Source organism: Alphaproteobacteria bacterium (assembly GCA_037200005.1).
Taxonomy (GTDB): domain Bacteria; phylum Pseudomonadota; class Alphaproteobacteria; order UBA9219; family RFNS01; genus JBBCGY01.
Map to the genome: position 1 here is coordinate 282024 of JBBCGY010000001.1, position 111486 is coordinate 393509.

Below are 111486 nucleotides of genomic sequence, written 5' to 3' on the forward strand. Positions count from 1 at the left end.
CCTGCTCGGCCGGCAGCCCGCCTCGGTGTCCTCGCCGGAAAGCTGGTGGAACGAGCGGCATATCGTCATCCGCCGCATGATGGAGCGCGGGGATAATCAGGCGGCCTACGATCTTGCGCTCAAACATGGGTTGAGCGAGGGGCAGGCTTTCGCTCAGGCCGAATTTCTCGCCGGATGGCTGGCGCTGCGTTTTCTGCATGACGCTTCCGAGGCCCGCGAGCATTTCTCGAAACTGTATGAGGCCAGCCTTTATCCCATCAGCAAGGCGCGCGGCGCGTACTGGCTGGCCCGCGCTTATGCGGCGCGCGGCGACGGCGAGCAGGCGCGCTCATGGTATAAAAAGGCGGCGCAATATCCGCTGACCTTCTACGGGCAATTGGCCCTGGCGCAGCTCGATCCGAAAGCGGTGCTGAATATCGCGCCGGATGCCGCGCCGAGCCAGGACGAGCGCGACGATTTTTCCCGCAAGGAATTCATCAAGATCGCGCGCCAGCTGCATCAGCTCGGAGAATCCTCGCGGGTCAAAAAATTCCTGTATGCCGCCGCCGAACAGGCGGAGGGCCGGAAAGATTTCACCATGATCGCCCAATTCGCGCTGAAGCTGGACTATCCGGACTGCGCGGTGCGAATCGCCAAGACGGCGACGCAGAAGGGGTTCATGCTGGCCGAGGGCTATCCGCTGCCCAGGATCGACCTGCCGCGCGAACCGGAACCGGCGCTGATTCTCGCGTTGATCCGGCAGGAGAGCATGTTCGATCCCGACATCGTCAGCCCGGCGGGCGCGCAGGGACTCATGCAGCTCATGCCCGGCACGGCGCGCGATCTCGCCCGCAAGCTTTCGATCAAATACAAGAAAGACCGGCTGTTCGATCCGAATTACAATATGCGGCTCGGCAGCCGCTTTCTCGCCGACCGGCTCGATCAATTCAGCGGGTCGTTCATCATGGCGACCGCTTCTTATAACGCGGGGCCGGGCCGGGTCAGGGAGTGGTGCTCGACATTCGGCGGGCCGCAACAAGGATCGCAGCAGGGCCTCGACCCGGTGGACTGGATCGAGCTGATCCCGATATACGAGACCCGCAATTACGTTCAGCGCGTCATCGAAGGGACGCAAATTTATCGCGCGCGCCTCCGTGGCGGGCGCGCGCCCTTGAAAATCATGGAAGATTTGCAGGCCATAGGCCGGTAAGCATATTTTATGCCATGTTGGGCCATGCCGATTTTACTGGCGCGCTTATACCGATTTGCGTTAGATTTACCTCTATGACGATGCTCGATCTTATGGCGATGCTGGCCTTGACCGCCCTGGGCATGACCGTCGGCGTCATCGCGGCGGCGGCCATGTTCGTTCGCCGCCAGCGTCAGGCTTTGATGCGCGCACTCGAAGACAATAACAGGCAGCAGGCCGAGGCGATGCAGCAGATGGTGGCCGCGCTGACGGCGGCGCAGCAGCGGCAGCGGCAATCCGAGCAGCAGATGCAAAGCTTGGCCCAGGCGGCGCTGCGTTTGCGGCAGGATCTGACGGCGCTTGCCCAGCGCGTCGAACGCGGCCAAACCGACACCGCCACCGACCGCGTTTTGCACTAACAATCGATGGCGCCCGCCGACGCCCAGCAAACCTTTCATCTGCATTTGGTCTCCGACGCCACCGGAGAGACGATCAACGGCGTCGCCCGCGCCTGCCTCGCGCAGTTCGAGGACGTTTCGGTGCAGGAGTATTTCTGGAACCTGATCCGCAGCCCCAAGCAATTGGAACTCGCCATGATGGGCATCAGCCGCAAGCCCGGCCTGGTGCTGTACACATTCGTCGACGAAAATCTGCGCCGCGACCTGGAGGCTTGGTGCCGGGATTATAATATTCCATGCCTGTCGCTGCTCGATCCGGTCTTGCAAAGCCTCGCCAATTTCTTCGGCCGCCCCTTCGCGCACCAGCCCGGCAAGCAGCACCGGCTCGACGCCGAATATTTCGCCCGCATCGAGGCGATGGATTACGCCATGGCGCTCGATGACGGCCAGGGCGGCGATCATCTCGCGGAAGCCGATGTCGTCGTGCTGGGCGTGTCGCGAACCTCCAAGACTCCCACCTGCCTTTATCTCGCCGGACGCGGCGTCAAGGCCGCGAATGTGCCCGTCGTGCCGGGCTGCCCCTTGCCGCCCGCACTCGAGACTTTGGCCGGAAAATTGATCGTCGGCCTGACCAAAGACCCGCATTCGCTGGTGGAAATCAGGCTCAATCGCCTGAAACTATTGCATGGCGACCGCAGCGCCGATTATGTGGATATCGAGAAAGTGAAAGAGGAAGTCGTGTTCGCGCGGCGGCTTTTTTCTCGCCTCGGCTGTCCGGTCATCGACGTGTCGCGCCGCTCGATCGAGGAGACCGCCGCCGAGATCATGATGCTGTTAAGCGCGCATAAACTCAAAGGGGAAACCACCGCATGATTTCCGGTTCCACGCGATTGCTCGGCGTCGTCGGCGACCCGGTGCGCCACTCGCTTTCCCCCGCGCCTGCATAATTACTGGCTGCGGCAATACGGCCTCGACGCCGCCTATCTTCCGCTGCCGGTGAAGGAAGAAGATTTTTCGGCCGTGCTGCGGGCCTTGCCGCGCCTCGGCTGCCTCGGCGTCAATGTAACCATTCCGCATAAAGAAGCTGCCTATGCCCTGGTCGACACCTGCGATCCGCTCGCGGCGCGCATCGGCGCGGTCAATACCGTCGTCATCGAGAAAGACGGCATGCTTCACGGCGCGAATACCGATATTTACGGCTTCAAGACCAATCTCGAGCAGGCGGGATACGACATGAAATCCGGCGCGGCGCTGGTGCTCGGCGCGGGCGGCGCGGCGCGGGCGGTTCTTGCGTCGCTGCAGCAGGAAAACTGCCCGCGGATCTTTCTCGCCAACCGCACGCCGGAACGCGCCGCCGCCCTCGCCGCGCATTTCGGCGATCCCGTGACTGCCCTTCCGTGGGAGGAGCGAGAAACCCATCTGGGCGCGATCAAGCTTGTGGTCAATACGACATCGCTCGGCCTCGATGGCGCCGACGATGTGCCGCTCGATCTGTCGGCGCTGCCCGGGGAGGCCGCCGTCTGCGATCTGGTTTACCGGCCGCTGGAAACCGGCCTGCTGCGCCGGGCGCGTTCGCGCGGCCTGCGCGCGGTGGACGGCCTTGGCATGCTGCTGGGACAGGCGCAGGAAAGCTTCCGCCTGTGGTTCGGCTTCGCGCCGGACGTGACGCCGGAACTGCGCCGCCATGTGCTGGAGCAATAAATGATCGTGGTGGGATTGACCGGCTCGATCGGCATGGGAAAGAGCCTTACCGCCGCCATGCTGCGCAAGATGGGCTATCCGGTGCATAGCGCCGACACGGCGGTTCATCATGCGCTCGGCGAAGGCGGCGCGGCGGTGGAAGCGGTTGGCGCGCTGTTTCCCGAAGCCCTCAAAGACAACATGATCGACCGGAAGATTCTCGGCGGGAAAGTGTTCGGCGATCCGGAAAAACTGAAACAGCTGGAAGCGATCCTGCATCCTTTGGTGCGGCGAAGCGAGGAGGAGAAAATCGCCCGCGCGCACGCGAATGGCAGCCCCGCCGTCATCCTCGACATTCCGCTGTTGTTCGAGACCGGCGCGGAAACGAGATGCAACGCCGTGATCTGCGTCACCGCGCCCGCCTGGATCCAGAGGCGGCGGGTTCTCAAGCGCCCCGGCATGACCGAAGAAAAATTCGCGCGCATTCTCGCGGCGCAAATGCCCGACGCGGAAAAACGCCGCCGCGCCAACTATATCGTGCAGACCGGATTCGGACGCTGGGCCGCTTTCCGGCAGCTGCGGCGGATCATGAAGCGGTTGACAACTGACAACATTCAGTTTACAGTCCAAAAATGATAAGGAGCTTCAAGCATCGCGGGCTGAAGCGGCTCTATGAGGATGGCGACCGGAGCGGAATCCGCCCCGATCTGCTCGATGCGGCGGAAGATATACTCGCCCGCCTTGACGAAGCGGATACGCCGCAGGCGCTTAACCTGCCGGGATACAGGCTGCACCCGCTCAAGGGCGGCTTAAAAGGATTCTGGTCGGTCACGGTGCGGCGCAATTGGCGGATTATTTTCCGCTTTGTCGGCGCGGACGCGCTCGATGTTGAGCTTATCGATTATCATTAGGAAAAGGACCAAGATCATGCCGATGAAAAATCCCCCGCATCCCGGGCGCAGCATCAAGACCGCGTGTCTTGAGCCGCTGAAACTGTCCGTCACCAAGGGCGCGGAGGTTTTGGGCGTGACGCGGCAGACGCTCACCAAGCTCATCAATGGCCGCTCGGGCATCAGTCCGGAAATGGCGATTCGCCTCTCCAAGGCTTTTGGCAGCACGGCGGAAACCTGGCTTCGGATGCAGCTTGCCCACGACCTTGCCAAGGCAAGAAAGGGCGAAAGCAAGCTCCATATCCGCCGCCAGCATATGCCGGAAGAATCGCGAGCGCATTCATAATCCCTGCAAAACCAGCGCCATCGCCGCGCCCATGAGCGCGGCGGCGGGAAGCGTGAGCAGCCAAGCGAGGGCGATGCGCCGCGCCATGCTCCACTGGATCTTTTGCCGAAGCCCGACGCCGATGATGGAGCCGGTCGCGGCATGGGTGGTGGAAATCGGCAGATGCAACAGTGTGGCGATGAGAATCGACAGCGCCGCGCCGGTCTCGGCGCAAAAGCCGCCCTGCGGCCGAAGCTGCGTGAGCCTGAATCCCAGCGTGTAAATGATTCGCCAGCCGCCCGCGAGCGTGCCGAGTCCCATCACCAGGTAGGAAAGCAGCAGCACCCAATAAGGCGGCTCGAACGCCGCGAGGCTGCCGCTTGCCACCAGCGCGCCGGTAATGATGCCCGCGGTTTTCTGGGCATCGTTGCTGCCATGCGTCAGGCTTAAAAAGGCCGAGGAGGCGAGCTGAAGCCGCCCGTAGAATTTATCGCCCGGCTTGCGCGCGGCGAGTTTCTCCAGCCTCTCCGCCGCGAACAGCAGCGCCGCGGACAAAGCCATGCCGATCAGCGGCGCGAGCAGCATGAAAAGCAGCGTCTGCGTCCAGCCCGACGCGATGATGACTTCAAGCCCCCTGCCCAGGCCCGCCGACGCCGCGTGATGCGCGATCGCCGCGCCGGCATAGCCGCCGAGCAGCGCGTGCGAGGAGCTGCTGGGCAATCGCCACCACCAGGTGAGAAGATTCCAGACGATCGCGCCGATCAGTCCCGCGAGAATGACAATGGGCGTGACCTGGGCGAGATCGACCATGCCGCTGCCGACGGTTTTGGCGACGCCGGTGCCGAATACGAACAGCGCCAGAAAATTGAATAGCGACGCCCACAGCACGGCGTAAAACGGCTTGAGCACCCGCGTCGCCACGATGGTCGCGACGGAATTCGCCGCGTCGTGAAAGCCGTTGATGAAATCGAAAACCAGCGCGACGGCGATAATCAGAATGGTCAAAAGCACGCGATCCTGTTCCTCATAAAATGCAATCAATTCCCCATTTTCGCGGGCCTGCGGCGTTCTTATACGCGATTGCGGGATTTCGCTATGGTTTTTACGCTGGCGCTCCTAATATGAACCGGTATTTTCAAGGAGCGTGCGCCATGGCGCATAAGACGGTGCAATTCATCGCGCAGGCTTTTTTGCAGGCCGGCAGTGAAGAGATGCAGCATTTCTATCTCGGCCTTTTGACGGGCGCGGTCAAAGACAAGCCCGCTTTGGCCGATTCCGTGCTTAAGCGCGCCTTGATCGAGACGCAAAACGCCGATCCCGCCATGCGGCGCGACGGCCTGGCGCTCATGCAAGCCGTGGCTTCCTTTCGTCCTGATTTAAGCGGCCAAATCTTCGAGGCCGCGAAACGGGCGATTCAAGCCGACGGCTATCCCAGCGTTCGCGCCGCCGGTCATAAAGCGCTCGGCGCGGCTTTGCCTTATTGTCCTGAGGACAGGGCCGAGGCGCTGCGGCTTACGCGAGCCGGTCTTGCGGATATGGCGCAAATCCGTGTCGTCGCGCAGTCCAATCTCGGCTTCATCGCGGGATTCTGGCCCGATCTTTCGGCCGCCGCCACCGCCAGCGCCGAGGCGGCGCTGCATAGGCCGCCGGAACGGTCGTCGGTGAGCGCGTCACCGCGCCCTTTCGAAAGAAAACAACACGGCTAAGAGACCATCTGAAAAGTCATGATGCCGGGCTGCAAACCACGCTTTCCTGCGCTTCCGGTGCTCACATATGTTGAATATGCTGCGCTCCCATGAAATCCTGTGGATTTCAAATCTCGGAAAGCGCGGTTTTCGCCTCGGCCCGATGACTTTTCAGATGGTCTCTAAGGGCGAGTCAGCCGAAGATTACTCCTTCAAAACGGCATTCTGCAATTCGACGAGCGCGGCGACGCCTTGTTGCGCGAGGCCGAGAAGGGCGGAAAATGCCTCGGCGCTGAACGGTTCCAGCTCGGCGGTGCCCTGGATTTCCACGATGCCGCCGCGCCCCGTGAGAACGAAATTCGCGTCGGCGCCGGCGTTTGAATCTTCGGCGTAATCGAGATCGAGCACCGGCACGCCCTGATAAAGGCCGCAGGAAATCGCCGCGACATTGTCGATCAGCGGCCATGATTTGACCACGCCGCGCTTTTGCAGATGGCGGCAGGCCAGAGCCAGCGCGACATAGCCGCCGGTGATCGCCGCCGTCCTCGTGCCGCCGTCGGCCTGGATCACGTCGCAATCGATCTTGATCTGAATTTCGCCGAGCTTTTCGCGGTCGGTCACGGCGCGCAGCGCGCGGCCGATCAGGCGCTGGATTTCCTGGGTGCGGCCGGTCTGCTTGCCCTTCGCCGCCTCGCGCTCGGTGCGTTCCGCCGTCGCGCGCGGCAGCATCCCGTATTCGCCGGTCACCCAGCCCAGGCCTTTGTTGCGCAGAAAGGACGGAACCTTCTCGCCGAGGCTGGCGGTGCAGAGAACGTGGGTGTCGCCGAATTTCACCAGGCACGATCCCTCGGCATATTTGGCGTAGCCGGGAATGAGTTCGATGGAGCGGGGCTGGTCTGGGCGTCGGCCGGAGGGGCGCATGAGAGGGTTTCAAATGCCGGAGAAAAGGGATTGGAAAGTGGCTGGTACAGCATTATCCGCCGGTTGTCATCCTGGATATCAGACCGGATTGGGGGCTTAACTTCTGAATACGGTCTTATGACGGGTAATTTTATTACTTTTTTTCAAAGGTAATCATTATGAAATTTTGGTTAATTTGTGGATAACCATAAATTGGGGAAGATTTAACTTTTGGATTCAAGATATTATGCCTGTATGCCAATACTTACCCCTCATGGATAACTAGATACTAAATTAATACAATATTCATAGATTCGGCGTCTGATTGTTGATACAGTAACAAAACTAAAGAAGTTAGTTTATTAACAAACGGGGGGAAGACATGAGAATGGAACCAACCAAGAGACTAGGCTCTGCCGAAGCCCAAAGCGCGTTTGCGGATTTCGCGGGCGGCATGGGCATGGGCATTATGGGGCCTGAGCGTAAAGCTCTTTTGGGTAGGGCATCTCGCCTCGCAGTCTCGGCGGTAGCAGGCGGCAACTCGCCGCACGCCAACGTTCCGACCCCAGCTGCCGGATAGGCGTCTTTCGATAGAATTAGCGCAAGGCGCGGTCCGCAAGGGCCGCGCCTTGTTGCTTTTACGGCGTGAATTCAGCTTTCTTTCACCGGATCATTCTAATCTTGCGAGATTAACTTTATGCCTACCGCAACTCTTGAGTTGCGATATTTACCTGAAAGTATTTCGTAAGCTTGCCCACATATTGGGGCGCGTGGTAAATTCGAGGCAAGCATAGAACTGGGCAATAATCGAGGAATTGATCATGGCGGAACAGGAAACACCCGTAAATAAGCCTTCAGGCCCCGAGATTCTCGCGGAGCTGCTGACCGATCCCGGCGTCGTCGATAGCGTGCGCGCGCGTTCCAGCAAAGATCAGCCCCATGCTTATGCGACCGCCGCCGATCTCCAGAATATCGAGGAAGCGGAACGCCGCCGCCATGCGGCCCCCAACGCCGTAAACCAGGATGCGCCCGTCAGCCCGCCGCCTGCCGCTCCAGTTGTTGCCGCCGCGCCGCCGGTTACGGCAGCGCCCGCCGTTCAAGCTGCCGTTCAAGCTGCGCCTCAAGCTGAAGGCGTGCAGGCCGACGATGTCGAAGCCATGGCCGATAGAATCCTGAGGCGCATACGCCGCAACACCCGGGAGCAGCGCGAGGAGAATGAAGAGGAATTCGACGATCTCCACAAACAGCTCAGAAAAATTCGCAGGGAACTCAGGAATCGGTCCAGCAACGATGAAGACGAAGAGGCCGGCAATCAGCGGCCGAGCGTCATCCAGCCGCCTGCGGGCACCGCCCAGGCTCAGCCTACATCCCAGCAGGCCGCCGACGTGGCGGAGCATTGGGGCCATTTCGGCACGCTGAAACTGATAGACCCGGTTGCCGGCCTCTATCATATCCCCCATAGGGATGGCGGCCATATGGCCGTTCAGCATAATCATATCGCCTATCACGGCAGCGCGGGAACCGACATCGATCTTATCGAGAACGGCGCGCTTCATGCCCAGAAATTCTGGGGCAGCCTGCAGTTCGCGCCGGATTCGACCGAAGAATTCAAGATCAAGATGTATGGCGCGGCGCTGGCGCACGGCGTTCCGGTGACCGGCTATCAGCCGGAGGGCGGGGCGCTGCAGATGGCGCAGCAATATGCGGAATATTTCGCGCAGCGGCGGCAGCCGGGCCAGAATCCGGCCGAGCCCGACATGGCGGGGCTGAACGGCGTGCAGAACGCGGCGCCCGGAACCGCCCCGCTTGGAACCCCCCCACTTGGAACTCCAGCGCCCGGCAATGGCGCGCCGGTCACGCAGGCTCAGGAAAGACAGGCGTTCGCGGAGGCTTTGGCCGCCGCGGGTTCCCCTTACGAAGAAGCGAAAGCCGAAGCGTGGTCCAATCTTGTCGAGCAGATTCCGGACGCGCGCTACAGGGTCGCCGCCGGCATGGAAGCGATGATGCAGCGGCCTTCGGAGGAAGCTTTCCTCAACTTTTTTGGCGGCGAACTCATTCTCGATAACGTCAAACACATACAAAATGACGATGCCTTCATCCGCCGCGCGCTTGATGTCGTTGTGGCGTACGGAAACGACGGACAAAAAGCTGACGCCGCGCAAGACCTCGCGGTGCTGGCCGCTGCGCTGCCTTCCAATACTCCGGCGACCCCCGAGCAAATCAACGACGCCCTTCTCAAGGCCAGGGCATCCGAGAGAGCGGGGAATGCCGACTTGCATCAGGGGGACGTTGCGGTTCTGGTGCAGCTTACCGATTCGCTGCCCAGCCCGCTCGACAGAATGAAAGAGTATGAGCGCGCCTTGGTCAGCAGCCCGCGCGGCTCGCTGCTGAACACGGTGGCGGGATCGAAGATTCTCGACAATCTCGATCAGGCGGCCCCCGGCCTCAGCCTCGACGAACAACTCGACATCGTCAATCTCGTCCGGCAGCACACCAGGCTCGGCTCTTACGTTCAGAACGAGGCTTCGGACCGGATGGAAGCTCTGATGGCGCAGGCGGCGAAAGCGGATCCCGCCGCGCAAATCGGTATGGCGCTGGGAGACGCGCTGGCGGCGCAGGCCGCGGGCGATAACAACGCCTATGGCCTGAAAGTGAATGCCTGGTCCGACCTTATTCAGACATTGCCGGAGGCGTCGCAACGAGTCGCGGCGTATCAAGCGGGCATGGCCGATCCGCGCGCCGACGATCAGCTCAAGGCGCTGGCCGGCCACATGATCATGGACGACGTGAAGAATTTGCCCGGCCCGCAGGAACAGCGCGAAGCCGTGGATTTCGTCGCCGCTCATGCCGCGCCCGGCTCCGAGCTGAAAGCTCGCGCCGAACTGGCGCAGCAAAAGCTCACGGAGCCGGAAATCGAGGTTCGCACCGACGCCTTTATCGGTGTTGACGTCACCCCGCTCGACCCGGTTGCGATAGCTCTCGCCGCGCTTAATAAAGACGGTAATGTCGGCCCGCTTCCCATCGTGACGATCGGCGAGGCGCCTCCTCCTCCTCCTTCCGTCCCGCAAAACGATCCGCTTCCTCCGGGTAGCGGCTCCTCGACCGGCGGCGGTTCGTCTCCGGACGGCGGCGGCTTTGCGGCGAGCAGCTTTGATGCCGCGCCGCATAATGACGCGGAGATCGCGCCGGTCGATCAAAAAGCCGTCGTGGCCGATCTGGCGGCCCTGGCGAAAAGCGCGCCGCCACGGTCGGAAGAAGAAAAAACTCTTGCCGCACAATGGTTCGACGAATCCCTTAAGCTGCCGTATAGCGAGCAGCTTGACGCCGCGCGGCAGGCGCTTTCGGACAAGTCCTCCACGGCGGGCAAATCTCCCACGATTCTGTCCTCCTTCCTTCAAGAGGAAGCCGTCGAGCAAATCATCAGTTTGGGCCGTGTCGTTAATATCGACCCCGCGCAGCGCGCCCAGGATTTGCAATCCGCCACGCTATCCACCACGGTCAACTCGCCTCAGGAAAAAAAGGCGTTCGAGGCCTGGAAGCAGGAAGTCGCATCGATGCCCGATGTGGTGCAGCAACTCGATGCCACCCTCGCGATGGATACGGCCACCAAGGGCGGCGCAAGAAACCATCTTTCCAAGCAAGCCGAAGCGGAACATGAAAGATATTTAGCCGTTTTCGTGGATGATGATGTGGATTCGGCGCCGTCGTCGAGCGTGGCTTCGGCCCCGCCCGCGCCGTCATCCAAACCGGCCTCCGCTCCGAGCGCTCCCATTCACGATACGCTTCCTCCGCCCTCCGCGCCCGATACGGTGCGGGATGGCGTCGCGGCTAAAGGTTCCAATGGCGCGGAGCCGCCCCCTATGACGCCTAGGGCAACGCCACCATCGTCGCCCGTCGCCGGAGACATGGCCGGAGTCGATCAGCTTATCGACGCTACTGCGGTTTCGACGTTCGAGGATACCGGACCGCCGACGGAGCCAAGCGCCCGGCGTCCCGATGCCGGTGCCACGGCGTCGTCCCGCAGCGTCGATGTCCAAACCGTGCAGGTTGCGCAAGCCGCCAAGCCTGAAATGACGGCTGAAATGGCGATCGAGAGTATAGAGGCGGAAAACCGCCCGTTGCTGATCGCCAACATAAAGACGGGCGCGGATGTGGAAGTATCGCTGGCGCTAGCGCGGGGAGGTAGGTCTCTGGAGCATTTGAACGACAAGGAACGCCAGGTGCTGGTTGCCTTAACGAAAAGGGAGATGGCGCTAGACAAAAGCGATGCGACGAAAGTGCTTAAATCCCCTTGGGAGGAACTAGCCCAGGCCGCCGCAAACGCAGGCAAGCCTGACGCTGCTCTGCCCTCATCTTCACCGACATCGCCCCGCAATTACGAGGCGCTGAAGATTCCGTCGTCCAGCCAGCCGCCGGATTCGCGGCCGTCAGCTTCTCCGGATAATGGCCGTGATTTGTCCGGCGTTCCGACGCCTCGGGCGGAGCAACCTTCTCCGGGGTCTGGCGCTCCCGGCGCAAGTCCTGCAGCCACGGCAGCGCCGCGCCGCCGGGCGCCTGTTGTTGGCACCACTCCCTAAAAGATAGGGCGATCTTCAATCCCTCAACGCCCGGACAGCCATGTCCGGGCGTTTTTGTTTCATGCGTAGTTTTGTTGCCCATATTTAGTAAAAAACTTTCCTTTTTATGTACTTTTCGATTGACGGACGTTATATCTATGCTACCTTTTGTCCGCTAACCAAAACTTCACCAACCAGCTTTTAATGGAGATGAACATGGCAGCAGTGAGCAAAAAGCCCGAACCCAAGCAACCCGCAGCCAAGCAAGAAGAGGGCGGCGCGCCGAAGCGTCCGGTCGTTAAGCAGAAATTCTGGGAGCCTTCGCTCGACGTCGCTTGAAGACAGCCGAATGAGCATCAATCAACGATCATAAAATCGACATGGATAAATTGAAGCGCGCCCGTTGCCGGGCGCGCTTTTTCATGCAGGCATGGTATCTATCGTTCGTCATTTGATTCTCTGGCTCTCATGCCTCTCGCAGAAAATCTCGCCGCGATTCGCGCGGCCATCCACGCCGCCGCGAAAGAGGCCGGACGCGATCCGGGCGGCGTGCGATTGCTTGCCGTTTCCAAGGGCCAGCCCGTCGAAGCCATCGAAGCGGCCTATGCGGCGGGGCAGCGCGATTTCGGCGAGAATCGCGCGCAGGAGGCGGCGCGAAAATTTATCCAATTTCGCACAAGCCATCCGGACATTCGGCTGCATCTGATCGGCCCGCTTCAGACCAACAAGGCTGCCGATGCCGTCCGGCTGTTCGATGTGATCGAAACGCTCGACCGGCCCAAGCTCGCTTATGCGCTTGCCGAAGAGATGCGGCGCCAGGACCGCCATCCCGATCTTTATATCGAGGTGAATATCGGCCATGAGCCGCAGAAAGCGGGAATCGCGCCGGAATCCCTGGCGGATTTTCTTACGCTATGCCGCGGCGAGCTGAAACTTCCGGTGCGGGGCTTGATGGCCATTCCTCCGCTGGGAGACGATCCCGCGCTTTATTTCCGCAAGCTCGCGGCGCTCGCGGCGGCGCACGATCTTGCCGCATGCAGCATGGGCATGAGCGGCGATTTCAAAACCGCCATCGCTTGCGGCGCGACGGAAGTGCGGATCGGAACGGGAATTTTTGGGGCGCGGAATCAACACTGATGGGATGATCCGGATTTTTATGGCTTACCTGTCAAAATTGTCGAAAATTTTATGGATCGGGGCGGAATTGGAGGGAAAGCGGGAATCTGATTTTTAATTTAGCTGCCTTCGCCTGCGGCTACGAAATTCATCATGATCAGGCCGCTTTTCAAAATCACGATCAGCGTGGCGGTCGATAGCATATTGCCGTCTAACAGTGACGATATCATGTTGCCATGAATCAATGCCTCTATCATCTTGCTCTCCAGTGGTTGGCCAGTAGTTGGCTTACAGTCCTCCGTCGGGTCTTGGTTGCTGCGCTTGCTGTTCCATGTTCTGCCGGTAAAGGGCGGCGAAATCGATCGGGGCGAGTAAAAGGGGAGGAAAATTGCCTTCCCGCACCATATCGCTCAACACCGCCCGCGCGAACGGAAACAACTGGTAGGGACACTCTACCAGCAATAGGTTACGCAATTGTTGTTCCGGCATCGCCGGAACGCTAAAAAGTCCCGCATAGGATAATTCGGCAATGAATCCAGTACGTTCGCCGAATTTCGATTCCGCTTTAAGCGTCACGATCACCTCATGCACCCTGTCGCCCATGCCGCGCGCGGCGACATTGACCGCGACTTCCAGCTTCGGCTCGACGCCGCCGCCCATGAAAATGGCCGGAGCGTTGGGATTCTCGAACGACATGTCGCGCACATATTGGGCGTTAATCACGATGGCGCTCGCGGCGCTGGCGTGACTGCCCCCATTGAGGGCGGCGGCGGATGATTCACTCATGGATAACCTCGGTTTGTGTCCGCCACAGAAATACATGCTATTCCTTTCGGGATAAAGGAATGATTTGCAGTTGGGCCCATCTTGGTTAAAGTATGGGGCTTCGTTAATGAGCGAAGCCGTTTACGGCTTCGCGAGTTTACGAAATCCTTATCCCGGAAAAGTCCGGCTGCGCAGCAGATGGATTTTATCCGGGATCCAGAGAATAAAGTTCTTCGTTAATGAGCCAGGCCATGAAATGGTTTGAGGAATTTACGAAACCCTTACGAAAATTCCGGTAGCATCGCCCCCATGGCTTATTTCGACATCCTCTTCTTCGCTATCGTCGCGGTGGTTCTCATTCTCCGATTGCGCACCGTTCTGGGACGGCGCAACGAGGACGAGCCGCGCCGTCCGAATCCGTTCGGCATTCCGCCCGCGGGCAAGGAAGAAGAGGATGAGGAGTTCGCCGTCAGCCCCGCGCATGAGATGGCGATTCCCGAAGGAAGGCGGCAGGCGCTGCCGCCGCCGATCCTCGCGCCCGATTCTCTTGCCGGCGGCATCGAGCAAGTGCGCCGCCTCGATCCCCTGTTTGACGAAAAGCAGTTTCTCGCCGGGGCGAAATCGGCCTTTTCCATGATCGTCAGCGCCTTCGCGCAGAATGACATGGGCGCGCTGCGCAGCCTTCTGGGGCCGGAAGTTTATGCCGCGTTCGGCAAGGCGGTCGAGGCGCGCATGGCGGCGGGCGTCAAGCTCGAAACCGGCATTCACGCCATCAAGGAAGCCGAACTGACGCGCGTGAAACTGGCGGGCGACGTGGCGCGGCTGACGGTGCGCTTCGTCAGCGAGCAGAGCAACGCCGCCTATGACAAGGACGGCGCGCTGACCGACGGCGATCCGCAGCGGCGCGAGGAAATCGAAGACATATGGGTCTTCGCCCGCAATCTCAAGCAGAGCGATCCCGCCTGGCTGCTGGTCGAAACCGGGAATCAATAATGCGGTGGGCAATAATGAAGGGGCGATAATGAAGGGGGCAATGATGCGTCCGGCGGCCGCCCGCGCTTTCAGCCTTTTTCTGCTCGCCTTTCTTGCCGCCTGCGCGGAAAAGCCGCCTCCGGTCTCTTATGAGCCGCGAAGCTTCGCCGAACTGCCGGGCTGGGAGCAGGACGATCTGAGCGGAGCGGCGCAGGCCTTGCGCCGCTCCTGTCCGCCCAATGCCGCCAAAGACGAAAGCTGGCGCGAGGTTTGCGCGGCGCTGCCGGACGGCGGCGACAACGTGGCCTTACGTGCCTATTTCACGCGGAATTTCGAGGCCTTTCAGATTGTCGAAAACGGAAAAGACGAAGGTCTTTTCACCGGCTATTACGAAGCGGAAATCAACGGCAGCCGTGAACGGCGCGGGCGCTACACTATCCCGGTGTATGGCGCGCCGGAGGATTTGCTGACCGCCGATCTCGGCGCGTTCAAGCCCGAGCTTCAAGGCCAGCGCATCAGCGGCAGGGTGGAAGGCAAGCGCTTCGTTCCCTATCCCGACCGCGCGGCTATCACGGCAGGCGCGAAAAAGATCGACGCGCCGGTTCTGCTATGGACCGACGATTCGGCTGCGTTGTTTTTCCTGCAGGTGCAGGGATCGGGGCGCGCGCTGATGGAAGACGGCGCGGCGCTGCGGCTCGGTTATGGCGCGCAGAACGGGCGTCCTTATGTCGCGATCGGACGCATCCTCAAAGAGCGCGGCGAACTGCCGCAGGACGGCGTCACGATGGCGAGCATCCGCGCCTGGCTCGCGGCGCATGACAAGGAATCCGCCGAGCTTCTCAATCTTAACCCGTCCTATGTTTTCTTCAAACTTGCCGAGGGCGATCCGCGCGGCGCGCAGGGCGTTGAACTGACGCCGGAACGCAGCCTCGCGGTCGACCGGAATTTTATCGCGCTCGGCTCTCCGGTCTGGATCGACGCCGAAAGCCCTGATGCCAAAAACCCCGCTGGCGGAGAAGAAAGACTGCGGCGGCTTTTCATCGCGCAGGATACCGGCGGCGCGATCAAGGGCGCGATCCGGGGCGATGTCTATTGGGGTTATGGCGCGCGCGCCGCCGAGCTTGCCGGAAAAATGCAAAGCCGGGGCCGTGCCTATATCCTGCGGCCCAGAAAGGCTCCCGTGTCATGAAATTTCTGGGCCCCGCCCTCATTCTTGCATTCGCCGCCTTTTCCGCCCAGGCGGCGGACGAGACCGCGAAAGTGATCGGCAGTCCGGACGGGCGCACGCTTTTTCTTGAAAGCCGGGAACAGGCGCGGCTCGACGGCGTCGCCGCGCTCGACATCCCCGACCGGGCGGAAGAATTCGACCGCTGTCTGCCCAGCCTGCGCGGCCCCGACGCCGTCAGCACCACCTGCGATCTCAAGCTCGCGATGGCGGCGCGCAATTTGCTGCGCCAGATGACCGAAGGCAAGGATGTGCGCCTGAGCGTCGATCCGCAGCAGCGCGACGACCGCCACGGCAGGGTGTTGGCGCAGGTTTACGCTCCCGACGGCCATGGCGGCGAGCTTTGGACGCAGGAGAAACTGCTGGCGGCGGGCCTTGCCTATATCCGGCCCCCGGTGCAGCAGGAAGCGGCGCTGCCCGCGCTGCTGAAAACCGAAGCGGCGGCGCGCGCGGCCAAAATCGGGATTTGGCAATTGCCGGAATTCCATCCCATCCCGCCCGAAGACGCCGCCCAATATGAAGGCCGGCATGTTTTCATCGAGGGCGTGGTGCTGAAAGCCGCCAAGACCAGGAATAAAATCTATCTCAATTTCGGCCATGACTGGCGTCATGATTTCACCGCCATCATCGAAAAAGAGGATTGGAAAAAATTCGCCAAGGCCGAGACCGATGTCATGACGTTCGAGAACCGCAAAATCCGCGTGCGCGGCATTATCTATCAGGATAACGGCCCGATGATGCGGATCGCGTCGCCGTGGCAGATCGATGTCGTGGAATAGGCCGCATGGCTTTTCTTGCCGATACCATCTTCGCCCTCGCGAGCGCCCCGGGACGCGCCGGCGTCGCGGTCATGCGAATATCCGGCCCGCTGGCGGGCGAGGCGCTCCGGCAGCTGACGGGCCGCGACCTGCCCGAGCCGCGCCGCGCCGCCTTGCGCGAATTCCATCATCCAGGCGGCGCGCTTCTGGATCGCGGCCTCGCGCTATGGTTTCCGGCGCCGCATAGCTTTACCGGCGAAGATGTCGCCGAGCTTCATCTTCATGGCGGCCGCGCCATCGTCAGCGGCATGGCCGCCGCCCTCGCCTCGATGCCGGGCCTGCGCCTCGCGGAGCCTGGCGAGTTCACCCGGCGCGGCTTCGAGAACGGCAAGTTCGATCTCACCGAAGCCGAAGCGGTCATCGACCTCATCAACGCCGAAACCGAGGCGCAGCTGCGCCAGGCGCTGCGCCAGGCGGACGGGGCGCTGTCGCGCCTTTACGAGGATTGGCGCGCCCGGCTGCTGCGCGCGCTTGCCCATATCGAGGCCGATATCGATTTCGCCGACGAAGATTTGCCGCCCGGTCTTGCCGCCGCGCGCGTTCTGGAACTCAGCGGCCTTCGCGCCGAACTCGCCGCCCATCTCGCCGACAACCGGCGCGGCGAGCGGCTGCGCGACGGTTATCACATCGCGATTCTCGGTCCACCTAATGCTGGCAAATCGAGCCTGCTCAACGCGCTGGCCCGGCGCGACGCGGCGATCGTCTCCGCCGTGGCGGGCACCACGCGCGACGTGATCGAGCTGCAGCTCGATCTCGGCGGCTATCCGGTCATCGTCGCCGATACCGCGGGCTTGCGCGAATCCGAAGATGCCATCGAAAGCGAGGGCATTCGCAGGGCCGCCGCGCGCGCCGGACTGGCCGATCTCAAGCTTTTGGTTTTCGACGGCGCGTCGCTGCCCGATCTCGACCCGATGACGCTGGCGCTGCTCGACGACCGGGCGATGATGGTGGTCAATAAGCAGGATTTGATTTTCATGGAGAATGCAAAAGAGGCGTCATTCCCGACGCCGCATCGCGGCGAGCGGGAATCCCGTTTGATATCCTTCGATGAAAAAGTAAACGGGATGCCTGCTTTCGCGGGCATGACCACTCCTTTTATTATTTCCCTCAAAACCAATTTCGGCATCGAAGCTTTGATCGAGGCGCTGACCGCCCGCGTCGCGGCTGAACTCGCCGATACCGGCCAGCCCGCGCTGACCCGCCTGCGCCATCGGACGGCGCTGGAGGAATGCGCGGCGCATCTCGACCGCGCGCTGGCCGGGCTTCAGGAGAAACGCGAGACGGCGCTGACCGCCGAAGACGTCCGCCTCGCCATGCGCGCCCTGGGCCGAATCACCGGCAGCGTCGACACCGAAGATTTGCTCGACGTGATTTTCCGGGATTTTTGCGTGGGGAAGTAAGGGCTTCGTTAATGAGCTGCGCTGCAAGCGCGGCGAATTTACGAAACCCTTATCCCGGCGAAGGCCGGGATCCAGAAAAAATGAAGGTGGCGGAAGCCTTCGATTAACATTCATCCTGTAGATTTGCCCTATTTAAGGGGTCTTTCAGTCCGAAGGCGGTTTAGCCGCTTCCACCAAATCTTATCTGCTACTGCAGACCTAAATGGTAACGCACTTAGACCGGGTTTCTACGAAGAGGTATTATTCCATGCTCGTCATGTAGCTTGTCCGCTCTTCGCTTGAATGGCCCATTTTGATTCTTCCTTCGTTTCTCCCTTAGGCTAAACCTCCATTTGCTCGTTACAGCATATGGCACGAAGTTGGGGATTCCAAAAAGTGGGTCAAAAGACACCTCTTTCTGCGCTCCGCATTAGGAGCGTGCGGTCATTATATCCGATTCGGCAATTGCGATCAAATCGATTACTCATACACTTCCCGCCGGTGACCGATTCGCAGCACCAGCACGATCAGCCTGCGGTCTTCAATCTTGCAGACAATCCGATAATCGCCGACGCGATAACGCCACAGCCCGGCCTTGTCAGCCGTCAACCCTTCCCCAAATCGGCGCGGGCTTTCGCGCGAGGCGATTCGCTCTTCGAGATATTTGATGATGCGCTGCTGCGCCGTATGATCGAGCTTGCGGAATTCCTTGCGGGCGGATTCGTCCCACTCAACCGTCCACAAGGTCGGCGCCCTTCTTGATCTCGGCCATCGTCCAGCGGCGTCCGGGCTTCTTCAGCCTTTTCTGCGCCAGATAGGCGTCTTCCAAATCCTCGATATGCTGCAAGATGGCTTCGCGCGCGTAAAAAGTTTTGGTGCGGCCCGTCCTGGCGGCCAGCGCGGCAAGGCGCTTTTCGATCTCGGCGGGCAATCTGATGGCAAGCATGGCGGCATCTCCTTTTGCTATACATGTATAGCAGAAAAGCGGCGAACGGTCAAATGCGGCCATGCCGGAAGATCACGGCGACGCGAGCTGGATGCTGTGCGGCTGTTTGGTTTTTTTTGGCCTGGCGGGCGCGGTTTCGCGGCTCGCTTCGCGCAGGCGCTTTAATTCCCGGCTCACTCGTTTTAGCTGGCGCTCGATACGCTCCAGGTCGCTGGCCATGTCTTTGGAACGAAGCTTGGTCTTGCTTTTCTTCGGCGATCCGGGCCCGATGCCGCCCTGAAGCGGCTGATAGCCCAGCACTTTCACGCCCTCGGCTTTGGCGGCTTCCCACATGCGGCGCTTGAAGTCATCGTCCGAATCCGGATTCATCACCATCGCGCCGCCCCAAAACTTTTTGGCGTGAAGCACGCCGGCGCGGATGGCCTGTTCGTCTTGCGTCGCGCCATAGACGAAAGTGAGGCTTTTCTCTTCGATATAGACGCTGCCGGTCTCGGTGTCGGCGATGGCGGTCTTCATGTTCGTCCAGTAGTCGAGCGCGCCCACGCCGCCCCAATGCTCGGCGATCGCGGCGGGGATTTGCCGGACTTTTTCCGCGCGCTCGCGCTCTTGCTGTTCCTGCGTGAGACGATGCGTTGCCGCCGCCTTCCGGGCGTCCTCATATTGCCGTTGCAGTTCGGAAAGTTTCAGGTTGGCTTCGAGATTGCTGCCCGGCGCGGCGATGCGGCTCGTGAAAGCTTCATAGAGCGCCGTGGTCGCGTCCTGTTCCGCTTGCTGCGCGGCGTCAAGGCGCTCCCGATACATCGGGCCGCGATGATGTCTTTTAGAAGGAAGATTATTCAGGTCCATATATTCGCGATTACACAAATCCGAAAAGATGCGCAAGCCGCTTCGCTGCCGGGCGATGGAAAAATTAGAGTTCGGAATTCTTAAACCGGACGGTCGGCCCGTTCCGGCTCGACCAGCCGCAGATAGGGCGGCGGCTCGTGATGGGCGGGTGCCGCCTGGGGTGTATTCTGATTAACCTCGCCCGCCTCGCCGCCATGCATCATGGCGATGGTTTCGAGCGTGATGGTCAGGTCGAACGCGATTTTGCCGAGATCATTCGGCGCGGTGAGCCGGACATGCTCGAGGCCAAGCTCCTTGAACATCGAGCAGCAATGGATTGAGGCGATCAGATACGACAAATCCCGGAACAGCAGCGCGATCCGGTCGGCCAGGCCCTTGAATTCGGCGCTGTCGGGGCCGTGATGAAGCATGCACCGCGCCAGACAATGCAGGAATTCATTGCCGAAGACGGCGGCGTCGGGCTTGATATTCTCGCCATGCTTGACCCAGTGGGCCAGCCGGTCGCGGGTATCGGCGGTCAGATCGGTGCTGGTGTCGAGTTTGGCGGGAAGCCAGCTTATTTCCGCCATGCGGCGCTGGATGGTTTTGATGCCGAGGCGCTCGGCGCGGATATAAGCGAAGGCGTATTCCTCGCGGTTATATTCATCCTCAAGCGGGTATAAAGCGAAAATACTGAGCCGCTCCACCGCCAGCCGGTCTTTTGCCGCCATCAGGCGGGCGCGCAGATCGGTAATGTGAAATTCCCCGTTCATCGCCTTTCCTATGGAACGATCCTCCTCTAAGGCATTGTTATTGCTTGTGTTTCATATGAAACGCCTTATTTCACCCTTCCTATGCTAACATGGGATCGTGGCGACAATATTAACATGGTCTGAAAAGCAAAAAATATTTATCGTTATTTATCAATATATTGCCATCATTTTCCTTAAGTTTCTCAGAAAGTTTTTGCCTGTGTGACCTAAAGTCCTTATATCTGCTGCCATGTCCAATTCAGCCCTTCATTTTGAGGTCATTGTGGTCGGCGGCGGCCATGCGGGCTGCGAAGCGGCCGCGGCTGCGGCGCGGCTGGGGGCCAGGACCTTGCTGGCGACCCATAAGGTCGAGACCATCGGGGAAATGTCGTGCAATCCTGCTATCGGCGGTCTCGGCAAGGGACATCTGGTGCGGGAGATCGACGCGCTTGACGGAGTCATGGGCCGGGTCGCTGACAAGGCCGGCATTCAGTTTCGGCTGCTGAACCGCAGCAAGGGCGCCGCCGTGCGCGGGCCACGCGCCCAAGCCGATCGCAAACTTTACCGCAACGCGATGCAGGAAGCGCTTGCCGCGCAGCCGAATTTGACCATTTTACCCATCGCGGCCGAGGATTTGATCCTAGACGACAACGGTCATGTAAGCGGGATTATCGCGGCGGACGGCCATCATTATAAGGCCAAATCCGTCGTCATCACGACCGGCACCTTCTTGCGCGGGCTGATTCATATCGGCGACGAAAAGACCCCGGCTGGGCGCTTCGGCGAACCGCCATCGGTCGGGCTTGCCGAAACCTTGAAGCGCCTGAAATTCGCCATGGGCCGCCTGAAAACCGGCACGCCGCCGCGTTTGGATGGCCGCACGATAGACTGGGCGGCGCTGGACATGCAGCCGGGCGATGATCCGCCGGTGCCGTTTTCCACGCTGACCAAGCGTATCTCTACCCCGCAGATCGCCTGCGGCATTACCTATACGACGGCAGAGACGCACCGGATTATCCGTGATAATCTTCATCGCTCTGCCATGTATTCCGGCCAGATCGAGGGGACGGGGCCGCGCTATTGCCCCTCCATCGAGGATAAGGTGACGCGCTTTGCCGACAAGGAGCGCCATCAGATTTTTCTGGAGCCCGAGGGGATCGACGATCATACGGTCTATCCCAACGGCACGTCGACCTCGCTGCCCCGCGACGTGCAGGACGCCTATATCCGCTCGATCCCCGGCCTGGAAAAGACGGTCATTCTCCGGCACGGCTATGCCATCGAATATGACTATGTCGATCCGCGTGAATTGGGGCCGACGCTGGAAACCCGCAAGATTCCCGGCCTGTTTCTCGCCGGGCAAATCAACGGCACCACGGGCTATGAAGAGGCCGCCGCGCAAGGGCTGATGGCCGGACTGAACGCCGCCATGAAAGCCGCGGGCAGCAAGGCTTTCACGCTCGACCGGACCCAGGCCTATATCGGCGTTTTGATCGATGATTTGATCACGCGCGGCACGACCGAACCCTATCGCATGTTCACCTCGCGGGCCGAATACCGTCTCAGTCTGCGGGCCGACAATGCCGACCAGCGCCTGACTGGAATCGGCATGGCGCTGGGATGCATCGGCCAGGAACGCGCCGCGCATTTCACGGCCAAGATGGCGGAGCTTGACCGGACGCGGGCGCTTGCCGCCAGTCTCAAGGCTACCCCGAACGAGCTGGCGCGGCATGGGATGCGGGTCAATCAGGACGGCGCGCGGCGCAGCGTCCTTGAACTTCTTTCCTATCCGGACATCAGCCTTGAGGCGCTTGGCGCGGTATGGCCGGAACTAAAAAATCTCGCGCCGGAGATCGTCGAGCAAATCGAGATTGACGGGCGCTATGCCGGGTATATGGAGCGGCAGGATTCGGATATCCGCGCTTTCCGCAAAGACGAGAACCTGCTGCTGCCGCCTGAGCTTGACGTCGATGCCATTGGCGGCCTGTCGGCGGAAGTGCGGCAGAAGCTGCGCCAGACGCGGCCCGCCACGCTCGGCGCGGCGGCGCGCATTCCCGGCATGACTCCGGCGGCGGTCGTGGCGCTTCTGCGCTATGTCAAACGCCGCGAGGACAGCGCGGCGTGACCATAGAATCCGAACGCGAAGAATTTATCCGCGCCTTTGATGTTTCACATGAAACATTGGCGCAGTTCGACCGCTATGCCGCCATGCTGGCGGAATGGCAGGAGCGCATCAATCTCATCGCGCCGAGCACCTTGCCGCATATATGGAATCGCCATTTTTATGATAGCGCGCAATTGCTGGCGCATATTCCCAAAGACGCCAAGACCATCGTCGATATCGGTTCCGGCGCTGGATTTCCGGGAATGGTTCTGGCTTTACTGGGCATGCAAGGCGTTCATCTGATAGAGGCAACTCAGAAGAAGGCAAAATTTCTGACCGCCGTTGCCGAAGAACTGAAAATTCCCGTGACCGTTCATGCGGCCCGCGCTGATTCGGCGTTGGGACTTCGCGCCGATGTCATGACCGCCAGGGCGGTCGCGCCGCTGACGGACCTGCTGCCGCTATGCCGTCACTTCCGCCAGCGCCATACGGTTATTTTATTGCTAAAAGGCGTCCAAGCCGGGGAAGAGTTGACAAAGGCCCGGCAAGCTTGGCATTTTGACGCTGAAACAGTCATGAGTCGCACCAGCGATTCTGGCAAGATATTGATTCTCAATAATTTGCTGCATAGACGCGAGGTTTCTCATGACCGTACTTCCCGCCGCCGATAATGCCGAAGACGGCGCCGATTTCCGCCCCCAGCATTGCCGGGTCTTCGCGATCGTCAACCAAAAGGGCGGCGTCGGCAAGACTACGACAACGGTCAATCTGGCCACGGCGCTTGCCGCCGTCGGGATGAGGGTTCTGGTGGTCGATCTCGACCCGCAGGGCAACGCCTCCACCGGCTTTGGCATTCCGCGCGCGGAAAGGCTGCGCGGCGGCTATGAAATCCTGTTCGACGAACTGACCGTCGAAGATGTCGCGATGCCGACGATGATCCCCAATTTGTCGGTGGTCGCATCCTCCGCCGACCTTGCGGGCGCGGAAATCCAGCTGGTCAACGAGCCGCGTCGCGAGAACCGGCTGCGCGAGGCGCTGAACCGCAGCGCCAAGAATTTCGACTATATGCTGATCGACTGCCCGCCTTCGCTCAATTTGCTGACATTGAATGCCCTGGTCGCGGCGGATGCCGTGCTGGTGCCGATGCAGGTCGAGTTCTACGCGCTCGAAGGCGTCAGCAGCCTGATGCAGACCATCGAGGCGGTGCGCGCCCGCTTCAATCCGGCGCTCGACGTGCACGGGCTGCTGCTGACGATGTTCGACCGGCGCAACGCGCTCAGCGAGGCGGTCGCGACCGACGTGCGCGCTCATTTCGGCGACAAGGTTTACCGCACCGTGATCCCGCGCAATATCAAGATTTCCGAAGCGCCGTCTTATGGCAAGCCGGTACTGCTCTATGACATCAAATGCACGGGCAGCCGCGCTTATATGTATCTCGCCAGCGAAGTCCTGCAGCGGGAAAAAGAAATCGGCGCCATGCAGGCGGCGGCATGAGAAGAAATGTCAAATTTGAGAAGAAGGGTGGTTCGGGAACCCTTCTCCCCTCTGGGGAGAGGAAGCAAAAACTTGGGCTTGCGTCTTCGCAAGCCCTTAGTTTTTGCAGGTGAGGGGGTTTGATTGTGACGACCTCCATGAAAAAAGAAAAAGCACCCGCGTTGCAAATTGCACGTGCGCGGCATCTCCGGCGTGACGACCCCATGGCCGAAAGAATTTTGTGGAATGCCCTGCGCAAGCAATGTGATGCGACGGGTTTGAAGTTTCGACGCCAACATCCGATTGCGCATTACATTGCCGATTTTGCCTGCGTCCGACATCGGCTGGTCATCGAGATCGATGGATGGCCGCATGATAGCAGAGTGGCCTATGATGCAAAACGCGATATAGTTCTTACAGCCCTTGGCTGGCGTGTAGTGAGATTTTCCGACGTGGACGTGAAGGGAAATCTAGAAGGTATCGTGGAGACGATTCTTAAAATGACGCAAGCCCCCTCACCTGCGAAAACTAAGGGCTTACATAAGAATGTAAGCCCAAGTTTTCGCTTCCTCTCCCCAAGGGGAGAAGGGCATCAAGCTTTCACCACCAGTTCGTATTATTTGGAGTAATATGCATGTCCGACTTCAATAAATCCGCCGCTTCGCGGCAGGCCATTCCGCAAAAACCCGCGCCGCTGGGACGCGGGCTGTCGGCGCTGTTCGGAGATTCCGACTCAAGCTATCAGCCGCAGGCGGCGCAGCCGAAAGCGCCGGAGCAGGGGCAGAAGAAGCTTTCCGTGGCTTCGTTGCAGCCGGGCAAGTTCCAGCCGCGCCGGCATTTCGATGAAACCGCGCTGAAGGAGCTTGCGGGATCGATCCGCGAGCATGGCGTGCTGCAGCCCTTATTGGTGCGCTCAATAGGCGGCGAACGCTATGAGATCATCGCTGGCGAGCGGCGCTGGCGCGCGGCGCAGATGGCGGGCGTCCATGACGTGCCGGTCGTGGTGCGCGAGCTTGCCGACATGCAGGCGATGGAAATCGCGCTGATCGAGAATATCCAGCGGCAGGACCTTTCGCCGCTCGAAGAAGCCGAAGGCTATCGCCGCCTGATCGAGGAATTCAGGCATAAGCAGGAAGAGCTGGCGAAAATCGTCGGCAAGAGCCGCAGCCATGTCGCCAATATGATGCGGCTCCTCGGCTTGCCCGACGAGGTCAAAGCGATGCTGAACAGCGGCGAGCTGACCATCGGTCATGCGCGCGCGGTGGCGGTCGCCGCCGATCCGGCGGCGCTGGCGCGCTTCATCGTCGCCGAGAAATTGAACGTGCGCGACGCCGAAGCCCTGGTGCGCCATCCGGACGCCCAAAACAGAACCGCGAAATCCGCCGCGAAAATTCCCGCCGCGCGCGGCGCGGATATTCTGGCGCTGGAAAAGGAACTGACGCTGGCGCTCGGCCTCAAGATCAAGCTCGCCGCCAACCGCGACGGCAGCGGCAGCGTGACGATCGCCTATAAGGATCTGGATCAACTGGACGGCGTACTGGAAAAGCTTCGCGGCTAATCGGGAAGGGCAGAAACCATGAACAAATATCTCACCGTCGAACGCCGCCCCGGTTCGGTTATGGCGCTTGATTTTCCGCCGGAACTCGACACCGACGCGAAAAAGCTTTTGGGCACGCTGTGGCGCGAAGGGCAGCAATGCGTCGCTGCCATCGTTGGTCACATGGACATGCCGCGTCAGCGGGTGGAAGCCGCCTTGGCGGAGATGGAGGCGGCGGGCCGGGTGATCGTCGCCCGGCAGCCGGGCGAGAATCCGGCCTTACATATGTGCCAACTGGTCAGGCCGCCGTCATGGCCGGAAAAAGCCGGACGATGGATCAGCAGCGCCGTGCGCTCGCTCACGGCGGGTTAGCCTTATGAGACAGAGCAATTTGGTGAGCGCGGCATTCGCTGTCGCGGCGACGCTGTTTTTCAATCCCAAGGGCTGCATCGAGTATGTGCAGGGGGATTATTGCGTGCCGGTAGAGGGCAGAAGGATTCCCAAAATCGCGTCGGGCTATAACCGCTTCGTCAATTGGGCGCTGCTGCGGCATATCCATGAGCCGCTTTGTCCGGTTCTCAAAGATGACGTGACCAAGAGCATCAAGCGCTCGGTCGATGAAATCGCTGGCGACGAAAAACCGCTTCCCGCGCCTTTGCCTCCGGCCAATCCCAGGCAGAGCACGAAACCCGCCGCTCATGCCCCCTAGTGATGGGGTCCGCCCCATGGAAAATCTGGCGCTTTATATCCACTGGCCGTTCTGCCTGAGCAAATGCCCGTATTGCGATTTCAATTCCCATGTGCGGGAGTCGATCGATCAGGATGGCTGGCGCGGCGCTTTGCTGCGCGAGCTGGATCATTATGCCGCGCTGTTGCCGGAGCGGCGGGTGACCTCGATATTTTTCGGCGGCGGCACGCCGTCCTTGATGGAGCCGAAGACGGTCGCGGCATTGATCGAGCGCGCGGGCACGCATTGGAATTTCGCCGAAGATATTGAAATCACGCTGGAGGCCAATCCGACTTCGGTCGAGGCGGGGAACTTCGCCGCGCTTGCAGAAGCGGGCGTCAACCGGCTTTCGCTCGGCATTCAGTCATTGGACGATGCGGCGCTGAAATTTCTCGGCCGCCAGCATGACCGGGGACAGGCGCTCGCCGCCGTCGATATCGCCGCGAAATATTTCCCGCGCTTCAGCTTCGATTTGATCTATGCCCGCGCTGGGCAAAGCCTCGACGAATGGGAGCAGGAATTGAGGGCCGCGCTGCCTTATATTCGCGGCCATATGTCGCTCTATCAATTGACCATCGAGGAGAACACCGCCTTTCATACCCGCGCCGCGCGCGGCGAGCAGCTTGCCGCCGCGCCCGATATCGCCGCCGAAATGTTCACGATGACGCAGGCGATCATGGAGGATGCCGGAATGCCCGCCTATGAGATTTCCAATCATGCGGCGGCGGGGCAGGAATCGCGGCACAATCTGACCTATTGGCGGTATGACGATTTCATCGGCGTCGGTCCTGGCGCGCATGGGCGCTATAAGGCGGCGGACGGCTTGCGCTATGCCAGCGTGGGGCGCAAAAGCCCGGAGCCATGGGCGGCGCAGGTGGCGGCGGAAGGCCATGGCGTGCAGGCTTTGACGGCGGTGGATGACGGCGCGGCGCGGCAGGAGGCGCTGATGATGGGGCTGCGGTTGAAATCCGGCATCGCGCGCGATTCATGGCGCAAGAAATTCGGCGGCGACGTCACGGAATTTCTTGCAGCGGAAAAGCTGCGCAAGCTGCAGCATGAAAATATGCTGCGGCTTGACGAGGATGCTCTGGCCGCGACGACGGACGGCGCGATCAGGCTCAATGCGGTGCTGAAATATCTTTTGAATTAAAGGCTTAATGACGGAGCGCGGCGGCGCGAGGGCATCGGCGCGGGCCTTACGGCTTTAGGCGAGAATAAAAAGGCCGGCGGCGGCTTGCGGCTTGCATATTTGCCAAGCCCTTCGAAAGACGGCATGGCCATGGCCATGATATCGAAAATCGAATCCACCTGAGCCGCCGGCTGTAATATCGCGTACTTATTCATAATGATGCTGTTCCTTCGTTATAAGAACAGCATAGGCGCGCGCGATTAACCGGGACTGAATATTGTATTGCAATTGATTGATTTTATTTGGTTATTCAGGATTTTAGTCAAATGCCGTAGGTTTCTCGCCAACTCAAAAACATCAGCGCGGTCCATAGCCGGTGATGATGATTGCCGCGCCCGGCGAGATGACTTTCCCAGGCTTCGCGGATCGGCGCTGGATTCAGCCCGGCGCGCACCAGCATTTCGGGCACGAGCATATCCGCCGCCCAGGATTTCAGCGGGCCACGCAGCCATGCGGCTAGCGGCACGCCGAAGCCGCTTTTCGGACGCTCCAGCAAGGCGCGCGGGATGTGGCGATAGGCGATTTCGCGCAATATGCGTTTCGTCACCCCGCCTTGCAGTTTATAAGAACGTGGCAGCGTCAGGGCGAATTCGATGATCCGGTGATCGAGCAGCGGCACGCGCACTTCGAGCGCCACATCCATGCTGGCGCGATCGACCTTGGTCAGCACGTCGTCATGCAGATAGCCGAGCATGTCCCATAGCTGCATCGCGCAAACCGGATCGGCGGGCGCGGGCCTGGCGAGCGCCAGCGTTACAGGCTCGCCGCCGGCGACGACGGTTTCCGGCTCCTGCCACCAGCTTACCAGATGCCGGTAGGCCGCTGCGGCATCGCCGCCGCCGAGCGCGGCGAATTTCACCAGTTTGTCGCCGAGCTGCGGGATGCGCATTCTTGCCGGAAGCATAGTACCGAGGCGGTTCATGGTCTCGGCGGGAATCGCGGCGCACAGGCCCGCGAGATGCTGCCTTGCCGCCATCGGCCAATTTTCCATCCGCGCCATCGCCCGGTAGCGGTTATAGCCGAGGAAGCCTTCGTCGCCGCCGTCGCCCGACAGCGCGACCGTGACATGCTCGCGGGCGATTTTCGAGACGAGATAAGTGGGGATTTGCGACGAGTCGGCGAACGGCTCGTCATAGATATGCGGCAGGCGCGGGATGACGGCGCGGGCGTCCGCTTCGGTGACATAGGCCTCGGTATGCGCCGTGCCGAGATGCGCCGCGATTTTCTTCGCCGCCGGGGCTTCGTCGAAATCGCGGCTCTCGAAGCCGATGGAGAAGGTGCGGATCGGCCGGGCGCTTTGGGCCTGCATCAGCGCGGCAACGGTCGAAGAATCGATCCCGCCCGACAGCAGCGCGCCGAGCGGCACGTCGGCGAGCATCTGCCCGCGCACGGAATCTTTCAGCAGATCATACAGCGCGTCCGAGGCTTCGCCGAAGCTCATGGAGTTCGTCACGCCGTGCAAACCCAGCCCTTGCAAATCCCAATAGCGCGTCAGCGCGGGCGCGCGGCCCGGCTCGATGATCAAATAATGCGCGGGCGCGAGCTTATGGACGCCGGTGAAAATGCTGCGCGGCGCGGGGACGTTCCCGGCTCGGAAATAATGCGTCAGCGATTGGCGGTCGATATCGCGGGGGCAGTCCGGATGCCGCGTCAGCGCGCGCAGTTCGGAGCCGAACAGGATTTTGCCGTTCGCTTCGGCCCAGTAAAGCGGCTTGATGCCGAGCCGGTCGCGGACGAGGGCGAGCTTGCGCGCGCGGCGATCCCACAGCGCGAAGGCGAACATGCCGTTGATCTTTTGCAGGGTCTTATCGAGGCCCCAGGCCGCGACGGCGGCCAGCAGCACGGCGGTATCGCTGCCGCCCGCGATAACGCGCCCTTCGGCGCGAAGTTCAGCGGCAAGTTCGGGGAAATTATAAATCTCGCCATTATAGACGATCACATAATTGCCGTCGGCGCCATGCATCGGCTGCGCGCCCGCCGGACTGAGATCGATGATGGCAAGGCGGCGGTGGGCGAGCGCGATCCCGGCTTCGGCGTCGGCCCAGACGTCGCCCGCGTCCGGGCCGCGATGGCGCAGCGAATCGCCCATGCGGGAGGCGGTTTGACGCAGATCCTCCGCGGATGTCGCCTGCCTAAGATCGAATATGCCCGCGATGCCGCACATCAGCGCTGCGCCGCGGCGATGGATTTGATGGTCTTGATCATCGCGGCGAGGCCGTTGCTGCGGCTGGGCGAAAGATGCTCGCCAAGGCCCACGGCGGTGACGAAGCGAGGCTCGGCCCTGGAGATAGCCAACGGCGGCTGACCAGAAAAAATCCGCAGCAGCAGCACGATAAGGCCGGAGACGATGGCGGCGTCGCTGGCGGCGTCGAAATGGAGCAAGCCGTTTTCCGTTCTGGCATGAAGCCAGACTCGCGACTGGCAGCCGCGCACCAGATAGTCGTCAGTGCGGAATTCTTCGGGATAGGGCGGCAGTTTTCTTCCGAGATCGATCAGATAGCGGTAACGCTCCTGCCAATCGTCGAATAAGGCGAATTCATCGATAATCTCGTCCTGGATGGCGTCGATATCGGGATGGCCCGTCATGCTGATCATATAAGGACTAGGACAGCCATAATTTCGCTATCGCCAGTCCCACCAGCAGGAAGGGCGCGAAATGCACTCTTTTCAAGGGACGGCCTATCAGCCGCATGACGCCTATCAATCCGAGGCCGAGCCAGGCCGCCGCCACCCAGGCCCACAGCACCGGCGCGGCGCCGAAGCCGAAAGCGGCCAGCATCGACCATTTGGCATCGCCCATGCCGAGCGCGTCGCGCTTGCGGAAATAATACCAAAGCTCGTTGAGCGCCCATATGATTCCGCCGCAGATCACCGCCGCCACCAGCCGCGCCAGCAGGAAAGACGGCGGCATCAGGATCGCCATGGCCAGCGCCGCGCCCGCCGCGCCCGCGATCAACAGCCGGTCCGGCACCCGTCCGGAGCGGGCGTCGATGAAGGCCGTCCAGCCGAGCATGGCCCACAGGAAAACCGCCAGCCACGGGCTGGCCGCATGGGTGAGCAGATGGGCCGGAGAGGGGATGATCATGGCTACGGCGCTATATCGCAATTAGTGCCGGCAGCGCCCGAGGGTGTCGTGATCCAGAGCATCAGCACGCCGGTGCCCGCGGTATATTTCGCTTCCTGGCTGGTGAATTTGGCTTTGGGAGGATTGACGAGCCGCGCCATGCCTTTCAGAACGGCGGTATTCGCCGAAGTCGGCGTGATCTTGATGCAGCGCCCGCCGCTTGCGCCATAATCGAAATATGTCCATGCGCTGAATCCGCTCGGCACCTGGGGCAGCTGGATTTTATAGGGGCCGTCCCATAAATTCTGGCTGCCGCTTGACGGATAATTGGGGCAGGTGAGGCCGGAAACCGGATCGCCGGTTGTAGTGCCGGCCGGCCAGACGAGAGGATCGTCGCCCAGCATGTTGCACTGGGTGAATTTGCTGCGGATCAGATCGGCCTGCGAGCCGATCTGGGCGGTGATGCTGTCCTCGCGCCCCGCCGTGCCCATCGAGCCCGTGGAGGCGGCGATCGCGCCGGCGATAAGACCGAGCAGCACGATGACGAACAGGATCATCCCAATGGCGATTCCCGCTTCGGAATGAAAACGCGGCATGCGACCCCCTTTAAGTCTTTTATGTCGCCATTCTGCGGCGATTAACTAATTTGCGCAACCGGCATTGTCGAAAACCCTCCTCTTTGTGGACAAACTCCCTGGGTTGGAGTAACAACGCCCCCATTGCTTGTAATCGGGAGAAGGATATGGGTGTTATGACAACCGCGAGCGCCGCCATGACCGCCAATGTGCGCGACATCATCGGCTGGTACGATGGCGAGAATCCCGGCGTGAAAGCCAATCTGGTTCGCATGCTGATGACCGGCCGCCTCGGCGGTACCGGCAAGATGGTGATTCTGCCGATCGATCAGGGTTTCGAGCACGGCCCGGCGCGCAGCTTCGGCGTCAATCCCGACGCCTATGATCCCGCCTATCACATCCAGATGGCGGTCGATGCGGGCCTCAACGCCTATGCCGCGCCCTATGGCTGGCTGAACGCGGTGGCCGACCGCTATGCCGGGCAGATTCCGACCATCCTCAAGATCAACAGCTCCAATTCGCTGAACCGCGCCAAGGAAGCGCCCGACCAGGCCGTGACCGCCAGCATCGACGACGCGCTGCGCCTCGGCTGTTCGGCGATCGGCTTCACGATCTATCCCGGCTCCGACGTGATCTACGGGCAGATGGAAGAAATCGTCGCGCTGTCCAAGGAAGCCCGCGCCAAGGGCTTGGCCGTCGTCATCTGGTCCTATCCGCGCGGCGGCAACGTGACCAAAGACGGCGAGACCGCGCTCGATATCGTCGCCTATGGCGCGCATATGGCGGCGCTGCTCGGCGCGCATATCATCAAGGTGAAACTGCCGACCGACTTCCTCGAGCAAAAAGAGGCCAAGGAAGTCTATGAGAAGCAGAAGATCAAGATCGACACTTTGGGAGATCGCGTCTCGCACATCATGCAGTGCTGCTTCAACCGCCAGCGCATTGTGGTGTTCTCCGGCGGCGCGGCCAAGGGCGGCGACAACGTGCTTGACGACGCCCGCGCCATCAAGGCGGGCGGCGGCCACGGCTCGATCATCGGCCGCAATTGCTTCCAGCGCCCGCGCGCCGAAGCGATGAAGCTGCTCGACGATATGATCAAGGTTTATCAGGGGTAGGACAAAGCGTGAAGCCGGGCTGCAAATCGTCTTTTTCTGCACTCCGGTGCTCACGTACTAAAATGTACGTTGCGCGCCGGTGCTCGAAAAATACGATTTTCGCCACGGCTTGACGCTTTGCGCTCCGGATCGGATTGACAGAATGCGCAAAGCCCAAATTACCCGCGAGACCACCGAGACGGCGATCACCGCCGCCATTAATCTCGATGGCACCGGGCAGTATCAGATCGCGACCGGAATCGGCTTTCTCGATCATATGCTGTGCCAGCTCAGCCGCCACAGCCTGATGGACGTTACGGTCGCGGCCAAGGGCGATCTTCATATCGACTTTCATCACACCACCGAGGATACCGGCATCGCGCTCGGCCAGGCTTTTGCGAAGGCGCTCGGCGACAAGAAGGGCATCACCCGCTACGGCTCGGCTTACGCGCCGATGGACGAGGCATTGTCGCGCTGCGCCCTGGATATTTCCGGGCGGCCCTATCTGATCTGGAAGGTGGATTTCCGCCGCGACAAGGTCGGCGAGATGGATACCGAACTGTTCAAGGAATGGTTCGGCGCGTTCGCCCAGAATGCCGGCATCACGCTGCATGTCGAAAGCCTTTACGGCGAGAATAATCACCACATCATCGAAAGCTGCTTCAAGGCGACCGCCCGCGCGCTGCGCCAGGCCATCGCGATCGACTCGCGCATGGCGGACAGCGTGCCGTCCACGAAGGGCGTTTTATGATTGTCATTCCAAAAAAAGCTGGAATGACGGGGGGCGTTTTATGACCGTCATTCCAGAAAAAGCCGGAATGACGGGGGGCGTTTTGTAGCGCGGATGATATCTCCCGCGCAGATATGGGCCGGGATTCCGCGCCATATGAATGCAGTCTTTCTCGGCGTGACGATTGTCGCGCTTGCCCTGCCGCTGCCTTATGAGCTTGCGCCCGGATGGCTCGCGCCCGCGATGATCGCCGCCGTCGTTTTCATGAGCGCCGCGAAGCTGAATTTCGCCGATCTGGCCGACGCGCCGCTAGGCCCCCTGGCCATTTTTCTGGCGGCGCGGTTTCTCATCCTGCCCGCCGCGCTCTATGGGCTTGCCGTTTCCTTCGACCGCGATCTGGCGATGGCCCTCATGCTGATCTCATTGACGCCGGTCGGCGTCATGGCTCCGGCCCTGACTTCGGTCTATGGCGGCAATGTCAGCCTGGCCTTCGCGCTCAATATCCTGACGACTCTGGCCTTTCCCTTTGTCCTGCCGATCATGACGCTGCTGCTCGCGGCGAAAAGCGCCGCCATCGACGCGGCGGGATTGTTTCTCATCACCTCGGCGATGATTTTCATCCCGCTCGGCCTCTACGCCGCGCTGAAACCCGCGCACGGGCGCATCAAGCCGTTCCTGCAGAAGAACGGCGCGCCGCTTTCCATTCTCTTGCTGGCCTTGGCGGTCTTTATCCTGGCCGGACAGACGCGCGGCATCATCCTTGCCAACGGCTTCGTCAACATCGCCGCTTTTCTCGCCGTCACGGCTTCGTATGCGGTGTTTTTCATGCAAGGCTGGCTCTGGCCCGGTTTGCGCCGGACCCCGGACAGGATCGGCCTGGCGGCATCGTCGGGGATCAATAATTCGACTCTGACCATCGGCATCGCCTCCGCCGCTTTTCCGGGCCAGGTTCTCGCTTTCGTGCTGATCGCCGAATTCGTATGGCTGCTGGGCGTCGCCGGATTCGGCAGATTCATCAAGGGGCGGGGGCGGCCATGAAACGCATCGCGGTCATCGATTACGGATCGGGGAATTTGCGCTCGGCGGCGAAGGCGCTGGAGGCGGTGGCCGGAGCGGACGAGCATGTCATCGTAACCGCCGAGGCGCGGGAGATCGAGACGGCGGCGCGCATCGTATTGCCCGGCGTCGGCGCGTTCGCCGATTGCTATCGCGGGCTTGCGGCCTTGCCCGGCATGATGGCGGCGCTGGACAAGCGCGCGCGGCGGGACGGCGTCGCGTTTCTCGGCATTTGCGTCGGGATGCAGTTGCTGGCAACGGAAGGCCATGAGCATGGCGTCCATCCGGGTTTGGGCTGGATCGGCGGCACGGTCGAAAAACTGACGCCGCCGCCGGGCGGCAAAATCCCGCATATGGGATGGAATGAGTTGCGTTTGACGGGCGAAACCCCCTCACCTGCAAAAACTAAGGACTTGCTGAAGCAAATCCAAGTTTTTGCTTCCTCTCCCCAGGGGGGAGAAGGGGCGCCCGTCCATCCTTTGTTCAAGGGGATCAATGACGGCGCGCATGTTTATTTCGTGCATTCCTATCATGTCGTCCCGGCGGATTCCGGGGCGGTTCTGGCGACCGTCGATTACGGCCAGCCCGTCGCCGCCGCCGTGGGGCAAGGCAATATTCTCGGCGTGCAGTTTCATCCCGAAAAAAGCCAGGAAACCGGGCTTAAAATCCTGCGCAATTTCCTGGATTGGCAGCCGTGATTCGCGGTTTTCGTCATTCCCGGCGACTTTGGCCGCCCCTGAGGCGGACAAAGTTGAACGGGAATCCCGTTTTTTTCATATAACAAACGGGATTCCCGCTCGCCGCTGCGCGGCGTCGGGAATGACGGCTTCTCTTGAACCTGCCGTGCTTTAGGCTATAAAGCTCCGATGATTTTATATCCTTCCATCGACATCAAGGACGGCGCGGTCGTGCGCCTATTGCGCGGCGACCTCGACGCCGTGACCGTGTTCGGCAACGATCCCGCGGAACAGGCGCGGCGCTTCAAGGCGCAGGGCTTCGAATGGCTGCATCTGGTCGATCTCAACGGCGCGGTCGAGGGCAAGCCGGTCAATGACGCGCTGGTCGAAACCATTCTCGCCGCGGTCGATATGCCGGTGCAGCTCGGCGGCGGGATTCGCGACATGACAGGCATCGAGTCCTGGCTGAAAAAAGGCGTGAGCCGCGTCGTGCTCGGCACCATCGCGCTCAAGCAGCCCGCCCTGGTGCGCGAGGCCTGCCGCGAATTTCCGGACAAGATCGCCGTCGCCATCGACGCCCGCGACGGCTATGTCGCGGTCGCGGGCTGGATGGAGGCGACCAACACCCGCGCGCTCGACCTCGCGCTGCGTTTCGAGGACGCCGGCGCGGCGGCGATCATCTATACCGATATCAATCGCGACGGCGCGCTCGGCGGCGTCAATCTCGAGACCACCGTCGATCTCGCCTACGCGCTGACGACGCCGGTGATCGCTTCGGGCGGCGTCGGCTCGATGCAGGATCTGGTCGAACTGAAAGCCTATGAAAGCGCGGGCATTACCGGGGTCATCGTCGGGCGCGCGCTCTATGACGGGCGGATCGATATCCCGAAGGCGCTGGCGGAATTGGCGAAGCCTCCCGCCGAAATCTCGGCATGCTGAAACACCGAATCATCCCCTGTCTCGACGTGAAAGACGGCCGGGTGGTCAAGGGCGTGAATTTCATCGATCTGCGCGACGCGGGCGATCCGGTCGAACAGGCCAGAATCTACGACCGCATGGGCGCGGACGAGCTTACTTTTCTCGATATCACCGCGAGCCATGAGAATCGCGCGACGATCTATGACGTGGTGGCGCGCACGGCGGATTCGGTTTTCATGCCGCTGACCGTGGGCGGCGGCGTGCGCGAGGTCGAGGATTTCCGCCGTCTGCTGCTCGCGGGCGCGGACAAGGTCGCGGTGAATTCCGCCGCCGTGGCCCGGCCCGGATTGATCCGCGAGGGCGCGGAAAAATTCGGCGCGCAATGCGTGACGGTCGCCATTGACGCCAAGAAGGTTGGCGCGGGCTGGAACGTGTTCGTCAAAGGCGGGCGCGAGGATACCGGCAAGGACGCGGTGGCCTGGGCGCAGGAAGCGGTGTCGCTGGGCGCGGGCGAGATTCTGCTGACCTCGATGGATCGCGACGGCACCGGCGGCGGCTATGATCTGGATTTGCTGCGCGCGGTGTCGGCGCGCGTGCCCGTGCCGGTCGTCGCGTCGGGCGGCGTCGGGACGCTGGAGCATCTGGCCGACGGCATCCGCGCGGGCGCCGATGCGGTGCTTGCCGCCAGCATTTTTCATTTCGGGACTTATACGGTCGCCGAGGCCAAGGCGCATCTGGCGGCGCAGGGCTTGCCGGTGCGGAACTGAGGAGGCTTTATGTCCGAGGATTTGCATATCTTCGCCCGCCTGTTCGCCATCGTGAAATCGCGGCGCAAGGGCGATCCGGCAACCTCCTATACCGCGAAGCTGTTCGCGCGCGGCGTGCCTAAGATCGCGCAGAAGGTGGGCGAGGAAGCGACCGAGCTCGTCATCGAAGCGGTGCGCGGCGACAAGATAAAAATCCGCGAGGAATCCGCCGACCTGCTCTATCATCTGCTGGTGCTGTGGGCGGCGAGCGGAATTACCCCCGATCAGGTGGGCAAAGTCCTGGAAAAACGCCTCGGCCAAAGCGGCATCGCGGAAAAAGCCGGGCGCGGGAAGCGATAATTCATAACTCGCAGCCGGCCGGCAGCGTATTGTGATAAAAGAAGGCGGCCTCTCGCGTCAGCTTGGCGGAGATATGATCCGTAATGTGCCGCGTGACATTGATCAGGCTTTCATCCTGCCAGCCGGACGGGCTGGTTCTCACGGTGGTCAGGCCCGCGGCCTTAAGAAACTGCGCCTCCAATTGGGAGCCGACGGAAGGGGGAACATACAGGCTGCCGAAACCCTGAAGCGCCGACAGGTCGCAATGTTCCGCGTTTTCGGCGTGGAGAAAATTGATGTTGCGAAGTCCCGCCGCGTCGAGGTCCGCCACATTGGGTATCCGCATATGATGCGCGTTTTTGAGCTTTCGCGCCCGCAGGCGCGTCGCCTGGGCGGCGCTGAGATCGTGGAGGATTTCAAGCTCCGGAAAATCGATCAGCGCCGCGTGCGGCAAGGCGGCGTTGTTGATTCTGCGCAGCGCCGGCAGATGAACTTCCTTCGCATGATAGGCAAGAAGATCATGCATGGCCTCGAGCTTCTCCGCCCTGATGATTTTCGTGTCGGTTCCCGTCCAGATGACGCCGGCTTCCTCGACATGCGAGAGATTGAATTCCGGCGCGTTCGTATAAAGCGTCGCCTTAAGGCGCGGCGGCAGGCGCCTAAGGTCGGAAAGCTCCGTCACGTCGAGCGTCAGGCGCGGGGACTGCGACAGCCGGTCAAGCGCTTCCTGCGGGGTTTCGTCATGGGCGGCGATATGGGCGATCAGAATGCCGTCCATGGGGCCGCCGCTGAAGGGAACCCACTGCCCGGTGCGCGTCAGGGCGGTATCGCGCCAGGCGAAGGGCAGGCCGTCGATATGGCCGATTTCCATTTTGCCGGAAAGCTGGTGCAGCGTGTCGCAAAGGGCGGGTAAACATGCCTCCTCGCGGCCGATGGCGCGATTCGACGGGCCTTCCACATGGGCCATCCCGCGCTTGACGTCATATTCGACGACCGCGCATGCGCCGCCGGGCCCATGCAAGGCGAACAGGCGGGTTTTCCCCTGCCTTATTTTAATCGCGTAATGCAGATAATATTTGGCTTCCGGGTCATGCGGCGACAGGCCCCTGATCCTGAGCGCCGCGCTGTTATGCTTTCTGCCGGCGCAGTTATCGACGGCGTCGCTATGATCCTGCAGATGCTCCGGCGTGGTCATCTCCACCAGCGTATAGGCGGGATCGGCGGCGCGGGCGATCAGCGCGGGGGCGATTCCTCCGCGCCGCCTCGCGGTGACATGCCGGGCGGATTCGCGGGCCTCGCTGATCGCGGGATTTTTCATGATCGCCGCACCGCGAAAGTTTGTTCCATGACAGCGACGGCTCCGCCGTCCATGATAGAGACGGCTCCGCCGTCAGGCGACCGGCCCTCGAAAATATTCAAAATCGCGGCATGATTATTTGTCATCAGACCCCGGCGAAAATAGGCAAAGCAAAATAATGGCGAAGCCTATCAAAAAAAACGGCGGCCATGAACAGAAATCATGCGCTTATGCATGGCTTTCAAACAGGGCCGTCGCCGGTTTTTTCCCGTCCCAGCCCTGGGCGCGCAGCATGCCCGACGCCGGGTGCATTTCTACCGCGAGGCGGCTGAAGGCGTTCAGCACCGGAGGTTGCAGCCAGCGGAAATAATCGCCCGCCTTGATGCTTTGCCGCAGGCCTTCCAGCCGCCGCTCGGAGAAATTCGGGCCGAGATCGCCCGGCAGGCCGGGATCGAGCCAGTGATTGGTGACGGCGCGCGCCGGATTGACCGCCGTGCCTTCGATGCTGCGCTGGATGACGGCATGCTCGCCGGGATGGACGCCGACGATCGTAAAAATACACGGGCGGCATAAAGCCGTTTCCTTCAGCATGTGCCGGGCGGCCGCGAAGTCCGGCGCGGTTTCGCAAACCTGGCGCAAAAGGAGGGCCGGGGGCATGCCTTGCGAGCGCCACCAGCGTTTCTTGTCGGCGAGCCAGCCCGCCGCCTGGCCGACGACCGGGCCGAGGCCGAAGCTGGTATGCGGCGCGTTGTTAAGCACGGCGGCGAATCGGCCCGGCGCGCTGGCCTGCAGCGCGCCGACGCAGCCCGGCCAGGTGACATGGCTGAAATTTCCCGCAGGCCCGCCGGAGTTCACGATCATCGCCATTTCGCCGAGGCGCGGAAACGGCCAGTCCAGCACGCGCCCCAGAATGGGCGTGCCGTCGTCGGCATCCAGAATCGCCGCCGCGCAGCCCCATTCGTAATTGAGGCTGGCGAACCATGCGCCGCGCCGTCCCGCCATGGCGTCGATGCGCGCGATTTCGTCCTTGTACGGAATATCGCGCTGCGCCGCCCAGCGCCGCGAAACTTCGTCCAGCAATCCCGCGACCGGCCAGGTCAGCATGCGGTCGCCGAGCGCCATCAATTCATGCGTCCGGTCGAGAAAACGCCGCGCCAGCGCGGCATGATCGCCGTTCGGCAGGTCGATGGACAGCAGTGAGGGCATGGACTCAGCGTCGATCTTTATATGCTATTCCTTTCATAAAACAACACGCCGTCACGGGCGATTTTTTCCCGCAGAGAATGGTCTTCAAGCCCGTTCATATGCACAAGGTCGATTTTATAGACCAGGGGCAACTCCTCGAATTTGGCCTTGAGCCCGAGAAAGCCGGAAAAATCCAATCCCGGCGCAGCGACCGCCAGATCGATATCGGAGGCGGCGTTGAAATCGCCCCGCGCGCGCGAACCGAACATCAGCACCCGCTCCACTTCAGGCATGCCGCGGAATACGGTCTGCAGCATGGCGATATGGCGGTCATCGATTCCATAAGGCATGACATTTTATCCGGGCTTCGCCGTTTCGAGCTTTTCCAGCAGGCGCGCCAATGCCGCGTATCCCTCCGCCGCGATGAAGGCATAGACGGCGGCGGCCACGGCTGAATCGTAGGTATGAGAGGTTAAATTTCTATTTTCATGCAGGCGCGACCACAGGCCGCCATCGTCGAGCAATCCCTGTCCCAGGGCCTCCCGCAGAGCGTCCTTGGCATTGCGGACGTCGATGTCTTTCCCCGCGAGCCATAATTTGAGCGTTTTCCAGGCTTGTTCATAGGTGAATTCAAAACGCTGGATCACGCCGTCGCGGCCAAGCTCGGTGCTCGCTTCATCGAGCCCTTGCCGCAGTTTTGCCAGCGCCTTGCGGAAATCGCCAATCCGTTCCCGGTAGCGTTCGTCGAGATTCATGATGCCGCCCTCTTGGCGGCGACTATAGCCGCCCCGATGCCGCCGCACAATTCATCCGCAGCCCGGGCGACGGCATCCAGGGGAATCAGCGCCATCGCTTCGCCGCCGAATTGCTGCGCGATGATGACTTTGCCGTGGCTGACGCGCGGGGCGAGCTTGGCGGCGTTGGTCGGGCCGAACAGCGACACCAGCGGGCAATCGACGGCGGCCAGCATGTGGCTGGTTCCGTTATCGCCGGTGACGGCGCAGGCGAGCCGCTCGCCGACGGCCATGGTGGCGGCAAGATCGTAGGCGCCGCCCCAGACCGGGTCTTGCAGCGGGAATTTCGCCGACGGCACGGCGGCCTGCAATTCGGCCAGCCATTCGGTTTCCTGCGGGCCTATGAGAAAGGCCGGGACGCGTCCCGCCGCTTGCTGGCGCGCGGCAAGCTCGACGAACCGCTCGCGCGGCCAGATTTTGACTTTATTCCCCGCGCCCGGCACCAGCCCGGCATAGACCGGCCCTTCCGGCAAGGCCGCCGCCGCCTTGGCGCGATAGGATTCCGGCACCGGAATCCCGCCCGCGACTTCCGGCATGCGTCCCGCCGCGAGCCGCACCAGCTCGAGCAGCCGGTCGCGGATATGCGGCTGCTTATGCCAGAACATCAGCGGCCTGCGGTCGGAAAACAGGTAGCGCATGGCGGGTGCGATAAAAACCTCATGGGGAATGCGCCGCGCCTCGCGGGCCATGCGCCAGCGGTTGCGGGTATCGATCAGGATGTCGTAGCGCGGCGCGGCTTTATCCGGCTCGGCGAGAAATTCGGGCTGCTCGAGGACGTGATCGAGATAGGGCCGGGACAGTTCGCGCAGCGGGCCGGAGAAAAAGCTTTTGCCCTGGGTGGTGATCCAGGAAATCTCGGCCTGCGGAAAGGCGGTGCGCAGCGCGCGGATGAAGGGCAGCTTGATGAGCGCGTCGCCGATCAGATCGAGTCCCACCAGGACGCCGATGCTGTTGATCGACCGATTAGTATCTTGCGCCATATATTTCCCGCCGCCCGTCATTTCTCTTCCGCCTTGTATTATCGTCAATAATCCCTATCTTGTGCGGCTAAGAAAATCTACGGAGATTATAGCCATGACCGAACCCGCTGAAGATATTCAGAGCGCGCCCGAGGGCGCGGCCCCGGACGTCGCCAATGACAGCGCCGATCCCGCCGCCCGCATTGCCGCGCTTGAAGCGCAGGTTAAGGAATTGAAGGAGCAGGGGCTGCGCTATCTGGCCGAGATGGAGAATGTCCGCAAGCGCGCCCAGAAAGAGCGCGACGATGCCGGAAAATACGCCGTGGCCGGATTCGCCAGGGAATTGCTGGAAGTGGCCGATAATTTCGAGCGCGCGGCGGCTTCCGCGCCGCAGGACGGCATGAGCGACGCGGTCAAAAATCTGGTGACGGGCATCGAGGCCACCGGGCGGCAGCTTGCCGCCGCGCTGGAGCGGGCGGGAATCAAGAAGGTCGAGGCGCTGGGCCAGCTTTTCGATCCGAATTTCCATCAGGTCATGATGGAAATCGACGACGCCGAGAAACCCGCCGGCACCGTGGTGCAGGTCTTGCAGCCCGGCTATGTGATCCATGGCCGGCTGCTGCGCGAGGCGCGGGTCGCCGTCAGCAAGGGCGGCGCGGCGGCGGGGAAGATGGATACGGTGGCGTAAGCGCGCCCTATTGCGGACCGCAATCGATTTTATAGTCCCGGCCGCCGATCGTGACGGGAACGGGCCGCGAGGGCCGCGCCGCGCAGACGGCTTCGCGAAGCTCGGCGGCGGTCGGGGCGGCATTGTCCGGCATGGCGGGCAGCGCGGCGATGGCGGCGGTTTCGCGGGCGGCCTGCGCGTGCGTTTGATAATTCCTGTATAATTCCACCCCAACGATGGGCGCCGCGATCAAAGCCGCCGTAGCCGCCATGCCGATATGGATCATGCGGGGCAGCCTTTGCTCGGTGCCGTCCGGCTGGCCGGAGCGCAATCTTTTTCTCGGTATTCCGTGCATGGAAAGAGTTTTGCCGTTACCGCTCATCATCATTCCTCTCTATAAATTCATGCAATGCGAATCGAGCCTGCTTCGTTTTTGCCAAAACCCGCCGGGACGATACCTTTTCGCGGCAAAATATTGCCGCAAGGCCGGCTATTTGACCGATGCGGAGGGCGCGGCGGACGGAACCCGGCTGCTCGGCGCGGGACGGGCCGGTTCGGCCTGAATTGCCGCCGTCTGAATTGTCGCGGCCTCGGTCTGCGAGTGCCTGGATTGGCCTGGATGCGTGCCGATCATCGCGGCAATGGTTAGAGCTTCCCAAGCTATAATGCCGACGCCGATGTAATTCGCCCTCTTGGCCGCTTGGAAGTCCGCGATTTCTTCTTCTACCGTGGGCTTCCATGAAAATGTGGCCCGGTCTTTTTGGTCTGTCGACCAGTTCTTAAATTCGCTCATAATCATGCTCCGGATGAATTGAAAATTGATCGCGGGTTTATAGCATTGCGACGGCAAAAAGTCTGCGTTTTTCTTCGCCGAATTAATTTCGCGGATGCGCGCCATGCCGTAATCCTAAAATCCCCTCGGCATGGATCAAGGCGTTCATATTTTTCCCCTTCGCCATTGCAGGATGCGCGGCTAGCCCCTATATACGAGTCAGGAAAAAGCGTTAGACGTAATGTTAACGCATGGATTTCAATAGCTTAGTTAAGAATTGAAAGGACACTACCCATGGCGAAAGTTATCGGCATCGATCTCGGCACCACCAATTCCTGCGTCGCGGTGATGGAAGGATCGACGGCGAACGGTCATCGAGAACGCCGAAGGCGCGCGCACCACCCCGTCCATCGTCGCCTTCACCGGCGCGGGCGAGCGGCTGGTCGGCCAGTCCGCGAAGCGCCAGGCCGTGACCAATCCCACCAGCACCGTCTATGCGGTCAAGCGGCTGGTCGGACGCAATTTCAACGATTCGATGGTGCAAAAAGACATGCATCTGATGCCCTATAAGATCGTCAAGCACGCCAATGGCGATGCCTGGGTCGATGCGGGCGGCAAGCAATACAGCCCGTCGGAAATCTCGGCCTTCATTCTCATCAAGATGAAGGAAACCGCCGAAGCCTATCTCGGCGAAAAAGTCTCGCAGGCCGTGATCACGGTGCCTGCCTATTTCAACGACAGCCAGCGCCAGGCGACCAAGGACGCGGGCAAGATCGCGGGCCTGGAAGTGCTGCGCATCATCAACGAGCCGACGGCGGCGGCGCTCGCCTACGGGCTTGAGAAAAAGGGCCACGGCACCATCGCGGTCTATGATCTCGGCGGCGGCACGTTCGACGTTTCCGTGCTCGAAATCGGCGACGGCGTGTTTGAAGTCAAATCGACCAATGGCGACACGTTCCTCGGCGGCGAGGATTTCGACATGCGGATCATCGATTTCCTGGCCGACGAGTTCAAGAAGGATCAGGGCATCGATCTGCGCCAGGATAAACTCGCGCTGCAACGCCTGAAGGAAGCCGCCGAAAAGGCCAAGATCGAGCTTTCCTCGGCGACGCAGACGGAGGTCAATCTTCCCTTCATCACCGCCGATCCGACCGGCCCGAAGCATCTCAACGTCAAGCTGACTCGCGCCAAGCTGGAAGCGCTGGTGGATGAGCTGATCCAAAAGACCATCGCGCCTTGCCAGGCGGCGCTGAAAGACGCGGGCGTCAAGGCGTCCGACATCAATGAGGTGATCCTGGTCGGCGGCATGACCCGCATGCCCAAGATCATCGAGACGGTGAAGCAGTTCTTCGGCCGCGAGCCACACGGGGCGTCAATCCCGACGAAGTCGTCGCCATCGGCGCTGCGATCCAGGGCGGCGTGCTGAAGGGCGAAGTCAAGGACGTGCTGCTGCTCGACGTGACGCCGCTGTCGCTCGGCATCGAGACGCTGGGCGGCGTGTTCACGCGCCTGATCGATCGCAACACCACGATCCCCACCAAGAAGGGCCAGGTCTTCTCGACCGCCGAGGACAACCAGAATGCGGTCACGATCCGCGTGTTCCAGGGCGAGCGCGAAATGGCCGCCGACAATAAATTGCTCGGCCAGTTCGATCTGGTCGGGATTCCGCCGCGCCGCGCGGCATTCCGCAGGTCGAGGTCACGTTCGACATCGACGCCAACGGCATCGTCAGCGTCACGGCCAAGGACAAGGCCACCAACAAGGAACAGCAAATCCGCATCCAGGCTTCGGGCGGGCTGAACGACGCCGAGATCCAGCGCATGGTCAAGGATGCCGAAGCCAACGCCGCCGAAGACAAGAAGCGCCGCGAGGCGGTCGACGCCCGCAACCAGGCGGACGGCTTGATCCATACCACCGAAAAATCGCTGAAGGAATCCGGCGACAAGGTGCCCCGCCGACGACAAGGCGGCGATCGAAGCGGCGCTGGCCGAAGCTAAGGGCGTGCTGGACAGCGGCGACGCGGCGGCGATTCGGGCGAAATCCGAAGCGCTGGCGCAAGCGGCGATGAAGCTCGGCGAGGCGCTCTACAAGAACGCGGGCGCGGGCGATCAGGCGGCCAACGACGCGGCGGGCGCAGCAGCAGGCGCAGCCGGGCCAAGACGGCGCGGTCGATGCCGACTTCACCGAGGTCAAGGACGACGATAAGAAGAGCGGGACGGCGTAAGCTAGAGCGGTGTTCCCCTCTCCCCTCTGGGGAGAGGATAGTTTTTCTTAGCGAAGCCGCGCTTGCGCGGGTGAGCATAGAAAAACTTGGTGAGGGGGCTCTCTCTATCTGGCAAACCCCCTCACCTGCAAAAACTAAGGGCTTACTCCGCCTGAAGGCGAAGTAAGCCCAAGTTTTTGCTTCCCTCTCCCCGGAGGGGAGAGGGCTTCTCTTCCGGAGAGGCGGGAATTTTCTATAGACATTATTGATATAGGCCCAGCCTAATGACCGCTAAACCAGATTACTACACCACCCTCGGCGTCGCGCGCGAGGCCGACGAGGCGGCGCTGAAAAAGGCCTATCGCCAATTGGCGATGCAATATCATCCCGACCGCAATCCCGGCGCGACCATGCGGCGGAAGCCAAGTTCAAGGACATCAACGAAGCCTATGCCATCCTCAGCGACGGGCAGAAGCGCGCCGCCTATGACCGGTTCGGCCATGCCGCGTTCGAGCAGGGCGGCCCAGGGGGAGGCGGTTTCGGCGGCGGCGGGCTTCGATTTCGCGGGCGGGTTCGCCGATATTTTCGAGGATATGTTCAGCGAAATTCTCGGCGGCGGACGCGCGCGGGGCGGCGGCCAGCAGGGCCAGGCGCGCGGCGCCGATATCCGCCATGATCTGACGATCACGCTCGGCGAGGCCTTTACCGGCACGGAAAAGCCCATCACCGTGGGCGCGGTCGGTTTCCTGCGACGACTGCAAAGGATCCGGCGCGGCGCCCGGAACTTCGCCGGTCGCCTGTTCGACCTGCGCGGGCCATGGCCGTGTGCGGCAACAACAAGGATTTTTCACCATCGAGCGCCCCTGCCCCACATGCCAGGGCGCGGGCCGCGTGATCAAGACGCCGTGCAAAAGCTGCGCCGGATCGGGCCGCACGCGGCAGGAAAAAAAGCTCGCGGTCAGCATTCCGGCGGGCGTGGAAGACGGCACGCGCATCCGCCTGTCCGGCGAGGGCGAGGCTGGAGCGCGCGGCGCGCCGCCCGGCGATCTTTATGTGTTTCTCGGACTCGACCGGCATGAATTGTTCCAGCGCGAGGGCGCGAATCTTTATTGCCGCGTGCCGGTGCCGATGACGACGGCGGCGCTGGGCGGCGATATCGAGGTTCCGGCCATCGACGGCAATCCGGCCAAGGTCGAGGTCAAGGCGGGCACGCAGCCCGGTCACCGCGAGCGGCTTCGCGGGCGCGGCATGAGCATCCTGCGCAACACCAACCGCGGCGATCTTTATGTCGAGATCGCGGTCGAGACGCCGACCCATATGACCAAAAAGCAAAAAGAAATCATGGCCGAGTTCGCCAAGGAAAGCGGCGAGAAAGCCTTCCCCGAAAGCCGGGGATTCTGGGAACGCATCAGGGCGGGGAAGAAATAGCGCCCGGCCTCTTATCCGGGTCGACCGGCGATTGTTGCAGCGCGGGACCGATTGCCGCCGCTGAAAATGCCGAATGCAAACAAACGCTAAAAGACACCGGTCGCGCCGTTAACCATAATTTTGGCTTTGTGAAAGTATATGCGGCTGATAAAAACGCATACGCATAATCCAATGCGTCTGGATTTAACTTCATACATTAAGGAGCAAGAATTATGGCAAAAGAATTAGAAGGCAAGGTTGCCGTCGTGACCGGGGCCTCATCGGGCATTGGATTGGCCAGCCTGGAGGCGATGATTGCGGCAGGCGCGCAACTGGTGGCGGTCGCCCGCGACACCAAAGCGCTGGACGCGCTCCACGAGAAGCATGGCGATGCCGTGATCCCGCTGGCGATGGATCTGCTCGATCCGAAGGAACGGGCCTCCCTGGTGCCGAAAGTCCTCGCGGAAACCGGCCGCATCGACATCTTTCATGCGAATGCGGGCGCCTATGTCGACGGCAACGTGATCAACAACGATCCCGAGACCATCGACCGGGTGATCGACCTGAATTACAAAACCGTGATCCACAATGTGCGCGACGTTCTGCCCCACATGATCGAGCGCAAGACCGGCGACATCGTCGTCACGAGCTCGCTGGCGGGCCATTATCCTACGCCGTGGGAGCCGGTCTATGCGTCGTCGAAGCTGGCGATCAACAGATTCGTCGAGATCACGCGGCGTCAGCACCGTGATGACGGCGTTCGCCTGATGGAAATCTCGCCCGGCCCCGTCGAAACCTCGATGGTCGCGAGCTGGGAGCCCGAGAGGCTGAAGAAAGCCAAGGAAGACGGCATCCTGATTCCCGCCAAGGAAATCGGCGAAGCGGTGATGTTCGTGGTGACGCGTCCGCGCGGCATGACGGTTCGCGACATGGTCATTATCCCCAGCGGATTCGACCTCTAATCGCATTATAGAGACTATCGGCGACCAGGGCGCGCCACCGATCATGGTGGCGCGCCCGCATCCGCCGACGCGGTCGATGGCGTCCGAAAGGCCCGGCGGCTTCCTCCGCTTAAGCTTCGTGGCTTATCGGCCGGCGCGCGCGGCCAATTGGCAGGCGCATGAAAATATGCTCTAGTGCGCCCCACCTGAATTTTATCTTCACACAAGGGAACAAGGACTATGGCAAAAGAATTGAAAGGCAAGATTGCCGTTGTGACCGGGGGCACGTCCGGCATCGGATTGGCCAGCGCTGAGGCAATGCTGGAGGCTGGCGCGCGCGTGGTGATCGTCAGCTTTGACAAGGCGGCGCTGAAGAAACTCCAGAAGAAGCACGGCGACGCCGTAATCCGCTTGGCCATGAACCTGCTCGAACCCGAAAGCCTGCGCGACGCTGGTGCCGAAAATCTTGAAGGAGACGGGCCGCATCGACATCTTTCATGCGAATGCGGGCTCGTATATCGGCGGCGACCTGGTCGATAACGACCCTGATGCCATCGACCGGATGCTCAATCTGAATATCAACGTCGTCATGAAGAATGTGCGCGCCGCGCTGTCTCACATGATCAAGCGCAAGACGGGCGACATCATCGTCACCAGCTCGCTCGCGGGCCAGTATCCGACGCCATGGGAGCCGGTCTACGCGCCGTCCAAATGGGCGGTCGACGGCTTTGTTCAGATCACGCGGCGCCAGGTATTCCAGCACGGCATTCGCGTCGGCTCGATCTCGCCCGGCCCCGTCGAAACCGCGCTTGTCGCGGACTGGCCCTGCCAAGAAACTGAAGGAAGCCAGGGATTCGGGAGCCTTGCTCAATCCCAAGGAAGTGGCGAACGTGATCATGTTCATGCTGACGCGGCCCGCGCTACATGACGATTCGCGACGTGGTCATGATGCCCACGAATTTCGATCTCTAGCCGTCTGCCGAAGCGAGGGCGGCATTAAAACCGTCCGCAAGCCGTGATTTCGGCGCATCCGTCAGGGCCATGCCGGAAATCATGAGCGCTTGCACCGCCGATTGTTTCGCCGCCGGAGGCTCCATTATTCCGGCGCACGCCCGGAATCCCATTGTTTTTCCTGCCGATATCAACAATAAATGGGATTCCCGGGTTCGCGCCTGAAGGCGCGGCGCCGGAATGACAAGCCTCCAACATGAATCCATCATGACCGCCGATTACAACAAACACCGTCTTCCTGCCGAAGACCCGACTTTCCGATGCGGGGCAGCCTCGCGCAGAAGGAGCCGGAGCTGCTCGCGCGCTGGCGGGACATGGAGCTTTACGCCCGGCAGCGCGAAACGGCGAAAGGGCGCAAGAAATTCCTGCTCCATGACGGCCCGCCCTATGCCAACGGCAGCATTCATATCGGCCACGCGCTGAACAAGATTTTGAAGGATGTGGTGAACCGCGCTTATTACGGGCTCGGCCACGACACGGCCTATATTCCTGGGCTGGGACTGCCACGGGCTTCCGATCGAATGGAAGGTCGAAGAAAATTACCGCGCCAAGGGCAAGGACAAAGACCAGATTCCCACGCTGCAGTTTCGCGGCGAGTGCCGCGATTTCGCCGCGCACTGGCTCAAGGCGCAGTCGGACGAATTTCAGCGCCTCGGCGTTCTCGGCGACTGGAGCCGTCCCTATTCGACCATGACTCCCGGCGGCGGAAGCGCAAATCCTGCGCGAGATCCACAAGTTTCTGCTGAACGGCCTGTTGTATAAGGGCGTCAAGCCGGTGATGTGGTCGGTGGTCGAAAAGACCGCGCTCGCCGAAGCCGAGATCGAATATCACGACCATAAATCGACGACGCTATGGGTGAAGTTCCCAATCATCAAGAGCGGCAATCCGGCGCTGGCGGGCGCGAGCGTCGTCATCTGGACGACGACGCCGTGGACGATTCCGGCGAATCGCGCCATCGCGTATGGCGCGGAGATCGAATATGCGGTTTATGAGGTTGCGGCGATTCACGAAGGCGCGACGGCGAAAATCGGCGATCGTTTGGTTATCGCCAAAGAATTATCGGCAAATTTTTCTGCTTCGGCGAAGCTGGAATTAAAAGCGATAGACGGAAAAACTGATCTTGCCGGAATGATCTGTGCTCACCCCCCTGCGCGGGCAGGGCTATGATTTTGATGTTCCGTTGCTGCCCGGCGAATTTGTCACCACGGAAGCGGGCACTGGCTTCGTGCATATCGCGCCGTCTCACGGCGAGGATGATTTCAATCTCGGACGCGCGCATGGCATCGAGATTGTCGATTATGTCGGCGATGACGGCGTCTATCGGGAGAATGTGCCGCTGTTCGCGGGTAAGGTGATCTATAAGCCCGACGGCAAAGTCGGCGACGCCAATGGCGCGGTCATCAAGGCGCTGGCGGAGGCGGGGGCGCTACTCGCCAAGGTCAATATCACGCACAGCTATCCGCATTCCTGGCGCTCGAAAGCGCCGCTGATTTTCCGCACCACCCCGCAATGGTTCATTGCGCTGGATAAGGCTCCGGAAGGCCAGAAAGAAACTTTGCGCGCGATGGCGCTGCGCGCCATTGGCGAAACCCGCTGGGTTCCCGACATGGGCGAGAACCGTATCACGGGCATGATCGAAACCCGCCCCGATTGGTGCATCAGCCGCCAGCGCGCCTGGGGCGTTCCGATTGCGCTTTTCATCGACAAGAAAACCGGCCAGCCCCTCAAGGACAAGGCGGTGCTGGAGCGTATCGCCGAAAGTTTTGCTAAAGAAGGCGCGGACGCCTGGTACAAGCACGACCCGCAGGATTATCTCGGCGAGAAGTACAAGGCGGGCGATTACGATCAGGTATTCGATATCGTCGATGTGTGGTTCGAATCCGGCTCGACCCACGCTTTCGTGCTCGATCCGCTGTGCAATGGCGGCAACTGGCCGGAACTCGACTGGCCCGCGACGCTTTACCTCGAAGGCTCGGACCAGCATCGCGGCTGGTTCCATTCGTCGCTGCTGGAGTCCTGCGGCACGCGCGGGCGCGCGCCTTATGATTCGGTGGTGACGCACGGCTTCGTGCTCGACGAGCAGGGGCGGAAAATGTCGAAGTCGCTCGGCAACACGGTCGCGCCGCAGCCGGTCATCGAGCAGATGGGCGCGGATATCCTGCGCCTGTGGGTGGTGATGTCGGACTATAAGCAGGATTTGCGCATCGGCCCGGAAATCCTCAAACAGACTGGCGAATATTACCGCCGCCTGCGCAACACGCTGCGCTATCTGCTCGGCGCGCTCGATGGCATGAGCGCGGTGGAGCGCCTGCCCGCCACCGAAATGCCGGAGCTGGAGCAATGGGTTCTGCACCGGCTATGCGGGATCGACCGCGAAATCCGCCAGCATATCGCCGATTTCAATTTCAACCGCATCGCCGTGATGCTGCATGAGTTTTGCGCGGTGGATTTATCGGCGTTTTATTTCGACATCCGCAAGGACAGCCTTTATTGCGACCGGCCCGACAGCCTGCGCCGCCGGGCCGCGCGCACCGTCATGGAGCAGGTATTCGAATGCCTCGTCGCATGGCTCGCGCCGTTCCTGTGCTTCACCGCCGAGGAAGCATGGCTCGCTCGTTATCCTCAGGAAAACGGCAGCGTGCATCTGCAGCTGTTCCCGGCGATTCCGGCTTCATGGTTCAACGGGGCGCTGGCCGCGCGCTGGGAAAGTGTCAGGGACATCCGCCGCGCCGTCACCGGCGCGCTGGAACTGGCGCGCGCTGGCAAGACGATTGGTTCAAGCCTTCAGGCGCATCCCCAAGTCTATGTCACGGCGGAGCAGATCGCGCTGCTGAAGGAAATGGATTTCGCCGGGCTTTGCATCGCGTCGGGTGTGACGCTGCGCGAGGGCGAGGCTCCGGAAGGGGCTTTCCGGCTCGATGATGTGCCGGGGGTTGGCGTCGTCGTCGGCCTGGCGCAGGGGACGAAATGCGAACGCTGCTGGCAGGTTCTGCCCGAGGTCGGCAAGCATGCCGATCACCCGCTGCTGTGCGAACGGTGTCATGACGCCGTCGTCAATCATAACGCGGAGGCGGCATAATGGGAAAATACGGTAGCGGCCACGATGATAATAACGACGATGGCAATGAGCGCGATGATCGCGACGCCGTCGCCCGCGACCGCTTTAAGCATTTAGAAGACGCCTGGGACAAATCCGTCCTTTATGGCTTCGCCATCGCCGCGGGCATTCTCGCCGTCGTGGCGGACCAGGCCAGCAAATGGTGGATACTCGAAAAACTGAGCGGCGGGCGCAGCATGGAAGTCATGCCGTTCCTGCGCTTCGACCTGGTGTGGAACAAGGGCATCACCTTCGGGATGCTGGGACACGACCATCATGGCAGCATGCAGTCGCGCATCCTTAGCGCGCTGTCCTTCGCCATTATGTTCGCGCTGGTGCAATGGCTGATGCGGGTCAAGCATCCATTCGCCGCCACCGGGATTGGCCTCGTCATCGGCGGCGCGCTCGGCAATGTCATCGACCGGGCGCAGCATGAAGCCGTGGTCGATTTCATCCATTTTTCTTTCTATCCGTGGGTCTTTAACGTCGCCGACAGCGCCATCATGATCGGCGTCGCGCTGCTGCTGATCGATTCGTTCCTGAATCGCCACGAGGAATAGGGCGGCGGGCCGGATTGACTTTTGCGCCCATGCCGCCAAAATGGGCCGTCTTTTGAGGAAAAATATATGCGCCACAAGTTTCTGCCGCTTTTGCTGCTGCCACTGCTTCTCTCCGCTTGCGGCGAGACGCGCGAAGTGTTCGGCCTCGGCCGCGTGACCCCGGACGAGTTCGCGGTCGTGGACCGCCCGCCGCTCGCCATCCCCCCCGATTTCAAGCTGCGTCCGCCCGCGCCCGGCGCGGCGCGTCCGCAGGAACTGACGCCGGCCCAGCGCGCGGCTCAGGCCACGTTCGGCACCGCTGCCGCAGCGCCGCCCGCCGCCGGCGCCAAGGACAATGCCGAGAAAGATCTGCTCGCGAAGGCCGGCGCCGACAAGGCCGCGCCCGATATCCGCCGCACCGTCGATCAGGAAGCCTCGCAGCGCGTCAGCACCAGCCGCCATCTGGCGGATGATTTGCTGTGGTGGCGCAAGGACAAGGCGGACACATCGGCCACCGTCAATGCCGACGCCGAAGCGAAGCGCGTGCGCGACAATCAGGCCAAGGGCAAGCCCGCCAATGAAGGCGCGACGCCGATCATCGAGCGCCGGAAGTCGGGATGGCTGGGACTGTGAAGGGCGCCCTCATCACGGCGCTGGCGTTGCTGATCGCCCTTCCCGCCCCCGCCCAAGCCAAGGTTTTCAATCCCGTCAGTTTTACGCTCGACAATGGCATGGAAGTCGTGGTGGTGCCCAATCACCGCGCGCCGGTGGTGCATCACATGCTGTGGTTCAAAGTCGGCGCGGCGGATGAGGAGCCGGGAAAATCCGGCCTCGCGCATTATCTCGAGCATCTGTTATTCAAGGGAACGCCTTCCATGGCGGCGGGCGCGTACAGCAAGGTCATCGCCGCGGCGGGCGGGCACGACAATGCCTTCACTTCCAACGATTATACCGGCTATTACGCCACCGTTCCCGCCGAGTTTCTGCCGAAGCTGATGGCGATGGAAGCCGACCGGATGCAGAATCTCGCGCTGACCGATGAGGCGGCGCGGCCCGAGCTCAGCGTCGTGCTGGCGGAACGGCGGCAGCGCACCGACGACGATCCGCAAGGCCGGTTTCAGGAAAAAATGATGGCGGCGGTTTATGGCGGGCACGCCTATGGCCGCCCCGTCATCGGCTGGCGCAAGGAGGTGGAGAAAATGAATTTCCGCACCGCCGCCGAATTCTATCATCGCTGGTATCATCCCAATAACGCCGTGCTGGTCATCAGCGGCGACGTCACGCCCGAGCGCGTCAAGGAGCTTGCCGCCGAGACTTACGATCTGGTGCCGTCGCAAGAATTGCCGCCGCGCTTCGATCCGGACGCGGGGCTGAAGCCGCGCCAGAAGCCCGGCTCGGTCACGGTCAAGGATCCCGACGTGCAGCAGCCCGTTCTGCAGCGGATTTATGTCGCGCCGTCATACCGCACCGCGCATGAGCGCGAGGCCTATGCGCTCGAAGTGCTGGCCGAGATTCTCGACGGCGGCGAGGTCGGCAGGCTCTACCGTTCGCTTGCCGTGCGGCAAAAACTGGCGGTCGGAACCGGCGCCGATTATCATCCCGACGCGCGCGGGCCGGGGCAATTCACCTTCGGCGTCTCGCTGCGTCCGGGGGCGAATCCCTCCAAGGTCGCGGCGGCGCTGGATAGCTTGTTGCGCGATGTCGTTCAAAAAGGCGTGACGCCAGAGGAAACCGCCCAGGCCGTCAAGAGGCTGACGCGGCAGGCGATTTTCGCCCGCGACCATCTCACCGCGCCGGGGCGCTCTTTCGGCCAGACTCTGGCGACGGGCGGGACGATCAAGGATGTCGAGAATTGGCCGGAACATATAGAATCGGTGACGGCCGAAGATATCAATGAGGCGGCGCGCAAACTGTTCGGCGGCAAGGATTACGTGACCGGCTTTCTGCTGCCGACCGGCGGCAAGCGCGGCGCGAAGCCGGCTGCCGTCAAGCCGCCGCAGGAGGAGATACGGTGAAAAAATTCCTCCTCGCGGCAATCTTGCTGGTTTTTTCTTCGCTGCCCGCCGCCGCGCTGCCGGTCGAGACGGTGACGTCGGATTCGGGCATCGAGGCGTGGCTGGTGCAGGACAGGAGCGTTCCGGTCGTCAGCATCGCTTTCGCCTTCAGGGGCGGCGTCGAGCAAGACCCCGTGAAACGGCAGGGTTTGAGCGCGCTGCTGGCCGAGCTTATGACGGCGGGGGCGGCCGGGCGCGATGCCGCGCAATTTCAGCAGGCGCTGGCCGATCACGGCATCCGGTTCGGCTTCAGCGCCGAGCGCGACGCCGTATCGGGATCGGTCAAGGCGCTGCGCGAAGACATGGACATGGCGGCGGAACTCGCCCATGACGCGCTGACCGCGCCGCGTTTCGACGCGGCGGATATCGAGCGCATCAAGCAGGAGCATATCACGGTGGTTTCGTCGCGCCTTGCCGATCCGGAATGGCAGGCGCGGCGGACGATGTTCGGCGCGCTGTTCCCCGGCCATCCTTACGCGCTGCGTTCCTACGGAACCAAGGCCAGCATCGCCGCCGCGACCACGGAGGATTTGCAGCAGGAGCGCAAGCGCCGCTTCGCCCGCGGCAATCTGCTGGTGACCGCCGTTGGCGACATCACGCCGCATGAACTTAATGTCTGGCTGGACAAGGTTTTCGGCGACCTGCCGGCGGAGGCGGATCTGCGCCCGGTGGCGGATATCGAGGCGCCGCCGCGCGGGATCACGATCCATGTGCCGCATGAAGGCGGGCAGTCGGTCCTTCTGTTCGCCGCGCCCGGCATCAAGCGCGACGATCCCGACTGGCACGCGGCGGCGATCCTGGATTATATTCTCGGCGGCGGCGGTTTTTCCTCGCGCCTGATGAATGAGGTGCGCGACAAGCGCGGCCTGACCTACGGCATCGGCGCGTCGCTGGCGGCCATGGATCATGCCGGGATCATGCTCGGCCAGGCGCTCACCGCGAATGCCAAAGCCGGTGAAGCCTGGAAGGTGACGCGGAACGTCTGGGCCAAGACCTGGCAGGAGGGCGTGACCGAAGCCGAGCTTGCCGATGCGAAGAGCTATCTGATCGGCGCGCTGCCGACCGGCTTTACCTCCACCGACGCGATCGCCGCCGTCTTGCTGAATTTGCGGCAGGAGCATTTGCCCGCCGATTATCTCGACGATCGCGAAGACCTGCTGGCCGCCGTCACCCGCGAGGATATCGCGCGCGCGGCGAAACGTCTGCTCGATCCGGCGCGGCTTACCTTGGTCGTCGTCGGCAAAGCGGCGGGAATCAAGGCGGACAAGGAAGAAAAATTTGTCAAGGAATGAGGAACGAGACATGACCAAGCTCACCCAATCGCCGGCCTGGAGAAAATTGCAGACGGAAAAAGAGCGGCTTGGCGCGACGCCGCTGAAGGAGCTGTTCACGCAGGATGGCGCGCGCTTCGCCCGTTTGCAGACCGGCATCGGCGGCCTGCTGATGGATTATTCCAAACAGTGGGTGGACGAGGACGCGGTCAAGGCGCTATGCGGCCTCGCCGCGCAGCAGGGCCTGACCGGCTGGCGCGCCCGGATGCTGGCGGGCGAGACGATCAATCATACCGAAGGCCGCGCCGTCCTGCACACCGCCTTGCGCCGCGATTTCGCCCAGCCCTTGATGCTCGGCGGCCATGACGCGATGCAGGACGTGCGCGCGGTTCACGAGCGCATGGCGAAGACCGTCGAGGCCGTGCGCGGCGGGGCCTGGAAGGGCGCTACCGGAAAAACCATCACCGACATCGTCAATATCGGCATCGGCGGCTCCGATCTCGGGCCGCGCATGGTCGTCGCGGCGCTGCAGGATTACAAGGCTTTGCCGCGCGCGCATTTCGCCGCCAACGCCGACGCCGACGAATTGCAGCGCGTCTTCGCCGCCTGCGATCCGGAAACGACTTTATTCGTCGTGGTGTCGAAGACCTTCACCACGCAGGAAACGATGCTGAACGCGGTCACGGCGCGGCGCTGGATCATTGAGAAATTTGGGGAGAAGCTAGGCGAGGCGGCGGTCGGCAAGCACATGCTGGCGGTTTCCACCAATCTCAAGGCTACGGCGGGCTTTGGCCTGCCGGATGAGAATGTGTTCGGCTTCTGGGACTGGGTCGGTGGGCGCTATAGCCTGTGGTCCGCCGTCGGCATGTCGATTGCCCTTGCGCTCGGCATGGACCGGTTCGACGCGCTGCGCGCGGGAGCGGCGGCCATGGATCGCCACTTCGCCGAGGCGCCGCTCGAGAAAAATCTTCCCGTTCTTATGGGGCTTGTCGGCGTCTGGAACCGTAATTTCCTCGGTTGCGCCGCGCTGGCGGTCTTGCCTTACGCCGAGCGGCTGCGGCATTTCCCCGGTTTCTTGCAGCAGCTTGAAATGGAGAGCAACGGCAAGTCGGTGGATCGGGACGGCGGCGCACTGGACTACGCCACCAGCCCGGTGATTTTCGGATCGAGCGGCACGGTCGGCCAGCACAGTTTTTATCAGATGCTGCATCAGGGAACCGATGTCATTCCCGCGGACTTCATCGGCGTCCGGAATAACGAATTCGATTTCCCCGAGCAGCAGGACGTCATGCACGCGCATCTTCTGGCGCAAGGCGAGGCGCTGTTGCGCGGAAGAAGCGCCCAGGAACTCGCCTCGGCGACCCCCGACCCCGCGCTGGTGCCGCATCGCGTCGCGCCCGGCAACCGGCCCAGCACGACGCTGCTGCTCGACCGGCTGGACGCTTTTCATCTCGGCCTGCTGACCGCGCTTTACGAGCATAAGGTTTTCGTCCAGAGCGTGGTCTGGAACATCAACGCTTTCGATCAGTGGGGCGTCGAACTCGGCAAGCAAATGGCGGGCAGCCTGCTCGAAGATTTGCGCAGCGACGCGCCGCCCAGGCCGCGCGACGGCTCGACCAACGGCCTCTTGAAGCTGATCAGAAAAAAGTAACCGGCTGCCGGTTACCGCGCCGTCCAGGTTTTGATGGCGATGCCGTAGGGGTTGTCCAGCGTGGAAACGCGCACCAGGGTCAACATGACAATGGTCCGTGAATTGACGCCTTTGTTGTTATTGGTCGAGTACCGCAAAATCACCGGCACCTGAACCTTCCATTCATATTCCTGGGTCTCTTCATTGATGCCTTCCGACGCCATGACCGGGGGTTCCGCGGGCGCGGCGGTCAGCACGAGCTGCCTCTCCTTGAATTTGTTGATCGTATCCGCTTGAGCCAGCGCGGCGACATATAAACCCCAGCTTTCCGGCAGGAAGCGGTCGGCGAACATCGAGATTCGCTGATTATAATTGGCGAAATTATACGTCATGAGCTCGGTGACGGTGGTCGTCGACCAGGAAAGAATCGCCGCCGTGGTCAGGTTGGGCAGGGGCAGCGGATCGAGCAGTTTCTCGTTGCCGATGGGCTCGCCGATGCGCCGGACGTAATAGATTTGCGTCGGCTGCAAAAGCGGCGCGGCGACAAGAAATCCCACCGAAAGAATGATGACGATATAGCCCTGAACCCTGATTCGCATGACAAGTCCGCGATGGCGCTTGTCTTCTTGTTCCGGATTGGGAAGGGGTTTCTCGCCGGGAGGATCATCGGTAAGAAAAGGGAATAGATTGATTTTCTTTTTGACGGGCTTTGCCGACGCGGTCGCGCCTCCGGGCGCCGCCGCGGCCTGAATGGCGGCGTTCGCCGCGTTCGCCGAATTCGAATCCGATGTCTTGGCCGCGACTTTGGCCTTAGCTTCGGCGCCGACCTTCGGCTTGGGTTTGGGTTTCAGGAAAGCCATAATTACTGCACGACATTGCTGGTATCGATCAGGAATTGCTCGAACCCGACACCCTTCGGATGCTGAAGCGTCGAAACGCGGCTGATCGTCACGCGCAGGACGCCCTTGATCGACTGCGGCGCTTGCTGCCCCTTGAAGCTCAAGGTCACGGGCATTTGCAGCATCCAGGTATAGACCCCGTTGAGATCGCCTTTCTTGAGGATTTCGGGCGCCGCGTCGATGGTAAGCTCCGACACCATCTTGCGCTCTTCGATCAATTCCAGAATCCGGGCGTCCTTAAGCGCCTTGGAGAAAGTTTCCCATCCTTTGGGCGTGAAGTTGAAAGCGACGTCCTGCAGCCGCTGCCGGTAGTCGTGATAGCTCAGGCTTAAAACGCGCTTCGAGGTATCCGCCATCCAGGCGATGAGGCTGCCGTCGGTGATGAAGGGCTCGTTGAGCGGGACGATATTGATGATGCGCCCGTCGGCGGTCGTGGCGAAAAATACGTGCTCGACCTTGGAAGTCAGGGCCATCGTGACCACGCCCGCGACAAGAATGAAAATCGAGATCATCTGGATGAGGCTGATCCTGAGCATCAGGCGATAGCCGTCGCGATAGAAATTATTGCGGCTCAGGATGGTATGGACGGCGTCTTTCATGGTCATGGCGGCGGCACCTTAACTAGATGGAACTAGATGGGGAAATCGAGATCGGGCAGTCGCGATCCGGCGAGATAATCGTTGGAGTCCTTGCAGTTCGCGCAAATCCGGTTGTGGACGCCCAGGGATGGAAACTTGGTCATGCACATCAGGCAAATCCGCTCGACCGTGGTTCGCGACGGGTCGGGAGCGGAATCTTTCGGCGCGGCGGGCGGGCGAGGCAATGCCTGTTTGAGCGGTGGCGGCGACGGAGGCAGGAAGCTGCGTCTTCCCGTCGGCTTGCGGCCGGGCGCGAATCGCCGCGGCAGGCCCAGCCGGGCCGCGCGCGTCATAATCGCCGCCACCGAGCGCCCAAGCTTTTCCGCGATATGGGACGGCGATTCGCCGACAAGCCAGGATTGGCGCAATATTTCGTCCTGATCGCTCCAGGACGCCAGAACGGCCGCGACGGAATCCCCCGATACGGAAGGGGTAAGATTGGATTTGACATCGTTGGGCACGATCAGAAAGCTCCGCGCCTAAAGGGGAAAAGGCCATATTAATCAGTCGAGTGGCAAGGATTCACCACAGCGTGCGTGTTTTGCATAGTTCACTGTTAACCATGAAGCGTCAAATTTTTATTAAAGCAGACCCTTATTCATTAAAAAGCACACCCTCTATTCATTAAAATCGAGCGTGAACTGGCGGCGTTCGCCGATATCGATTTGCGCGAAATTCCGGCTGGCATGGCCCCGTTCAGTGCAGCGGCCGTCCCCCTCGATGGCAAAAGAACTCGTATCGGTGCAAAAGGGGTATTTTCCGCTCCAGATGCGAAGCGGGTGGTCGGTGCTGCGGGCGTAATAGTAATAAAATCTATGGGTTAGGGGCTCGGCGCGTATTTTCATGCATTGCTGGGACTGAATGATCCACCAGCCTTCGCTCTGCCAGTGCCCCTTATGGCGATAAGCGAACGCGGTTTGGATCGTCTGCGACGTGCGGTTGCAGAATGTGAACGCGGCATGGGCGGAGCATGGCCAGGCGGTCACGGACAGAAAAATTATGAGCAAGCTGCGAAACATAACCGTTCATCTGGCGGAGAGTTAACGTCTTGGCAAGGAAAACTCATTAATCGTCATGATAATCGCTCCGTTGATCCTCCCGCCCTTCCGGCCTCAAGGAATCATCCGCCATGTCCATTGCCACCGGCCACGATAGCCTGGAAACCCGCCGCAGTCTGCAGGCGGGGGGAAAAAGCTACGATTATTTCAGCCTCGCGGCGGCGGCGGAGAAAATCGGCGATATCGGGCGGCTGCCTTTTTCGCTGAAAGTCCTGCTCGAAAACCTGCTGCGCTTCGAAGACGGCAGGTCGGTCAAGGCGGACGATATCCGCGCGCTGAAAACCTGGCTCGACACGAAAACCAGCGATACCGAGGTCGATTACCGCCCGGCCCGCGTGCTGATGCAGGATTTCACCGGCGTTCCCGCCGTGGTCGATCTCGCCGCCATGCGCGAAAAGGCGATCCGGATGGGCGGCGATCCGGCGCGGGTCAACCCGCTTTGCAATGTCGATCTGGTGATCGATCATTCGGTGATGGTGGATAATTTCGGCTCGCCCGATTCCGCGACGCTGAATGTCGAGCGCGAGTTCGAGCGCAACGGCGAGCGCTACGCATTCCTGCGCTGGGGGCAGAAGGCGTTCGATAATTTCCGCGTCGTGCCGCCCGGCACCGGAATCTGCCATCAGGTCAATCTTGAATATCTCGCGCAGGTTGTCTGGACGGATACCGACCAGACCGGCAAAACCGTCGCCTATCCCGACACGCTGGTCGGCACCGACAGCCATACGACGATGGTCAACGGCCTTGCGGTTCTCGGCTGGGGCGTCGGCGGCATCGAAGCCGAAGCGGCGATGCTCGGCCAGCCGGTCACGATGCTGATCCCCGAAGTCGTCGGCTTCAAGCTCACCGGGCGGCTGCCCGAAGGCGCGACCGCGACCGATCTGGTGCTGACCGTCACGCAGATGCTGCGCAAGCACGGCGTGGTCAATAAATTCGTCGAATTTTTCGGCTCCGGCCTCGACGGCATGACGCTCGCCGACCGGGCGACCATCGCCAATATGGCGCCGGAATACGGCGCGACCTGCGGCATCTTTCCCATCGACGCCGAAACCATCAATTATCTGCGCTTCACCGGCCGCGATGAAGACAGGATCGCGCTGGTCGAGGCCTATGCCAAAGCGCAGGGCATGTGGCGCGACGCGACCACGCCGGAGCCGGTCTTCACCAGCACGCTTGAGCTTGATCTCGGCCAGGTGCAGCCCTCGCTCGCCGGGCCGCGCCGTCCGCAGGATCGCGTGCCGCTGGCCAAGGCGGCGGCGGAATTCATCAAGGAACTGCCGAGCTTCAAAGTGACCGCTCCCGACGCCAAGGTCGCGGTCGAAGGCGCGAATTACGAGCTTAAGCATGGCGACGTGGTCATTGCCGCCATCACCTCATGCACCAACACGTCGAACCCGAGCGTGATGGTTGCCGCTGGACTCGTGGCGCGCAAGGCGCGCGAGAAGGGATTAACCTCCAAGCCCTGGGTCAAGACTTCGCTCGCGCCCGGCAGCCAGGTGGTCACCGATTATCTCGCCAAGGCGGGCCTCGACAAGGATCTGGACGCCGTCGGGTTCAGCCTGGTCGGCTATGGCTGCACCACCTGCATCGGCAATTCGGGGCCGCTATCCGCGCCTATCGCCGCCGCCGTCGAAAAAGGCGATCTGGTCGCCGCCGCCGTTTTATCCGGCAACCGCAATTTCGAGGGCCGCATCAATCCGCATTGCAAGGCCAACTATCTGGCTTCGCCGCCGCTGGTGGTCGCCTATGCCATCGCCGGAAACATGACCATCGATCTCTCTACGGAATCGCTCGGCACTGGCAAGGACGGCAAGCCGGTCTATCTGCGCGATATCTGGCCGACCAGCCGCGAGATCGCCGATATGGTCGGCATCGCGCTGACTCCGGCGATGTTCCGCAGCCGCTACGCCGATGTCTTCACCGGGCCGGAACAATGGCAAAAGGTGAAAACCGCCATCGGCCAGACCTATAAATGGGAAGACGAATCGACCTATGTCCGGCTGCCGCCTATTTTCGACGATATGGGCAAAGACCCGGCGCCGCTTACGGAAATCAAAGGCGCGCGCCTGCTGGCCCTGTTCGGCGATTCGATCACGACCGACCATATTTCTCCGGCGGGCGACATCAAGAAATCGGGGCCGGCGGGAAAATATCTGATCGATCATCATGTCGAGCCGGGCGATTTCAACTCCTACGGCGCGCGGCGCGGCAATCATGAAGTGATGATGCGCGGCACGTTCGCCAACATCCGCATCCGCAACGAAATGCTGGCCAAGGATGGCGTGGTTCCCGAAGGCGGCAACACGCGATATATTCCGTCGGGCGAAATCATGCCGATTTACGACGCCGCCATGCGCTATCAGGCCGAAAACATGCCGCTCGTCATCATTGCGGGCAAGGAATACGGCACCGGCTCGAGCCGCGACTGGGCGGCCAAGGGCACGCGTCTGCTCGGCGTGCGCGCGGTGATCGCCGAAAGCTTCGAGCGCATTCACCGCTCGAATCTGGTCGGGATGGGCGTGCTGCCGCTCGAATTCGCGGGCGGCATGACTCGCGCCGATCTCAAGCTCACCGGCGAGGAGACATTCGATATCATAGGCTTTACCGGCGCGCTCAAGCCGCGCATGGACATCAAGCTGACGATCAGGCGGCCGGGCGGCGGCGAGGACACGGTGACGCTGCTGTGCCGCATCGATACCATGAACGAAGTCGATTATTTCCGCCACGGCGGCGTGTTGCATTACGTGCTCCGCCAGCTGGTGAAAACGGCGTGACGCATGACCGCTCCGCAATTTAAAATCAGCGACGAGGAATTGAGCGGCCTCATTTACCGCTATACCCGCGACATCACCGCGCAGGACAAGGCGGGCAAGTTCGATCCGGTCACCGGCCGCGACGACGAAGTGGACGGGATGGTGCTCGTGCTGCTGCAGCGCCTGCGCAAGAACGTGCTGCTGCTCGGCGGCGCGGGCGTCGGAAAAACCGCGTGCTTCATCGCGCTGACGCAGCTCATCAATGCCGGCAAGGTGCCGAAACTGCTGCAGGATGCGCAGGTCATCGAGCTTGAAATGTCGATGATCGGCGCGGGCAGCGCCTCGCGCGCCGATCTCGAAGGCAGGCTGATTCCCATCGTCAAGGGCGTCGCCGAGCGCAACGCCGTCAAAAACCGCCCGCCGATCATCTTCTGCATCGACGAAATCCACCAGCTGATGATCGGCTTCAAGCAGGCGGCGAGCTCGGGCGTCATCGATCTGATGAAGCCCTATCTGACGGCGGGCGATTTGTATGTCGTCGGCGCGACCACGCGCGAGGAATATGAGGATTACGTCAAGACCGATCCCGCCATCGACCGCCGTTTCCAGAAAATCATGCTCGACGTGCCGGACGTGAAGACGACATTCAATATCCTGCTCAAGCTCAAGGGCAATTTCGAGAAGCATTACGACATCACCGTCAGCGAGCAGGCCTGCGAGCGCATCGTGCGCCTGACGGATCGCTTTCTGCGCAACCGGAACAATCCCGACAAATCGATCCTGTGCCTCGATCAGGCCTGCGCCCGCGCGGTCAAGGACGGCGACGGCAAGACGCTCGATTTCGGCTCGATCAATGCCGCCGTCGCCCGCGACGCCGGCGTCGATCCGGCCGCGCTGGATAAATGACCGCTTTTCGCATGATTTTTATGAAAAATCCTGCGACCGGAAAATCTTTCAAAACTCGTTCTATTGTTGATTGAATTTACTTCGCGTTAACGATTGCCGGTATAATCTGGCGTACCAATTCCATAATCCATCAAGGGGGATAATATGCGTATGACGTTGCAACGCCGTCGTTCGGCGAAAGGCTTCAACCTTATCGAAGCGGCGATTGTGCTTGGCATCGTCGGCCTCGTGGTCGGCGGCATCTGGGTCGCGGCGACTTCGGTTTACACCAATATGCGTGCCAAGAGGGCAACCGAACAATTGCTTTCGATCGCGCAGAATGTGCGGGCGCTGTATGCCACTTCGGCCACGACAGGTTTGGCGAACGCCGCAACGATGACCATAGCCCTGAAGCAGGCCAATATATTTCCGAACGATATGATCTTGGGCACTACAGTCAACGACATAGGCAATCCTTGGAGCGGCCGCGTCGCGGTCTATTCCCAGGCGCCGGGCGGTTCTCAGGGCGATGGCTTCGAGGTCGTGTTCAGCCAGGTGCCTTCGGCCGCATGCGCTGACTTTATCATCCGTAATACCGGTCAGGGTCGCGATGTGGCGTTGGCTGGTGTTGGCGTAGGCGCTTCTACTGCCACCGGAACGGAGCCTACAACGACCGCGACGAACTGGACGAGCTTCCCGCAGTTGGTGACGGACGTTACGACGGCATGTAACGCTACTGCCGCTACCAATGCCAATGTCAGTTTCCGGTTCCGGTTCAGATAAGACGAAGCGGATCGCATAACGACCAAGGGCGGGGATCACTCCCCGCCCTTTTTTTGCCCGCTGTTCGCGGCTCAATGCCGGGAAGCCGGGATTATTCCCTGGAAAGAAGGCGGCTTATCCCGCCTTCATCATCGCGATGGCGGTGTCGGCCATGCGGCTCGAGAAGCCCCATTCATTGTCGTACCACGACATCACGCGCACGAAAGTTCCGGCCATGACCTTGGTTTCGTTCAGCGCGAAGATCGAGGAACGCGGATCATGGTTGAAATCGGTCGAGACCAGCGGCGCGGTATAAGTGCCGAGGATGCCTTTGAGCGGGCCGCTCGCCGCCGCCGCGGTAATCGCCGCGTTGACCTCTTCCACCGTCGTCGCGCGCGAAGCGACGAATTTGAAATCCACCACCGAGACGTTGGGGCTCGGCACGCGCAGCGAGGTGCCGTCGAGCTTGCCCTTGAGCGCGGGCAGGACTTTTCCGACCGCCTTGGCCGCGCCGGTCGAGGTCGGGATGATGTTCAGCGCCGCCGCGCGGGCGCGGTGCAGGTCGCTATGCATCGTGTCGACCACGCGCTGGTCGCCGGTATAGGAATGGATCGTGGTCATGAAGCCGTGCTCGATGCCGATGGCATTGTGCAGCACATGCGCCACCGGCGCGAGGCAGTTGGTGGTGCATGAGGCGTTGGAGACGATGGTATGCGCGGCCTTCAGCTCGCCGTGATTGACGCCATAGACGACCGTGAGGTCTTCGCCGTCCGCCGGGGCGGAGATGAGGACTTTCTTCGCGCCCGCCGCCAGATGCTTGCCGGCGTCGTCGCGCTTGGTGAAGCGCCCGGAGCATTCCATCGCGATATCGATATTCAGGTCTTTCCAGGGCAGCTTGGCGGGATCGGCGATCTGCACCGCCAGGATTTTCTTGCCGCCGATCAGCAAATGGTCGGCTTCGGCCTTGACCTCGCCTTCATAGCGGCCATGCACCGAATCATATTTCAGCAGATGGGCGTTGGTGACGGTGTCGGCCAGATCGTTGATGGCGACGACTTCGATATCCGTGCGCCCGGATTCGAGCAAGGCCCGCAAGACCAGGCGGCCGATGCGGCCAAAACCGTTGATGGCGACGCGTACTGTCATTGTCTTATTCTCCTGTGGTGTTATGCGTTGAGCGTTCTGCCGAAGATCACCTGCTCGGCGTGAGTGGGAATGCCTGCCTTAAAGCCGAATTTCTCATAGAATGCGCGGCGGCGGTTCTCGGCGGATAAAAGCACCGTGCCCGGTTTGCCGTGAAATATTCCATCGGCGATATGGTTTAATACATGATCGATCATGGCCTTGCCAATACCCTGCCGCCGCCGGTCTTTCCTGACCGCGATCCACAGGATACTGGAGCAGTCGGGATAGGTGAAGCCGATGCCCATGGCGGCGGCGGTTCCGATCAAGTCCTTCCCGTCGACCGCGCCGAAGAAGGTCGGTCGGTAGGGATCGCTGGAGCCGATCAGCGCGAAATCGTCCTCGATCATCGTCCGGTGGTCTTCGCCGAAAGCGCCGACGATCAGCGCGACAGTCTCCGCCCGGTCGGGTTCGGACAAGATTCTGATGGGGAGCACCGTAATCCTATGATGCCAGCTTCTCCGCCGCCGCGACGACGGCGTCGGTCGTGATGCCGAATTGCTTGTAGAGTTCCGGGGCGGGGGCGGAAGCGCCGAAGCCCTTCATGCCGATGAAGACGCCTTCCGATCCCAGATAGCGCTCCCAGCCGAAACCGCCGGCGGCCTCGATGCCGATGCGCGGCGCTTGGCCGAGGACCTGCGCGCGATAAGCCGCGTCCTGCTCTTCGAACAATTCCCAGCAGGGCAGGGAAACCACGGCGGCGCGGATATTTTTGGTCTTCAGTTTGGCCTGCGCCTCGACGGCGAGATAAAGCTCGGAGCCGGTGGCGAGCAGCGTGACCTGCCGCGCGCCGTCCGCTTCGGCCAGCACATAGCCGCCGCGCGCCGAAAGATTCTCCGCCGCCGCACCGCGCAAGGTCGGCAGGGCCTGGCGCGTCAGGGTCATGACGCTCGGCGCGTGCTTGAGCGCCAGCGCCGCCGCCCAGCATTCCGCCGTCTCGATTCCGTCCGCCGGGCGGAAGACATAGAGATCGGGCACCGCCCGCAAGCCCGCGAGATGCTCGACCGGCTGATGCGTCGGCCCGTCTTCGCCGAGGCCGATGCTGTCGTGGGTCATCACGAAAACCGCGCGCTGTTTCATCAGCGCGGCGAGCCGGATCGACGGGCGGCAGTAATCGGCGAATTGCAGGAAGGTGCCGGAATAGGGAATGATGCCGCCATGCAGCGCCATGCCGTTCATCGCCGCCGCCATGCCGTGCTCGCGCACGCCATAATGGATGTAGCGCCCGGCATAATGGCTGGCCGCCGAGACGGAGCCGGTATTTTTCACCTGCGTATTGACCGAGCCGGTCAGATCGGCGGAGCCGCCGATCAGTTCCGGAACTTCCGGCAGCAGGACTTCGAGCGTATTGCCCGAGCATTGCCGCGTGGCGAGGCTGGGTTTCTCGGCGGCGATTTTGTCGATCAGCTTCTTGAGCGCGGCGGTGGCGGCGGCTGGGATGTCGCCGGACAGCGCGGCGTCGAAGGCGGCTCGTTTTTCGTGGGACTGATGGCGTTTGGCCCATGAATCATAGGCGGCCTGGCTGCGCTTGCCGAAACCGCGCCAGCTTTGCAGGACGGAATCCGGAATCGTGAAGGCTTCATGCGGCCAGGACAGTTTTTCCCGGGTTGCCGCCAGTTCCGCCGCTCCTAATGCCGAGCCGTGCGAATCCTTGGTCCCCGCCTTGGTGGGCGCGCCATAGCCGATGATGGTGCGGCACGCGATCAGGCTGGGACGGTCGGACGCCAGGGCTTTTTTCGTGGCTTCGGCGATGGCTTCGGGATCGTGGCCGTCGATGGCCTGAACCGCCCAGCCATAGGCGGTAAAGCGCATCAGCGTATCGTCGCTGAAAGAAAGGCTGGTCGGCCCGTCGATGGAAATCTCGTTATCGTCGTAATAGACGATCAGCCGGTTGAGCTTCAGATGGCCGGCGAGCGAGGCGGCCTCGTGGCTGATGCCTTCCATCAGATCGCCGTCGGAGGCGATCACATAGGTATGATGATCGACCAGCTCCGCGCCGAAACGCGCCGCCATGATGCGCTCGGCGAGCGCCATGCCGACGGCGTTGCCGAAACCCTGGCCCAGCGGCCCGGTGGTGGTTTCGATGCCGCATTCGAGGTCGTGTTCGGGATGGCCGGGGGTTTTGGAGCCTCCCTGGCGGAAATGCTTGATCTCGTCCAGGCTCATGGCCTCGTAGCCGGTCAGGTAATTGATGGCGTAAAGCAGCATCGAGCCGTGTCCCGCCGACAATACGAAGCGGTCGCGGTCGGGCCAGTGCGGGTCCGCCGGATTGAATTTCAGGAAACGCCCCCACAGCACGGAGGCCACGTCGGCCATGCCCATCGGCATGCCGGGATGGCCGGATTTGGCGGCTTCCACCGCGTCGGCGGCCAGAAAACGGATGGCGTTGGAGACATCGCGATGCGCGGTATCTGGCACGGAGGGGGATTTCAGGATGGCGGTCATGGATAAAAAATACCTTGCTGGAAAATCGACAGGGAAACCCAAAATGCCCTGCCCGCGCCGCCGCGTCAATTGTCCACTTGATGCCCTATGGGGGTTGTCATGCATGGGGATAAGTCACGGGACAATTGACGGCGCGCATTCTTCCCGGTTAGTCTGGCGAATCAGTCTCAAGAGGACGCCATGCAACGGCTGCAAACATCGCTTACAGTGCTCGACCGTCGGATCGCCGATCTCGAGCAGATGCTTGAGGTTCGCCAGGATAATTCCCGCCGCCAAGCACAGCAACAGACCGACGCGCTGAAGACCAGCCGCGCCCGCGAGGCCAATGCGCTGGCGCTGGCGCAGAAGATCGCCGCACGCCTCGATCAGGCCATCGAACGCGTCGAGCACGTTCTCAGAGATTAGAGCATTTTCCGAATAGATTGGCGGGTTTTTATTGCCAGAAAATGCTCTAAGTATTTGTTTAACGAGAAAATTTCGTTTAGGTCGGCGCTCTAAGGTCCGCCAACCTAAACGAAATTTGCTCTAACGGAGTCTGCCATGCCGAGAATCAACATTTCCCTTTATGGACGCGATTACCAGCTTGCCTGCGAGCCGGGCCAGGAACGCCGGGTGGCGCAGCTTGCCGCGCTGGTCGAGGAAAAAATGCGCGCGGTCGCGGCCCATGCCGGCAATACCACCGAGCCGAGGCTTTTCATGCTCGCCTGCATGATGATGGCCGACGAGCTGCTGGATTTGCGCGACGCGAAACATGGCATGCGGCTCGAGGAAGAAGACGAGCTTATGACCGCCATCGCCCAGATGCAGGAGCGCGTCGGGACCTTGGTTTCGGCGGCTGGTCGCGCCTAGAACCTATTCATAATCTTGTGATGCCGGGCTGCAAATGGAGCTTTTCCAAGCTTTCGATGCTCACCTATGTCGATAGGCTGCGCTCGAAAGCTTGGAAAACCCCCATTTTCGCCTCGGCCTGACAAGATTCTGAACAGGTTCGCAAGACATTTCCCTTACAATAAAACCCCCTTTTGCACCCGGATGCGAAATGCGCTAAACTTGACCTCGGAAAGGCTGCGCGGTTCGACCGGCAACCACAATCCCCGGGGCCGATAACGATACCTTCGGGAGCTGTCCCTGACCTCGACCGTGGTCTTGGTCATTACGGCGCCCACCTGCTGTTGCAGGTCGCGAGGGAGAGGACGCCACCGGCCAAGCGGCTTTTCCACCTTTCGGAAGCATAAATACGAATCACGAAATATGATCGCAGGGGACAAATGGCAGAAAAGGAAGAGCAGGAAACCGGCATTCTTCCGTCCTCTGACTCCCATTCCATGCCGTCCGATCTCCGCTCCCGCAAACGGCAATTGCGCGCCGAGGCGGAATTGCTGCGGCGGACCATCAAGGATAAAGCGGGCGACGCGGGACGGCGGACGGCATCGCTGTTGCTGGATACGGTGCGGAGCCGCTCCGGTTGGCCCGAAGGCGCGGTGGTCAGTTCCTATAGCCCGCGCGGCAGCGAGATGGATGTCGATGCGGTCGACCATGCTTTGATCGGCGCCGGGTTCGATCTCGCTTTGCCGGTGGTGCTCGGGCGCGGCCATCCTTTGGCCTTTCGGCGTTACCGGCCCGGCGACGCTTTGACCAAGGGCGTGCTGGACGTGATGGAGCCGCTGGCCTCCGCGCCGATCGTCGCGCCGCGCATCCTGCTGGTGCCGCTGCTGGCCTTCGACCGGCGGGGCAATCGCCTGGGCTATGGCGGCGGCTATTATGACCGCACCGTCGCGCTGTTCCGGCGCGAGGCCGCCATTCAGGCCATCGGCGTCGCGTTCGCGGAGCAGGAAATGGAAGATATTCCGGTCGGCGGCATGGACGCGCCGCTCGACTGGATCGTGACCGAGAAAGAGGCGCTGTTCTGCCGCGCTCTGGAAAGTTAAAGCGCGGGTCCCAGATTCAAATTGAGAAATTTGGTTCTCAGCGCGTCGCGCAACCCTTCGCGCTGCGGCTGCCATTGCTCGTCGAGGATATAGGGCGGCGGCGGCGCGGACTGGCCATAGGAAGCGATGGCAGCGGCGGGCAGGCACGCGGCGGGATTGGGCAAACGCGCGCCGCGCGCCGCTTCCAGCTTGAGCACCCTGCCGATCATCTTCTGCCGCGTCTCTTCGGACTGGCTCATAACGAAATTATCCATCTGCGGATAAGGCGCGCCCATATAATTCAGACTGCTGTCCGAGACTGGACTGGCGCAGCGTTTGGCGTCGCCCTGATAAATCAGTTTCGCCAGCATATACATGGCGGCGGAGTCGAGATTGAGCACGGCGCCATCCTCCGCGCGGCCTTGAGCGAGAAATTCGTCGCCCGCTTTATGGACGATAATGGAAAAGCGCCACGGGATTTCAGGATCGGCGTTGCCGCCCCTGATCTGCGCGTCGAACCAGTCGAGGATCAAGGATTTGTTCTCCAGCGATCCCGCCCGCGCCCAAAGCGCATCGGTATATTGGGAGAAGCCGCGCCGGTTTTGGGGCGCGTAGGCTTCGTATAAATCGTGGTTGACGCTTTCCTGGCTGAAAGATTCGACGGCGACCGCCGGAGCCTGGCTGCCATTCACACCGGGGTTTGGATCGGGCGGTGCGGTGATCGGCGGCACTGGACTTTGGAGTACTGGGCTTTGCGGCGCGACAAGCTCCGCCCATGATGGGGCTGCGGTCTGCGCCGATGATGATCCGGCGATTGGCGCGCCGCCCGCGACGGTATCGGAAAAGGCCTGAGGCTGTCCGGCGCTTCCTCCCGCATTCAAACCGGCGTCGGCGGGCGGCGCGGCATCGGCCGTGTCCGCGCCGCCGCCGCTGGCGGCTGGAATGGCGATGGAGCCGCTCGGCGCGGGATTGGCTGGCGCTGTCTGGCCCGGAACTGTCTGCCCCGGAGTTGTTTGACTGTGCGTGGCGTTTTCCCATTGCTGCCGCACGGCGGCCGTCACGTCGCCCGGCCTCGATGTTTGCGGCAAGAACTCATAGGCGGCACCACCCGCGCCCGCTAAAAGGGCGGTGGAAGCCAAGACATAATATCGTGTTTTCATCCGCGCAGTTTACCACCCGGAAATAGTTGCAGCCAACGAATAGCGGTTGATTAATATAAAGGCCCGAGAAAAAAAAGCCCGTGCGGCGGGGCGGTCAGGCCGCCCTGCGCGCGGTCGCAAGCCAGGAAAGCTTGGTTAAAATCGTCCAGGCTCCATCGCCCCAGGCCGACCGAGCTCAAGGTTCCGACCATATTGCGCACCTGGCGGTAAAGAAACGAGCGGGCGCGGGCGGTGATGACGATTTTCTCGCCGTCGCGTTCGACGCGAAGTTCATCAAGCGTTTTCAGCGGCGAATCCGCCTGGCAGCCCGCTGCGCGGAAGGTGGAGAAATCATGCTTGCCGATGAGCATGTCAGCCGCCTTCTGCATCATGTCCGCGTTGAGCGAGCCGGGGATATGCCAGGCATGGGCGCTCTCAAGAACCAGCGGCGCGCGGCGGCTGACGATATGATAGCGATAGGCGCGCGAGATGGCGCTGAAGCGGGCGTGAAAATCCAGATTCGCGATCAGCGCGTCCAGCACCACGGCGCGATGCGGGCGGATATGGAAATTGATCGCGTCGCGCACGGTGGCGGCACTCATATCGTCGCGGGCGAGGTCAAAATGCGCGACTTGCCCCCAAGCGTGAACGCCGGCGTCGGTACGTCCCGCCGCATGCAGCGTCGGGGTTTCGCCGCTGAAGGCGGTGATGGCGGCTTCCAGCGCGCCCTGCACGGTCATGGCGTTTTCCTGCCGCTGCCAGCCCGCGAACGCGCCGCCGTCATATTCGATGGTGAGTTTGTATCTAACCATTGTCGAACTTCGCGCCGGGCTTGAGCCGCAATCCGTTGATGAAATCCGCGCCGGAGACGGGAGCCTTGCCGGGACGCTGGACGGTGATGAGCCGCAGCGCATCCTTTCCGCAAGCGACGGCGGCATCGCCGAGCAAGGTTCCGGGCGCTGCATGCATGTCCGGCATGATCTCGGCGGCGAGAAGCTTGATGTTTTCATCGCCGAGCTTGAACCAGGTTCCCGGCCAGGGCTGGAATCCGCGAATTTGCCGTTCGATGGCGTCGGCGGGTTGCGACCAGTCGACCGCGCCCTCCTCTTTTTTCAGCTTGGCGGCGTAGGTGACGCCGCTTTCCGGCTGCGGCTCGGGGGTAATTTTTCCCGCCGCGTAAAGCGGCAATGTCTCGGCGATAAGCGCCGCGCCGAGGATGGCGAGCGCGTCATGCAGCGCCCCTGCCGTCATCGCGGGCGCGATCGGCAGCGCGCGATGGGACAGCATCGCGCCGGTATCGAGTCCCGCGTCCATCTTCATGATGGTGATCCCGCTTTCGGAATCGCCCGCGAGGATCGCGCGGTGGATCGGCGCCGCGCCGCGCCAGCGCGGCAGCAGCGAGGCATGGATGTTGACGCATCCCAAACGCGGCGCGTCGAGCATGGGTTGCGGCAGGATCAGGCCGTAGGCGGCGACCACGGCGCAGTCGATCCCTAGCCTGGCAAACTCATCCTGTTCCTGCGTGCCGCGCAGACTCCTTGGTGTCAGAACAGGAATCCCCTGCGCCTCCGCATACAAATGCACCGGCGATTTATGGATGTGATGCCCGCGCCCCGACGGTTTCGGCGGCTGGCTATAGACGGCGGCGATGGCGTGCCCGGCCTCATGCAGCGCGCGCAGCGCCGGAATGGCGAAATCGGGAGTGCCCATGAAGGCGAGACGGAGAGTCAATGTATCGGTTCCTAATCGTAGAACCCGCCGCCGTCCAAGGCTTTCTTGGCCTTTTCGACCTTGCGGATCATCATGTCGCGCTTCAGCGGCGAGAGATAGTCGAAAAACAGCACGCCGTTCAGATGGTCGATCTCATGCTGGATGCAGATGGCGAATAAATCCTCCGCCTCGATCTGCTGCGGCCTGTTGTCGCGGTCGAGAAAGCGCAGGCGGATTTTTTTCGGGCGGGTGATGTCGGCGAACTGGCCCGGAATGGAAAGGCAGCCTTCCTTGTGCGTATAGGTTTCCTCGGAATGCCAGAGGATTTCCGGATTCGCCATGCCGAGCGCGTTCTCGCGCTTGCCGCCGCCCGGATCGCAGACGATGACGCGCGACAGCACGCCGACCTGCGGCGCGCCGAGGCCCATCCCGTCGGCGGGATACATGGTGTCCGCCATGTCTTCCATCAGCTTGGCGACGGCTTTGTCGACGGCGGCGACGGGCTTCGCCATTTGGCGCAGCACGGGATCGGGAATGATGCGGATGGTGAGTATGGTCATGGGGCGATTATACTATGGTTGCGCCGATTATTCTATTCCGCCGCTTCGCCGGCATCCCGTTCCGTCAATTCGGGGATATGGATGCCGCGCGGCTCGGCGGCGATGGGGGCGACGTCCGGCAAATCCTCGCTGACGGAAACACCGAGCGTTTTCATCGTCCTGACCTTCGCCAGAATCCGGCTCTGCAGCGAGCCGACGGTGTCGTTATAGCTCTGCACCGCCTTGCCAAGACTGCCGCCGAGCTTTTGCCAGTGATCGACGAACGGCCCGAAGCTTTCATAGAGTTCCTTGCCCAGCACGGCGATCTTGCGCGCGTTCTCGGCGACATTCGCCTGCTGCCAGCCATAGGCGAGCGCGGAAAGCAGCGCGAACAAGGTCGTCGGCGTGGCGATGACGACGCGGCTTTCGAGCGCGTGCTGGATTAAGTCCTTGTCGACCCGCAAAGCCGCCGTGACTAAATGCTCGGCGGGAATGAACATCACGGTGAATTCCGGCGATCCCGGCATCGCGCGGCCGTAATCTTTTTTGCCGAGCGCCCGCACATGCTCGCGCAGGCTTCCGGCATGGTCGCGCAGCGCGATATCGATCTGCGCGGGGTCTTCGGCGGTTTCGGCGCGGTAGTAATGATCGAACGGCGATTTGACGTCGATGACGATATGCTTGCCGCCCGGCAGGCGCAGCACGTAATCGGGCCGCAGCACGCCGCCCTGTTCCAGCGGGATCGTCGCCTGCGCCTCGAAATCGCCGACATGCGCCTCCATGCCGGAGAGGCGGAAAATATTTTGCAGCTGCACGTCGCTCCAGCGCCCGCGCTCAGCGGGATGCTTCATCAGCCGCGCGAGATCGGAGGTTTCCTTGCGAAGCTGTTCCTGGATCTGCTGGTTGTGGGCGATGTTCTGCAAAAGCTGCTGATACGCGCCCTCGCGCTTGACTTCGAGCTCCTGCACTTGCTGCGAAAGATTCGTCACCTGCTGATGCATCGGCCGCAGCAGGGTTTCGATATTCTGCGTGCTGCTCTGGAGCATGGCGTTATGGGCCTGCCCGAACTGCGTCGAGGCCGCGCGCATCAACGCGTCCTGGCTTTCCTGCAGCGCGGCGGAGGCGATTTGCTTGAAGCGCCGATCGTCCTGGGTTTGCCGCTCCTCGTCCGCGATCAATTGGTTTTGCAGCACCATGATGCGCGCGCGCATGGCGAGCCAGGCGACCAAAGCGCCGAGCGCGATTCCCACGGCGAAAGTTCCGAAATCGAGATTCATGATGATTCTTTCACTATGCCGATATTCTCCGGCGGCAATCCCCGCTCGTGCCGCGTCCAGGCGGATAGTAGCGCGGCGGAGAAATTTTTGACAAAGCTTTCCGTGTCGAAAAGCGGCAATCGCAGCCGGTTTTCGGCCAGATGCTTGCGGATTTGCGCGCGCCGCGCCGGATTTTGCGCGAGGCTGACCACCAGTTTGCGGTAATCGGCGGCGTCTTTGGCGATCAAATCCGGAAGTTCGGCGGCGGCGAGCAGGCTCGCCCCCACGCGGCTGACGAAGCTTTCGCCCGGCAGGCTGACGGCGGGCGCGCCGATCCAAAGGGCATCGCTGGTCGTGGTGTGGCCGCCGACCGGGAAAGTATCGAGCGCGACATCGACATGGTGGTAGCGCGCCAAATGTTCCGCGAGCGGCAGCGGCTCGGCGAACAGCAGCCGAGTTTCGTCGATGCCTTGCGCCGCCATGAAGGCGCGGATGTTGCCGGGCGCTTCCTTGTTGCCCGCGAGCAGCCATAGGACGCTGTCCGGAACGTCGCGCAGGATATCCGCCCACAGCGTGAGAAGCTCCGGCGCGAGCTTATAAGTCTGGTTGAAGCTGGCGAATACGATAGTATGTTCAGGCAGACCGTAATCGGCGCGCGGGCGCGGTTCCGGCAGCGGACGGCGGCGGTCATTGATCTGGTAACTATCAGGAAGATATAGGATTTTTTCGGAAAAATGTGCCGCCAGCGAAGGCGGCAGCGCGATCCGGTCGGCGATGAAATAGTCGATAAAGTCGCAGCCCAGCGTGCCGGGAAAGCCGAGCCAGTGCATTTGCAGACTCGCGGGACGATAGGCGGGAATATCCGGCCTGCCGCCGCGCGTATAGCCCTTGAGGTCGATCAGGATATCGATGCCGTCTTCGCGGATGCGCCGCGCGGCTTCATGCGCGCCGAGGCCGTTCAGATCGACGAAGGCGTCGCAGGCGCTCGCGATGCGTTGCCGGATGTCCGATCCGTCATCGACGCCGTAGCTATAGGCATGAACCGAAAAATCCTTGCGGTCGAGAAGCTCGAATAATTCGGCGCACAGATAGGCGGTGGCGTGCCGGTGGAAGTCGCTGGACAGAAAGCCGAGGCGGAGCGGGCTGCCAGGTTTGCGCGCGGGGGATAAAAGTAGTGATGGGTGTGCCGCCTGCGGCGGCGGTTCAAGGCGCTTAGCCCAGGAAGACGCGTTGGCAAGCTGCGCGGCGGGACTGGGACGCAGCACCATCGCCGCCGCCGGAGACATAAGGCCGGAAGGGATCGCGGACGGCGTAAAATCGCATAGCTGCCGTTTGAGCAGCGCGATTTGCGCGGCGGCGGTTTCGTCCTTGGGCATCATCGCTTGCGCCGCCAGCATGGCGTCGAGCGCGGCGCGCGGGTCGCCCGCTCTCTCCGCCTCTATGGATTCGGCCCGGTGCATGTTAAAGCGCGCCTCGCGATTGTCCGGGGCGCGCGCGACGATCCGGCGGTAAAGCGCGAGCGACCGCATATTGTCGCCGCGCAAGCCCGCGAGCCATGCCGCCAAACCGAGGAAATTCAATTCGTTGGGTTCATGGCGGCGGAATCCGTCAAGCAGCCCATGCGCCTCGTCCAGGCTGCCAGCCCGGATCAAGGCCATGACGCGGTCGAACTTTTCCTGCTTAAGATTCAAGCCTTTCATGCCTGTCAATCTGGCGTTTAGCATTGCATCTTGTCAAACCCGCGATAGACAGGCATTTTACCGCGGTGCCGAAAGGATTTTCCGCTCTGTCCGCCATCAACTCGAAAACCCGAGAAAAAACTCTGCCCTATTGGGGCCGGGTTTCATGTTTTCGCGGCGTCGGCGCGGCGGCGTTTCTTCCTGGTTTTCAAGCGGACTGACCCTTGTTCACCGAACTCATCATCGTCCTGTGCCTGATTTTGCTCAATGGCTATTTCGCCATGGCGGAGATCGCCGTCGTGTCGGCGCGGCGGTCGCGGCTCAAGCAGCTGGCCGAGGAAGGCAGCCCCGGCGCGCGCCGCGCGCTTAAGCTCGCCGAGGATCCCAGCCGTTTCCTGTCCACCGTCCAGACCGGCATGACGCTGGTCAGCGTGCTGGCGAGCGCCTTTTCCGGCGCGACCATCGCCGGCAGCCTGGGCGCGTGGCTCAACGAGAATATCTCATGGATCGCGCCGAACGGCGAGGCCTATGCCTTCGTCGCCGTGGTGGCGATTCTTTCCTACCTGACGCTGTTCATCGGCGAATTGATCCCCAAGCGCGTCGCCATCGCCCGCGCCGAGGATATCGCGGTGGCGGTTTCCGGGACGCTGATGATCATGGAGCGGATGATCCGTCCGCTCGCCTGGTTCCTTCATGCCAGCACCGATTTCACGCTGCGGCTGCTCGGCGTATCCGAGGGGAAGGGCCACGCGGTCACCCAGGAGGAGGTCAAGACCATGATCGCCGAGGGCACCCGCGAGGGCGCGTTCGAGGCGGCGGAGAAGAAAATGCTGGAAGGCGTGATGCGCCTGACCGACCGCACCGCCCGCAGTCTCATGACGCCGCGCATCGACATGGTGTGGATCGGCGCCGACGATCCGGTGGAGGAAGTCAGGGAAATCATCCGCACCAGCGGCTATAGCCGCTTTCCGCTGGCGCGCGGCGATCTCGAAGAGGTGCTCGGCGTGGTGCAGGCCAAGGATCTGCTCAACGCCGCGCTTGCCGGGAAGCCGCTCGAGGTTCACGCGCTGAAGCGCCCGATTCTTTCGGTGCCCGAAACCATGCCGGTGCTCAAGCTCCTGGAGCAGTTCAAGGATCTCGGCCAGCACCAGGCGATCGTGATCGACGAATACGGCACGGTCGAGGGCCTGGTCACGGTGACCGATATCCTGATCGCCATCGCCGGCGAGCTGCCCGAGGACGGGCAGGAGGCTACCGACAGGCCCGTGCGCCGCGCCGACGGCAGCTGGCTGGTCGACGGCATGACGCCGATCGACGAGATCGAATCGCTGACCGGCCTCAAGCGGATCGGCGACGAGGGCGATTATCACACGCTTGCCGGGTTCGTGCTGGAGCGCATGGGGCGGATTCCCGCGCCGGGCGATACGGTCAGCTGGAACGGCGCTGCGTTCGAGGTGGTGGATATGGACGGCAGGCGGATCGACAAGGTTCTGATCGTGCCGCCGCCATCCGCGCCGGAGAAGGATGTTTAGGCCGCGCTTCCCTCGCTCTTGCGGGGAAGGGCGGAAATTTTCTATAGTCAGGCAATCGATTCGTTTTTGCCGATCGTTTTTGCCGAGGAACATCGACCATGAAGAGATTGCTGGCCTGTCTTGTCGTCCTTGCCCTGCTCGCGCCGGGAACGGCGTTCGCGACCTATTCCGGCTTCGGCACCGGCACGCCTTATGACAGCACCGGCGGCATCAAGGTCACCAGCGAGGTGGTTTCGTCGGGCGAGATCAAGGCTGAAAAGCCCGCCAAGAAGGCGGACAAGAAGAGCAAGCACGTCAAGAGCAAAAAGAAAAAAGCCGCCAAAAAGACGGTCAAGAAAGCGCCTAAGCCCAAAAAAGCGAAGAAGGCCAAAAAGGGCAAGAAGGCCAAAGGCGCGGCGAAAGCCAAGCCCGCCGCGATCAAGAAAGACACGCTGCCTCCGGTCGACTTGCCTCCCGTACAATAGATGATTTTCAAAACGGCGATCCTGGTTGCGGCCTTGATGTCTCTGTCCGCCTGCGCGCCGGACGAGAAGGCCAACCTTCCCAACGCGATCTATGATGTCGATATCAGGACCGGGCTTTGCTATGTGACCAGCGGCTTCATCGGCGCCGACGGCCTCGGCGTCACCAACGTCCCCTGCACCCCGCGCGTGATCAATATGCTGCCGCCCACGAAGCGCGGCTTCGCCATCCCGCCGGCCGAAGTCGCTCCCGCCCCCACCCGGTATCAGTTCTGAGCGGTAAGATCGCGCTGCTTATCCATCATCCGGCCCGCGGCACGTCCAGCGGCAGGTTCAGCTGCTTCGGCCTGCGCCGCAGTCTCGGCACGGCGTTGACCATCGAGACGGTCAGCGCCGCCCAGTAGGGCAGCGACTGCACCGTGAGCATCAGCGCCCATAGCACGGCATTCTGGTTGGCTACGCCATACTGGTTCAGGATAAAGCTGGCGCAGAAAATCAATCCGCCGAGCAGCGTCAATTCTTCCCAGGCCATCAGAACGCCTTGCATGAAGGCCGGGCGGTCTTCGCATTTCGGGGTGCGGAAAAACGGCGTTCCCGACGTGAACAGCCCCTGCCATACCGCCCGTCCCACGGCGTGGGTCAGCGCCATGCCCGCGATCGCCGCGCCGATCCGGTCGCGCCACGGGCATTTGATGCGCTCGGCATAGAGCCAGAAACCGGCGATGATCTTGAAGGCGAAGGCGCTCAGCGTCGGGATCAAGAACACGGCGGGCGGAAATTCCACCCATCGCAGCGCCAGCATCCCCGACCAGAAGATCGCCGCCACGGCGAAGACCAGATTGGCGGCGTCGGCGAACCAGGGCAGCCAGCCCGAGACGAAGTGATAGCGCTGGCCCGTCGTCAGCTCCTCGCCGCCCGGCAGCAGCGACGCCATGTGCCGCTTGATGATCTGCACCGCGCCATAGGCCCAGCGGAAACGCTGGGATTTATAGCCCGCGAAACTGTCGGGAATCAGCCCCTTGCCGAAAGAATGATTGAGATAGACCGATTCATGCCCCGCCTCGAACAGGCGCAGCCCCAGTTCGGCGTCCTCGCAAATGCACCACTCGCTCCAGCCGCCGACATCGGCCAGCGCGGTTCTGCGGATCAGCGTCATGGTGCCGTGCTGGATGATCGCGTTGCGCTCGTTCCGCTGCACCATGCCGATATGGAAAAATCCGGCATATTCCCAGTTGCACATGGTCTTGAAAGCGTCGCCCGGCCAGTCGCGGTAATCCTGCGGCGCCTGGACGAAGGCGATTTCCGGACGCTCGAAATAAGGCATCGTGGCGGCAAGCCAGTCCTTGGTCACGACATAGTCGCTGTCGATCACCCCGACGATGGCGGCGTCCGGGGCGGTTTGCGTGAGCGCGAAATTCAGTGCCCCCGCCTTATAGCCCGGCCATTTCGGCAGATGGAAGAAACGAAAACGGGCGCCGAGCAGCGCGCAATGCTCTTCGAGCGGCTTCCATACCGCCTCGTCCTTGGTGTTGTTGTCGATCACCAGCACTTCGAAATCGGGATAGTCCATCGCCGCGAGGGCGTTCAAGGTCTCGATCACCATATGCGGCGGCTCGTTATAGCACGGCACGTGGATCGAGACCTTCGGCGCATTGGCCTGCGGCGGGCCGGCATGCGGCAGGAAATTGCGCCGCCAGCGGCTCGACCACACCACTTCGGTCAATTCGTAGCCGTCCACCAGCAGCACGGCGAGCAGCACGATCTGCGCCGCGATCAGCGCCACCCAGGCGAGCGAAGACACCGAGATGATATTTTCGATGAGCGCCGCCATCACCGCCCAGACCAGCACCGAGGCGACGGCCTGGATCAGTCCGGCGTAGAAGAACTGCCCGCCGAGCTTGAGGCTGCCATGTCGCCGCAGGAACCAGAACATCGGCAGCAGCGCGAGAAGCGTCGCCGCCAGGAAACCGTCCACCCAGTCATGCCGCTCGCTGATCATGCCGCTCATCGGGAATTTCGGGCTTCCGTCGCGCTCCCACAGGCCCCAATGCGCGCCGACCGAGCCTTCGATGGCGCGCTTCCACGGCGAGTCGAAAGCCTCGATGATGAAATAATCGAGCTGTTTTTCGGCCGCGAAATTGAGGAACTGGCGGATGAACTTTCCCTGGTTGATGCGCGACGGTTCCGCGCCCCTCACCCATTGCCCTTCGCTCGGCCAGCCCACTTCGCCGATGATGACATGCTTGCCCGGGAATTTTTTCTGCAATTCGTCATAACGGGTCGCGACGTACTCGACGGCCTGGCCGATCGGAACGCCTTCCCAATAAGGCAGGATATGAACGGCGATGTAATCGGTAGCGGCGGCGAGTTCCGGATATTTCACCCATATATGCCAGGGCTCGGCGGTCGAGACCGGCACCGTGACGTTCTGCTGAACCCGGCGGATATAGTCGGCCAGCTGCTCGGCGTCGACGTCTTCCCGCAGCAGGCTTTCGTTACCGACGATGATGCGGCGCACGTTCGGATTCGCGCGCGCAAGCTCGATGCCGGTCGCGATCTCCAGCTCGTTGGCGGCAAGGTCGGGCCCGATCCACACCCCAAGCGTCACGTCGAGCCGGTGCCGCGCCGCGAGCCGGGGCACCATATCCTGTCCGCCATTGGCGCCGTAGGTTCTCACCCCTTGCGTGTGAGAGGCCATCAGCGCGAGATTGGCGTCGATTTCCTCCGGCTCGGCGTGATGGGCTTCTTCGGCTTTCAGCGCGCTGCGCCACGGCGTATAGGACAGGCCGGCGATGAAGCCGCCCCACGGCTCTTCCTCCACGCGTTGGTTCGAGAGCGCCCACAGGCCGAGATTGACGGCGGCAATGAGGGCGACGACGAGAACGGACCGGCGATAGGCGAGCAATTTGTTCTTCATTTCAATCGGTTATTCTTTCACGCGCGGGCGATAAGGAGTTTTTATTACTTTCATGGAAAAATGTTAGAATTATTTTTAGGCGGGATTGTGACGCAAAGCATTAACTATAATTCATAGGAGAGCAGGCATGTCGAAATATAAAATCCTTCAAGGTCTTGCGGGTTTGGCGGCACTGGCCAGCGTGGCTTGCGGCAAGGCGGGAACGCCCGAGGTCGCTGCTCCCGGCTCGGGCGCGGGAGATTGCGCCGTGTCCGTCGCGACGAACAAGGGAGGGCGTGTCCAGATCAAGACGACGGGAGGCTATAGCGAGACCGAAGCTTTTCGGGCCACCGGCGAATTCAACGAACAAGCAGACGCCGCATCCGCGCCCGCCGTCGCATCCATGGTCTGCGGTCCGGGCGCGCGGGACATCCCGTCTTCCCAAACGCAGTTTGTCGCCGTGAGCCATCCGCCTTCCGTAGCGCAGTTTGTCGTCGTGGGCCATGATGGCAAGGGCATGGACCCCGTTCCTCTGGATGTGACGAAACCCGGCTGTTCGATCGTCCGAACAGCCCTGAGCAACGGCCAGCTCCGGATTGACGCCTCAGCCTCGGACATGACGGAGGGAAAGGCGGCTGAGGAGGCGCAACTATTGAACAGCATGTCAGGAAAAACCATCGCAGGCGAGATTTACACGGCGCAATGCGGCCTTGGCCTGTCCGAAACGACGGTGCTGACAAATAGAGCGATTAGCCTGACGAAAGGCGGTCAGCCAACCTCATCCAGGACGGATACCGTCCCCATGGGGGCGGTTAACGCTCCGGCGGGGGCCGCGATCACAAAATCTTCGGAGAAGTCCGTCGTCAATAGGCTTGCCCCTCGGCCGTAGCCTTAGGGTCTGGACGCATCGGTAATATGATGCGTTGGCGAAAAAGCCTCCCGGCTTTTTCGCCACGTTTTTTAGGGCGCGGCGCTTTCTTCGAGGAAACGCGGGCTTTGAAGCCACCGGGCATTTCATGCCTTTGGGGTTGCGGACTAGCGGGGCAGGTTTTGCCGCCCGGACGGTCCTCCAAGAAAAATTATCCACAGGAATCAATCCGATAGGTTTTGGCACGGCGTTTGCTCCGGGAAAGCAGGATTTAGCTTGGCCGCCATGGGGCGAACCGGGCAGCCGCACACAAAGGAGCATGCCATGAGCGTCTTTTCAGCCCTCAACGTCGCCGTCAACGGCCTCGACGCCCAGTCGAGAGCTTTCGCGAACGTCTCGGACAATCTCGCCAATACCCAGACCGTGGGCTATAAGCGCGTCGATACCAGCTTTCAGTCTCTGGTCACGGCCTCCAACGCCAACATCAACAATCCCGGCGGCGTCAGCGCGACCCCGATCTACCAGAATTCGATCCAGGGCAATTTGACCCAGGTGGATAGCGGCACGTCGCTCGCGATCCAGGGCAACGGCTTCTTCGGCGTGCGTCGCGGCGTGACCAATGCCTCCGGCGATACCGCCTTCAGCGAAGAATCATTCTATACGCGCCGCGGCGATTTCGCGCTTTCCAAGGACGGCTATCTTATCAACGGCGCGGGCTATTACCTGACGGGCTATCCGCTGGACGCGGACGGCAACAAAGCTTCCGCCGATCCCAACGAAATCCGCATCTCGCAGCTGATCGATAGCCCCGTGCCGACCAGCAGCCTTTCCTACGCCGCGAATCTTCCCGCGGGCGTGCCGATAACCTACGCCTCGTCGCCCTCGACCATCAACGTCATCGACGCTTTGGGCGGCAAGCACGAAGTCACTTTCACCTGGAACAAGGATAACGGCGGGGTCGCCGACGGCGAATGGACGCTCACGGCCAAAATCGCGGGAGGCGGAACGGCCGGCGCCGATCTGACGCTCAACATACCGTTCAATTTCGATACTTTAGATCCGAACGCGGGCACGCTCGCGGCCTATGTAGCCGCCGCCGCCGCCGGCTCGGGCATCGAGGCCGGGACGGGCTATACCGTCACGAATCCCGCCAGCACGGTTCCGGCCGGCAAAGCCGTGGTTGCGTTCACCGCGACATTCGCCGGCGCGGGCGCGCAGAACGTCACGCTGGATTTCGGCAGCTATCAGACGGCGGGCGGCGTGACGCAGTTCGCCGACAGCGATCTGCAGGTCACGACCTTCCAGCAAAACGGCATTCCGCGCGGTTCGTTCCAGGCGCTTGAAATCGACAAGAACGGCTTCGTCAGCCTGCATTACGATAACGGTTCGTCGAAAATCTTCTATCAGGTGCCGATCGTCCAGTTCTACGCGCCGAATAACCTGCAGCGCCAGGAAGGCAACGCCTTCTCGGAAACCACGGAGAGCGGCAGTCCGCGCCTCGGCGCGGCGGGCGAGCTTGGCGCGGGGAATATCGTCGGCAATGCGCTCGAATCCTCGAACGTCGATATCGCCTCGGAATTCGCCAAGATGATCCAATACCAGCGCACCTATTCGGCCAACTCGCGGGTCATCAGCACCGGCTCGAACATGCTGGAAGAAATCATCAATGTCGTCAGGTAAGGCAGGGGACGGAATAGCGCATGTTAGATGACAGGGAACAGATGGCCATGTTGACGCACCAATCCCGATATTCGACCGCCCGTCATCCGTCATCCGTTGGCCGGAGGCAAGCCTCATGAGTCTCGACACCGCCATGAGCGGGGCGACATCCGCCCTCAGGACCGTGCAGCAGCAGATCTCGCTGGTCTCCAACAACATCAACAACGCGACCACCCCCGGCTACACCCGCAAGGGCGTCAATCTCTCGCCGATGGGCGACGGCGTCGAGCTGGTCGGCGTCAAGATCAGCGATTACACGCGCGCGACCGACAGCAATGTCTTGAAGCAGCTTGCCGCCGCGCTTGCCACCGACGGGATGAAATCGGCGCAGCAGGAATATCTCAGCCAGGTTCAGGACATTCTGGGCTCCAGCAGCGACAATGTCAGGCTCACCGCCGCGGTGCAGGCTTTCGGCGATTCATGGACGCAGCTTCAGGCCGAGCCGGAAAGCGTCGCGCTGCAGAACGAGGTCATCCGCAATGGCACCTCGCTGGCCGCCGAAATACGCCGCATCTCAAGCCAGGTCGAACAGCTCGACCGCTCCATCCAGAGCGATATTTCATCCTCCGTGACCGAGCTCAACCAGGCGCTCAGGGATGTCGAATCCGCCAATAGCCAGATTGCCACCGCGCATGCCGCCGCGCAGCCGACCGGCAATTACGAAGACCAGCGCGACGTCGCGCTGCAAAAGATCGCCCAGTTCGTCGATATCCGCGTCATGGATCGCTCCAACGGCCAGATCGCCGTCTATACGCCCAAGGGCTATGCCCTGCTCGACGGCCAGCCGCAGCAATTCGCCTTCGACGGCACCAACGTCACGGTCGCGGGCAGCGCCACGGTCGTGAACGCCAATCTCGCGGGCGGCAAGTTCGAAGGCCTGCTCGGCCTGCGCGCCAATTCTTCGCCCGCCGCCGCCGATCCCAGCCCGACGCAGGAAGTGATCAGAAAATTACGCGCGCAGCTCGACCAGATCGCCAACGGCTTCCTCGCCGACACCACCGGCCCCGACAGTTTCGCCCATGTCTATAACGGCGCGACCGCCGCGACCGGAGAATTGGCTACCGGCTTCTTCACCGGCACGAACCGCACCGATTTCAACGTCAATGTCAGCCTGCTGAACGGCAGCGCCACGGTCAAAAGACTGGCGGCCACGCCGGTCGCCACGGCGATGGCCGACGCGACCCGCAGTTTCGCGGCGGCCGGACAGACGACTGCCAACGTCACCTATGGCGGTTATGCCCAGGACATGATCTCGACCTGGCAGACCGGCGCGAAGCGCGCCAAAGACGAAGCTGCGACGGCGGCAAGCCAGAAGGATTATTTCACCAAGCTTAACACCGACCAGACTGCCGTCAGCGTGGATAGCGAGATGGTCAAGCTGCAGCAATTGCAGATTTCCTATCAGGCGGCGGCGCGCCTGATCGGCGTGATCCAGCAGATGAACCAAGTCATCATCAACATGGTGTCATAAATGATCAGCGGCGTCAGCAATCTCAGCATTTTAAGCCAGGCGACCCGGTCGCTCAACACCGGCCAGGAAAACATGGCCGATCTTACCCAGCAGCTCGCGAGCGGGCGCAAGACGAGCGACATTACCGATTATTCGGTCTTCGACGCGCGCACGCTGCTCAGCAGCCGCGATCTGCAGGATAAATCCACCGCCTATATCGCCGCGATTCACAGCGTCAGCCCGCGCCTCTCGGTTTATCAGAGCACGCTCTCCAGCCTCACGACATTGACCACCAATATCCAGAGCCTGATCAACAATACGCAGAACGCCACGGCGGCGCAGGAGCAAGGCTTGCCCGCGCAAATCAGCGCCGCCATCGATCAGGTGGAATATTATCTCAACCAGAAGGTCGGCGACCGGTACATCTATTCCGGGACGCGCTATACCCAGAAGCCGATCGGCGACATCGCCGCCTTGCCCACGCCGCCGGCCGAGACCTTTCCCGCCGTCAGCGGCACGCTGCCGCCCTATGACGGCGCCGCGCCGGGCACCGACGCCAAGGCCTATGCTCAAGACAAGGTGATGATCGACGACAACCTGCAACTGAATTACGGCATCCCCTCGACCTCCCTGGGCATCCAGAACATGATCCAGGGGCTGCGTTTCGCCCTGTCCGCCACGAAGGACAGCGCCAATTACGATACCTATATGGCGCAGGCGCAGAGCTATTTGGGAACCGCCGTCAATGGCCTGCGCAATCTCGAGGCCCAGACGGCGGGCAACCAGAAGATCCTGGCTCAAGCGGAAGCGGATCAGAAATCCACCATCAATCTTTTGCAGACCCGGATCGGCAATATCCAGAATGTCGATCTTAACGAAGTGTCAGTAAAGATCAATGCATACCAGACTCAACTCAATGCTTCTTACGCGGCGACGGCAAAACTTATCAATATGTCGATCCTGAATTATCTATAGGCTGGGCCGGTGGAAGCCCGCGCGGCAGACACCGTTCGCCCTGGAGGAACACGCGATGCAACAACATATCGATCTCGGGCCGGTTGAAATCAGCTACGCCGCGGCTTTGCGGGGCGTCAGGCCAAAAGGTTCGAGCCAGTCTTTCCGTTATATACGCGCCGGCCGCATGGACGCGGATGAAATGCTATGCCTCGCGGCCAGCAATCCCGAAGGCGAATTCCTGTTCATCGACGAGAATGCGAGCCAGGCCGCCGAAGCGCAGCGCCGGGCGCGCGATCTTCATCTTGCCAATGCCGAGTTTATCGGCATGAGTCTGGCGAAGCTCGAGGACGCGCTGGCGGCCGGCACCCATTTCATCGCCGCCGCCGACTATTTCTGCGTCGACCTGAGCTATGACGTGGCCGATAACGCCTCCTACGCGCACCAGCTTGCCGGCTCGCTGGTGCGGCCCGGCGGCCTGTTCGTCATTCGCTACGCGCCCTTCGCCAGCGCCCGGGACAGCCTGCATTTCATGACGGCGGAATTCGCTCCGGAACTAAAACCGAGCCAGCATACCGAATTTCTGCATGAATTGAAGCAGCTCGGCCATGCCTATTTCGCGCAGCATCCCGAGGACTCGGCCGCGCTCGACAACGCGCTGGGCGCCCAGAATCCCGAAAAATTCCTGAACGAATTCGCCGTGGCCACCAAGCCGCAATCGAGGACCATCGCCACGCTCGCTTCCATGGTGCCGCAGAAGTTCGCCTTTGTCGGCGACGCCCGTTTCTCCGCCAACTATCTCGAAATGATGGTGCCGAAGCCGTCGCAGGAAATACTTTATTCGCTTCGCGGGCATCTGCTGTACGAGGTCATCAAGGACTTCTCGGCGGCCCATGCTTTCCGCACCGACATCTGGATCAGGCAGCCGGGCGATTTCACCGGCGACCTCGCGCAGCTTTACGGCAATTTTTTCTACGGCCTTACCGACATGACGGGACCAGTGCCGGAAACCATCATGGCCGGAGGGCAGAGTCTCGATCTCTCCGCGCCGATCCTCGCGGCGCTGCTCAAATTCATGCATGTGATGCCGCTGACGGTCGGCGATTTCCTCGATCATCCCGACGGCCGCGAGTTTAAGCCTCTCGATGTCGTCATGGCGGTGCAGATGCTGGTCGCCTGCGGCATCGCCGCGCCGATGCGCGGCAGCTTCGCAGGGCTCGGCCAGATCGATTACCGCTATCCCCGCCTTGCCGGGCTGTTCAATCAGCAGCTTCGCGCCGAACCGCTCCATGGCATGAGCGCCACGCTGGCCTCGACGGTCGCGGGGCGTCCGGTCAAGCTGGAACTGCCCGAAGCGCTGGTGCTTCAGGCCGTCGGCCGGGTCGGATTCGAGGAATCCGCCGGGGCGCTGATGACGGAATTGCAGCGCGTCGCGGGCAACCCGGCGCAAGCCCGGCTGGTCTTTCCCTTCGCCCTGACGCCCGAGCATCATTTCGCCGAAAGCATGATCCGGCGGGTTTGCGAGCGCAATATCGTGAACTGGTATGCGCTGGGCGTGCTGGACGCGGCATAGGCGCCGGATGACGTCCGATCCCGGTCATTTGGTGCCCGGCCATGCCGACCGGTAAGCCCGCCGCCCAGATCGAAGAAGCCATGGAACTGCACCGGCGCGGCGATGTCGGCGCGGCGGCGGCGCTTTACCGGAAAATCATCGATGCCGACCCGGCCAATGCGGACGCATGGCAGCTTCTGGGGGTCGTGGCGCGGCAGATGGGCAAGACCGATCTTGCGCTGCGGCTGATCGCCGAGGCCCTCAAGCTCAATCCGCGCCACGCGCCCGCGCTCGCCAATCACGCGCTGCTGCTGCGCGAAGGCGGCGATCTCGATGCCGCCAGGAAACAGGCGGAAGCGGCGGTCGAGGCCGATCGGCATTATCCCGAGGCGCATACGGCGCTGGCGGGGGCGCTGCAGGCGCAGCGGGATTTCGCGGGCGCGCTGCGGCATTATGAAATCGCGGCGCTGCGGAAAACCGGCGATCCCGACCTTTATAACAACATCGCCATCGCCCGGCAGCGGCTCGGGCTTCTGGCCGAGGCTTACGATGCGGTGGCGCAAGCCTTGAAATTGAAGCCCGGCCTCGCCCGCCTGCACCATACGCGGGGCAATATCCTGCGCGCGGCGGGCTATCCCGATCTCGCCTGCGACGCGTTCGCCGAAGCCCTGCGCCTCGATCCGGGGCTGAAGGAAACGGAAGTCAACGCCGCGATGACGCATCTTTTGATCGGGGATTTTCCGCGCGGCTGGGAATTGTTCGACCGGCGCGGCAAGGCGGACGCGCGGCATGAGAGCTTGACGCGCTGGCGGGGCGAGAAAAACGCGTCGATCCATTTGCTGATCCATGCCGAACAGGGACTCGGCGATACGATTCAATTCTCGCGCCTGGTCTTCTGGGCGCGCGGGCATATTGGCCGCATCATCCTCGAAGTGCAAAAGCCGCTGCGCTCGCTGATCGCGGCGTCGTTCCCGGACATGGATGTCATTGCGTCCGAGGACGATATCCCGGCGGGCGCGACGCATCATTGCCGTTTGCTGGATATCGCCGGGATGATGGCGCTCGACGGCGGCAATATTCCGGGCGCGGTTCCCTACATCAAGGCGCCGCCGCTGGCCGAGCCGCCGCGACTGTTGCTGGCGGGACGGAAAAAGCCCGTCATCGGCCTGGTCTGGGCGGGCAATCCCGGCCATCTGAACGACGCCAACCGTTCGCTGAAACTGCAGCAGCTCGCGCCCGCGCTGTCGCCTTTCGCCGCGCATATGGTTTCGCTGCAAAAAGGCCCGCAGGCCGAGGAGCTGGCATCGTCGGGCCTCGATATCGCCGACGGCGGCGCGCTGCTCGATGATTTCTCGGCGACGGCGGCGATGCTGGACGGCATCGACCTGCTGATCAGCGTCGATACGTCGGTCGCGCATCTCGCGGGCGCGCTTGGCCGTCCGGTCTGGGTAATGCTGCCTTACGATCCCGATTGGCGCTGGCTGCTGGAGCGGCAGGATGCGCCCTGGTATCCTTCGGCGCGGCTCTATCGCCAGGCGGCGCCGGGCGATTGGGCGGAGCCGCTCGGAAATATGGCGGGTGATCTTGCTGCCTTCATCGGAGGCGACCCTTCCGTTCTGCAACCAACGGTTTGGGATCACCTTCCGGCGCGCCGCCCGCGTACGCCGCTCAAACTGCCCGGATTGGACGCGGGCGAATCTTCATGATAATTTTTCAGCATGATGTTCCATCCTGGCGTTGGGGCTGGTGATTCTTGACCGAGCCGCCTGAAAAAACACCGCTGCCTGAAAGCACGGAAGAGCGCCGCTTCGCATGGGGCGCCCTGTTCGGCGTTATGGCGCTGGGAGGATTTCTTTGCGCGCTGGCGCTGGCGGCGTCGCTGCTCGTCCCCGGCCCCGCCATCGCGCCGCAGACCGTCATGATTCCGAAAAACAGCGGCGCGCGGGAAATCGGCCGCATCCTGGAAAACAGCGGCATTGTTTATCACCATCTGCATTTCGCGCTGGCGGCGCGTGCGATCGCGCGCGGCACGCTGCGGGCCGGCGAGTACGAGTTTCCGGCCGCCGCGCCCATTCTCGATATCATCGCCAAGATGCAGGCGGGCGAGACGGTGGTGCATCGCCTGACGATTCCGGAGGGGCTGACGGCGGCGGAGATCGTCGCGCTGGTCAAGACCGACGAGGCGCTGGCGGGCGAGGTGAGCGCGATTCCCGAGGAAGGCACGCTGCTGCCCAGCACCTATCATTTCAGCCGGGGCGACTTGCGCCAGGATTTGCTTGCGCGGATGGAAAAGCTCGAAGCGTCTTTGCTGCGCGAATTATGGGAGAAGCGCGATCCCGGCCTGCCCTTCGCCACGCCGGAGGAAGCGCGCGTTCTGGCTTCGATCGTGGAAAAGGAAACCGGCCATGAGGGCGAAAGGCCGCGCGTCGCCGGGCTGTTCATCAACCGGCTGCGCCAGGGCATGAAATTGCAGGCCGATCCCACGGTCATCTACGCGCTGACCCAGGGGCGCGGGCCGCTCGACCGCCCGCTGTCCCATGCCGATCTCGCGTTCGACTCGCCTTACAACACCTATGTCGCCGCGGGCCTGCCGCCGAAGCCGATCGCCAATCCCGGACGCGCCGCGCTCGAAGCGGTGATGCATCCCGAAAAGCACGGTTTTCTTTATTTCGTCGCCGACGGCAGCGGCGGGCATGTTTTTTCCCGGACGCTCGAAGAACATAATATCAATGTCGCCAACTGGCGGCGGCTGGAGAAAAGATAGAATCTAAACCGTTGTGCTAAACTGTTGTGATTGTGTGTAATTATCCTGGGATGGAATCTTTACATACAATCAACATGTTAGTATACTCCTCTTATCAGAGTAAAAAACGAAAGCCTCTGCAAACATGGCGACACCATCTTCCGATCGCTCTCTTGATAGAGAGATTGATGCTTACAATGCCATGAAGGAAGATTTGCAAAAATCCTCCTTGAGGAAATGGGTGGTTTTTCATAACCGTCAGCTTCAAGGCACTTATGGGGATTTCGATTCCGCCGCCTATGCGGCGGTAGAAAAATTCGGGCGTGGCCCCTATCTTATCCGGCAAGTCGGGGAAGAAGACATGGTTCTTCCGGCATCTGTCGTTTATGCTGTTTCCCACGATGCAGGTTGAATGCGGATTTCACGCGGAAAAGGATGGCCGCGAACTTCTGGTCGAGATTGGGCCGGAAATACAGGTGGTCATAAGCTTTGATCCAGCGCATTTCTCCAAGACCTTCATTCACAATCCGTCGCATCCTTTGCCGTCAATGAATGTGCAGGCTTTGGTCGATACCGGGGCAAAAAATAACCATATTGATGCCAATGTCGCCAAAGCCCTTAATCTGCCGGTTGTCAATCGCAGGACGATTGCGGGCAGCAGCGGAAAACATGTCGTCGATGTTTATCTGGCGCATATCCATATCCCCGCGCTTGAGGAAACCATTCCGGGAGAATTTTCAGGCGTAAAACTGGTCGAGGCGGGTTCCAGACATGGCGCTATCCTGGGCCGAACATTTCTCAAGAATATCACCTTGGTCTATAAAGGATTGACCGGCCAAGTATCCTTGAGAAATCATCGTTCATGAGGCTTTCTTCTCCCAGCCGCGCTCGCCCTGCTGCCAATAGCTGAGGTCGTGGCCGCCTTCCTGCGCGGCTTTCCAGCGCGTGCGCGCGCCCGCGACGGCGGCATCGTCATTGCCGTCGAACAGGTCGCAGACCCGGGCATAGTCCGCCAGTTTTTCCGATTGCGCGCCATCGACCAGGAATAAAACCTGCGCGCCGTTCGGGCGCTCGTCGCGATGCGTAAGCCAGACCGGCTGGTCTTCGGCGTCTCCGTCCTTGTCGCTGCCGTGCGGCAGAAAGCTGTCCTGGCGGTACGTCCACAAAAATTGCGCCAGCGCCTCGACGCGCTCCGCCGATCCGGCCATCACCACCGCGCGCCAGCCGCGTTCGAGCGTCTTTTCCAGCAGTTCCGGCAGCGCCTGTTCGAGCGACGATTGCGTCAGGTGATAGAAGCTGATTTCCGCCATCGTCAGGCCGCCCGCGCCAGCGTCACGAATAATTGCTGGCATAGCGCGGCGTCAGGCATGCCGGTGCGCTTGCATTTGGCTTCGGCGTCGGTCAGCGCGGCGAGCGCGCGCATGATTTTGGCGCTGCTCCATTTTTGCGCCTGGCGCGAGAATTGGGCTTCGTATTTCCAGAAGACGCGCGGCTGCAATTTATTCATCGCGTCCTTGGCGCTGTCGCCGTTTTCGATCCGGATCCGGACTTCGAGCACGCGCGTGAAATGGCGCTGCGCGGCGCGGAGCAGCGCGACCGGCGAGGCGGCTTCGGCCATCAGGCGGCGCAGGCTGCGGTCAAGCGCCGCGAAATCGCCGTCGCCGACCGCCAGAACCAGGCTGTCGGTATCGGCCGCCGCCGCGTCGCCGAGCGCGGCTTCGACATCGCTAAGGGAAATCGCCGCGGCCTCGCCCGCATACAGGGAAAGCTTCTCAAGCTCGCTCACGAGGCCAAGCCGGTCCGGCGGCGTAAGCTCGGCGAGGCGCGGCAGCGCGTCGGGCGCGATTTTAATTCCCCGCTCGCGCAGCATGCCCGCGATCGTCCGCATCCGCGCGTCGCCTTCTTCGGGATAGCAGGCAAGACCGGCGATCTGCGATGCGGCGCTTTCGGCCAGGGCGCGCAGCTTCGATCTCTTGTCGAGATCGCCCGCCTCGATCACCAGCAGGGAATCCGTCTGCGGCAGATCCTGCAGCAATTTCGCCAGCGGCGCGGCCAGCTTGTCGTCCGCCTCGGCCACGCGCACCAGGCGCCGCCCGCCGCCCAGCGCCATCGCCGCCATTTCGTCGTGCAGCAAGGTGGGGTCGGCGCTTATGTCGTCGGTCTGCAGCAGCGCGACGCGGAACGGATCGTTGAGATCGGCGGCGGCGCTGCGGGCGATGCTGTCGGCGTAAAGGCGCACCGCGCCCGCGTCGGGGCCGAAAATCACCGCGATACGCAAGTCGGACGGCGGTGTCTTGACGAAGGATTCGATGCGGGCGGACGGCACTTTCATGCGATGACTGCTATGGCATCGGCGGCCACGCGCCAGCCGCCCTTGAGCGCCGCGAGTGGCAGCACGCCGCGAGCCGGCTTATGATCGCCCATGAAATCGGCGAAAGCGCCGTTCACTTCCGCCCAATCTTCGATATTCACGACATAGAAAGTGACGCGCACGAAGCTTGCGGCGCTGCCGCCCGCTTCGGCGACGACGGCCAGCAGGGATTCCATCACGCTCTGCGTCTGCCGCGTGGGCGATTGCCAGAATCCCGGCGTGCCGTCATCGGCGGGAAGCTGAGTCGAAAGATAAAGCGTCGATCCCGCCAGGATGCCCTGGCTGTAATGGCCGTTGGGCTTGGGAGCTTTTTCGCTATGGATGGGTTTCATCGCGGTCTTCGAAATAAAGCGCCAGGCGGTTGACGATCTGGTCGCTGGCCTCGCGCAGCGCGCGCGCGCGCGCGTCTTCGGACGAGACGAGGTTGGCGTATTGCGCGTCGAGCTTGCTGTAGCTCACCGTGGATTTAGCCTCCCCTTTCACCAATCGCTTGCCGCTGTCGATATCGGTCATCGCATAGCGCGCGACGAGGTTGAGCTGCGCCCGCGACGCGGTGGCGTCCTTGCGGATGCCGAGATCGACGGCGGTTTCGGTGAGCGAGATAGCCAGCTCATAGCGCGGCGATACTGGGCGGCCTTCCAGATACATTTTGTCGATCAGGAAATTGCGCATCATTTGTCCCGAACGGTCGGGAATATTGCCGATTTGCACCTGGCCGAGTTCGGTCGCGGCTTTGCCGGTGCCGCCGATATTGCCGTAAAGCGGGTGGAAGCCGCAGCCCGCCAACAGAAAACAGATGGCAATAAGGAGGGGCCGGGCGGCAACCGGCGTTCCCCATCGTCCGATATCGAACATGCGATGGCGATCATCCGACATCGGCCACCACATTCACGATCTTGCCCGGCACGACGATGACCTTGCGCGGCGCGGCTCCGGCGAGCGCGCGCTGGACGCCGGCTTCGGCGAGCGCGAGGCGTTCGGTTTCCTTGGCGGCGCTGTTGCGCGGCACGGTGATGGTCGCGCGCAGCTTGCCGTTGACCTGCACCGCGATGGTCACGGTCTCGTCGGTCAGCAGCGCGGGGTCCGGTTTCGGCCATGGCGTGTCGCACAGCGGAACGTCATGGCCCAGCGCTTCCCACATTTCCTCGGCGATATGCGGCAGCATCGGCGACAAAAGTTGCGCCAGGACTTCCAGCCCTTCGCGCAATACCCAGGCTTCGCCGCCCGCCGGGCCGTCAAGCTCGCCGAGCGCGTTGGAAAGCTCGCGCGCCCGCGCCACCGCCTTATTGAAATGGAAGCGTTCGAAATCCTGCGAGATGTCGGCGATGGTGCGGTGGATGACGCGCCGCGCCGCCTGCGCCTTCGCGCTTAAATTTTCCGGCATCGGCGCGTCTTTGGACGGCAGCGGCAGGGACGGCTCGCTGACCATGCGCCACAGGCGGTTGATATAGCGCCATGCGCCGTCGACGCCGCTTTCGGTCCATTCCAGATCGCGCTCGGGCGGACTATCTGAAAGCATGAACAGCCGCGCGGTATCGGCGCCGTAGCTTTCGATGATGCGCGCGGGCGGCACGACATTCTTTTTCGATTTGCTCATGACCTCGACGCGGCCGAGGGTCACCGGCTGGCCGGTTTCGGCATGCGTGGCGCGACCATCGGGGTGCTTCACCACTTCTTCCGGGTAGAGCCATCTGCCGTGATCGTCTTTGTAGGATTCGTGGCAGATCATGCCCTGCGTGAACAGGCCCGCGAACGGCTCGGCAAGTTTCAGGTGGCCGGTCTTTTCCATCGCGCGGGTGAAGAAGCGCGCGTAAAGCAGATGCAAGATCGCGTGCTCGACGCCGCCGACATACTGATCGACCGGCAGCCAGTAATCGACGGCGGCGGGATCGACGGGCCGCGCGTCGTCATGCGGCGAGCAGAAGCGGGCGAAATACCAGCTGCTGTCGACGAACGTGTCGCAGGTGTCGGTCTCGCGCCGCGCATCCTTGCCGCATTGCGGGCATTTGACCTTGCTCCAGGACGGGTGATGGTCGAGCGGATTGCCCGGCTTGTCGAACGTCACGTCTTCGGGAAGCTTCACCGGCAGGTCGGCTTCCGGCACCGGCACCGCGCCGCAGCCGCCGCAATGGATGACGGGAATCGGGCAGCCCCAATAGCGCTGGCGGCTGACGCCCCAGTCGCGCAGCCGGAACTGAATCGTGCCGTGGCCCGCGCCGAGCTCTTCCAGTTTTTTGATCGCGGCGGCTTTGCCCTGCTCGACATCGAGGCCGTCGAGGAATCCGGAATGGCGCAGGCGGCCCGGGCCGGTATAGGCCTCGGTGCTGATGATGATCCGGTCGCCGTCTTCGGGAATCACCACGGGCCGTATCGGCAGGCCGTATCGGTTGGCGAAATCGAGATCGCGCTGGTCGTGGGCGGGACAGCCGAAAATCGCGCCGGTGCCGTATTCCATCAGCACGAAATTGGCGACATAGACCGGCAGCCGCGAATCTTTAAGGAAAGGATGCTGCACCCGGAGGCCGGTATCATAGCCCAGCTTTTCCTGGGCCTCGAGCGCCGCCTCGCTGGTGCCGGTGCGGTTGCATTCGGCGATGAATCCGGCAAGCTCGGAACTGTCGGCGGCCAAGGACGCCGCCAGCGGATGATGCGGCGAAAGCGCGATGAAGGACGCGCCGAACAGCGTGTCGGGCCGGGTGGTGAAAACCTCGATGCCGCCGTCGCGCTCGACCAGCTTGAAAGACAGCTTCGCGCCCGCCGACTTGCCGATCCAGTTCTCCTGCATCAGCCGGACTTTTTCCGGCCAGCGGTCGAGGCTCTTCAGCGCCGCGAGCAGATCTTCGGCGTAATCGGTGATTTTCAGGAACCATTGCGACAATTTGCGTTTTTCGACCAGCGCGCCGCTGCGCCAGCCGCGTCCGTCGATGACCTGCTCGTTGGCCAGAACCGTATGGTCGACCGGGTCCCAATTGACCCAGGATTCCTTGCGGTACACCAGTCCGGCGCGCCAGAAATCGAGGAACAGTTTTTGCTGCTGCTTGTAATAGGCGGCGTCGCAGGTGGCGAATTCCCGGCTCCAGTCGATGGCAAGCCCGATGCGCTGCAATTCGCCGCGCATGACGGCGATATTGTCGTAAGTCCATTTCGCGGGATGCACCTTATTGTCGCGGGCGGCGTTCTCGGCGGGCAGGCCGAAGGCGTCCCATCCCATCGGGCAAAGGACGTTGAAGCCCAGCGCTCTTTTGTAGCGGGCCACGACATCGGAAAGCGTGTAATTGCGCACATGCCCCATATGAATCCGCCCCGAAGGGTACGGAAACATCGACAGCACATAGTATTTCGGTTTCGCCGGGTCTTCGGCAGCCTTAAAGCTATCCCGGCCTTGCCAGAATGTCTGCCATTTGGCTTCGGCGGCCTGGACGTTGTAGCGGGTCATTTATTGTCCGGCTTCTGCTTCTGCGCCACCTTCATCTGCCGCGCGCGCGTCAGGACGGCTTCCTCGAGCGCCGTGGCGACGCTAGGCTCGACGGCGGCATCGGCCCAGCCTTGCGGCTCGGCGCGGATTTGCTTGAAAGCCTTCACCCGGACGCCGTCCGCGCGAAGCTCGCGGTCGAGGATGAATACGTTCAGCTTCATTCTTTCATTGGGATTGCCGGGCGACGCGTACCAGTCGGTCAGGATCGTTCCGCCGAAAGGATCGGCGGCGAGCAACGGCATGAAGCTGACCGTATCGAGCGCGGCGCGCCACAGATAGGCATTGACGGTGATGCCGCTCGCGCCGCCGTCCTTGGCTTTATCGGGACCGAAAAGCAGCATGCCGCCTTCGTCGGACAGCAGGCTGCCCTGCTTATATTCCTCGTCCTTCTTCTTGTCGGGGAATTTAGCTTCGGTATTCACGCCGGAACCGCAGGCGGAAAGCAGACATGCGGCGACCGCGAGCGCGATCAGCCGACGGTGAATCTTCGGGAAGCCGTGGTTAATAATTGCATATTTTTGCATCACGAGTCCATGAATGCCGGAACAGAGATCGCCGATTCGCTCGGCCAGGCCATTGTTAAACAATAAAATTATAGCCGACGCAAGCCGCCTCTACAGAATGACCGGTTGTTGCGGGAAAGCAACATTTGAGCGCTGAAAACCGGACAGGCTGTTTTAGTGCTTGTCTGTGCAAGGGCGCTCGGTCAAATTCCCCCCTGTCTGGGCAGTTCACCACGCCCATTGTTTCTTGGTCTTTAACTTCAAACCCACTTCAAGGGGGCACTCACATGCGTAAGATTCTCCTGGCGACAACGGCCCTGGTCGGCATCGCCGCGTTCGCGCCTGCCGCGCAGGCTCAAAATGACGCGCCGCTCAATGTCACGCTCGGCGGGTATGTCGATTTCCGCGCCGGCTTCTTCCGCGAGAGCGCCAACAACAGCACCGCTTTCGCGGCCCCGGCGGCGGCTCCCGCCGTTGCCGTCCCGACGCGCCGCAGCGCCGACTTCGAAACCGAATGGCGCCTTAACGTCGACGTGACCGGCAAAGGTCCGCGCGGCGTCGAATACGGCGGCCGGGTCAGCTTCTGGAACGGTTCCACCTATAACGACGGTTTCCAGGGCAATGGCACGAACGTCAACACCCGCGAAGCCTATGTCTTCCTGTCGGGCGCATACGGCAAGCTGGTCGGCGGCGACCATCGCGGCGCCCGCGACCTGTTCGTCTATGCCCCGACCGTCGGTCTCGGCCAGGTCGATGGCAGCTACACGGATTTCACCGATCCGCTGACGCTCACGGCCTTCCAGCCGACTTTCTTCGACGACACCGAAACCAGCACCAAGATCACCTATTTGACCCCGCAAGTCGGCAACGACAAGCATAAGGTGCAGGCTGCCGTCTCCTTCGCTCCCCAGCTTTGGGATCAAGGCCAGAATATCGTCAAATATTCGAATGCCGGTCAGTTCAACAACATCAACAACACCGTCTCGCAGGTCTCGCCGCCGTACAACACGACCGGCCCGATCTACAAGAACTTCGTCCAGGCTGCGGCGCAGTATCAGGGCGATTTCAGTCCGGTGACCTGGGTGTTCAGCCCGTTCTTCGCCACCGGTTCGGGTGACAGCGCCATGTCTCCCTTCAAGAGCTTCGCCATCTGGGGCGCCGGCACGCAAATCGGCTATGCCGGTTTCACCCTCGGCGGTTCTTACGTGGATGGCAGCAGCTTCCTGCGCACCGACCTTCAGAACCGCGACCAGAAAGTCTGGACCGCCGGCCTGAAGTATGAGTGGGAGAAGTATGCGGTTGCGATCAGCTACCTCGACGGCGAAGGCTATAACAATGGCTTCGCTGCTCAGGGAACCGCGGCCACCTCGCTGAACAACGTCAACAGCGTGAACTATGTGACCAACTTCAACCTCTACAGCGTTGGCGGCGCCTATACCTGGTTCCCAGGCATGGCCACCCAAGCCGATCTGGCCTTCTTCCAGCAGAATCGCGGCGATGCAATCGGCGCGGCTGCTGCGGACCAGAATACCGGCGGCGTGTTCATCGTGTCGCAGAAGCTGACGTTCTAAGGCGCTTTGTTAACGAGCCGCGCCTCTCGGGGCGCGGCGAGTTTACAAAAGCCCATGAACGCCCTTGGCGTTCAAACCGGCATAGCTCCCGCGAGAGCGGAAGCGACGCCGGATCGGTCAAGAATATAGACCGGAACAAAGAAATTGCAGGGCGGCTGGGCAACCAGCCGCCCTTATCTTTTGGGCCGCCTTTTCCGCCCATTTTTGCCACCCTCTTTTGTTGCCCTCTTTTGCCGATTGTCTTTGCCGGAGAATTGGTCTTTATTCGCCTCCTCGGCCTTATATGCGGATTGGGGAGATTATGATGGTGCAGCGCGATTATTTGACGCTTGAGGAAATCGTCGTGACCGGCAGACGGGTGCTGCTGCGCGCCGACCTGAATGTCCCGGTCAAAAACGGCAAGATCACCGACCGCACGCGTCTCGAGCGCCTCGTGCCGACGATCAAATATCTGCGCGACCATGGCGCGCGGGTGGCGATTCTTTCCCATTTCGGCCGTCCCGACGGCAAGCCGGTGCCGGAATATAGTCTGCGCCCGATCGCGGCGGAGCTGGCGCAAATTCTCGGCGCGGACGTGGCGTTCGCGTCCGATTGCATCGGCCCGGAGGCGAAAGCCGTCATCGATCGCCTGCCTCAGGGCGGTCTCATCGTTCTGGAAAATACCCGCTTCCACGCCCAAGAAGAACAAAACGACCATGCTTTTGCCGCGTCGCTGGCCGCGCTCGGCGATATCGCCGTCATGGACGCCTTCTCGGCGGCACACCGCGCCCACGCCTCGACGGCGGGGCTGCTCGACCTTTTGCCCGCCGCGGCGGGACGGCTGATGCAGGCCGAGCTTGAGGCGCTCTCGAAAGCGCTCGAGACGCCGCAGCGCCCCGTGGCCGCCATCGTCGGCGGCGCGAAAGTGTCGACCAAGCTCGGCGTCCTGACGCATCTGATCGACAAGGTCGACATGCTGGCGCTCGGCGGCGGCATGGCGAATACATTTCTCGCCGCGCAAGGCAAGCCGATCGGCAAGTCGCTCTATGAGGCCGACATGCTGGATACCGCGCGCGACGTCATGCAGCGCGCCGCGAAGAACGGCTGCCGCCTGATCCTGCCGCAGGATGTCGTGGTCGCGGCGGAATTCAAGGCCGGCGCGGCGTCCGAGACCGTGCTCGCCGACAAGACGCCCGCCGACAAGATGATCCTCGATGTCGGGCCCGCGACCTGCGCCGAGATCGCCGCCGCGCTCGCCGGATGCAAGACCATCGTCTGGAACGGGCCGATGGGCGTGTTCGAAATGCCGCCTTTCGACGAAGGCACGCGCGCGATCGCGCTGACCGTCGCCGGCCTGACGCAGCAACATCATATCGTCTCGGTCGCAGGCGGCGGCGAAACCGTCGCCGCGCTCGCGGTCACCGAGCAGACCGAAAACCTGACTTATGTTTCGACGGCGGGCGGCGCGTTCCTGGAATGGCTGGAGGGCAAGGAATTGCCCGGCGTCGCCGCGCTGCGCCACGCCAAGCTGCGCATGAATGGGAAGTTGAGCGCTTAAGGAAAAAACATGGCTATAATGAAAATTCCGCAACCTGCCGCTCCTTTACAGAATCCAAATCTGTTTCAAATCGATGGGGTTGCAGGACAGGAGGTATCTTCTTCGGCTATCTCAATCCGATGCCCTCATTGTCGTGAGTTAGGATCATTTGCAAAAATGACCCAAGCGGGATTTTCTTATTTGAAGAAGACCACTCAAGCTGTTTCTGTCCCATTTGCAGCTACGATAAGAATTTGCCCCAATCAAATATGTAGAGGGTTAGTTCTTGTTATTGAGCAGAGTGGACGGGCTTTAAAAATAGAACCGCCTCAATTGCTAGACTTCAATGCTAATAATTTGCCTTCAGTATGCCAAGAAACCTTAAAGGAGGCTGTGGCTTGTCATGCGGCTGGTGCATATAGAGCGGCGGCTATGATGGTGCGCCGCCTTCTCGAAGAAATATGTGAATTGAATAAAGCCGAAGGTGCTAATCTACACAATCGGCTCGATGCTCTCAGAAGCATCATTGTTTTGCCTCAGGCTCTCTTTGATGCAATGGGTGAATTAAAGGCTCTAGGAAATGATGCGGCTCATATTGAAGCCAAAGCTTACGACAATATTGGAAGAGAAGAAGCGGAAGATTCTATAGAGCTTGCAAAAGAAATTTTAAAGTCACTTTATCAGCTTCAAGGTCTTGTTGAGCGTCTTCAAGCTAGAAAGAAGGGCGGCTCTACCTCAACTTAAATATCGACCTCGCTGTGCTTTCTGATCCAAAAACCCTTCCAGCGCCGCGATGTCCTCGATATCCACCGGCCTTTTGAGCAGGGTTTTATAGGCGATCAGCTGCTCCGGCGTCATGACCGGGATGGTCAGGCCGAAGATTTCGCGCGGCGCGGCGGCGGCAAGATCCATCGGCACGGAAACCCATATGTTATTCTGGGCGTCGAAAATCTTCGTGTCGTCGCCGCCGCAGATATCGATATCCTGGCCGTGATGGTTCAGCACGATGATCGGCAAATCCCAATTTTCGTCGACAAGCCTGGCCGGACCGAAGGTGATGTAGGGCTTGATATCATCGACAAGCCGGGGGAAATCCGCCGCGCGGATGTCGACATCAATGTCCTGCAGCGGCCTTTGCGCGCCATAGCTTCGCACCGCCAGGCCCCCTCCCACGACAAAAGGGACGCTGTGTTTTTGGAGAATGCCGACCAGCCAGTGGAAGCTTTTGCATGAATTGCGCATGAAGCCATGATGGTCTTTTGGGGCGTGCCCGGTCAAATCCCTTGACTTTTTTCGCCAATAGACTAGTCTATTAGACCTAAACTAATAGAGAACATCTGGATTGATAGAAAAGATGGAGGCGGTGATGGAAGTCAGTAGTTACGAGGTTAAGACCAAATTCGCGGAAATGTTGCGACGGGTCGAGGCGGGGGAGAGCATTACCGTCACCCGGCGCGGCGTGCCAGTGGCGACGCTTAATCCTTTCAAATCCCGGCGTGATGCGGAAAAAATACGCCAGGCCGCCGCCGATATTCATGCCTTGCGCGCGCGGCTGAACTTGCGCGGCATAACTTGGGAAAATGTAAAGACGTGGCGGGATGAAGGACGGCGTTGATGCGCGATTTCGTCCTGGATGCATCGGTTGCCTTGGCATGGCTGCTGCCGGATGAGGCGTGCGCGGCAAGCGTCGGCGCGTTGCTGGACGATGCCGAAAACATCACTCTTGTGGTTCCGGAATTATGGCGGCTGGAGATCGCCAATATTCTCCTGACGGCGGAATGGACCAATCGTTTTCGCGCGCAGGAAATTGATTTCTTTATCGAGCGGCTGGAAGCCTTACCCGTCGCGGTTTGGCGGGACGACATATCCTCCTTCGGCGATGTGATCCAATTGGGCCGCAAGCATCGCCTTACGGCCTATGATGCTTCCTATCTCAATCTGGCGCTGCGGCTTGGTTTGCCGCTTGCCACGCTGGACAAGCCTTTGCGCCGCGCCGCGAACGCGGAAAACATTCCCGATCCGCTGGGGCTGGCGGCATGAGGAATGCGGGCCCCGTCACCATCCTCGGCATCGATCCCGGCCTGCTGCACACCGGCTGGGGCGTGGTGCGCGCCGAGGGCAACAGGCTGAGTTTCGTCGCGGCGGGCACCATCGATCCGTCCGCCGGGCTCCCGATGGCGGCGCGGCTCGCGGCGCTGGCTGCCGGGCTTGGAGAGGTTATCGCGCGGCATCGTCCCGACGAGGCCGCCGTCGAGGAAAGCTTCGTCAACGGCAATGCCCGCGCGGCGCTGAAGCTCGGCCAGGCGCGGGGCGTCGCGCTTTTATGTCCGGCGCAGGCTGGCATCCCCGTAGGCGAATATGCCGCCAACCTCATCAAGAAATCGGTAACCGGCTACGGCCATGCCGACAAAAAGCAGATTCAGGCAATGATCGGCATTTTACTTCCGGGCGCGGACGCGGGTATGGCGGCGGACGCGGCGGATGCTCTGGCGGTGGCTATCTGCCATGCGCATCACCGGGGGGCGGAAAGACTTCGCGGGGCGTCATGAAGCATGTGAAACTGCTGTCGCTGCGGAATTTTTCGGACGAGCAAATGGCGAAGCTGAACGCGGCGGCCAAGGTGACGGCTTACCGCGAAAATGTCGCCGGCTATGACGAGAACGAAATCATTGCCCGGCTTGAAGGGGCGGATATCGCGCTGGTGAATCCATCGGCGCCGGTAAGCAAACAGGCTTTGGCGGCAAGACCGGGGCTGCGTTTCATTGTCTCCTCGACGATGGGAATCAATCATATCGATCTGGCGGCGTGCCGCGAGGCTGGCGTCCGGGTGCGCTGGTTCCCCGGCTATTGCGCGCGAACGCTGGCTGAACATGCATTCGCCATGATCCTGATGGGGCTTCATTTCATGATTCCGGCGATCGACAATGTGCGGGCAAAGCGCTGGGATTATCTTGATTTCCGCGCTCGCGAGACGCCGGGCAGGCGGCTGCTGATCCTTGGATTGGGGCAATCGGGAAGTCACGTCAAACAATTTGCCGAAGCTTTCGGCATGGAAGTATCATGGACGAATTCGAAAACTCCGGCCACCGAGGTCGATGCTCTGATCGCCCGCGCCGACGTCATCAGCATGCACATGGCGCTGAATGACGGCACGCGGCAATTCATGGATCGCCGCCGCCTGAATCTCATGAAACCCGGCGTGGTGCTGGTCAATACCGCGCGCGGCGCGATGGTCGAGGAGGACGCTCTGTGGGAATTCATGGAGCGGAATCCCGGTGCGACGGCGTTTTTGGATGTTCTCGAGCATGAGCCGCCCGCGCCGGATCACCGGCTTTATCGGCTCAAGAACGTCGTTGTGACGCCGCATATGGCGTGGCACTCTGAGGAAGGCGCTGCGTTCCTGTGGCGGGCGATTTTCGAGGCTTTGATGCTCGCCATAAAAGACGAATGGCCCGCGAGCGATGAAACGGCGGGGTGGTTATGATCGGAAGATTGAGCGGCATTCTCGATAATATCGGCGGCGGGCAGATTCTGCTCGATGTCGGCGGCGTCGGCTATATCGTGTCATGCTCGGCGCGGACGCTGCGGCAGCTTCCGGCGGCGGGACAGCCGCTGCGGCTCTTGATCGAAACGCAGATGCGCGAAGACGCGATGAATCTCTACGGCTTCATGGAAACGGAGGAACGCGACTGGTTTCGTTTGCTGGTCACGGTGCAGGGCGTCGGCGCGAAAGTCGCGCTCGCCATTCTAGGTTCGCTCGGCCCCGAACAATTGGTCGCGGCGATCACCGCGCAGGATAAGGCGATGCTGACCCAGGCCGACGGCGTCGGGCCGAAGCTGGCCGTGCGCTTGATGACCGAGCTTAAGGACAAGGTGAGCGGATTCGCCGTGACGAGCATCGCGGCGAAATCCGCGCCCGGCGCGATCATGGGCATCGACCAGACGATGGCCGATGCGCTGTCGGCGCTGGTCAATCTCGGCTATCGCCGCGCCGAAGCGTTCGACGCGCTGTCGAAGACGCGCAAGGACATGCCCGAAGCGCGGCTCGATAGCTTGATCCCGGCGGCGCTGCGGCAGCTCGGACGTTCCGGCGAGGCCGCATGAATTCCGTTTCCGCAACACTGCAATCCGAACGATTGGTAGCCCGCGACGCGCAGGATGGCGACGAAACCGGCGCCGCGCTGCGGCCCTTGCAATTGGCCGAGTTCATCGGCCAGCCGGAACTGCGCGACAATCTCTCCGTGTTCATCCAGGCGGCGAAGGGCAGGCGGCAGGCGCTCGACCATGTGCTGTTTTACGGCCCGCCCGGCCTCGGCAAGACCACGCTGGCGCAGATTGTGGCGCGCGAACTGGGCGTCAGTTTCCGCGCCACCTCCGGCCCGGTGATCGCGCGGGCGGGCGACCTTGCCGCGCTGCTGACCAATCTGCAGCCCAATGATGTGCTGTTCATCGACGAAATTCACCGGCTCAGTCCGGCGGTCGAGGAAATCCTCTATCCGGCGATGGAGGATTTCCAGCTCGATCTGATGATCGGCGAAGGGCCCGCCGCGCGCTCGGTGCGCATCGATCTGCCGCCCTTCACGCTGGTCGGCGCGACGACGCGTTCGGGGCTGATCACGCGGCCGCTGCGCGAAAGATTCGGCATTCCTCTCAGATTGCAGTTTTACGCGCCGGACGAGCTGGCGGTGATCGTGGCGCGCGCCGCGCGTTTGCTCGATCTCGATTTGACCGAAGACGGCGCGGCGGAAATCGCCCGCCGCTCGCGCGGCACGCCACGCATCGCCGTGAGATTGCTGCGCCGGGTGCGCGATTTCGCCGCCGTCGCCGGACGGATGCGCGTGGACCGTAAGGCTGCCGACGAGGCGCTGACCCGGCTCGACGTGGATGCGAGCGGCTTCGACGGCATGGACCGCAAATATCTGCGGCTGATCGCCGAGAATTACGGCGGCGGGCCGGTCGGCGCGGAGACGCTGGCGGCGGCGCTGTCCGAACAGCGCGACATGATCGAGGATGTCATCGAGCCTTATCTGTTGCAGGAAGGCATGGTCCAGCGCACGCCGCGTGGGCGCACGCTCACCGACGGCGGCTATCGCTGCCTCGGCCTCGCCCCGCTGGCCGGACGGCAGGGGGATTTGGTGGGCGCAGCGGAAGAAGAGTAAGGCCGTATCTCTATCGGCCGTCTTGTTATATGCCCTGCCGCCATGTTATCTGTAGCTTTCTATATTCAATGCTATTGTAGGAAGTTAGGACATGGATTTTTGCCCATTGCGCCCGCCGTCCCCGCCCGATTTGGGCAAAATTCCCTATAGCGACCTCGAAATCGTCGGCGTGAATGGTTGCGTGAACGAATGCGGCGTCACTAGGCCGACCTACGCATCGAAAGAACTGCTCGTCATTCCGAAAAAACGGGAAGATGACGGGGTGATTGCCAATCCTGACAGCACCGAGCCCCGGCGCTTTCTAGACAGCCATATCGAGCGTGGGATGTGGCCTCTCGAATCGCCGCAGCCCGCGACTCAGACCGTGGGTTATATTGATGCGGAATTCGGCGCGCAATTCCGCGACCTGACGGGCCGGGACTGTCCTGTCTGGCAAGGGCCCACGGCGCGTCTGGCGCGCGAAGTCGATCCACAGCATACGGTAACGCTTCTTCTCGGATCGCAGGCGGATATCACGGGCTACATGAAGCGCATGATATATCCGTTAATGATGGCGTCCATCCATGCTGCCCGTGCCGACGATTTCGCGCGCGCCGACAAAGCGGCGGGATTGGCATTCGTGTCGATAGCCTACGGCGACAGGACGATGCATTTTCAGGCAACATCGCTGTTTTTCGCTGTCAGGCTAGAAATGGGGAAAGTGAAGCCGGACGAACTTGCGCAGAAGTTTCGGGACTTCATCCAATGTGAGCACCGCAATGTTTCTTGCGAAACATGGCTCGGCCGTCTCGACCGCTACAGAAATTTATGGAGCGGGCCGACGAGGCCCGGAGGCAGCGTCGGCAATTCGCCGACTGTCATTTCACAGCCCTAATTAACTCCGCCGTTCCACCACGAACCGGGCGATGCCTTCGAGCGCGACGGCGCGGCCCTGGAAGATGGCGAGATGCTGGATCGCCTGCTGCGACAGCAGCGTGGCCTGCGAGCGCGCCCGCTCGGCGCCGAGGATGGTGACGAAAGTCGCCTTGCCCGCGCCCGCGTCGCGGCCCACGGATTTTCCGGTTTCCTCTTCGCTGCCCTCATGGTCGAGCAGATCGTCGATGATCTGGAAGGCGAGGCCGAGATCGTGCGCGTAGTTGCGCAGCGCCATGTAATGCGAAGACGGCGCGCGTCCCAGGATCGCGCCCGACACGCTGGAAAAGGCGATCAGATCGCCGGTCTTCATGCGCTGCAGCCGCGTGATCGCGCCGATATCGAGCTGGGTTTTTTCCGCGATCAGGTCGAGCATCTGCCCGCCTGCCATGCCGTGCGCGCCCGAAGCGCGCGCGAGTTCGGTGATAAGCTGGCAGCGCACCTTGGGGTCTTCGTGGGTGTCAGGGTCGGCGAGAATCTCGAAGGCCAGCGTGAGCAGCGCGTCGCCCGCCAGCATTGCCGTCGCGTCGTCATATTGCTTATGCACGGTGGGGCGGCCGCGCCGCAGGTCGCTATTGTCCATCGCCGGAAGATCGTCATGGATCAGCGAGTAGCAATGCAGGCATTCGACCGCCGCCGCCGTGCGCAAGGCGCAAGTCTCGTTGACGTTGAACAGGCTCGCGGAACTGATGACCAGGAAGGGCCGCAGCCGCTTGCCGCCGCCCAGCGCGCCATAACGCATCGCCTCGAACAGGCGGCTTTCCGCGAAGCCGGATTGCGGCAACAGCCGGTCGAGCATTTTTTCGATGGAGGCGGCGGCTTCGGCCATCGAGGCCGAAAGGTCGGGGTGCAGGGATGGCATTATGGAATCTTTCGGTTCGTTAGTCGGTTCGTTAGGGGGCAAACGGCTTGCCGGCGACGGCGCCGTCGGCATTCAGGGTTATCTGTTCGATCTTGAGCTGCGCTTCGCGCAGCTTGGTCTCGCAATGGCGGCGCAGGAAACTGCCGCGCTCATAGGCGGCGATGGCGTCGTCGAGCTTGGCCTTGCCGTCCTCGAGCTGCTTGATGAGCTGTTCGAGTTCGGCCAGCGCCGCCTCGAAACTGAGCGCGGCGATGTCGGCAGGAATTATGTCGGCGGCGAGCTTGGCTGGCATGAGGATCTGGTTCGCGGGGAAATTAGGCGCTAACGGCGCTGCTGTTATGCGCGGATTCGGCGGTGTCATCAAGGGCGCGCATATGCGCCGCCACCGAGGCGGCGAGCGCCGGGATATTATAACCGCCTTCGAGGCAGGAAACGATCCTGCCGTCGCACAATTCCTCGGCCAGCGCGGCAAGCTCGCGCGTGACCCAAGCGAAATCCTCCTCGACCAGCTTCATGCCGCCGAGCGGATCGTCGCGATGCGCGTCGAAACCGGCGGAAATGAATATAAAGTCCGGCGCGAAGGCCTTCAGGCGCGGAAAAACCTGCCATTCGTAGGCGGCGCGGAATTCGGCCCCGGCGGTTCCGGCGGCGAACGGGATATTCAGGATATTGTCAAGCGGGCCGCGTTCGTCCGCCGCGCCGGTGCCGGGATAGAGCGGCATCTGGTGCGACGAAATGAACAGCGCGCGCGGCTCGGTTTCGGCCCAGACCTGGGTGCCGTTGCCGTGATGAACGTCGAAATCCACGATGGCGACGCGCTTGACGCCGCGCGTCAGCGCATGGGCCGCGGCGATGGCTATGTTGTTGAAAAGGCAGAAGCCCATGGCCCGGTGCGGTTCGGCGTGATGGCCGGGTGGGCGCAAGGCGCAAAAAGCGCGCCGCGCCTGTCCCGATAAAACCGCGTCGACGGCGGCGATCCCCGCACCCGCCGCGAACAGCGCGGCTTGCGTCGAACCGGCGGACATGGATGTATCCGAGTCCAAAACGATACGCTCTTTCGTTCCTCTGGCGGCAAGGATCTCGTCGATATGCGCGGCGGTGTGCACGCGGGCGATTTCCTGGCGCGTGGCTGCAGGCGCTTCAAGACAAGGGTAATCGGAAAACTCACGGCTTTTCAGGACTTCAAGAACGGCTTCCAGCCGCGCCGGGCTTTCGGCATGGCCGGGTCCCTGATCATGATCCAAGCATGAAGGATGGGTAAAAAGCAGCAAAGGTCAGCCCTTTATAAAAAATTACCCCTTTATCAATAGCTTGTGCGCGGTCAAAAAACAATGAGAACCTGCAAGTGAATCTTAATTGCTTGATATAACAAGGGCTTGACATTAACTATAGTTCGGCCATTTCCATTATGTACTAATTCAGTCCTTAATATTATAATCGCTGATGCTTCGTCTTCCCAAACTAACCGATTATGCCGTTGTCCTTCTGGCCGCCTTGGCTGCGGGCGAAGGCGCGACCGCCGCCGTGCTGGCGGCGAGGGCGGGATTGCCGTTGCCGACGGTTTCCAAGATATTGAAAAGGCTTGCAAAAACAGACCTCGTGAGTGCCCAGCGCGGCACCGGCGGCGGCTATCGTCTGGGACTTCCGGCGGCGAATATTTCAGTTGCCGATATCGTCGCGGCCATGGACGGGCCGGTTTCGCTGACCCAATGCGTCGACGGCCATCACGGCCAATGCGGCGTCGAAAGCCGGTGCGCCATGCGCGGCCACTGGAACAAGATCAACGGCGCGATCCGCGTGGCGCTGGAGTCGGTCAGCCTTGCCGAAATGACTCAAGGACCGCCGATTGGCTGGCCTGCCGATGCGCATCTTTCCCAGCGGGCGGAGTAAAAGAATATGCCAGCCCTCGATACTCTTGAAACCGTCGCCGCGCTCGCCGAGCAGAAATACCGCTACGGCTTCGTCACCGAGATCGAGTCCGATCTCGCGCCCAAAGGGCTGAACGAAGACACGATCCGTTTCATCTCGGCCAAGAAGAACGAGCCGGAATGGATGCTCGACTGGAGGCTCAAGGCCTATCGCCGCTGGCTCAAGATGGTCGAGCCCGATTGGGCCAAGGTCGGCTATCCGAAGATCGACTATCAGGACATCTATTATTATGCCGCGCCGAAGCAGAAACCGAAGCTCGGCAGCCTCGATGAAGTCGATCCGGCTTTGCTGGAGGCTTATGCCAAGCTCGGCATCCCGATCCGGGAGCAGGAAATTCTGGCCGGGGTCGAGCCGACAATCGCCGTGGACGCGGTATTCGATTCCGTATCCGTGGCCACGACCTATAAAAAGAAGCTCGAAGAGCAAGGCATCATCTTTTGCCCGATTTCCGAGGCGATCCGCGAGCATCCTGACTTGGTGAAGAAATATCTCGGCTCGGTCGTGCCGCAGGGCGACAATTATTTCGCCGCGCTCAATGCCGCCGTCTTTACCGACGGATCGTTCGTCTATATTCCGCCGGGCGTGCGCTGTCCGATGGAGCTTTCCACCTATTTCCGCATCAATGCCGAGAATAGCGGGCAGTTCGAGCGCACGCTGATCATCGCCGACGCCGGGTCCTATGTGTCCTATCTCGAAGGCTGCACCGCGCCGAAGCGCGATGAAAACCAACTCCATGCCGCCGTCGTCGAGCTGGTCGCGCTCGACGACGCGCAGATTAAATACTCGACGGTGCAGAACTGGTATCCCGGCGACGAGGACGGCAAGGGCGGAATTTACAATTTCGTGACCAAGCGCGGCGATTGCCGCGGCGCTCGCTCGCGCATTTCCTGGACGCAGGTCGAAACCGGATCGGCGATCACCTGGAAATATCCGAGCTGCGTCTTGCGCGGCGACAATTCGGTGGGCGAATTCTATTCGGTCGCCATCACCAATCACCGCCAGCAGGCCGACACCGGCACCAAGATGATCCATATGGGCAAGAACACCCGCTCGACCATCGTGGCCAAGGGCATCAGCGCGGGCAAGGCGCAGAACACCTATCGCGGGTTGGTGAAATTCATGCGCACGGCGGACGGGGCGCGCAACCATACGCAATGCGACAGCCTGCTGATCGGCGACCAGTGCGGCGCGCATACCGTGCCCTATATCGAATCGCGCAATCCGCGGGCCAGCGTCGAGCATGAGGCGACTACGGCGAAAATCAGCGAGGAGCAATTGTTCTATTGCCGCCAGCGCGGGCTTTCGGCGGAGCAGGCTGCGGCGCTGATCGTCAACGGATTCTGCCGCGAGGTCATGCAGCAATTGCCGATGGAATTCGCCGTCGAGGCGCAAAAGCTGATTGGGATTAGTTTGGAAGGGAGCGTGGGGTGATGTTTTCCGCGCCGCCAATTTATTTTCTCGCTAATCTAAAAGACATCCGCCGGGTGCGTTCCAGCCCTTTATTCACTTCGAAAGAGGAGGCGAACGCAAACATGAAAAGCGCCCTTATGGGCGTTGTTAGAATTTTTATCTTTGACCTTCTTTTCTTAGGGATCGTTTTCGCAGTTATCGTATTTTTGCCGAAATTTTTTCCTGAAAAACTAAGTAACAATACGATGCTCGGATTTACATGGATGTTCTGGATATTTGTGCCTTTACCCCTTTTTATTTTTCTGTTTGGAGCATTTATATCGCCGAGAATTTTCTTTGAGATCACCAACGAGAGAATCTCTGCTTTGTCGGCACCTTTTCGTCTGGGCTTTCTAGGAAAGCAAACGAACTGGCAGAAACCAATCGCTGATTATCAGGGCATACAAATTGTTTCTTGCGCTGATTTTGGTCTTGCCCAGAGTCAACAACGTTTCTCCGTTGGATTTTTTCATGCCGATGAGCCTTATACGATATATCTTCCCTGTACGACCGATAGGGATGAAGTAGAGGCGTTGGCTAAAGGCTTAAGCAAATCAATGGGATTGCCGTTATTGCCGGATGCTGAGGTCGATGGCCGGGGTCGCAAAGTGACTAAGGGAAACGAATAATGCTCAAAATCAATAATCTTCATGCCGCCGTCGATGGCAAGGAAATCCTGCGCGGGCTTGATTTGCAAGTGCCGCAAGGCGAGGTGCATGCCGTCATGGGGCCGAACGGCGCGGGGAAAAGCACGCTGTCCTATGTGCTGGCCGGACGCGAGGGCTATGACGCGATCGCCGGAACCGTGAGTTGGAATGGCAAGGATTTGCTCGCGCTCGCGCCGGAACAGCGCGCGGCGGCGGGCGTATTTCTCGCCTTTCAATATCCGGTGGAAATTCCCGGCGTCGGCAATACTGTGTTTCTCAAGACCGCGCTGAACGCGCTGCGTACGGCGCGGGGGCAGGACGAACTCGACGCGGTGCAGTTCCTGAAATTGCTGCGCGCGAAGGCGAAGGCGCTCGGCATCGGCGAGGACATGCTCAAGCGCGCGGTGAATACCGGCTTTTCCGGCGGCGAGAAAAAGCGCAACGAGATTCTGCAGATGGCGCTGCTCGAGCCGGAACTGTGCGTGCTCGACGAGACCGACAGCGGCCTCGATATCGATGCGCTGCGCGTGGTCGCGGACGGGGTGAACGCGCTGCGCGGCAAAGATCGCGCGATGCTGGTCATCACGCACTATCAGCGCCTGCTGGATTACATCAAGCCCGACCGCGTGCATGTGCTGGCGGGCGGCAGGATCGTGCAGTCGGGCGGGCCGGAGCTGGCGCTGGAACTCGAAAAAAGCGGCTATGCCGCCTATGCCGCGTGAGGATGCCATGAGCGCCGGAAAACTGGTGGTCTTCGACTGGAACGGAACCTTGATCGACGATGTCGATCTCGTGCAGGGCGCGGCGAATGTCATCCTGAAACATTTCGGCCGCGCGCCGGTCGGGCTGGCGCGGTTCCAGGAATGTTTCGACGCGCCCATCGCCAGATTCTATGAAAATCTTGGTTTCCTGGCGCATGAACTCGGCGAAGTTCTGGAACGCACCCAGGATATCTTTCACGATTATTACGAAGAGCGCGCCATTGCCGCGCCGTTGCGGGACGGGGCCGCGCAGCTTTTGCAGTCCGTCAAGCGGACGCCGGGCATGACGATCATCCTGAGCAATCATATCCAGGAGCCGATCCGCCTTCAGCTTGGCCGCTTCGGGGTCGAGAAACATATCGATCATGTGCTGGCTTACGAAAGCCGGGCGACGCAGTTCAAGCATGAAACCAAGGGCCAGAAGCTCAAGCGTTTCATGGAGGAAAATAAAGTCGCGCCGGGAAACGCCGTGATTATCGGCGACACGCCGGAAGAGGCGCATATCGCGCATGAATACGGCATGACCGGAATTTTGATCACCGGCGGCTATGCGTCGGAGGACAGATTGCGAGCGGCCAGGCCGCATCATCTGGTGCATGATTTCGCCGAACTGCATGCCGTGCTGCGCGAGCGGGAGTTCACGGCATGAGCGTCGCCGCCATCATCGCACAATCCAAATCGCGGCGCGAGGCGTGGAAATATACCGCGCTGACGCCGCTCGCCGGAATCGAATTCATGCCCGCCTTGCATGGCGCGGCGATCTCCGGCATGGCGGTGCCGAGCGCGCTGCCCGCCGGAGGCCGCCACCGGCTGGTCTTCGTCAATGGCGCGCTCAGCGCCGAATGGT

The 111486-nt window shown here is 61.5% G+C and carries 117 protein-coding genes, 1 other RNA gene and 4 pseudogenes (2 of these 122 running past the window's edge); 76 read left to right on the forward strand and 46 right to left on the reverse strand.

Annotation, left to right across the window (positions count from 1 at the left end):
* The 7 genes from WDO70_01435 to WDO70_01465 form a co-directional block, all read left to right on the forward strand.
* Positions 1–1189, forward strand: the 3' portion of a protein-coding gene (locus WDO70_01435) for a lytic transglycosylase domain-containing protein (GenBank protein MEJ0061887.1). Its footprint begins 737 nt before the window's first position; the window shows 1189 of its 1926 coding nt (coding positions 738–1926); its start codon lies off the left edge, out of view; it ends in the stop codon at positions 1187–1189.
* A 74-nt stretch (positions 1190–1263) separates the two neighbouring features.
* Positions 1264–1587, forward strand: a complete 324-nt coding sequence (locus WDO70_01440; GenBank protein ID MEJ0061888.1) for a hypothetical protein — start codon at positions 1264–1266, stop codon at positions 1585–1587.
* 6 nt (positions 1588–1593) lie between these two features.
* Complete coding sequence (locus WDO70_01445) at positions 1594–2439, forward strand: pyruvate, water dikinase regulatory protein (protein ID MEJ0061889.1); 846 nt, start codon at positions 1594–1596, stop codon at positions 2437–2439.
* 117 nt (positions 2440–2556) lie between these two features.
* Positions 2557–3267 (forward strand): shikimate dehydrogenase, encoded by a 711-nt coding sequence (gene aroE / locus WDO70_01450; GenBank protein ID MEJ0061890.1) that lies wholly within the window; start codon positions 2557–2559, stop codon positions 3265–3267.
* Positions 3268–3882 (forward strand): dephospho-CoA kinase, encoded by a 615-nt coding sequence (gene coaE / locus WDO70_01455; GenBank protein ID MEJ0061891.1) that lies wholly within the window; start codon positions 3268–3270, stop codon positions 3880–3882.
* Complete coding sequence (locus WDO70_01460; protein ID MEJ0061892.1) at positions 3879–4157, forward strand: type II toxin-antitoxin system RelE/ParE family toxin; 279 nt, start codon at positions 3879–3881, stop codon at positions 4155–4157. Before coaE ends, WDO70_01460 begins: the two co-directional genes overlap by 4 nt.
* A gap of 16 nt (positions 4158–4173) precedes the next feature.
* Positions 4174–4482, forward strand: coding sequence for a HigA family addiction module antitoxin (locus tag WDO70_01465; protein ID MEJ0061893.1), 309 nt, complete (start codon positions 4174–4176; stop codon positions 4480–4482).
* Here the strand turns inward: WDO70_01465 and WDO70_01470 are convergent.
* Entirely contained in the window at positions 4477–5472 is a 996-nt protein-coding gene (locus WDO70_01470; GenBank protein MEJ0061894.1) for an inorganic phosphate transporter, read from the reverse strand. The two genes, WDO70_01465 and WDO70_01470, sit on opposite strands and share 6 nt — an antisense overlap.
* Positions 5473–5612: 140 nt before the next feature.
* Here WDO70_01470 and WDO70_01475 point away from each other — a divergent pair, with 140 nt between their 5' ends.
* Positions 5613–6167 (forward strand): hypothetical protein, encoded by a 555-nt coding sequence (locus WDO70_01475; protein MEJ0061895.1) that lies wholly within the window; start codon positions 5613–5615, stop codon positions 6165–6167.
* Positions 6168–6350: 183 nt separating this feature from the next.
* On the opposite strand, the gene rph is transcribed toward WDO70_01475, so the two are convergent.
* Positions 6351–7067 (reverse strand): ribonuclease PH, encoded by a 717-nt coding sequence (gene rph, locus WDO70_01480; protein MEJ0061896.1) that lies wholly within the window; start codon positions 7065–7067, stop codon positions 6351–6353.
* Between the two features lie 800 nt (positions 7068–7867).
* Between rph and WDO70_01485 the strand changes: the two genes are divergently transcribed.
* The 3 genes from WDO70_01485 to WDO70_01495 all read left to right on the forward strand — a co-directional run bounded on the left by WDO70_01485 (position 7868) and on the right by WDO70_01495 (position 12739).
* Positions 7868–11623, forward strand: a complete 3756-nt coding sequence (locus WDO70_01485) for a hypothetical protein (GenBank protein ID MEJ0061897.1) — start codon at positions 7868–7870, stop codon at positions 11621–11623.
* A gap of 195 nt (positions 11624–11818) precedes the next feature.
* Positions 11819–11941 (forward strand): hypothetical protein, encoded by a 123-nt coding sequence (locus WDO70_01490; protein MEJ0061898.1) that lies wholly within the window; start codon positions 11819–11821, stop codon positions 11939–11941.
* Positions 11942–12070: 129 nt separating this feature from the next.
* Entirely contained in the window at positions 12071–12739 is a 669-nt protein-coding gene (locus WDO70_01495) for a YggS family pyridoxal phosphate-dependent enzyme (GenBank protein MEJ0061899.1), read from the forward strand.
* 98 nt (positions 12740–12837) lie between these two features.
* Here the strand turns inward: WDO70_01495 and WDO70_01500 are convergent, their stop codons facing one another.
* Positions 12838–12975 (reverse strand): hypothetical protein, encoded by a 138-nt coding sequence (locus WDO70_01500; protein MEJ0061900.1) that lies wholly within the window; start codon positions 12973–12975, stop codon positions 12838–12840.
* Between the two features lie 31 nt (positions 12976–13006).
* A complete protein-coding gene (secB, locus tag WDO70_01505; protein ID MEJ0061901.1) occupies positions 13007–13504 on the reverse strand; it encodes a protein-export chaperone SecB in 498 nt (165 codons plus the stop codon).
* 288 nt (positions 13505–13792) lie between these two features.
* Here secB and WDO70_01510 point away from each other — a divergent pair, with 288 nt between their 5' ends.
* From WDO70_01510 to mnmE, 4 genes are read left to right on the forward strand one after another with little or no spacing between them, the layout of a single operon-like run.
* Positions 13793–14476 (forward strand): Tim44/TimA family putative adaptor protein, encoded by a 684-nt coding sequence (locus WDO70_01510; protein MEJ0061902.1) that lies wholly within the window; start codon positions 13793–13795, stop codon positions 14474–14476.
* Positions 14477–14516: 40 nt separating this feature from the next.
* Positions 14517–15644, forward strand: coding sequence for an MltA domain-containing protein (locus tag WDO70_01515; GenBank protein MEJ0061903.1), 1128 nt, complete (start codon positions 14517–14519; stop codon positions 15642–15644).
* Positions 15641–16459 carry a thermonuclease family protein gene (locus WDO70_01520; GenBank protein ID MEJ0061904.1) on the forward strand — a complete coding sequence of 273 codons (819 nt, stop codon included), beginning with the start codon at positions 15641–15643 and terminating at the stop codon, positions 16457–16459. The genes WDO70_01515 and WDO70_01520 overlap by 4 nt, the downstream gene beginning before the upstream one ends.
* A 5-nt stretch (positions 16460–16464) precedes the next feature.
* On the forward strand, positions 16465–17898 hold the full coding sequence (gene mnmE / locus WDO70_01525; GenBank protein MEJ0061905.1) for a tRNA uridine-5-carboxymethylaminomethyl(34) synthesis GTPase MnmE: 1434 nt from the start codon (positions 16465–16467) through the stop codon (positions 17896–17898).
* Positions 17899–18357: 459 nt separating this feature from the next.
* On the opposite strand, the gene WDO70_01530 is transcribed toward mnmE, so the two are convergent.
* From WDO70_01530 to WDO70_01545, 4 genes are all read right to left on the reverse strand, one after another.
* Complete coding sequence (locus WDO70_01530) at positions 18358–18621, reverse strand: type II toxin-antitoxin system RelE/ParE family toxin (protein MEJ0061906.1); 264 nt, start codon at positions 18619–18621, stop codon at positions 18358–18360.
* Positions 18608–18823 carry a TraY domain-containing protein gene (locus tag WDO70_01535; protein ID MEJ0061907.1) on the reverse strand — a complete coding sequence of 72 codons (216 nt, stop codon included), beginning with the start codon at positions 18821–18823 and terminating at the stop codon, positions 18608–18610. The genes WDO70_01530 and WDO70_01535 overlap by 14 nt, the downstream gene beginning before the upstream one ends.
* A 72-nt stretch (positions 18824–18895) precedes the next feature.
* A complete protein-coding gene (locus WDO70_01540; GenBank protein ID MEJ0061908.1) occupies positions 18896–19669 on the reverse strand; it encodes a hypothetical protein in 774 nt (257 codons plus the stop codon).
* Positions 19670–19749: 80 nt separating this feature from the next.
* Positions 19750–20421, reverse strand: a complete 672-nt coding sequence (locus WDO70_01545; GenBank protein MEJ0061909.1) for a hypothetical protein — start codon at positions 20419–20421, stop codon at positions 19750–19752.
* A gap of 229 nt (positions 20422–20650) precedes the next feature.
* On the opposite strand from WDO70_01545, the gene mnmG reads away from it, so the two are divergent.
* The 8 genes from mnmG (at position 20651) to hemW (ending at position 27391) form a co-directional block, all read left to right on the forward strand.
* Complete coding sequence (mnmG, locus tag WDO70_01550) at positions 20651–22525, forward strand: tRNA uridine-5-carboxymethylaminomethyl(34) synthesis enzyme MnmG (protein ID MEJ0061910.1); 1875 nt, start codon at positions 20651–20653, stop codon at positions 22523–22525.
* Positions 22522–23175 (forward strand): 16S rRNA (guanine(527)-N(7))-methyltransferase RsmG, encoded by a 654-nt coding sequence (rsmG, locus tag WDO70_01555; GenBank protein ID MEJ0061911.1) that lies wholly within the window; start codon positions 22522–22524, stop codon positions 23173–23175. Before mnmG ends, rsmG begins: the two co-directional genes overlap by 4 nt.
* On the forward strand, positions 23150–23998 hold the full coding sequence (locus tag WDO70_01560; protein ID MEJ0061912.1) for a ParA family protein: 849 nt from the start codon (positions 23150–23152) through the stop codon (positions 23996–23998). The genes rsmG and WDO70_01560 overlap by 26 nt, the downstream gene beginning before the upstream one ends.
* A gap of 137 nt (positions 23999–24135) precedes the next feature.
* Positions 24136–24606: a DUF559 domain-containing protein gene (locus tag WDO70_01565; protein MEJ0061913.1), complete on the forward strand. Its 471-nt coding sequence runs from the start codon at positions 24136–24138 to the stop codon at positions 24604–24606.
* Between the two features lie 5 nt (positions 24607–24611).
* Positions 24612–25535 (forward strand): ParB/RepB/Spo0J family partition protein, encoded by a 924-nt coding sequence (locus tag WDO70_01570; protein ID MEJ0061914.1) that lies wholly within the window; start codon positions 24612–24614, stop codon positions 25533–25535.
* Between the two features lie 18 nt (positions 25536–25553).
* Positions 25554–25886 (forward strand): hypothetical protein, encoded by a 333-nt coding sequence (locus WDO70_01575; GenBank protein ID MEJ0061915.1) that lies wholly within the window; start codon positions 25554–25556, stop codon positions 25884–25886.
* A gap of 22 nt (positions 25887–25908) precedes the next feature.
* Positions 25909–26223: a hypothetical protein gene (locus WDO70_01580; protein MEJ0061916.1), complete on the forward strand. Its 315-nt coding sequence runs from the start codon at positions 25909–25911 to the stop codon at positions 26221–26223.
* A gap of 16 nt (positions 26224–26239) precedes the next feature.
* Complete coding sequence (gene hemW / locus WDO70_01585; GenBank protein MEJ0061917.1) at positions 26240–27391, forward strand: radical SAM family heme chaperone HemW; 1152 nt, start codon at positions 26240–26242, stop codon at positions 27389–27391.
* Here the strand turns inward: hemW and WDO70_01590 are convergent.
* The 5 genes from WDO70_01590 to WDO70_01610 form a co-directional block, all read right to left on the reverse strand.
* Positions 27388–27585 carry a hypothetical protein gene (locus WDO70_01590; GenBank protein ID MEJ0061918.1) on the reverse strand — a complete coding sequence of 66 codons (198 nt, stop codon included), beginning with the start codon at positions 27583–27585 and terminating at the stop codon, positions 27388–27390. The genes hemW and WDO70_01590 overlap by 4 nt on opposite strands.
* 107 nt (positions 27586–27692) lie before the next feature.
* Positions 27693–29594: an asparagine synthase (glutamine-hydrolyzing) gene (gene asnB, locus WDO70_01595; protein MEJ0061919.1), complete on the reverse strand. Its 1902-nt coding sequence runs from the start codon at positions 29592–29594 to the stop codon at positions 27693–27695.
* Positions 29594–30025: a SufE family protein gene (locus tag WDO70_01600; GenBank protein MEJ0061920.1), complete on the reverse strand. Its 432-nt coding sequence runs from the start codon at positions 30023–30025 to the stop codon at positions 29594–29596. The genes asnB and WDO70_01600 overlap by 1 nt, the downstream gene beginning before the upstream one ends.
* 7 nt (positions 30026–30032) lie before the next feature.
* Positions 30033–30515 (reverse strand): prepilin peptidase, encoded by a 483-nt coding sequence (locus WDO70_01605; protein MEJ0061921.1) that lies wholly within the window; start codon positions 30513–30515, stop codon positions 30033–30035.
* 2 nt (positions 30516–30517) lie between these two features.
* Positions 30518–31090, reverse strand: a complete 573-nt coding sequence (locus tag WDO70_01610; protein MEJ0061922.1) for a hypothetical protein — start codon at positions 31088–31090, stop codon at positions 30518–30520.
* Positions 31091–31236: 146 nt separating this feature from the next.
* Between WDO70_01610 and WDO70_01615 the strand changes: the two genes are divergently transcribed.
* From WDO70_01615 to WDO70_01645, 7 genes are all read left to right on the forward strand, one after another.
* The gene (locus tag WDO70_01615) at positions 31237–32184 is read left to right on the forward strand and encodes a class I fructose-bisphosphate aldolase (protein ID MEJ0061923.1); all 948 of its coding nucleotides are present in this window, start codon (positions 31237–31239) and stop codon (positions 32182–32184) included.
* A 142-nt stretch (positions 32185–32326) separates the two neighbouring features.
* A complete protein-coding gene (gene hisB, locus WDO70_01620; GenBank protein MEJ0061924.1) occupies positions 32327–32914 on the forward strand; it encodes an imidazoleglycerol-phosphate dehydratase HisB in 588 nt (195 codons plus the stop codon).
* Positions 32915–33049: 135 nt separating this feature from the next.
* Complete coding sequence (locus tag WDO70_01625; GenBank protein MEJ0061925.1) at positions 33050–33931, forward strand: hypothetical protein; 882 nt, start codon at positions 33050–33052, stop codon at positions 33929–33931.
* A complete protein-coding gene (gene hisH / locus WDO70_01630) occupies positions 33928–34647 on the forward strand; it encodes an imidazole glycerol phosphate synthase subunit HisH (GenBank protein MEJ0061926.1) in 720 nt (239 codons plus the stop codon). The genes WDO70_01625 and hisH overlap by 4 nt, the downstream gene beginning before the upstream one ends.
* Positions 34648–34815: 168 nt before the next feature.
* Positions 34816–35565 (forward strand): 1-(5-phosphoribosyl)-5-[(5-phosphoribosylamino)methylideneamino]imidazole-4-carboxamide isomerase, encoded by a 750-nt coding sequence (gene hisA, locus WDO70_01635; protein MEJ0061927.1) that lies wholly within the window; start codon positions 34816–34818, stop codon positions 35563–35565.
* Positions 35559–36311 carry an imidazole glycerol phosphate synthase subunit HisF gene (hisF, locus tag WDO70_01640; GenBank protein MEJ0061928.1) on the forward strand — a complete coding sequence of 251 codons (753 nt, stop codon included), beginning with the start codon at positions 35559–35561 and terminating at the stop codon, positions 36309–36311. Before hisA ends, hisF begins: the two co-directional genes overlap by 7 nt.
* A 9-nt stretch (positions 36312–36320) precedes the next feature.
* Entirely contained in the window at positions 36321–36650 is a 330-nt protein-coding gene (locus WDO70_01645) for a phosphoribosyl-ATP diphosphatase (GenBank protein MEJ0061929.1), read from the forward strand.
* A 1-nt stretch (position 36651) separates the two neighbouring features.
* Here WDO70_01645 and WDO70_01650 read toward each other — a convergent pair whose 3' ends face one another.
* From WDO70_01650 to WDO70_01675, 6 genes are all read right to left on the reverse strand, one after another.
* On the reverse strand, positions 36652–37947 hold the full coding sequence (locus WDO70_01650) for a hypothetical protein (protein ID MEJ0061930.1): 1296 nt from the start codon (positions 37945–37947) through the stop codon (positions 36652–36654).
* On the reverse strand, positions 37944–38072 hold the full coding sequence (locus WDO70_01655) for a hypothetical protein (GenBank protein ID MEJ0061931.1): 129 nt from the start codon (positions 38070–38072) through the stop codon (positions 37944–37946). Before WDO70_01655 ends, WDO70_01650 begins: the two co-directional genes overlap by 4 nt.
* Positions 38073–38154: 82 nt before the next feature.
* Positions 38155–39132 (reverse strand): hypothetical protein, encoded by a 978-nt coding sequence (locus tag WDO70_01660; GenBank protein MEJ0061932.1) that lies wholly within the window; start codon positions 39130–39132, stop codon positions 38155–38157.
* Positions 39133–39149: 17 nt separating this feature from the next.
* Positions 39150–39461: a nucleotidyltransferase domain-containing protein gene (locus tag WDO70_01665; GenBank protein MEJ0061933.1), complete on the reverse strand. Its 312-nt coding sequence runs from the start codon at positions 39459–39461 to the stop codon at positions 39150–39152.
* Between the two features lie 6 nt (positions 39462–39467).
* A complete protein-coding gene (locus tag WDO70_01670) occupies positions 39468–39866 on the reverse strand; it encodes an HI0074 family nucleotidyltransferase substrate-binding subunit (GenBank protein MEJ0061934.1) in 399 nt (132 codons plus the stop codon).
* A complete protein-coding gene (locus WDO70_01675) occupies positions 39863–40885 on the reverse strand; it encodes a glycosyltransferase family 9 protein (protein ID MEJ0061935.1) in 1023 nt (340 codons plus the stop codon). The genes WDO70_01670 and WDO70_01675 overlap by 4 nt, the downstream gene beginning before the upstream one ends.
* 94 nt (positions 40886–40979) lie before the next feature.
* Between WDO70_01675 and grpE the strand changes: the two genes are divergently transcribed.
* Positions 40980–41552: a nucleotide exchange factor GrpE gene (grpE, locus tag WDO70_01680; GenBank protein MEJ0061936.1), complete on the forward strand. Its 573-nt coding sequence runs from the start codon at positions 40980–40982 to the stop codon at positions 41550–41552.
* A 7-nt stretch (positions 41553–41559) separates the two neighbouring features.
* On the opposite strand, the gene WDO70_01685 is transcribed toward grpE, so the two are convergent.
* Both WDO70_01685 and WDO70_01690 read right to left on the reverse strand, forming a co-directional pair.
* The gene (locus WDO70_01685; GenBank protein MEJ0061937.1) at positions 41560–41886 is read right to left on the reverse strand and encodes a hypothetical protein; all 327 of its coding nucleotides are present in this window, start codon (positions 41884–41886) and stop codon (positions 41560–41562) included.
* A gap of 135 nt (positions 41887–42021) precedes the next feature.
* Positions 42022–42324, reverse strand: coding sequence for a hypothetical protein (locus WDO70_01690; protein ID MEJ0061938.1), 303 nt, complete (start codon positions 42322–42324; stop codon positions 42022–42024).
* 273 nt (positions 42325–42597) lie between these two features.
* Between WDO70_01690 and dnaK the strand changes: the two are divergent.
* The 4 genes and pseudogenes from dnaK to WDO70_01710 all read left to right on the forward strand — a co-directional run bounded on the left by dnaK (position 42598) and on the right by WDO70_01710 (position 47826).
* Positions 42598–44527: pseudogene (dnaK, locus tag WDO70_01695) on the forward strand (molecular chaperone DnaK).
* A 263-nt stretch (positions 44528–44790) separates the two neighbouring features.
* A pseudogene (dnaJ, locus tag WDO70_01700) lies at positions 44791–45934 on the forward strand (molecular chaperone DnaJ).
* A gap of 212 nt (positions 45935–46146) precedes the next feature.
* Positions 46147–46875 (forward strand): SDR family oxidoreductase, encoded by a 729-nt coding sequence (locus WDO70_01705; protein MEJ0061939.1) that lies wholly within the window; start codon positions 46147–46149, stop codon positions 46873–46875.
* A 219-nt stretch (positions 46876–47094) separates the two neighbouring features.
* A pseudogene (locus WDO70_01710) lies at positions 47095–47826 on the forward strand (SDR family oxidoreductase).
* On the opposite strand, the gene WDO70_01715 reads toward WDO70_01710, so the two are convergent.
* Complete coding sequence (locus tag WDO70_01715) at positions 47823–47978, reverse strand: hypothetical protein (GenBank protein MEJ0061940.1); 156 nt, start codon at positions 47976–47978, stop codon at positions 47823–47825. The pseudogene WDO70_01710 and the gene WDO70_01715 sit on opposite strands and share 4 nt — an antisense overlap.
* Before the next feature lie 104 nt (positions 47979–48082).
* Here WDO70_01715 and ileS point away from each other — a divergent pair.
* The 6 genes and pseudogenes from ileS to pgi all read left to right on the forward strand — a co-directional run bounded on the left by ileS (position 48083) and on the right by pgi (position 56478).
* Positions 48083–50945, forward strand: a pseudogene (ileS, locus tag WDO70_01720) (isoleucine--tRNA ligase).
* Complete coding sequence (lspA, locus tag WDO70_01725) at positions 50945–51523, forward strand: signal peptidase II (GenBank protein ID MEJ0061941.1); 579 nt, start codon at positions 50945–50947, stop codon at positions 51521–51523. Before ileS ends, lspA begins: the two are co-directional and overlap by 1 nt.
* Before the next feature lie 66 nt (positions 51524–51589).
* Positions 51590–52135: a DUF3035 domain-containing protein gene (locus tag WDO70_01730; GenBank protein MEJ0061942.1), complete on the forward strand. Its 546-nt coding sequence runs from the start codon at positions 51590–51592 to the stop codon at positions 52133–52135.
* Complete coding sequence (locus WDO70_01735) at positions 52120–53517, forward strand: pitrilysin family protein (GenBank protein ID MEJ0061943.1); 1398 nt, start codon at positions 52120–52122, stop codon at positions 53515–53517. The genes WDO70_01730 and WDO70_01735 overlap by 16 nt, the downstream gene beginning before the upstream one ends.
* The gene (locus WDO70_01740; protein ID MEJ0061944.1) at positions 53514–54848 is read left to right on the forward strand and encodes a pitrilysin family protein; all 1335 of its coding nucleotides are present in this window, start codon (positions 53514–53516) and stop codon (positions 54846–54848) included. The genes WDO70_01735 and WDO70_01740 overlap by 4 nt, the downstream gene beginning before the upstream one ends.
* Positions 54849–54858: 10 nt before the next feature.
* Positions 54859–56478: a glucose-6-phosphate isomerase gene (pgi, locus tag WDO70_01745; GenBank protein ID MEJ0061945.1), complete on the forward strand. Its 1620-nt coding sequence runs from the start codon at positions 54859–54861 to the stop codon at positions 56476–56478.
* An 11-nt stretch (positions 56479–56489) separates the two neighbouring features.
* Here pgi and WDO70_01750 read toward each other — a convergent pair whose 3' ends face one another.
* The 4 genes from WDO70_01750 to WDO70_01765 all read right to left on the reverse strand — a co-directional run bounded on the left by WDO70_01750 (position 56490) and on the right by WDO70_01765 (position 58980).
* Positions 56490–57317, reverse strand: a complete 828-nt coding sequence (locus WDO70_01750; GenBank protein ID MEJ0061946.1) for a DotI/IcmL family type IV secretion protein — start codon at positions 57315–57317, stop codon at positions 56490–56492.
* Positions 57318–57319: 2 nt separating this feature from the next.
* The gene (locus WDO70_01755; protein ID MEJ0061947.1) at positions 57320–57961 is read right to left on the reverse strand and encodes a DotI/IcmL/TraM family protein; all 642 of its coding nucleotides are present in this window, start codon (positions 57959–57961) and stop codon (positions 57320–57322) included.
* A gap of 26 nt (positions 57962–57987) precedes the next feature.
* Positions 57988–58455: a hypothetical protein gene (locus tag WDO70_01760; protein MEJ0061948.1), complete on the reverse strand. Its 468-nt coding sequence runs from the start codon at positions 58453–58455 to the stop codon at positions 57988–57990.
* Between the two features lie 156 nt (positions 58456–58611).
* Positions 58612–58980, reverse strand: a complete 369-nt coding sequence (locus tag WDO70_01765; GenBank protein ID MEJ0061949.1) for a DUF1036 domain-containing protein — start codon at positions 58978–58980, stop codon at positions 58612–58614.
* Positions 58981–59123: 143 nt separating this feature from the next.
* On the opposite strand from WDO70_01765, the gene acnA reads away from it, so the two are divergent.
* The 3 genes from acnA (at position 59124) to WDO70_01780 (ending at position 63473) form a co-directional block, all read left to right on the forward strand.
* Complete coding sequence (gene acnA / locus WDO70_01770; protein ID MEJ0061950.1) at positions 59124–61826, forward strand: aconitate hydratase AcnA; 2703 nt, start codon at positions 59124–59126, stop codon at positions 61824–61826.
* A gap of 3 nt (positions 61827–61829) precedes the next feature.
* On the forward strand, positions 61830–62711 hold the full coding sequence (locus tag WDO70_01775; protein MEJ0061951.1) for an AAA family ATPase: 882 nt from the start codon (positions 61830–61832) through the stop codon (positions 62709–62711).
* Positions 62712–62861: 150 nt separating this feature from the next.
* Positions 62862–63473: a type 4 pilus major pilin gene (locus WDO70_01780; GenBank protein ID MEJ0061952.1), complete on the forward strand. Its 612-nt coding sequence runs from the start codon at positions 62862–62864 to the stop codon at positions 63471–63473.
* A 114-nt stretch (positions 63474–63587) separates the two neighbouring features.
* Here WDO70_01780 and gap read toward each other — a convergent pair whose 3' ends face one another.
* From gap to tkt, 3 genes are read right to left on the reverse strand one after another with little or no spacing between them, the layout of a single operon-like run.
* Positions 63588–64598 carry a type I glyceraldehyde-3-phosphate dehydrogenase gene (gene gap, locus WDO70_01785; GenBank protein ID MEJ0061953.1) on the reverse strand — a complete coding sequence of 337 codons (1011 nt, stop codon included), beginning with the start codon at positions 64596–64598 and terminating at the stop codon, positions 63588–63590.
* Positions 64599–64618: 20 nt separating this feature from the next.
* Positions 64619–65071, reverse strand: a complete 453-nt coding sequence (locus WDO70_01790; GenBank protein ID MEJ0061954.1) for a GNAT family N-acetyltransferase — start codon at positions 65069–65071, stop codon at positions 64619–64621.
* A 7-nt stretch (positions 65072–65078) separates the two neighbouring features.
* Positions 65079–67079: a transketolase gene (tkt, locus tag WDO70_01795; protein ID MEJ0061955.1), complete on the reverse strand. Its 2001-nt coding sequence runs from the start codon at positions 67077–67079 to the stop codon at positions 65079–65081.
* 180 nt (positions 67080–67259) lie between these two features.
* On the opposite strand from tkt, the gene WDO70_01800 reads away from it, so the two are divergent.
* The 4 genes from WDO70_01800 to WDO70_01815 all read left to right on the forward strand — a co-directional run bounded on the left by WDO70_01800 (position 67260) and on the right by WDO70_01815 (position 69007).
* Positions 67260–67484 carry a hypothetical protein gene (locus tag WDO70_01800; protein ID MEJ0061956.1) on the forward strand — a complete coding sequence of 75 codons (225 nt, stop codon included), beginning with the start codon at positions 67260–67262 and terminating at the stop codon, positions 67482–67484.
* 135 nt (positions 67485–67619) lie between these two features.
* Positions 67620–67928: a cell division protein ZapA gene (locus WDO70_01805; GenBank protein MEJ0061957.1), complete on the forward strand. Its 309-nt coding sequence runs from the start codon at positions 67620–67622 to the stop codon at positions 67926–67928.
* Positions 67929–68138: 210 nt separating this feature from the next.
* Positions 68139–68297, forward strand: a non-coding RNA gene (ssrS, locus tag WDO70_01810) — 6S RNA.
* A gap of 50 nt (positions 68298–68347) precedes the next feature.
* Positions 68348–69007 carry a 5-formyltetrahydrofolate cyclo-ligase gene (locus WDO70_01815; protein ID MEJ0061958.1) on the forward strand — a complete coding sequence of 220 codons (660 nt, stop codon included), beginning with the start codon at positions 68348–68350 and terminating at the stop codon, positions 69005–69007.
* Here WDO70_01815 and WDO70_01820 read toward each other — a convergent pair.
* From WDO70_01820 to WDO70_01845, 6 genes are all read right to left on the reverse strand, one after another.
* Complete coding sequence (locus WDO70_01820; protein ID MEJ0061959.1) at positions 69004–70125, reverse strand: hypothetical protein; 1122 nt, start codon at positions 70123–70125, stop codon at positions 69004–69006. The genes WDO70_01815 and WDO70_01820 overlap by 4 nt on opposite strands.
* Positions 70126–70196: 71 nt before the next feature.
* On the reverse strand, positions 70197–70937 hold the full coding sequence (truA, locus tag WDO70_01825) for a tRNA pseudouridine(38-40) synthase TruA (GenBank protein MEJ0061960.1): 741 nt from the start codon (positions 70935–70937) through the stop codon (positions 70197–70199).
* Positions 70930–71835, reverse strand: a complete 906-nt coding sequence (gene fmt / locus WDO70_01830) for a methionyl-tRNA formyltransferase (GenBank protein ID MEJ0061961.1) — start codon at positions 71833–71835, stop codon at positions 70930–70932. Before fmt ends, truA begins: the two co-directional genes overlap by 8 nt.
* A 32-nt stretch (positions 71836–71867) precedes the next feature.
* On the reverse strand, positions 71868–72395 hold the full coding sequence (def, locus tag WDO70_01835) for a peptide deformylase (GenBank protein ID MEJ0061962.1): 528 nt from the start codon (positions 72393–72395) through the stop codon (positions 71868–71870).
* A 32-nt stretch (positions 72396–72427) separates the two neighbouring features.
* Positions 72428–73651, reverse strand: coding sequence for a DNA recombination protein RmuC (rmuC, locus tag WDO70_01840; GenBank protein ID MEJ0061963.1), 1224 nt, complete (start codon positions 73649–73651; stop codon positions 72428–72430).
* Positions 73648–75330: a UDP-N-acetylglucosamine-peptide N-acetylglucosaminyltransferase gene (locus WDO70_01845; GenBank protein ID MEJ0061964.1), complete on the reverse strand. Its 1683-nt coding sequence runs from the start codon at positions 75328–75330 to the stop codon at positions 73648–73650. The genes rmuC and WDO70_01845 overlap by 4 nt, the downstream gene beginning before the upstream one ends.
* A 203-nt stretch (positions 75331–75533) precedes the next feature.
* Here WDO70_01845 and WDO70_01850 point away from each other — a divergent pair, with 203 nt between their 5' ends.
* The 3 genes from WDO70_01850 (at position 75534) to WDO70_01860 (ending at position 77578) form a co-directional block, all read left to right on the forward strand.
* Positions 75534–76841: a hemolysin family protein gene (locus WDO70_01850; protein MEJ0061965.1), complete on the forward strand. Its 1308-nt coding sequence runs from the start codon at positions 75534–75536 to the stop codon at positions 76839–76841.
* 98 nt (positions 76842–76939) lie between these two features.
* Entirely contained in the window at positions 76940–77305 is a 366-nt protein-coding gene (locus WDO70_01855; GenBank protein MEJ0061966.1) for a hypothetical protein, read from the forward strand.
* Complete coding sequence (locus WDO70_01860; GenBank protein ID MEJ0061967.1) at positions 77306–77578, forward strand: hypothetical protein; 273 nt, start codon at positions 77306–77308, stop codon at positions 77576–77578.
* Positions 77579–77603: 25 nt separating this feature from the next.
* Here WDO70_01860 and WDO70_01865 read toward each other — a convergent pair whose 3' ends face one another.
* Positions 77604–80219, reverse strand: a complete 2616-nt coding sequence (locus tag WDO70_01865; protein ID MEJ0061968.1) for a glycosyltransferase — start codon at positions 80217–80219, stop codon at positions 77604–77606.
* A gap of 127 nt (positions 80220–80346) precedes the next feature.
* Here WDO70_01865 and WDO70_01870 point away from each other — a divergent pair, with 127 nt between their 5' ends.
* The 9 genes from WDO70_01870 to WDO70_01910 all read left to right on the forward strand — a co-directional run bounded on the left by WDO70_01870 (position 80347) and on the right by WDO70_01910 (position 90350).
* Positions 80347–81087: a hypothetical protein gene (locus WDO70_01870; GenBank protein ID MEJ0061969.1), complete on the forward strand. Its 741-nt coding sequence runs from the start codon at positions 80347–80349 to the stop codon at positions 81085–81087.
* Positions 81088–81390: 303 nt separating this feature from the next.
* Positions 81391–82746, forward strand: coding sequence for a flagellar hook protein FlgE (locus WDO70_01875; GenBank protein MEJ0061970.1), 1356 nt, complete (start codon positions 81391–81393; stop codon positions 82744–82746).
* Positions 82747–82861: 115 nt separating this feature from the next.
* Positions 82862–84256, forward strand: a complete 1395-nt coding sequence (gene flgK, locus WDO70_01880) for a flagellar hook-associated protein FlgK (protein MEJ0061971.1) — start codon at positions 82862–82864, stop codon at positions 84254–84256.
* Positions 84257–85210 (forward strand): flagellin, encoded by a 954-nt coding sequence (locus tag WDO70_01885; GenBank protein MEJ0061972.1) that lies wholly within the window; start codon positions 84257–84259, stop codon positions 85208–85210.
* 55 nt (positions 85211–85265) lie between these two features.
* Positions 85266–86762 carry a methyltransferase regulatory domain-containing protein gene (locus WDO70_01890; GenBank protein ID MEJ0061973.1) on the forward strand — a complete coding sequence of 499 codons (1497 nt, stop codon included), beginning with the start codon at positions 85266–85268 and terminating at the stop codon, positions 86760–86762.
* A gap of 41 nt (positions 86763–86803) precedes the next feature.
* Positions 86804–88447: a tetratricopeptide repeat protein gene (locus WDO70_01895; GenBank protein MEJ0061974.1), complete on the forward strand. Its 1644-nt coding sequence runs from the start codon at positions 86804–86806 to the stop codon at positions 88445–88447.
* A gap of 47 nt (positions 88448–88494) precedes the next feature.
* Positions 88495–89505 (forward strand): endolytic transglycosylase MltG, encoded by a 1011-nt coding sequence (gene mltG / locus WDO70_01900; GenBank protein MEJ0061975.1) that lies wholly within the window; start codon positions 88495–88497, stop codon positions 89503–89505.
* A 124-nt stretch (positions 89506–89629) separates the two neighbouring features.
* Complete coding sequence (locus WDO70_01905) at positions 89630–89896, forward strand: hypothetical protein (GenBank protein ID MEJ0061976.1); 267 nt, start codon at positions 89630–89632, stop codon at positions 89894–89896.
* Positions 89871–90350 carry a hypothetical protein gene (locus WDO70_01910; GenBank protein ID MEJ0061977.1) on the forward strand — a complete coding sequence of 160 codons (480 nt, stop codon included), beginning with the start codon at positions 89871–89873 and terminating at the stop codon, positions 90348–90350. The genes WDO70_01905 and WDO70_01910 overlap by 26 nt, the downstream gene beginning before the upstream one ends.
* Here WDO70_01910 and WDO70_01915 read toward each other — a convergent pair.
* The 6 genes from WDO70_01915 to WDO70_01940 are packed head-to-tail and all read right to left on the reverse strand — an operon-like array spanning position 90345 to position 95854.
* Positions 90345–90794 (reverse strand): DNA polymerase III subunit chi, encoded by a 450-nt coding sequence (locus WDO70_01915; GenBank protein ID MEJ0061978.1) that lies wholly within the window; start codon positions 90792–90794, stop codon positions 90345–90347. The two genes, WDO70_01910 and WDO70_01915, sit on opposite strands and share 6 nt — an antisense overlap.
* A 2-nt stretch (positions 90795–90796) precedes the next feature.
* Positions 90797–91816, reverse strand: coding sequence for a DNA polymerase III subunit delta (gene holA / locus WDO70_01920; protein MEJ0061979.1), 1020 nt, complete (start codon positions 91814–91816; stop codon positions 90797–90799).
* Positions 91813–92187, reverse strand: a complete 375-nt coding sequence (locus WDO70_01925) for a Rid family hydrolase (GenBank protein MEJ0061980.1) — start codon at positions 92185–92187, stop codon at positions 91813–91815. Before WDO70_01925 ends, holA begins: the two co-directional genes overlap by 4 nt.
* Complete coding sequence (gene lptE, locus WDO70_01930) at positions 92171–92731, reverse strand: LPS assembly lipoprotein LptE (GenBank protein MEJ0061981.1); 561 nt, start codon at positions 92729–92731, stop codon at positions 92171–92173. The genes WDO70_01925 and lptE overlap by 17 nt, the downstream gene beginning before the upstream one ends.
* A complete protein-coding gene (gene leuS, locus WDO70_01935) occupies positions 92721–95291 on the reverse strand; it encodes a leucine--tRNA ligase (protein ID MEJ0061982.1) in 2571 nt (856 codons plus the stop codon). Before leuS ends, lptE begins: the two co-directional genes overlap by 11 nt.
* Positions 95288–95854 carry a DUF3576 domain-containing protein gene (locus WDO70_01940; GenBank protein ID MEJ0061983.1) on the reverse strand — a complete coding sequence of 189 codons (567 nt, stop codon included), beginning with the start codon at positions 95852–95854 and terminating at the stop codon, positions 95288–95290. Before WDO70_01940 ends, leuS begins: the two co-directional genes overlap by 4 nt.
* Positions 95855–96120: 266 nt before the next feature.
* Here WDO70_01940 and WDO70_01945 point away from each other — a divergent pair, with 266 nt between their 5' ends.
* The 3 genes from WDO70_01945 to WDO70_01955 all read left to right on the forward strand — a co-directional run bounded on the left by WDO70_01945 (position 96121) and on the right by WDO70_01955 (position 99664).
* Positions 96121–97404 (forward strand): porin, encoded by a 1284-nt coding sequence (locus tag WDO70_01945; GenBank protein MEJ0061984.1) that lies wholly within the window; start codon positions 96121–96123, stop codon positions 97402–97404.
* Positions 97405–97705: 301 nt separating this feature from the next.
* Entirely contained in the window at positions 97706–98941 is a 1236-nt protein-coding gene (locus tag WDO70_01950; protein MEJ0061985.1) for a phosphoglycerate kinase, read from the forward strand.
* 9 nt (positions 98942–98950) lie between these two features.
* Positions 98951–99664, forward strand: a complete 714-nt coding sequence (locus WDO70_01955; protein ID MEJ0061986.1) for a DUF4145 domain-containing protein — start codon at positions 98951–98953, stop codon at positions 99662–99664.
* On the opposite strand, the gene WDO70_01960 is transcribed toward WDO70_01955, so the two are convergent.
* Positions 99656–100162, reverse strand: a complete 507-nt coding sequence (locus WDO70_01960; protein MEJ0061987.1) for a hypothetical protein — start codon at positions 100160–100162, stop codon at positions 99656–99658. The genes WDO70_01955 and WDO70_01960 overlap by 9 nt on opposite strands.
* 124 nt (positions 100163–100286) lie before the next feature.
* Between WDO70_01960 and WDO70_01965 the strand changes: the two genes are divergently transcribed.
* From WDO70_01965 to WDO70_01995, 7 genes are all read left to right on the forward strand, one after another.
* Positions 100287–100535 carry a type II toxin-antitoxin system prevent-host-death family antitoxin gene (locus WDO70_01965; protein ID MEJ0061988.1) on the forward strand — a complete coding sequence of 83 codons (249 nt, stop codon included), beginning with the start codon at positions 100287–100289 and terminating at the stop codon, positions 100533–100535.
* Entirely contained in the window at positions 100535–100960 is a 426-nt protein-coding gene (locus WDO70_01970) for a type II toxin-antitoxin system VapC family toxin (protein ID MEJ0061989.1), read from the forward strand. The genes WDO70_01965 and WDO70_01970 overlap by 1 nt, the downstream gene beginning before the upstream one ends.
* Positions 100957–101469 carry a crossover junction endodeoxyribonuclease RuvC gene (gene ruvC, locus WDO70_01975; GenBank protein MEJ0061990.1) on the forward strand — a complete coding sequence of 171 codons (513 nt, stop codon included), beginning with the start codon at positions 100957–100959 and terminating at the stop codon, positions 101467–101469. Before WDO70_01970 ends, ruvC begins: the two co-directional genes overlap by 4 nt.
* Positions 101466–102404 carry an NAD(P)-dependent oxidoreductase gene (locus tag WDO70_01980; protein MEJ0061991.1) on the forward strand — a complete coding sequence of 313 codons (939 nt, stop codon included), beginning with the start codon at positions 101466–101468 and terminating at the stop codon, positions 102402–102404. Before ruvC ends, WDO70_01980 begins: the two co-directional genes overlap by 4 nt.
* Positions 102401–103024, forward strand: coding sequence for a Holliday junction branch migration protein RuvA (gene ruvA, locus WDO70_01985; protein MEJ0061992.1), 624 nt, complete (start codon positions 102401–102403; stop codon positions 103022–103024). Before WDO70_01980 ends, ruvA begins: the two co-directional genes overlap by 4 nt.
* The gene (gene ruvB, locus WDO70_01990; GenBank protein ID MEJ0061993.1) at positions 103021–104079 is read left to right on the forward strand and encodes a Holliday junction branch migration DNA helicase RuvB; all 1059 of its coding nucleotides are present in this window, start codon (positions 103021–103023) and stop codon (positions 104077–104079) included. The genes ruvA and ruvB overlap by 4 nt, the downstream gene beginning before the upstream one ends.
* Before the next feature lie 91 nt (positions 104080–104170).
* The gene (locus WDO70_01995; protein ID MEJ0061994.1) at positions 104171–104953 is read left to right on the forward strand and encodes a hypothetical protein; all 783 of its coding nucleotides are present in this window, start codon (positions 104171–104173) and stop codon (positions 104951–104953) included.
* On the opposite strand, the gene WDO70_02000 is transcribed toward WDO70_01995, so the two are convergent.
* From WDO70_02000 to WDO70_02010, 3 genes are read right to left on the reverse strand one after another with little or no spacing between them, the layout of a single operon-like run.
* A complete protein-coding gene (locus WDO70_02000; GenBank protein ID MEJ0061995.1) occupies positions 104954–105853 on the reverse strand; it encodes a polyprenyl synthetase family protein in 900 nt (299 codons plus the stop codon).
* Between the two features lie 31 nt (positions 105854–105884).
* The gene (locus WDO70_02005) at positions 105885–106145 is read right to left on the reverse strand and encodes an exodeoxyribonuclease VII small subunit (protein MEJ0061996.1); all 261 of its coding nucleotides are present in this window, start codon (positions 106143–106145) and stop codon (positions 105885–105887) included.
* Between the two features lie 22 nt (positions 106146–106167).
* Positions 106168–107097: a histone deacetylase family protein gene (locus tag WDO70_02010; protein ID MEJ0061997.1), complete on the reverse strand. Its 930-nt coding sequence runs from the start codon at positions 107095–107097 to the stop codon at positions 106168–106170.
* 199 nt (positions 107098–107296) lie between these two features.
* On the opposite strand from WDO70_02010, the gene WDO70_02015 reads away from it, so the two are divergent.
* The 6 genes from WDO70_02015 to sufD all read left to right on the forward strand — a co-directional run.
* Positions 107297–107743 (forward strand): SUF system Fe-S cluster assembly regulator, encoded by a 447-nt coding sequence (locus WDO70_02015; GenBank protein ID MEJ0061998.1) that lies wholly within the window; start codon positions 107297–107299, stop codon positions 107741–107743.
* A 6-nt stretch (positions 107744–107749) separates the two neighbouring features.
* Complete coding sequence (sufB, locus tag WDO70_02020) at positions 107750–109213, forward strand: Fe-S cluster assembly protein SufB (protein ID MEJ0061999.1); 1464 nt, start codon at positions 107750–107752, stop codon at positions 109211–109213.
* Between the two features lie 101 nt (positions 109214–109314).
* Positions 109315–109860 (forward strand): hypothetical protein, encoded by a 546-nt coding sequence (locus tag WDO70_02025; GenBank protein MEJ0062000.1) that lies wholly within the window; start codon positions 109315–109317, stop codon positions 109858–109860.
* Positions 109860–110600: a Fe-S cluster assembly ATPase SufC gene (gene sufC / locus WDO70_02030; GenBank protein ID MEJ0062001.1), complete on the forward strand. Its 741-nt coding sequence runs from the start codon at positions 109860–109862 to the stop codon at positions 110598–110600. Before WDO70_02025 ends, sufC begins: the two co-directional genes overlap by 1 nt.
* Positions 110590–111288, forward strand: coding sequence for an HAD family hydrolase (locus tag WDO70_02035; protein MEJ0062002.1), 699 nt, complete (start codon positions 110590–110592; stop codon positions 111286–111288). The genes sufC and WDO70_02035 overlap by 11 nt, the downstream gene beginning before the upstream one ends.
* Positions 111285–111486, forward strand: the 5' portion of a protein-coding gene (gene sufD, locus WDO70_02040; GenBank protein MEJ0062003.1) for a Fe-S cluster assembly protein SufD. Its footprint extends 911 nt past the window's final position; the window shows 202 of its 1113 coding nt (coding positions 1–202); it begins with the start codon at positions 111285–111287; the stop codon falls past the right edge of the window. The genes WDO70_02035 and sufD overlap by 4 nt, the downstream gene beginning before the upstream one ends.

Coding starts and splice junctions, on each gene's coding strand:
- WDO70_01805 (MEJ0061957.1), top strand. CDS start 67,620: ATGCCGAGAATCAACATTTCCCTTTATGGACGCGATTACCAGCTTGCC.
- leuS (MEJ0061982.1), bottom strand. CDS start 95,291: ATGACCCGCTACAACGTCCAGGCCGCCGAAGCCAAATGGCAGACATTC.
- WDO70_01490 (MEJ0061898.1), top strand. CDS start 11,819: ATGGCAGCAGTGAGCAAAAAGCCCGAACCCAAGCAACCCGCAGCCAAG.
- WDO70_01475 (MEJ0061895.1), top strand. CDS start 5,613: ATGGCGCATAAGACGGTGCAATTCATCGCGCAGGCTTTTTTGCAGGCC.
- ruvC (MEJ0061990.1), top strand. CDS start 100,957: ATGAGGAATGCGGGCCCCGTCACCATCCTCGGCATCGATCCCGGCCTG.
- WDO70_01605 (MEJ0061921.1), bottom strand. CDS start 30,515: ATGATCATCCCCTCTCCGGCCCATCTGCTCACCCATGCGGCCAGCCCG.
- WDO70_01540 (MEJ0061908.1), bottom strand. CDS start 19,669: ATGGACCTGAATAATCTTCCTTCTAAAAGACATCATCGCGGCCCGATG.
- WDO70_01995 (MEJ0061994.1), top strand. CDS start 104,171: ATGGATTTTTGCCCATTGCGCCCGCCGTCCCCGCCCGATTTGGGCAAA.
- fmt (MEJ0061961.1), bottom strand. CDS start 71,835: ATGGGCACTCCCGATTTCGCCATTCCGGCGCTGCGCGCGCTGCATGAG.
- WDO70_01565 (MEJ0061913.1), top strand. CDS start 24,136: ATGAAAAAAGAAAAAGCACCCGCGTTGCAAATTGCACGTGCGCGGCAT.
- WDO70_01665 (MEJ0061933.1), bottom strand. CDS start 39,461: ATGCCTTATGGAATCGATGACCGCCATATCGCCATGCTGCAGACCGTA.
- WDO70_01645 (MEJ0061929.1), top strand. CDS start 36,321: ATGTCCGAGGATTTGCATATCTTCGCCCGCCTGTTCGCCATCGTGAAA.
- WDO70_01865 (MEJ0061968.1), bottom strand. CDS start 80,219: ATGAAGAACAAATTGCTCGCCTATCGCCGGTCCGTTCTCGTCGTCGCC.
- WDO70_01905 (MEJ0061976.1), top strand. CDS start 89,630: ATGGCGACACCATCTTCCGATCGCTCTCTTGATAGAGAGATTGATGCT.
- WDO70_01495 (MEJ0061899.1), top strand. CDS start 12,071: ATGCCTCTCGCAGAAAATCTCGCCGCGATTCGCGCGGCCATCCACGCC.
- WDO70_01775 (MEJ0061951.1), top strand. CDS start 61,830: ATGACCGCTCCGCAATTTAAAATCAGCGACGAGGAATTGAGCGGCCTC.
- flgK (MEJ0061971.1), top strand. CDS start 82,862: ATGAGTCTCGACACCGCCATGAGCGGGGCGACATCCGCCCTCAGGACC.
- WDO70_01535 (MEJ0061907.1), bottom strand. CDS start 18,823: ATGCTTGCCATCAGATTGCCCGCCGAGATCGAAAAGCGCCTTGCCGCG.
- WDO70_01750 (MEJ0061946.1), bottom strand. CDS start 57,317: ATGGCTTTCCTGAAACCCAAACCCAAGCCGAAGGTCGGCGCCGAAGCT.
- WDO70_01520 (MEJ0061904.1), top strand. CDS start 15,641: ATGAAATTTCTGGGCCCCGCCCTCATTCTTGCATTCGCCGCCTTTTCC.
- WDO70_01675 (MEJ0061935.1), bottom strand. CDS start 40,885: ATGGCGCAAGATACTAATCGGTCGATCAACAGCATCGGCGTCCTGGTG.
- WDO70_01945 (MEJ0061984.1), top strand. CDS start 96,121: ATGCGTAAGATTCTCCTGGCGACAACGGCCCTGGTCGGCATCGCCGCG.
- WDO70_01510 (MEJ0061902.1), top strand. CDS start 13,793: ATGGCTTATTTCGACATCCTCTTCTTCGCTATCGTCGCGGTGGTTCTC.
- WDO70_02015 (MEJ0061998.1), top strand. CDS start 107,297: ATGCTTCGTCTTCCCAAACTAACCGATTATGCCGTTGTCCTTCTGGCC.
- acnA (MEJ0061950.1), top strand. CDS start 59,124: ATGTCCATTGCCACCGGCCACGATAGCCTGGAAACCCGCCGCAGTCTG.
- hemW (MEJ0061917.1), top strand. CDS start 26,240: ATGGAAAATCTGGCGCTTTATATCCACTGGCCGTTCTGCCTGAGCAAA.
- WDO70_01445 (MEJ0061889.1), top strand. CDS start 1,594: ATGGCGCCCGCCGACGCCCAGCAAACCTTTCATCTGCATTTGGTCTCC.
- def (MEJ0061962.1), bottom strand. CDS start 72,395: ATGACCATACTCACCATCCGCATCATTCCCGATCCCGTGCTGCGCCAA.
- WDO70_02005 (MEJ0061996.1), bottom strand. CDS start 106,145: ATGCCAGCCAAGCTCGCCGCCGACATAATTCCTGCCGACATCGCCGCG.
- hisF (MEJ0061928.1), top strand. CDS start 35,559: ATGCTGAAACACCGAATCATCCCCTGTCTCGACGTGAAAGACGGCCGG.
- WDO70_01970 (MEJ0061989.1), top strand. CDS start 100,535: ATGCGCGATTTCGTCCTGGATGCATCGGTTGCCTTGGCATGGCTGCTG.
- WDO70_01715 (MEJ0061940.1), bottom strand. CDS start 47,978: ATGGGATTCCGGGCGTGCGCCGGAATAATGGAGCCTCCGGCGGCGAAA.
- truA (MEJ0061960.1), bottom strand. CDS start 70,937: ATGGTTAGATACAAACTCACCATCGAATATGACGGCGGCGCGTTCGCG.
- WDO70_01500 (MEJ0061900.1), bottom strand. CDS start 12,975: ATGATAGAGGCATTGATTCATGGCAACATGATATCGTCACTGTTAGAC.
- WDO70_01610 (MEJ0061922.1), bottom strand. CDS start 31,090: ATGCCGCGTTTTCATTCCGAAGCGGGAATCGCCATTGGGATGATCCTG.
- WDO70_01735 (MEJ0061943.1), top strand. CDS start 52,120: ATGGCTGGGACTGTGAAGGGCGCCCTCATCACGGCGCTGGCGTTGCTG.
- WDO70_01440 (MEJ0061888.1), top strand. CDS start 1,264: ATGACGATGCTCGATCTTATGGCGATGCTGGCCTTGACCGCCCTGGGC.
- WDO70_02000 (MEJ0061995.1), bottom strand. CDS start 105,853: ATGCCATCCCTGCACCCCGACCTTTCGGCCTCGATGGCCGAAGCCGCC.
- hisA (MEJ0061927.1), top strand. CDS start 34,816: ATGATTTTATATCCTTCCATCGACATCAAGGACGGCGCGGTCGTGCGC.
- WDO70_01545 (MEJ0061909.1), bottom strand. CDS start 20,421: ATGAACGGGGAATTTCACATTACCGATCTGCGCGCCCGCCTGATGGCG.
- WDO70_01780 (MEJ0061952.1), top strand. CDS start 62,862: ATGACGTTGCAACGCCGTCGTTCGGCGAAAGGCTTCAACCTTATCGAA.
- mnmG (MEJ0061910.1), top strand. CDS start 20,651: ATGTCCAATTCAGCCCTTCATTTTGAGGTCATTGTGGTCGGCGGCGGC.
- WDO70_01885 (MEJ0061972.1), top strand. CDS start 84,257: ATGATCAGCGGCGTCAGCAATCTCAGCATTTTAAGCCAGGCGACCCGG.
- WDO70_01570 (MEJ0061914.1), top strand. CDS start 24,612: ATGTCCGACTTCAATAAATCCGCCGCTTCGCGGCAGGCCATTCCGCAA.
- WDO70_01685 (MEJ0061937.1), bottom strand. CDS start 41,886: ATGCACGGAATACCGAGAAAAAGATTGCGCTCCGGCCAGCCGGACGGC.
- hisH (MEJ0061926.1), top strand. CDS start 33,928: ATGAAACGCATCGCGGTCATCGATTACGGATCGGGGAATTTGCGCTCG.
- pgi (MEJ0061945.1), top strand. CDS start 54,859: ATGACCAAGCTCACCCAATCGCCGGCCTGGAGAAAATTGCAGACGGAA.
- asnB (MEJ0061919.1), bottom strand. CDS start 29,594: ATGTGCGGCATCGCGGGCATATTCGATCTTAGGCAGGCGACATCCGCG.
- WDO70_01845 (MEJ0061964.1), bottom strand. CDS start 75,330: ATGAAAGGCTTGAATCTTAAGCAGGAAAAGTTCGACCGCGTCATGGCC.
- WDO70_01655 (MEJ0061931.1), bottom strand. CDS start 38,072: ATGACAAATAATCATGCCGCGATTTTGAATATTTTCGAGGGCCGGTCG.
- WDO70_01875 (MEJ0061970.1), top strand. CDS start 81,391: ATGAGCGTCTTTTCAGCCCTCAACGTCGCCGTCAACGGCCTCGACGCC.
- gap (MEJ0061953.1), bottom strand. CDS start 64,598: ATGACAGTACGCGTCGCCATCAACGGTTTTGGCCGCATCGGCCGCCTG.
- WDO70_01600 (MEJ0061920.1), bottom strand. CDS start 30,025: ATGATCAGCATGACGGGCCATCCCGATATCGACGCCATCCAGGACGAG.
- ruvB (MEJ0061993.1), top strand. CDS start 103,021: ATGAATTCCGTTTCCGCAACACTGCAATCCGAACGATTGGTAGCCCGC.
- coaE (MEJ0061891.1), top strand. CDS start 3,268: ATGATCGTGGTGGGATTGACCGGCTCGATCGGCATGGGAAAGAGCCTT.
- WDO70_01870 (MEJ0061969.1), top strand. CDS start 80,347: ATGTCGAAATATAAAATCCTTCAAGGTCTTGCGGGTTTGGCGGCACTG.
- lspA (MEJ0061941.1), top strand. CDS start 50,945: ATGGGAAAATACGGTAGCGGCCACGATGATAATAACGACGATGGCAAT.
- WDO70_01625 (MEJ0061925.1), top strand. CDS start 33,050: ATGAATGCAGTCTTTCTCGGCGTGACGATTGTCGCGCTTGCCCTGCCG.
- WDO70_01670 (MEJ0061934.1), bottom strand. CDS start 39,866: ATGAATCTCGACGAACGCTACCGGGAACGGATTGGCGATTTCCGCAAG.
- grpE (MEJ0061936.1), top strand. CDS start 40,980: ATGACCGAACCCGCTGAAGATATTCAGAGCGCGCCCGAGGGCGCGGCC.
- holA (MEJ0061979.1), bottom strand. CDS start 91,816: ATGAAAGTGCCGTCCGCCCGCATCGAATCCTTCGTCAAGACACCGCCG.
- WDO70_01705 (MEJ0061939.1), top strand. CDS start 46,147: ATGGCAAAAGAATTAGAAGGCAAGGTTGCCGTCGTGACCGGGGCCTCA.
- WDO70_01960 (MEJ0061987.1), bottom strand. CDS start 100,162: ATGCGCAATTCATGCAAAAGCTTCCACTGGCTGGTCGGCATTCTCCAA.
- hisB (MEJ0061924.1), top strand. CDS start 32,327: ATGCGCAAAGCCCAAATTACCCGCGAGACCACCGAGACGGCGATCACC.
- WDO70_01950 (MEJ0061985.1), top strand. CDS start 97,706: ATGATGGTGCAGCGCGATTATTTGACGCTTGAGGAAATCGTCGTGACC.
- WDO70_01650 (MEJ0061930.1), bottom strand. CDS start 37,947: ATGAAAAATCCCGCGATCAGCGAGGCCCGCGAATCCGCCCGGCATGTC.
- WDO70_01955 (MEJ0061986.1), top strand. CDS start 98,951: ATGGCTATAATGAAAATTCCGCAACCTGCCGCTCCTTTACAGAATCCA.
- ruvA (MEJ0061992.1), top strand. CDS start 102,401: ATGATCGGAAGATTGAGCGGCATTCTCGATAATATCGGCGGCGGGCAG.
- WDO70_01755 (MEJ0061947.1), bottom strand. CDS start 57,961: ATGACCATGAAAGACGCCGTCCATACCATCCTGAGCCGCAATAATTTC.
- WDO70_01965 (MEJ0061988.1), top strand. CDS start 100,287: ATGGAAGTCAGTAGTTACGAGGTTAAGACCAAATTCGCGGAAATGTTG.
- sufB (MEJ0061999.1), top strand. CDS start 107,750: ATGCCAGCCCTCGATACTCTTGAAACCGTCGCCGCGCTCGCCGAGCAG.
- WDO70_01855 (MEJ0061966.1), top strand. CDS start 76,940: ATGAAGAGATTGCTGGCCTGTCTTGTCGTCCTTGCCCTGCTCGCGCCG.
- WDO70_01925 (MEJ0061980.1), bottom strand. CDS start 92,187: ATGAAACCCATCCATAGCGAAAAAGCTCCCAAGCCCAACGGCCATTAC.
- WDO70_01910 (MEJ0061977.1), top strand. CDS start 89,871: ATGCTGTTTCCCACGATGCAGGTTGAATGCGGATTTCACGCGGAAAAG.
- WDO70_01980 (MEJ0061991.1), top strand. CDS start 101,466: ATGAAGCATGTGAAACTGCTGTCGCTGCGGAATTTTTCGGACGAGCAA.
- lptE (MEJ0061981.1), bottom strand. CDS start 92,731: ATGTCGGATGATCGCCATCGCATGTTCGATATCGGACGATGGGGAACG.
- WDO70_01815 (MEJ0061958.1), top strand. CDS start 68,348: ATGGCAGAAAAGGAAGAGCAGGAAACCGGCATTCTTCCGTCCTCTGAC.
- WDO70_01915 (MEJ0061978.1), bottom strand. CDS start 90,794: ATGGCGGAAATCAGCTTCTATCACCTGACGCAATCGTCGCTCGAACAG.
- WDO70_01460 (MEJ0061892.1), top strand. CDS start 3,879: ATGATAAGGAGCTTCAAGCATCGCGGGCTGAAGCGGCTCTATGAGGAT.
- WDO70_01485 (MEJ0061897.1), top strand. CDS start 7,868: ATGGCGGAACAGGAAACACCCGTAAATAAGCCTTCAGGCCCCGAGATT.
- WDO70_01660 (MEJ0061932.1), bottom strand. CDS start 39,132: ATGCCCTCACTGCTGTCCATCGACCTGCCGAACGGCGATCATGCCGCG.
- WDO70_01560 (MEJ0061912.1), top strand. CDS start 23,150: ATGACCGTACTTCCCGCCGCCGATAATGCCGAAGACGGCGCCGATTTC.
- WDO70_01575 (MEJ0061915.1), top strand. CDS start 25,554: ATGAACAAATATCTCACCGTCGAACGCCGCCCCGGTTCGGTTATGGCG.
- WDO70_01895 (MEJ0061974.1), top strand. CDS start 86,804: ATGCCGACCGGTAAGCCCGCCGCCCAGATCGAAGAAGCCATGGAACTG.
- WDO70_01800 (MEJ0061956.1), top strand. CDS start 67,260: ATGCAACGGCTGCAAACATCGCTTACAGTGCTCGACCGTCGGATCGCC.
- sufC (MEJ0062001.1), top strand. CDS start 109,860: ATGCTCAAAATCAATAATCTTCATGCCGCCGTCGATGGCAAGGAAATC.
- WDO70_02025 (MEJ0062000.1), top strand. CDS start 109,315: ATGAAAAGCGCCCTTATGGGCGTTGTTAGAATTTTTATCTTTGACCTT.
- WDO70_01590 (MEJ0061918.1), bottom strand. CDS start 27,585: ATGAATAAGTACGCGATATTACAGCCGGCGGCTCAGGTGGATTCGATT.
- WDO70_02035 (MEJ0062002.1), top strand. CDS start 110,590: ATGCCGCGTGAGGATGCCATGAGCGCCGGAAAACTGGTGGTCTTCGAC.
- WDO70_01690 (MEJ0061938.1), bottom strand. CDS start 42,324: ATGAGCGAATTTAAGAACTGGTCGACAGACCAAAAAGACCGGGCCACA.
- WDO70_01730 (MEJ0061942.1), top strand. CDS start 51,590: ATGCGCCACAAGTTTCTGCCGCTTTTGCTGCTGCCACTGCTTCTCTCC.
- WDO70_01465 (MEJ0061893.1), top strand. CDS start 4,174: ATGCCGATGAAAAATCCCCCGCATCCCGGGCGCAGCATCAAGACCGCG.
- WDO70_01860 (MEJ0061967.1), top strand. CDS start 77,306: ATGATTTTCAAAACGGCGATCCTGGTTGCGGCCTTGATGTCTCTGTCC.
- rph (MEJ0061896.1), bottom strand. CDS start 7,067: ATGCGCCCCTCCGGCCGACGCCCAGACCAGCCCCGCTCCATCGAACTC.
- WDO70_01615 (MEJ0061923.1), top strand. CDS start 31,237: ATGGGTGTTATGACAACCGCGAGCGCCGCCATGACCGCCAATGTGCGC.
- tkt (MEJ0061955.1), bottom strand. CDS start 67,079: ATGACCGCCATCCTGAAATCCCCCTCCGTGCCAGATACCGCGCATCGC.
- WDO70_01890 (MEJ0061973.1), top strand. CDS start 85,266: ATGCAACAACATATCGATCTCGGGCCGGTTGAAATCAGCTACGCCGCG.
- secB (MEJ0061901.1), bottom strand. CDS start 13,504: ATGAGTGAATCATCCGCCGCCGCCCTCAATGGGGGCAGTCACGCCAGC.
- rmuC (MEJ0061963.1), bottom strand. CDS start 73,651: ATGAATCTCGATTTCGGAACTTTCGCCGTGGGAATCGCGCTCGGCGCT.
- WDO70_01515 (MEJ0061903.1), top strand. CDS start 14,517: ATGATGCGTCCGGCGGCCGCCCGCGCTTTCAGCCTTTTTCTGCTCGCC.
- mnmE (MEJ0061905.1), top strand. CDS start 16,465: ATGGCTTTTCTTGCCGATACCATCTTCGCCCTCGCGAGCGCCCCGGGA.
- WDO70_01940 (MEJ0061983.1), bottom strand. CDS start 95,854: ATGCAAAAATATGCAATTATTAACCACGGCTTCCCGAAGATTCACCGT.